Annotated in this window: 112 protein-coding genes, 1 tRNA gene and 1 pseudogene; 49 read left to right on the top strand and 65 right to left on the bottom strand. The window is 66.8% G+C overall.

Translation table 11 applies throughout. The features are described 5' to 3' along the window. Positions 1-149 precede the first annotated feature (149 nt). Both K9B35_RS18545 and K9B35_RS18540 read left to right on the top strand, forming a co-directional pair. Positions 150-1157, top strand: a complete 1008-nt coding sequence (locus K9B35_RS18545; RefSeq protein WP_318245987.1) for a sensor histidine kinase — start codon at positions 150-152, stop codon at positions 1155-1157. Between the two features lie 291 nt (positions 1158-1448). After that, entirely contained in the window at positions 1449-1583 is a 135-nt protein-coding gene (locus K9B35_RS18540; RefSeq protein WP_224923485.1) for an entericidin A/B family lipoprotein, read from the top strand. A gap of 12 nt (positions 1584-1595) precedes the next feature. On the opposite strand, the gene tatC is transcribed toward K9B35_RS18540, so the two are convergent. The 10 genes from tatC to K9B35_RS18490 all read right to left on the bottom strand — a co-directional run bounded on the left by tatC (position 1596) and on the right by K9B35_RS18490 (position 9586). Next, positions 1596-2378 carry a twin-arginine translocase subunit TatC gene (gene tatC, locus K9B35_RS18535; RefSeq protein WP_224923484.1) on the bottom strand — a complete coding sequence of 261 codons (783 nt, stop codon included), beginning with the start codon at positions 2376-2378 and terminating at the stop codon, positions 1596-1598. Next, positions 2375-2815 carry a Sec-independent protein translocase protein TatB gene (gene tatB, locus K9B35_RS18530; RefSeq protein ID WP_224923483.1) on the bottom strand — a complete coding sequence of 147 codons (441 nt, stop codon included), beginning with the start codon at positions 2813-2815 and terminating at the stop codon, positions 2375-2377. Before tatB ends, tatC begins: the two co-directional genes overlap by 4 nt. A 47-nt stretch (positions 2816-2862) precedes the next feature. Next, the gene (locus tag K9B35_RS18525; protein ID WP_224923482.1) at positions 2863-3102 is read right to left on the bottom strand and encodes a twin-arginine translocase TatA/TatE family subunit; all 240 of its coding nucleotides are present in this window, start codon (positions 3100-3102) and stop codon (positions 2863-2865) included. Positions 3103-3130: 28 nt separating this feature from the next. Beyond that, on the bottom strand, positions 3131-3733 hold the full coding sequence (gene scpB, locus K9B35_RS18520) for an SMC-Scp complex subunit ScpB (protein WP_224923481.1): 603 nt from the start codon (positions 3731-3733) through the stop codon (positions 3131-3133). After that, a complete protein-coding gene (locus K9B35_RS18515) occupies positions 3730-4461 on the bottom strand; it encodes a segregation and condensation protein A (RefSeq protein ID WP_224923480.1) in 732 nt (243 codons plus the stop codon). Before K9B35_RS18515 ends, scpB begins: the two co-directional genes overlap by 4 nt. Further along, positions 4458-5459: a beta-N-acetylhexosaminidase gene (gene nagZ / locus K9B35_RS18510; RefSeq protein ID WP_224923479.1), complete on the bottom strand. Its 1002-nt coding sequence runs from the start codon at positions 5457-5459 to the stop codon at positions 4458-4460. The genes K9B35_RS18515 and nagZ overlap by 4 nt, the downstream gene beginning before the upstream one ends. 53 nt (positions 5460-5512) lie before the next feature. After that, a complete protein-coding gene (locus tag K9B35_RS18505) occupies positions 5513-6223 on the bottom strand; it encodes an SPOR domain-containing protein (RefSeq protein ID WP_224923478.1) in 711 nt (236 codons plus the stop codon). Beyond that, positions 6224-7951: an arginine--tRNA ligase gene (argS, locus tag K9B35_RS18500; protein ID WP_224923477.1), complete on the bottom strand. Its 1728-nt coding sequence runs from the start codon at positions 7949-7951 to the stop codon at positions 6224-6226. Positions 7952-8006: 55 nt separating this feature from the next. Next, complete coding sequence (gene rarD / locus K9B35_RS18495; protein ID WP_224923476.1) at positions 8007-8924, bottom strand: EamA family transporter RarD; 918 nt, start codon at positions 8922-8924, stop codon at positions 8007-8009. 80 nt (positions 8925-9004) lie between these two features. Next, entirely contained in the window at positions 9005-9586 is a 582-nt protein-coding gene (locus K9B35_RS18490) for a VTT domain-containing protein (protein WP_224923475.1), read from the bottom strand. A 76-nt stretch (positions 9587-9662) separates the two neighbouring features. Between K9B35_RS18490 and K9B35_RS18485 the strand changes: the two genes are divergently transcribed. Continuing rightward, on the top strand, positions 9663-10472 hold the full coding sequence (locus K9B35_RS18485) for a class I SAM-dependent methyltransferase (protein WP_224923474.1): 810 nt from the start codon (positions 9663-9665) through the stop codon (positions 10470-10472). Between the two features lie 3 nt (positions 10473-10475). On the opposite strand, the gene K9B35_RS18480 is transcribed toward K9B35_RS18485, so the two are convergent. Together K9B35_RS18480 and K9B35_RS18475 are read right to left on the bottom strand one after the other, a co-directional pair. After that, positions 10476-11630: a DUF1501 domain-containing protein gene (locus K9B35_RS18480; protein ID WP_224923473.1), complete on the bottom strand. Its 1155-nt coding sequence runs from the start codon at positions 11628-11630 to the stop codon at positions 10476-10478. A gap of 4 nt (positions 11631-11634) precedes the next feature. Continuing rightward, positions 11635-13080 carry a DUF1800 domain-containing protein gene (locus K9B35_RS18475; RefSeq protein ID WP_224923472.1) on the bottom strand — a complete coding sequence of 482 codons (1446 nt, stop codon included), beginning with the start codon at positions 13078-13080 and terminating at the stop codon, positions 11635-11637. A gap of 231 nt (positions 13081-13311) precedes the next feature. Here K9B35_RS18475 and K9B35_RS18470 point away from each other — a divergent pair, with 231 nt between their 5' ends. Further along, positions 13312-13587, top strand: a complete 276-nt coding sequence (locus tag K9B35_RS18470; RefSeq protein ID WP_224923471.1) for a hypothetical protein — start codon at positions 13312-13314, stop codon at positions 13585-13587. A 51-nt stretch (positions 13588-13638) separates the two neighbouring features. On the opposite strand, the gene K9B35_RS18465 is transcribed toward K9B35_RS18470, so the two are convergent. The 21 genes from K9B35_RS18465 to K9B35_RS18365 form a co-directional block, all read right to left on the bottom strand. Beyond that, a complete protein-coding gene (locus K9B35_RS18465) occupies positions 13639-14802 on the bottom strand; it encodes a deoxyguanosinetriphosphate triphosphohydrolase (protein WP_224923470.1) in 1164 nt (387 codons plus the stop codon). A 40-nt stretch (positions 14803-14842) separates the two neighbouring features. Next, complete coding sequence (locus K9B35_RS18460; protein WP_224923469.1) at positions 14843-16681, bottom strand: tetratricopeptide repeat protein; 1839 nt, start codon at positions 16679-16681, stop codon at positions 14843-14845. A 170-nt stretch (positions 16682-16851) separates the two neighbouring features. After that, positions 16852-18339, bottom strand: a complete 1488-nt coding sequence (gene ftsZ / locus K9B35_RS18455; RefSeq protein WP_224923468.1) for a cell division protein FtsZ — start codon at positions 18337-18339, stop codon at positions 16852-16854. Between the two features lie 115 nt (positions 18340-18454). Further along, positions 18455-19717, bottom strand: a complete 1263-nt coding sequence (gene ftsA, locus K9B35_RS18450; RefSeq protein ID WP_224923467.1) for a cell division protein FtsA — start codon at positions 19715-19717, stop codon at positions 18455-18457. Between the two features lie 3 nt (positions 19718-19720). After that, entirely contained in the window at positions 19721-20632 is a 912-nt protein-coding gene (locus K9B35_RS18445; RefSeq protein ID WP_224923466.1) for a cell division protein FtsQ/DivIB, read from the bottom strand. Further along, the gene (locus K9B35_RS18440) at positions 20629-21534 is read right to left on the bottom strand and encodes a D-alanine--D-alanine ligase (RefSeq protein WP_412103491.1); all 906 of its coding nucleotides are present in this window, start codon (positions 21532-21534) and stop codon (positions 20629-20631) included. The genes K9B35_RS18445 and K9B35_RS18440 overlap by 4 nt, the downstream gene beginning before the upstream one ends. Before the next feature lie 142 nt (positions 21535-21676). Continuing rightward, positions 21677-22570 (bottom strand): UDP-N-acetylmuramate dehydrogenase, encoded by an 894-nt coding sequence (murB, locus tag K9B35_RS18435; RefSeq protein WP_224923464.1) that lies wholly within the window; start codon positions 22568-22570, stop codon positions 21677-21679. Beyond that, complete coding sequence (locus K9B35_RS18430) at positions 22567-22761, bottom strand: hypothetical protein (RefSeq protein WP_224923463.1); 195 nt, start codon at positions 22759-22761, stop codon at positions 22567-22569. Before K9B35_RS18430 ends, murB begins: the two co-directional genes overlap by 4 nt. Then, positions 22758-24188 carry a UDP-N-acetylmuramate--L-alanine ligase gene (gene murC / locus K9B35_RS18425; protein ID WP_224923462.1) on the bottom strand — a complete coding sequence of 477 codons (1431 nt, stop codon included), beginning with the start codon at positions 24186-24188 and terminating at the stop codon, positions 22758-22760. The genes K9B35_RS18430 and murC overlap by 4 nt, the downstream gene beginning before the upstream one ends. Further along, the gene (gene murG, locus K9B35_RS18420) at positions 24185-25348 is read right to left on the bottom strand and encodes an undecaprenyldiphospho-muramoylpentapeptide beta-N-acetylglucosaminyltransferase (protein WP_224923461.1); all 1164 of its coding nucleotides are present in this window, start codon (positions 25346-25348) and stop codon (positions 24185-24187) included. The genes murC and murG overlap by 4 nt, the downstream gene beginning before the upstream one ends. Next, positions 25345-26574, bottom strand: coding sequence for an FtsW/RodA/SpoVE family cell cycle protein (locus K9B35_RS18415; protein ID WP_412103488.1), 1230 nt, complete (start codon positions 26572-26574; stop codon positions 25345-25347). Before K9B35_RS18415 ends, murG begins: the two co-directional genes overlap by 4 nt. Further along, complete coding sequence (gene murD / locus K9B35_RS18410) at positions 26571-27887, bottom strand: UDP-N-acetylmuramoyl-L-alanine--D-glutamate ligase (protein ID WP_224923460.1); 1317 nt, start codon at positions 27885-27887, stop codon at positions 26571-26573. Before murD ends, K9B35_RS18415 begins: the two co-directional genes overlap by 4 nt. Then, complete coding sequence (mraY, locus tag K9B35_RS18405; protein WP_224923459.1) at positions 27884-28954, bottom strand: phospho-N-acetylmuramoyl-pentapeptide-transferase; 1071 nt, start codon at positions 28952-28954, stop codon at positions 27884-27886. Before mraY ends, murD begins: the two co-directional genes overlap by 4 nt. Next, positions 28954-30330 (bottom strand): UDP-N-acetylmuramoyl-tripeptide--D-alanyl-D-alanine ligase, encoded by a 1377-nt coding sequence (locus K9B35_RS18400; protein ID WP_224923458.1) that lies wholly within the window; start codon positions 30328-30330, stop codon positions 28954-28956. Before K9B35_RS18400 ends, mraY begins: the two co-directional genes overlap by 1 nt. After that, positions 30327-31742, bottom strand: a complete 1416-nt coding sequence (locus tag K9B35_RS18395) for a UDP-N-acetylmuramoyl-L-alanyl-D-glutamate--2,6-diaminopimelate ligase (protein WP_224923457.1) — start codon at positions 31740-31742, stop codon at positions 30327-30329. Before K9B35_RS18395 ends, K9B35_RS18400 begins: the two co-directional genes overlap by 4 nt. Further along, positions 31739-33481: a peptidoglycan D,D-transpeptidase FtsI family protein gene (locus tag K9B35_RS18390; RefSeq protein ID WP_224923456.1), complete on the bottom strand. Its 1743-nt coding sequence runs from the start codon at positions 33479-33481 to the stop codon at positions 31739-31741. Before K9B35_RS18390 ends, K9B35_RS18395 begins: the two co-directional genes overlap by 4 nt. After that, positions 33478-34077, bottom strand: a complete 600-nt coding sequence (locus tag K9B35_RS18385) for a hypothetical protein (RefSeq protein ID WP_224923455.1) — start codon at positions 34075-34077, stop codon at positions 33478-33480. The genes K9B35_RS18390 and K9B35_RS18385 overlap by 4 nt, the downstream gene beginning before the upstream one ends. Before the next feature lie 10 nt (positions 34078-34087). Then, positions 34088-35050 (bottom strand): 16S rRNA (cytosine(1402)-N(4))-methyltransferase RsmH, encoded by a 963-nt coding sequence (rsmH, locus tag K9B35_RS18380; protein WP_224923454.1) that lies wholly within the window; start codon positions 35048-35050, stop codon positions 34088-34090. Then, entirely contained in the window at positions 35047-35517 is a 471-nt protein-coding gene (locus K9B35_RS18375) for a division/cell wall cluster transcriptional repressor MraZ (protein ID WP_224923453.1), read from the bottom strand. The genes rsmH and K9B35_RS18375 overlap by 4 nt, the downstream gene beginning before the upstream one ends. 384 nt (positions 35518-35901) lie before the next feature. Beyond that, positions 35902-36174, bottom strand: a complete 273-nt coding sequence (locus K9B35_RS18370) for a hypothetical protein (protein ID WP_224923452.1) — start codon at positions 36172-36174, stop codon at positions 35902-35904. A 95-nt stretch (positions 36175-36269) separates the two neighbouring features. Beyond that, entirely contained in the window at positions 36270-37262 is a 993-nt protein-coding gene (locus K9B35_RS18365; RefSeq protein WP_224923451.1) for a cysteine synthase A, read from the bottom strand. A 115-nt stretch (positions 37263-37377) separates the two neighbouring features. Between K9B35_RS18365 and K9B35_RS18360 the strand changes: the two genes are divergently transcribed. From K9B35_RS18360 to aat, 10 genes are all read left to right on the top strand, one after another. Next, the gene (locus K9B35_RS18360) at positions 37378-37890 is read left to right on the top strand and encodes a DNA-deoxyinosine glycosylase (RefSeq protein WP_224923450.1); all 513 of its coding nucleotides are present in this window, start codon (positions 37378-37380) and stop codon (positions 37888-37890) included. A gap of 64 nt (positions 37891-37954) precedes the next feature. Continuing rightward, positions 37955-38749, top strand: a complete 795-nt coding sequence (locus K9B35_RS18355; protein ID WP_224923449.1) for a phytanoyl-CoA dioxygenase family protein — start codon at positions 37955-37957, stop codon at positions 38747-38749. Between the two features lie 111 nt (positions 38750-38860). Then, positions 38861-39115, top strand: a complete 255-nt coding sequence (locus K9B35_RS18350) for a PqqD family protein (RefSeq protein WP_224923448.1) — start codon at positions 38861-38863, stop codon at positions 39113-39115. Between the two features lie 7 nt (positions 39116-39122). Beyond that, on the top strand, positions 39123-40043 hold the full coding sequence (locus K9B35_RS18345; protein WP_224923447.1) for a hypothetical protein: 921 nt from the start codon (positions 39123-39125) through the stop codon (positions 40041-40043). Next, positions 40040-41977 (top strand): asparagine synthetase B family protein, encoded by a 1938-nt coding sequence (locus K9B35_RS18340; RefSeq protein WP_224923446.1) that lies wholly within the window; start codon positions 40040-40042, stop codon positions 41975-41977. The genes K9B35_RS18345 and K9B35_RS18340 overlap by 4 nt, the downstream gene beginning before the upstream one ends. A gap of 92 nt (positions 41978-42069) precedes the next feature. Continuing rightward, entirely contained in the window at positions 42070-42207 is a 138-nt protein-coding gene (locus K9B35_RS18335; RefSeq protein WP_224923445.1) for a hypothetical protein, read from the top strand. A 58-nt stretch (positions 42208-42265) separates the two neighbouring features. Next, the gene (locus K9B35_RS18330; protein WP_224923444.1) at positions 42266-42412 is read left to right on the top strand and encodes a hypothetical protein; all 147 of its coding nucleotides are present in this window, start codon (positions 42266-42268) and stop codon (positions 42410-42412) included. Between the two features lie 239 nt (positions 42413-42651). Further along, complete coding sequence (locus K9B35_RS18325; RefSeq protein ID WP_412103487.1) at positions 42652-43035, top strand: hypothetical protein; 384 nt, start codon at positions 42652-42654, stop codon at positions 43033-43035. 133 nt (positions 43036-43168) lie between these two features. After that, positions 43169-43906: a ParA family protein gene (locus K9B35_RS18320; RefSeq protein WP_224923443.1), complete on the top strand. Its 738-nt coding sequence runs from the start codon at positions 43169-43171 to the stop codon at positions 43904-43906. Then, positions 43903-44658, top strand: a complete 756-nt coding sequence (gene aat, locus K9B35_RS18315; protein ID WP_224923442.1) for a leucyl/phenylalanyl-tRNA--protein transferase — start codon at positions 43903-43905, stop codon at positions 44656-44658. The genes K9B35_RS18320 and aat overlap by 4 nt, the downstream gene beginning before the upstream one ends. Positions 44659-44693: 35 nt before the next feature. Here the strand turns inward: aat and K9B35_RS20225 are convergent. The 6 genes and pseudogenes from K9B35_RS20225 to K9B35_RS18285 all read right to left on the bottom strand — a co-directional run. Then, positions 44694-44867, bottom strand: a pseudogene (locus tag K9B35_RS20225) (DUF2155 domain-containing protein); the annotation flags it as partial. A gap of 254 nt (positions 44868-45121) precedes the next feature. After that, complete coding sequence (locus K9B35_RS18305) at positions 45122-45514, bottom strand: NADH:ubiquinone oxidoreductase subunit NDUFA12 (protein WP_224923441.1); 393 nt, start codon at positions 45512-45514, stop codon at positions 45122-45124. 84 nt (positions 45515-45598) lie between these two features. Then, positions 45599-46093: a hypothetical protein gene (locus tag K9B35_RS18300; RefSeq protein ID WP_224923440.1), complete on the bottom strand. Its 495-nt coding sequence runs from the start codon at positions 46091-46093 to the stop codon at positions 45599-45601. A 31-nt stretch (positions 46094-46124) separates the two neighbouring features. Further along, complete coding sequence (locus K9B35_RS18295) at positions 46125-46580, bottom strand: DUF192 domain-containing protein (RefSeq protein WP_224923439.1); 456 nt, start codon at positions 46578-46580, stop codon at positions 46125-46127. 10 nt (positions 46581-46590) lie between these two features. Further along, entirely contained in the window at positions 46591-47181 is a 591-nt protein-coding gene (locus K9B35_RS18290; RefSeq protein ID WP_224923438.1) for a cold shock domain-containing protein, read from the bottom strand. A 65-nt stretch (positions 47182-47246) separates the two neighbouring features. Continuing rightward, positions 47247-47780: a regulatory protein RecX gene (locus tag K9B35_RS18285; RefSeq protein WP_224923437.1), complete on the bottom strand. Its 534-nt coding sequence runs from the start codon at positions 47778-47780 to the stop codon at positions 47247-47249. Between the two features lie 135 nt (positions 47781-47915). Between K9B35_RS18285 and K9B35_RS18280 the strand changes: the two genes are divergently transcribed. The 4 genes from K9B35_RS18280 to K9B35_RS18265 all read left to right on the top strand — a co-directional run bounded on the left by K9B35_RS18280 (position 47916) and on the right by K9B35_RS18265 (position 55628). After that, entirely contained in the window at positions 47916-49679 is a 1764-nt protein-coding gene (locus K9B35_RS18280; protein ID WP_224923436.1) for a fatty acyl-AMP ligase, read from the top strand. Between the two features lie 273 nt (positions 49680-49952). Then, positions 49953-52271: a putative bifunctional diguanylate cyclase/phosphodiesterase gene (locus K9B35_RS18275; RefSeq protein ID WP_224923517.1), complete on the top strand. Its 2319-nt coding sequence runs from the start codon at positions 49953-49955 to the stop codon at positions 52269-52271. 167 nt (positions 52272-52438) lie between these two features. Next, positions 52439-54457 (top strand): TonB-dependent siderophore receptor, encoded by a 2019-nt coding sequence (locus K9B35_RS18270; protein ID WP_318245986.1) that lies wholly within the window; start codon positions 52439-52441, stop codon positions 54455-54457. Between the two features lies 1 nt (position 54458). Continuing rightward, a complete protein-coding gene (locus K9B35_RS18265) occupies positions 54459-55628 on the top strand; it encodes a DUF1624 domain-containing protein (RefSeq protein WP_224923435.1) in 1170 nt (389 codons plus the stop codon). Positions 55629-55753: 125 nt separating this feature from the next. Here K9B35_RS18265 and nusG read toward each other — a convergent pair whose 3' ends face one another. Further along, a complete protein-coding gene (gene nusG / locus K9B35_RS18260) occupies positions 55754-56293 on the bottom strand; it encodes a transcription termination/antitermination protein NusG (RefSeq protein ID WP_224923434.1) in 540 nt (179 codons plus the stop codon). Positions 56294-56316: 23 nt separating this feature from the next. Beyond that, on the bottom strand, positions 56317-56514 hold the full coding sequence (gene secE, locus K9B35_RS18255) for a preprotein translocase subunit SecE (RefSeq protein WP_224923433.1): 198 nt from the start codon (positions 56512-56514) through the stop codon (positions 56317-56319). Positions 56515-56755: 241 nt separating this feature from the next. Here secE and K9B35_RS18250 point away from each other — a divergent pair, with 241 nt between their 5' ends. Beyond that, positions 56756-58033 carry a tetratricopeptide repeat protein gene (locus tag K9B35_RS18250; RefSeq protein ID WP_224923432.1) on the top strand — a complete coding sequence of 426 codons (1278 nt, stop codon included), beginning with the start codon at positions 56756-56758 and terminating at the stop codon, positions 58031-58033. Between the two features lie 32 nt (positions 58034-58065). Here K9B35_RS18250 and K9B35_RS18245 read toward each other — a convergent pair whose 3' ends face one another. The 5 genes from K9B35_RS18245 to K9B35_RS18225 form a co-directional block, all read right to left on the bottom strand. Beyond that, positions 58066-58962 (bottom strand): carbon-nitrogen hydrolase family protein, encoded by an 897-nt coding sequence (locus K9B35_RS18245; RefSeq protein ID WP_224923431.1) that lies wholly within the window; start codon positions 58960-58962, stop codon positions 58066-58068. Next, complete coding sequence (locus tag K9B35_RS18240; RefSeq protein ID WP_224923430.1) at positions 58959-59546, bottom strand: GNAT family N-acetyltransferase; 588 nt, start codon at positions 59544-59546, stop codon at positions 58959-58961. Before K9B35_RS18240 ends, K9B35_RS18245 begins: the two co-directional genes overlap by 4 nt. Continuing rightward, positions 59543-59956, bottom strand: a complete 414-nt coding sequence (locus K9B35_RS18235; protein ID WP_224923429.1) for a ketosteroid isomerase-related protein — start codon at positions 59954-59956, stop codon at positions 59543-59545. Before K9B35_RS18235 ends, K9B35_RS18240 begins: the two co-directional genes overlap by 4 nt. Next, on the bottom strand, positions 59953-60531 hold the full coding sequence (locus tag K9B35_RS18230) for a YqaA family protein (protein ID WP_224923428.1): 579 nt from the start codon (positions 60529-60531) through the stop codon (positions 59953-59955). The genes K9B35_RS18235 and K9B35_RS18230 overlap by 4 nt, the downstream gene beginning before the upstream one ends. A gap of 45 nt (positions 60532-60576) precedes the next feature. After that, a tRNA-Trp gene (locus K9B35_RS18225) sits at positions 60577-60653 on the bottom strand. Between the two features lie 215 nt (positions 60654-60868). On the opposite strand from K9B35_RS18225, the gene rplK reads away from it, so the two are divergent. Beyond that, complete coding sequence (rplK, locus tag K9B35_RS18220; RefSeq protein WP_224923427.1) at positions 60869-61300, top strand: 50S ribosomal protein L11; 432 nt, start codon at positions 60869-60871, stop codon at positions 61298-61300. 4 nt (positions 61301-61304) lie between these two features. Further along, complete coding sequence (rplA, locus tag K9B35_RS18215) at positions 61305-62003, top strand: 50S ribosomal protein L1 (RefSeq protein ID WP_224923426.1); 699 nt, start codon at positions 61305-61307, stop codon at positions 62001-62003. 62 nt (positions 62004-62065) lie between these two features. On the opposite strand, the gene K9B35_RS18210 is transcribed toward rplA, so the two are convergent. Together K9B35_RS18210 and K9B35_RS18205 are read right to left on the bottom strand one after the other, a co-directional pair. Then, complete coding sequence (locus K9B35_RS18210; RefSeq protein ID WP_224923425.1) at positions 62066-63208, bottom strand: PepSY-associated TM helix domain-containing protein; 1143 nt, start codon at positions 63206-63208, stop codon at positions 62066-62068. Next, positions 63208-65274: a TonB-dependent receptor domain-containing protein gene (locus K9B35_RS18205; RefSeq protein ID WP_224923424.1), complete on the bottom strand. Its 2067-nt coding sequence runs from the start codon at positions 65272-65274 to the stop codon at positions 63208-63210. Before K9B35_RS18205 ends, K9B35_RS18210 begins: the two co-directional genes overlap by 1 nt. 176 nt (positions 65275-65450) lie before the next feature. Here K9B35_RS18205 and K9B35_RS18200 point away from each other — a divergent pair, with 176 nt between their 5' ends. The 9 genes from K9B35_RS18200 (at position 65451) to K9B35_RS18160 (ending at position 72270) form a co-directional block, all read left to right on the top strand. After that, entirely contained in the window at positions 65451-67193 is a 1743-nt protein-coding gene (locus tag K9B35_RS18200; protein WP_224923423.1) for a DEAD/DEAH box helicase, read from the top strand. A gap of 47 nt (positions 67194-67240) precedes the next feature. Continuing rightward, positions 67241-67699: a YaiI/YqxD family protein gene (locus K9B35_RS18195; protein WP_224923422.1), complete on the top strand. Its 459-nt coding sequence runs from the start codon at positions 67241-67243 to the stop codon at positions 67697-67699. A 126-nt stretch (positions 67700-67825) separates the two neighbouring features. Next, positions 67826-68146, top strand: coding sequence for a DMT family transporter (locus tag K9B35_RS18190; protein WP_224923421.1), 321 nt, complete (start codon positions 67826-67828; stop codon positions 68144-68146). A gap of 77 nt (positions 68147-68223) precedes the next feature. Beyond that, on the top strand, positions 68224-69699 hold the full coding sequence (locus tag K9B35_RS18185; protein ID WP_224923420.1) for a L,D-transpeptidase family protein: 1476 nt from the start codon (positions 68224-68226) through the stop codon (positions 69697-69699). A 20-nt stretch (positions 69700-69719) separates the two neighbouring features. After that, positions 69720-70034: a hypothetical protein gene (locus K9B35_RS18180; protein WP_224923419.1), complete on the top strand. Its 315-nt coding sequence runs from the start codon at positions 69720-69722 to the stop codon at positions 70032-70034. Between the two features lie 323 nt (positions 70035-70357). Further along, positions 70358-70873: a 50S ribosomal protein L10 gene (rplJ, locus tag K9B35_RS18175; protein ID WP_224923418.1), complete on the top strand. Its 516-nt coding sequence runs from the start codon at positions 70358-70360 to the stop codon at positions 70871-70873. Positions 70874-70929: 56 nt separating this feature from the next. Continuing rightward, the gene (gene rplL / locus K9B35_RS18170) at positions 70930-71304 is read left to right on the top strand and encodes a 50S ribosomal protein L7/L12 (RefSeq protein WP_224923417.1); all 375 of its coding nucleotides are present in this window, start codon (positions 70930-70932) and stop codon (positions 71302-71304) included. A 234-nt stretch (positions 71305-71538) separates the two neighbouring features. Further along, on the top strand, positions 71539-71781 hold the full coding sequence (locus tag K9B35_RS18165; protein WP_224923416.1) for a hypothetical protein: 243 nt from the start codon (positions 71539-71541) through the stop codon (positions 71779-71781). 123 nt (positions 71782-71904) lie between these two features. Beyond that, positions 71905-72270, top strand: a complete 366-nt coding sequence (locus K9B35_RS18160) for a hypothetical protein (protein WP_224923415.1) — start codon at positions 71905-71907, stop codon at positions 72268-72270. Between the two features lie 21 nt (positions 72271-72291). Here K9B35_RS18160 and K9B35_RS18155 read toward each other — a convergent pair whose 3' ends face one another. The 6 genes from K9B35_RS18155 to K9B35_RS18130 form a co-directional block, all read right to left on the bottom strand. Next, positions 72292-73479 (bottom strand): hypothetical protein, encoded by a 1188-nt coding sequence (locus K9B35_RS18155; RefSeq protein WP_224923414.1) that lies wholly within the window; start codon positions 73477-73479, stop codon positions 72292-72294. A gap of 108 nt (positions 73480-73587) precedes the next feature. Next, the gene (locus K9B35_RS18150) at positions 73588-74946 is read right to left on the bottom strand and encodes a hypothetical protein (protein WP_224923413.1); all 1359 of its coding nucleotides are present in this window, start codon (positions 74944-74946) and stop codon (positions 73588-73590) included. Between the two features lie 167 nt (positions 74947-75113). Next, positions 75114-76529 carry a M16 family metallopeptidase gene (locus K9B35_RS18145; protein ID WP_224923412.1) on the bottom strand — a complete coding sequence of 472 codons (1416 nt, stop codon included), beginning with the start codon at positions 76527-76529 and terminating at the stop codon, positions 75114-75116. A 1-nt stretch (position 76530) separates the two neighbouring features. Further along, the gene (locus K9B35_RS18140) at positions 76531-77952 is read right to left on the bottom strand and encodes a M16 family metallopeptidase (protein ID WP_224923411.1); all 1422 of its coding nucleotides are present in this window, start codon (positions 77950-77952) and stop codon (positions 76531-76533) included. A 92-nt stretch (positions 77953-78044) separates the two neighbouring features. After that, positions 78045-79196: an FAD-binding domain-containing protein gene (locus K9B35_RS18135; RefSeq protein ID WP_224923410.1), complete on the bottom strand. Its 1152-nt coding sequence runs from the start codon at positions 79194-79196 to the stop codon at positions 78045-78047. A gap of 7 nt (positions 79197-79203) precedes the next feature. Next, positions 79204-79959: a competence/damage-inducible protein A gene (locus tag K9B35_RS18130; RefSeq protein ID WP_224923409.1), complete on the bottom strand. Its 756-nt coding sequence runs from the start codon at positions 79957-79959 to the stop codon at positions 79204-79206. A gap of 63 nt (positions 79960-80022) precedes the next feature. Here K9B35_RS18130 and map point away from each other — a divergent pair, with 63 nt between their 5' ends. The 4 genes from map to K9B35_RS18110 all read left to right on the top strand — a co-directional run bounded on the left by map (position 80023) and on the right by K9B35_RS18110 (position 84558). Then, the gene (map, locus tag K9B35_RS18125; protein WP_224923408.1) at positions 80023-80850 is read left to right on the top strand and encodes a type I methionyl aminopeptidase; all 828 of its coding nucleotides are present in this window, start codon (positions 80023-80025) and stop codon (positions 80848-80850) included. Then, positions 80850-81032 carry a hypothetical protein gene (locus tag K9B35_RS18120; protein WP_224923407.1) on the top strand — a complete coding sequence of 61 codons (183 nt, stop codon included), beginning with the start codon at positions 80850-80852 and terminating at the stop codon, positions 81030-81032. The genes map and K9B35_RS18120 overlap by 1 nt, the downstream gene beginning before the upstream one ends. Positions 81033-81241: 209 nt before the next feature. Next, positions 81242-82366 carry an NAD(P)/FAD-dependent oxidoreductase gene (locus tag K9B35_RS18115; RefSeq protein ID WP_412103486.1) on the top strand — a complete coding sequence of 375 codons (1125 nt, stop codon included), beginning with the start codon at positions 81242-81244 and terminating at the stop codon, positions 82364-82366. 224 nt (positions 82367-82590) lie between these two features. Further along, the gene (locus K9B35_RS18110; RefSeq protein WP_224923406.1) at positions 82591-84558 is read left to right on the top strand and encodes a hypothetical protein; all 1968 of its coding nucleotides are present in this window, start codon (positions 82591-82593) and stop codon (positions 84556-84558) included. Positions 84559-84691: 133 nt separating this feature from the next. Here K9B35_RS18110 and K9B35_RS18105 read toward each other — a convergent pair whose 3' ends face one another. Further along, positions 84692-86503, bottom strand: coding sequence for a DUF885 domain-containing protein (locus tag K9B35_RS18105; protein ID WP_224923405.1), 1812 nt, complete (start codon positions 86501-86503; stop codon positions 84692-84694). 289 nt (positions 86504-86792) lie between these two features. On the opposite strand from K9B35_RS18105, the gene K9B35_RS18100 reads away from it, so the two are divergent. The 7 genes from K9B35_RS18100 (at position 86793) to K9B35_RS18070 (ending at position 96404) form a co-directional block, all read left to right on the top strand. Further along, on the top strand, positions 86793-87131 hold the full coding sequence (locus K9B35_RS18100; protein ID WP_224923404.1) for a P-II family nitrogen regulator: 339 nt from the start codon (positions 86793-86795) through the stop codon (positions 87129-87131). Positions 87132-87274: 143 nt separating this feature from the next. Continuing rightward, entirely contained in the window at positions 87275-88687 is a 1413-nt protein-coding gene (gene glnA / locus K9B35_RS18095) for a type I glutamate--ammonia ligase (protein ID WP_224923403.1), read from the top strand. 241 nt (positions 88688-88928) lie between these two features. Then, positions 88929-91703: a TonB-dependent receptor gene (locus K9B35_RS18090; RefSeq protein WP_224923402.1), complete on the top strand. Its 2775-nt coding sequence runs from the start codon at positions 88929-88931 to the stop codon at positions 91701-91703. A 115-nt stretch (positions 91704-91818) separates the two neighbouring features. Next, positions 91819-93225: a metallophosphoesterase family protein gene (locus tag K9B35_RS18085; protein ID WP_318245988.1), complete on the top strand. Its 1407-nt coding sequence runs from the start codon at positions 91819-91821 to the stop codon at positions 93223-93225. Continuing rightward, positions 93191-94276 (top strand): phytase, encoded by a 1086-nt coding sequence (locus K9B35_RS18080; protein ID WP_224923400.1) that lies wholly within the window; start codon positions 93191-93193, stop codon positions 94274-94276. Before K9B35_RS18085 ends, K9B35_RS18080 begins: the two co-directional genes overlap by 35 nt. Positions 94277-94461: 185 nt before the next feature. Further along, the gene (locus K9B35_RS18075) at positions 94462-95757 is read left to right on the top strand and encodes a M20/M25/M40 family metallo-hydrolase (RefSeq protein WP_224923399.1); all 1296 of its coding nucleotides are present in this window, start codon (positions 94462-94464) and stop codon (positions 95755-95757) included. Between the two features lie 35 nt (positions 95758-95792). Beyond that, entirely contained in the window at positions 95793-96404 is a 612-nt protein-coding gene (locus tag K9B35_RS18070) for a flavodoxin family protein (protein WP_224923398.1), read from the top strand. A 3-nt stretch (positions 96405-96407) separates the two neighbouring features. On the opposite strand, the gene K9B35_RS18065 is transcribed toward K9B35_RS18070, so the two are convergent. Then, entirely contained in the window at positions 96408-97382 is a 975-nt protein-coding gene (locus tag K9B35_RS18065) for a quinone oxidoreductase family protein (RefSeq protein WP_224923397.1), read from the bottom strand. A gap of 88 nt (positions 97383-97470) precedes the next feature. On the opposite strand from K9B35_RS18065, the gene K9B35_RS18060 reads away from it, so the two are divergent. Then, entirely contained in the window at positions 97471-98895 is a 1425-nt protein-coding gene (locus K9B35_RS18060; protein ID WP_224923396.1) for an aldehyde dehydrogenase family protein, read from the top strand. Positions 98896-98937: 42 nt separating this feature from the next. Here the strand turns inward: K9B35_RS18060 and K9B35_RS18055 are convergent, their stop codons facing one another. From K9B35_RS18055 to K9B35_RS18040, 4 genes are read right to left on the bottom strand one after another with little or no spacing between them, the layout of a single operon-like run. Beyond that, positions 98938-99522 carry a hypothetical protein gene (locus K9B35_RS18055; protein WP_224923395.1) on the bottom strand — a complete coding sequence of 195 codons (585 nt, stop codon included), beginning with the start codon at positions 99520-99522 and terminating at the stop codon, positions 98938-98940. A 60-nt stretch (positions 99523-99582) separates the two neighbouring features. Then, entirely contained in the window at positions 99583-99954 is a 372-nt protein-coding gene (locus K9B35_RS18050) for a zf-TFIIB domain-containing protein (protein ID WP_224923394.1), read from the bottom strand. A 48-nt stretch (positions 99955-100002) separates the two neighbouring features. Then, on the bottom strand, positions 100003-101775 hold the full coding sequence (locus tag K9B35_RS20320; RefSeq protein ID WP_224923393.1) for an SLC13 family permease: 1773 nt from the start codon (positions 101773-101775) through the stop codon (positions 100003-100005). Positions 101776-101824: 49 nt separating this feature from the next. Then, positions 101825-102037 carry a hypothetical protein gene (locus K9B35_RS18040; protein ID WP_224923392.1) on the bottom strand — a complete coding sequence of 71 codons (213 nt, stop codon included), beginning with the start codon at positions 102035-102037 and terminating at the stop codon, positions 101825-101827. A gap of 177 nt (positions 102038-102214) precedes the next feature. Here K9B35_RS18040 and K9B35_RS18035 point away from each other — a divergent pair, with 177 nt between their 5' ends. After that, positions 102215-102400: a hypothetical protein gene (locus tag K9B35_RS18035; protein ID WP_224923391.1), complete on the top strand. Its 186-nt coding sequence runs from the start codon at positions 102215-102217 to the stop codon at positions 102398-102400. Positions 102401-102438: 38 nt separating this feature from the next. Beyond that, complete coding sequence (locus tag K9B35_RS18030; RefSeq protein WP_224923390.1) at positions 102439-103224, top strand: TonB family protein; 786 nt, start codon at positions 102439-102441, stop codon at positions 103222-103224. A gap of 13 nt (positions 103225-103237) precedes the next feature. Here the strand turns inward: K9B35_RS18030 and K9B35_RS18025 are convergent, their stop codons facing one another. Next, on the bottom strand, positions 103238-103858 hold the full coding sequence (locus K9B35_RS18025) for a helix-turn-helix transcriptional regulator (RefSeq protein WP_224923389.1): 621 nt from the start codon (positions 103856-103858) through the stop codon (positions 103238-103240). A gap of 101 nt (positions 103859-103959) precedes the next feature. Between K9B35_RS18025 and K9B35_RS18020 the strand changes: the two genes are divergently transcribed. Both K9B35_RS18020 and K9B35_RS18015 read left to right on the top strand, forming a co-directional pair. Beyond that, positions 103960-104160 carry a hypothetical protein gene (locus tag K9B35_RS18020; protein WP_224923388.1) on the top strand — a complete coding sequence of 67 codons (201 nt, stop codon included), beginning with the start codon at positions 103960-103962 and terminating at the stop codon, positions 104158-104160. Further along, the gene (locus K9B35_RS18015; RefSeq protein ID WP_224923387.1) at positions 104157-104471 is read left to right on the top strand and encodes a hypothetical protein; all 315 of its coding nucleotides are present in this window, start codon (positions 104157-104159) and stop codon (positions 104469-104471) included. Before K9B35_RS18020 ends, K9B35_RS18015 begins: the two co-directional genes overlap by 4 nt. Positions 104472-104483: 12 nt before the next feature. On the opposite strand, the gene K9B35_RS18010 is transcribed toward K9B35_RS18015, so the two are convergent. Next, on the bottom strand, positions 104484-105389 hold the full coding sequence (locus tag K9B35_RS18010) for a hypothetical protein (RefSeq protein WP_224923386.1): 906 nt from the start codon (positions 105387-105389) through the stop codon (positions 104484-104486). Positions 105390-105397: 8 nt separating this feature from the next. Then, entirely contained in the window at positions 105398-106639 is a 1242-nt protein-coding gene (locus tag K9B35_RS18005; RefSeq protein WP_224923385.1) for a TIGR04063 family PEP-CTERM/XrtA system glycosyltransferase, read from the bottom strand. A 65-nt stretch (positions 106640-106704) separates the two neighbouring features. Between K9B35_RS18005 and K9B35_RS18000 the strand changes: the two genes are divergently transcribed. The 3 genes from K9B35_RS18000 to K9B35_RS17990 are packed head-to-tail and all read left to right on the top strand — an operon-like array spanning position 106705 to position 109971. Then, positions 106705-106851, top strand: a complete 147-nt coding sequence (locus K9B35_RS18000) for a hypothetical protein (RefSeq protein ID WP_156442820.1) — start codon at positions 106705-106707, stop codon at positions 106849-106851. Next, a complete protein-coding gene (locus tag K9B35_RS17995) occupies positions 106844-108208 on the top strand; it encodes a DUF5935 domain-containing protein (RefSeq protein WP_224923384.1) in 1365 nt (454 codons plus the stop codon). Before K9B35_RS18000 ends, K9B35_RS17995 begins: the two co-directional genes overlap by 8 nt. Before the next feature lie 17 nt (positions 108209-108225). After that, positions 108226-109971 carry an asparagine synthase C-terminal domain-containing protein gene (locus tag K9B35_RS17990; protein WP_224923383.1) on the top strand — a complete coding sequence of 582 codons (1746 nt, stop codon included), beginning with the start codon at positions 108226-108228 and terminating at the stop codon, positions 109969-109971. Positions 109972-110173: 202 nt separating this feature from the next. On the opposite strand, the gene K9B35_RS17985 is transcribed toward K9B35_RS17990, so the two are convergent. Both K9B35_RS17985 and K9B35_RS17980 read right to left on the bottom strand, forming a co-directional pair. Next, positions 110174-110800: a glutathione S-transferase family protein gene (locus tag K9B35_RS17985; protein ID WP_224923382.1), complete on the bottom strand. Its 627-nt coding sequence runs from the start codon at positions 110798-110800 to the stop codon at positions 110174-110176. Positions 110801-111023: 223 nt separating this feature from the next. Continuing rightward, a complete protein-coding gene (locus K9B35_RS17980) occupies positions 111024-111884 on the bottom strand; it encodes a dienelactone hydrolase family protein (RefSeq protein WP_224923381.1) in 861 nt (286 codons plus the stop codon). Between the last annotated feature and the right edge of the window lie 143 nt (positions 111885-112027).

The raw sequence follows: 112027 nt of genomic DNA, 5'->3' as shown, positions 1-112027 counted from the left end.
TCAGAACCTCGCCGATACACCTGCTCCCCGGCTCGGGCGCACAGCTCGAGGTAACGGGGCCGACCGGACACACGGCCCGTGCCTTTTTTCCTACCCGATTCCTCGTCGAGTCGGCCTCGCCGACCGGAATGGCGGGTGATTTCGGATTAATGCTGATCGCTGCGGACCGCTCGGTCGTCCTGCGCGACCTCACCGCGTCGGGTTTGTTCACACGAACCGAAACCCAGATCGTCGATCTGAATATCGAAGATTTGCAGCTGCAAATGACGGTGCCGAGCGCGCCAGTGACATCCTCAGCGATTATTGCCGCCCTCTCGCCTTTCCTGATGTGGTTCCTTGCCGCCACGATCGCCTGGTTTGTCGTCGACCGATTACTGATCCGGCCGCTGCGTCAGCTGCGCACGACGGTCGGCGCGTACCAGCCGGGTGAACTGATCGACCCGGTCGCGGGCAGCGATATCCCGGCGCAGGAGATCCGCGCGCTCGGCGACACCTTCCGCGAATTGAGCCAGACCGTGCAGCTCCACGAACGCGATCTGGCGGAAGGCTTGTCGCGCCAGACCAAGCTGACGCGTGAAGTGCACCATCGTGTCAAAAACAACCTTCAGGTCATCGCCAGCCTGATCAACTTCCACGCCCGCGTCGCGGTCGCGCCCGGCGCACTCGACGCCTATGCTTCGATCCAGCGCCGCGTCGATGCACTCGCCGTCGTCCACCGGCACCATTATGCCGGGTTCGAAGATACAAGGGGGATCGAGATCCGCTCGGTGATCGGGGAACTCGCTTCGAATATCCGGGCGACCGCGCCCGATGGCAACGCGGTCGGCATCATGCTCAATATCGAGCCGCTGCTGGTATCGCAGGACGCGGCGGTTGCGGTCTCGTTTCTGATCACCGAAATCGTCGAGCTGGCGATGCTGGCGTCGCCGGGTGCCCAGATCAATATCTCGACCCAGACCGACGCTGCAAAGCCCGACAGCGCCACGCTGCGCATCAGTTCCCCCGCGCTGGGCGATTCTCCCGAATTCGCCTCGCTCTATGAGCATCGCTACGGACGCGTGATCGGCGGACTGGTGCGCCAGCTGCGCTCGCAACTGCATCACGATCCGCTGATCGGCGCGTTCGAACTCACCATCGCGATCACGGGCCGTACCTGAACCCGCCTGCAGCAGCACCGAACGGCCCGTAAAAAAAAACGCGAAAAAAATTCACGCGCTTTGGAACCCCGGATCGGGTTCGACGTTTTTTACTTCGGATAGTGACCTTTTGCCCCCCCGCTCTCGCTATCCACGACACAGGCCCGGAAGCGTCCACCCCTCCCCCCCCCCCGGTGACGCTTTCGGGCCTTATTCGTCCCAGCGGCGGTTCCCATCTCATTCAGATCACACGCGGAACGAAGTCGCGTGCCGGGCATTTCTCCCTCGCACGAATTCGAAACGGAGAACTACATGCGCAAGATTTTGACGATGGCGATGCTCGCCGGTGGCCTCGCCCTTTCGGCCTGCAACACCGTCGAAGGGCTGGGTCGCGATGTTTCCTCGGCGGGTGATACGGTCGCCAAGACCGCCGAAGACGCCAAGTAAGCGCCCTTCGCGTTATTCCCCTGCGGCGGCTTCGGCCGCCGTTTCTTTTTCACGGCGCTTGCGCGTGAACCAGATCGCAACCAGCGACAGGAAATACAGCGCGCACAACGGCCCGGCGAGCAACAGTTGCGACCCGATATCGGGCGGCGTCAGCACCGCGGCAATCGCAAACGCCGCAACCACCGCATAGCGCCACGCGCTCTTCAGCTGCTCGTACGTCACGATCCCCGCGCGCTCGAGTAGCATCAGCAGCACCGGCAGCAGGAACGAGATGCCGAACGCAAAGATGAACTGCATCACGAAGTCGAGATAATTGCCGACCGCCGGCAGCGCTTCCTGCGTTACCCCGCCGCCGAGATCTCCCTCGAGCCCGAGCAGGAAGTTTAGCGCGACGGGGATCGCGAAATAATAAGCCAGCGCCGCCCCCGACACGAACAGCACCGGCGTCGCCAGCAGGAAGGGCAGCAGTGCGCGCTTCTCCTTGCGATACAGGCCGGGTGCAACAAACTGCCACAGCTGGTTGGCGATGATCGGGAAGGAGAACATCAGCGCCCCGAAGAACCCGACCTTGATCTGCACCATGAAGGCTTCGAAAATCTGGGTGAAAATCAGCTTGTCCTGCCCCGCCGCAGCCAGCGGATGGACGAGAAACCCAAAGATCGGCTTGGCGAAATAGAAACACATGCCAAAGGTCAGCACCAGCGCCACGACGCAGTAGAGCAACCGCCGACGCAGCTCGATCAGGTGGTCGAGCAGGGGGGCTTCGCTATTGGCGAGTTCGTCGGTGTCGCTCACGACTCCGCCTTCTTCTTGCGTGGTGCGCGCGGCTTGCGCGTCGGTTCGACGGGGGTATCGAGCGCCGCGTCGGCAGGCTCGGCCTTCAGCGCCGGGGGCTCGGCCATCACCGGCGGAGTGTCGTCTTCCGGCCCGGCCATGTTCGCCGGGGTCGCCCCTTGCGGATTGGGATCATAGACCGGCCCGGTCAGCATCTTTTCGGGCGGATGCTCGCGCATGATCCGCGCATTCTCCTCCGCCCACTTCTTTTCCATCTCGGCGAGCTCGGACTCGCGGACCATCGTGTCCAGACCGCTGCGGAACTGGCTGGCAACGCGGCGCGCCTTGCCGACCCAGTGGCCGACAAAGCGCATCGCCTTTGGCAGGTCCTTCGGCCCGATCACCAGCAGGGCGACGATGCCCACCACCAGAAATTCGGGTGCGTTGAAATCGAGCATCGATCAGCCGGTCCGCAAGGCTGCGGCAAAGCGCCGCAGCGGAAATATCAGCGCTCTTCCTGCGCCGGACGCGCTTCGGTCTGCGCCTGCGGCTGCGGATCGACGACGCGCTTCGCCTCGATCTCAGCGGGCTTGGCGGCCGTTTCGTCGTCCTCGGCCATGCCCTTCTTGAACTGCTTGATGCCCTTGGCGACGTCACCCATCATGTTCGAGAAGCGGCTGCCTCCGAACAGAAGTATTACGAGGACACCGACGATCAGCCAGTGCACCAGACTCATGCTACCCATCGGAACTCTCCGTTGATTCTGCGCCTATCTAGTCGTCTTCGTCCGGGGTTTCTACCGCTTCCCCGCCACCGGCTTCGGAATGTGCGGCTTCAAACGCCAAATCGACCGGATCGAGCAGCCCGGCGGCGCGAAGATCGTCGATTCCGGGCAGGTCGCGGCGGCTCGCTAGCCCGAAATGGCTGAGGAACTCGGGCGTGGTCGCATACATCAGCGGCCGGCCCGGCACCTCACGCCGCCCCGCGGGCCGGATCCACCCCGCCTCCATCAGCACGTCGAGTGTTCCCTTGCTGATCTGCACCCCGCGAATCGCTTCGATCTCGGCGCGCGTCACCGGCTCGTGATAGGCGATGATCGCCAGCGTCTCGATCCCCGCGCGGCTCAGCTTGCGGCTGTCCTCGCGATCGCGGCGCAGGAAATTGGCAAGGTCCGGCGCGGTCTGGAAATGCCACCGCCCGCCGCGCTCGACCAATTCAATGCCGCGCCCGGTGTATGTTTCGGAAAGTGCCGCCAGCGCAGCCACGATATCCGCTTCATCCCCGACATAGGCCCGCAGGTCGGCCAGCGTCAGCGGCTGTTCGGCCGCAAACAGCACCGCCTCCACCGCGCGCATCGTCTCATCCGGCGGCGTCATGCCTCGATCCCCCGCAGATACAGCGGGGCAAAGGCGGATTTCTGCCGGATCTCGACCCGTCCCTGCTTGGCCAGCTCCAACGCCGCGACGAACGAGCTGGCCAGCGCCGACTTGCGATACGAACCGCTGGCATCCTCGGGCAGGAAGCTCTCGATCGTACTCCACTCGATCCGCTGCCCGATCAGCTCGGACACGCGGTGGATCGCATCCTCCAGCGTCATCACCGGCCGCACCGCGACGATGTGCATCACCGGCCGCGTGCGCGCGCTAATCTGGCCATAGGCGGCGATCAGATCGTAGATTTCGGCCTGCCAGCGCGATTTGCGCACGGTCTTCAGCCCCTCCGGCGCACCGCGCGTGAACACGTCACGCCCGAGCCGGTCCCGCGCCACCAGCCGCGCCCCTGCCTCCCGCATCGCCGCCAGCCGCTCCAGCCGCAATTGCAGCCGCAACGCCATTTCCTCGGGGCTCGGCTCGATCTCAGGATCGCGCGGCAGCAACAGCGCGGATTTGAGATAGGCCAGCCACGCCGCCATCACGAGATAATCGGCCGCAAGCTCCAGCCGCAGCTCGCGCGCCTCGTTCACATAGGTCAGATACTGGTCGACCAGCTGCAGGATCGACAGCTGGCGCAGATCGACCTTCTGGCTCCGCGCCAGCGCCAGCAACAGGTCGAGCGGCCCTTCCCAGCCGTCGATGTCGATGGTGAGGGGCGCGGGATCGGTCATGCCAGCGCCAGCAACGCCTCCCGCTTGGCGACCAACGCGTCGATCTCGCCCGCCTCGGGCCGCACGCTCGCCATCGCCCGCTCCAGCCGCGCCAGCGTCACCGGCGGCGCATCGCTGAGCCGCCCGACAATCTCTTCCATCTCACCCATCCGCGCCCAGCAATCGAGCACGACGTCGCACCCCGCCGCAATCGCCTGCGCCGCCTTGTCGCCCGCCGTGCCGGTCAGCGCCTTCATGTCGATATCGTCGGTCATCAGCAGGCCGTCGAACCCGATCCGCCCGCGGATCACGTCGCGGATCACGGTCGGCGACAGCGTCGCGGGATGCTCGGCGTCCCACGCCTTGAATACGACATGGCACGTCATCGCCATCGGCGCGTCCTTGAGCGTGCGGAACGGCTCGATATCCCGCTCAAGCGCCGCATCAGCGGCATCGACCACCGGCAGCTCATAATGGCTGTCGACCACGCCGCGCCCATGCCCCGGCATATGCTTGACCACGCCGACCACGCCGCCCTTCGCCATCCCGTCGAGCATCGCGCGACCCAGCGCCGCAACCCGCATCGGGTCGCTGCCAAACGTACGCCCGCCCACCGCCGGCGTCGTCTCCGGCATACGCACGTCGAGCAACGGCGCGCAGTTCACATTGACCCCGACCTCGGCCAGCATCAGCGCCAGCGCCTGCCCGTTCACCCGCGCCGCCTCGATCGCCGAAGACGGCGCGACCTCATACAGCGCGTCGAACGCGGGCCCTGCTGGAAAGGCCGGCCATTCCGGCGGCGCCATCCGCGCGACGCGCCCGCCCTCCTGATCGATCAGGATCGGCACATCGTCGCGCCCCGACACGTCGCGCAAACTATCGGTCAGCGCGCGCATCTGCGCCCGATCGACGCAGTTGCGCCCGAACAGGATATAGCCAAGCGGATCCGCGTCGCGGAAAAACGCGGCTTCATCGGCGGTAAGGACAGGGCCGGACAGGCCGAAAATGACAGGCTTCATGGCGCGGTTAGAACAGGGGCGAGACCAAGATTCCAGAGGCGCGCCCTAAAAAATCATCCCCCCGCCAGGAAACACGCCTCCCCCGCAGCCTTCAGCTTGCCGCACAGCTCGCGCGCCTGCCCGTTGCTTCCCGCATTCACCCGCAGCCGGTAGAACGTCTTGCCGTTCACATCCGCCTTGGCGATCCCCTTGCCCAGCGGCGCGAGATAGGAAAACCGTTTCGCCAACCGCGTCCACGCCACATTCGCTTCCGCCTCACTGGGGAAAGAGCCGAGCTGGATCGTCGCGCTGCCCGCCGACGGCCCGGGCGCAGCCTGCGTCGGTGCAGCAGCCTTGGGCACTGACCCGCTCTGGATCGGCGCGACAACGCGGCTCGCGCCCTTGACCGGGGCCAGGCGCGCCTTGGGCGCAGCCTTGCCGTCGACCGGGGTCTCCGGCACCGCCGAGACATCGACCGACCCGTTGGTGGTAGCCCCCTCGCTCGCGGCAAAGACGGTGTCGCCCTCGCCCTCGACCTTCATCCCGCCGGGTTCGTCGGGCTTGACCTTGTAGCTGCCTTCCTGCGCGTTGATCAGCGCGCCGGTGCCCTCGCCCGTCACCGTGCGCTGATACCACCACCAGCCAAACAGCGCGGCGGCGATGATCGCCAGCCCGACCAGCACCAGCAGGATGATGCGCAGCGCCGAAGGCCCCTCGCGATAATCATCCTCGACCGTCTCCAGCCAGGGCAGCCGGTCGTCATTATAGTCCTCACCCGCGTTCATTCAGCTCAGCTCCTGAACGGCCTCGACCCCCATGATGTTGAGGCCGTTGCGCACAACCTGCCCGATCGCGTCGGCAAGGGAAAGGCGCGCGCGGGTCAGCGGCACATTGTCGGGCAGGATGAAGCGGCGCGACGGATCGTCATTGCCCATATTCCACCACGCGTGGAACTCGGCGGCCAAGTCATAGAGATAAAAGGCAATCCGATGCGGCTCACGCGCCGCCGCCGCACCCTCGACCACGCGCGGATACTGTGCTGCGAGCTTCACCAGCGCCAGTTCGCGTGTATCAAGCAGGGACAGGTCAGCGTCGCCCGACAGGTCCAGCCCCGCGTCCGCCGCGCGCCGATGCAGCGAAGCGACCCGCGCATGGGCGTATTGGACATAGAAAACCGGATTGTCTTTCGACGCCTCGACCACCTTGGCGAAGTCGAAATCCATCTGCGCATCGGCCTTGCGGGTCAGCATCGTGAAGCGGACCACGTCCTTGCCCACCTCCTGAACCACATCCGCCAGCGTGACGAAATTGCCTGAGCGCTTGGACATCTTCACCGGCTCGCCCGCGCGCAGCAGGCGCACCATCTGCACCAGCTTGACGTCGAACCGCGTCTTGCCCTCGGTCAGCGCGGTGACGGCGGCAACGATCCGCTTGACCGTGCCGGCGTGGTCCGCGCCCCAGATGTCGATCAGCTGGTCCGCGCTCTGCGCCTTCTGGAAATGATACGCCATGTCCGCGCCGAAATAGGTCCATTGCCCGTTCGATTTCTTGATCGGCCGGTCCTGATCGTCGCCGAACTTGGTCGAACGGAACAGCGGCAGCTCGACCGGCTCCCAATCATCAGGCAGCTCGCCCTTGGGCGCTTCCAGCACGCCGTCATAGATCAGGTCACGCGCACGCAGCCACGCCTCGGCCTCTTCGGGTTTACCCGCAGCCTGCAACTCGGCCTCGGACGAGAACAGATTGTGGTGGATGCCGAGCAACGCGAGGTCGCTGCGGATCATCACCAGCATGTCGGCGACGGCTTCCTTGCGGAACAGCGCCAGCCATTCGCTCTCGTCCTGGCCGACAAACGCATCGCCATGCTCGCGCGCCAGCCGCTCGCCAACGGGCTTTAGATACTCGCCCGGATACAGCCCCTCGGGGATCTCGATCGTCTCGCCCAGCGCCTCGCGGTACCGCAGGTGTGCCGACCGCGCGAGGACATCGACCTGCCCGCCCGCGTCGTTGACATAATATTCGCGGATCACCGTATGCCCGACCGCCTCGAGCAGGCTGGCGAGCGCATCGCCCACCACCGCGCCCCGGCAATGGCCCATATGCATGGGACCGGTCGGGTTGGCGGAGACATATTCGATGTTCACGGTAACGCCCGCGCCACCCTGCGACCGGCCATAGGCGTCGCCCGCCGTATGAATCGCCGCCAGCTCGTCGCGCCAAGTGCCGTCGGTCAGGCTCATATTGATGAACCCCGGCCCGGCGACCGACACCGAAGACACCGCGTCGATCTTCTCCAGCTCGGCGGCGATCTTCTCCGCCAGCGCGCGCGGATTGCTGCCCGCCGGCTTGGCCAGCACCATCGCGGCGTTGGTCGCCAGGTCGCCATGCGTCACGTCGCGCGGCGGCTCCACCGTCACCGCGCGTCGCTCCAGCCCAGCCGGGAGATCGCCGGATGCGACCAGGGCATCCAGCGCGGCGTCGAGATGGGCAGCGAAACGGGGATAGAGCGTCATGTGCAGGTCCGATGGTTTCAGGAGGCGGACCCTCTAGCGCAGCGCGCGCGGTTCGTCACGCAATGACGCGGCGTCTCCGTGCAGCGAGCAATCCGTCCGCGGCATAAATGGCAAGGCCGGTCCAGATCAGCGCAAAGCAAATCAGGTGCGCCGTCGTCACCAGTTCCCCGAAATAGGTGATCGCCAGCACGAATTGCATCGTCGGCGCGAGATATTGCAGCAGCCCCAACGTCGAATAGGGCAACCGCCGCGCCGCCCCTGCGAACAGCAGCAACGGCACCGCCGTCACCACGCCCGACAGCACCAGCAACGTCGTCGCGACCGGCTCATTTCCGAACTCCAGCCCGCCATGCGTCGACAACCAGAACAGATAGGCAAGGCCAAGCGGCGCGAGGATCGCGGTCTCCAGCGTCAGCCCCTCAAGCGCGCCAACCGGCGCGACCTTGCGCACCAGCCCATAGAAGCCGAACGAAAAAGCGAGCGTCAGGCTGATCCAGATGCCCTGCCCCGCACCCACCGCCAGCACCGCGACACCGATCCCGGCCAACCCGACCGCAACCATCTGCGCCCGCCCGAGCTTCTCGCGCAGCAGCACGACGCCCAGCAGCACATTGACCAGCGGATTGAGGAAATACCCCAGGCTGCCTTCCAGCACATGCTGGTTCTGCACCGCCCAGATATAGACCAGCCAGTTGACCGAAATCAGCGCCGCGCTGGCGCTCAGCAACAGCATCGCGCGGCGGTTGCGCAATGCCGCGATGATCGCCGACGTCCGGCCAAGCGCAAGGATGACGATGGCGAGCAGCCCGAGCGACCACAGCACGCGCCCCGCAACCACTTCGCCCGCGCCAACCCCCTTCAGCGCAAAGAAGAAAATCGGCAGCACGCCCCAGATGCCATAGGCACCCAGCGCCTGGACCAGCCCCGCGCGGTCGATGCGCTCGGGCGCTGGGGGCGGATCGGACCGGGCCATCTGCGCCAGATAGGGTTTATGCTGCACCGCCGAAAGCCACGCGGCGGGAAAGATTTGGTTTCGGGCGCGACGGTGCCGCTTCAGTCCTTGGGCGCGTCGTCGCGATCGACCTTCAGCCACCGCGCCCAATCGATGCTCACCAGTGCGACCAGCAGGCCCAGCATCGCCACCTGCAACGCGATCCCCCACGCGCTGGTCAAGTTGGCAAACATCACCTCGCCGAAATCCGTCTCACGCACCTTGCGCGCGGTCCAGCCGTAGAATGCGTAGGTAAACAGCCGTCCGGTGAAAAAGGCCGCGGTAAAGCCAAGCAGTGGCACCCGCGCCAGCCCAACTGCCATGAACAGTTGCGCCGACGGCAAGGGCGAGATGACGAACAGCGCCAGCAGGATCAGCACATTATGCTTGCGCCGCTCCACCGCCGTCCGCGCCGCGGCGATGTTGCGCTGCATCCGCTGCGGCAACCACTTTCCGAAATGCCGCGCCCCGACCGCCAGCACCAGCCGCCCCAACGCCGCGCCGACCGCACCGATCAGCACCAGCGCCCAGAGCGGCTGATCGCCATTGATCCCGTACAGCACGATGATCGACCAGGTCGGCGGCCCGAATGCGGGCAGCAGATTGACCCCGAACGCGAGCAGAAAAAGCGTGACATAGCCCATATCATGATCGGTGCGATCAAATGGCGCACCAAGCAAGCTATTGACGTATGTAACATTATATCATTATGGGAATGTCATGTCCGCCAAAGCTCCCGCCATCCACGATCCCGCCCATTGGGATTCGGTCTCCACAAACTATGCCAATGAAGCCGACCGGATGACCGGCCGCTATGCGCAAGCGGCGTGGGAGCTGGCCGCGCTACCCAGCGGCGCGCGCGCGCTCGATGTCGCAACCGGCGCTGGCGCCTTGCTGGTGGCGGCGCTGCGCGACGGCGCGGACGCGATCGGCATCGACTTCTCGCCCGGCATGGTCGAGATCGCGCAGGCCCGCGCTGCGGACATCAGCCCCGGCGAGCGCGCGCTGGTGATGGACGGCCAGCGGCTTGACTTCCCCGCTCACAGCTTCGACGCCGCCTTCTCGATCTTCGGCGTGTTCATGTTCCCGGATCCCGCTGCGGGCTTCGCCGAAATGGCGCGCGTGCTGCGCCCCGATGGGCTGGCGGTTGTAGCGGTATGGGAAAATGCCGGCGGTGCCGGCCCGGCCCAGCTCTTTGCTCAGGCTGCCCAGCGCATGTTCCCCGACCAGCCGGTACCGCTGCCGATGGCGCGGCTGTTCAACACCCCCGAACTGCTCGATGCCGCCTTTGTTGAGGCCGGCTTACAGCCCGCAGCGGTCCACCGCGTCAGCTACGCCTGGCCCGCCCCACCGGTCGAGTGGTTCCGCGAACACGCCAAGCTCGCCTATGGCTGGTCGCCGGTGTGGCAGATGCTCGACGACGCCCAACGCACCGCCTTCGCCGAAGAAGCCGCCGCCCTCGCCGCCGACCTGCCCGCCGAAGGGATCACCTCGACCGCGCTGGTGGGGATGGCGCGGAAGGCGGGGTAAGCGTCAGACCCGCACCAATCCGTCCAGCATCCGCGCGCTCTTCTGCCCCGGGAACAGCGCCGGCATCGCCCGTGCCGGATCGACCCCGAAATGCGCCGCCGCCGCGCTACCGATAACCGCGTCCAGCCCTGCCGTCGGGCGCAGGTCGCGGCCCTCATACAGCGCCGCATCGCTCAACCCCGGCCAGTCGGCGACGACGCGCCCGCCCTTGACCGCACCACCCAGCAGCCACGCGACCGATCCGGTGCCATGATCGGTGCCCTGCGTGCCATTGACCTTCACCGTCCGCCCGAACTCGGTCGCAACCAGCACCATCGTCTTGCCCCAGAGCGGCCCGAGGCCGGTCTTCAGCGCCGCAATCATCTGGTCGAGGCCGTTGAGTTGCGCGCCCAGCCGTCCACGCTGCCCGGCATGGGTGTCCCAGCCGCCCGTCTCGATCATCGCAATCCGCGCGCCATTCTCCGCCGCCAGCAGCCGCGCTGCGAGCGCACCCGTCGCGGCAGCATTGCGGCCATTATTCGCCGCCAGATCGCCGGTCAGCGTCCGCGTCGCCGTCGCCTGTTCCCAGATCGCGTGCAGCTGCGGATCCTCCGCATACAGCGTCGCCACGCGCCCCAACAGATCGTCGGACGCATCAGGCAGCGCCGATGGCGCGTAGGACGCGACCTCAACCTTGCCACGCAACGCCATCGGGATCGTAGCGGCAACCGCAATGCCCTTGCGCTCGTCGGCCGGTAGCACGGCAAGCAGCCGGTTCATCCACCCGTCCTTGAGCTGATAGGCGGCGTTCCCACCCGTCTCGAGCACATTCTGCGCGTCGAAATGCGATCGGTCGCGATAGGGCGAGGCAACGGCGTGGACGAACATCGCCTCCTTCGCCGCATACATCTGCGCGACGTTCTTGAGGTTGGGATGCAGCGCGAACATCGCGTCCAGCTTCGCCGCATCGGCGAAATCCTGCGCCAGCACCCCGCGCTGCGCGGCAAACGCCGGATCGCCGACCGGCGCGAGCGTGCCAAGCCCATCGGCCGCCCCGCGCTGGATAATGAACACGAAGCGGCGGTCGCTCGCCGCCTGCGCAAAGGCGAGGCGGGGCGCAAAGCCCAGCGAGAGCGCGCCCGCAGCGCCGGTCAGGACAAGATTGCGGCGGTTGATCATCACATTATCTCCGCATGAATTCGGGGGCGACGAGCATCAGCGCGACGCCCTGTGACGCGCTTTCGGCACGTGCGATGGCCTGGCTGGTCGTGGCACTGAGCGCACCGGGGAACAGCACCGCCGCCCGCGCCCGCGCATCGATCGTATCGCGGGTGCGCGCCGCCATCCGCTCCGCCGCCTCGACCCGGCGCATCACCGCGTCCGGCCCGGCCCAGCTCGCCGCGATATCGTCGAACCCGGCGGGCGATCCCGGCCGCCACACCGGCTGGCCGAGCTGGTTCATCAGCCCCAGCACCGCCTCACCCGGAATCTCGCGCGTACCCAGCGCGCGCATCGCCGCGATCGACCATTCCCACGGCGTGCGAAACTTGACCGGTTGTGCCACCCACGCCTCGGGCGCCTCGATCAGCACGCGATACACGGTCGGCAGGTCGCCGCCCGATTTCAGGAATGCCGCCTCCAGCTTGCCGACCAAGGACGCGGGCGGCTCATCCCCCGCAAAATGCCGCGCCAGCTTGGTCGCGAGATGCTTCGCCGTAGCCTGATGCACGGCAAGGTCGTCGAGCACCGCCGCCGCCTGCCGCTCGCCCTGCTGGGCATAGCTTTTGCCCATGATCGTGCGCGACCCCGGCTCGTGGATCCGCCCGGCAAAGACAAAGCTGCCAGGCTTGCCTTCAAGCCCCGCAAAGCGCGCAGCGGGGCCACGCGTAATCCCCGCAACGCTCCACCCGGTCATGGCGCGGGCAAATTCGGTAACGTCCGCCTGCGTATAGCCAGTCCGCACGCCCAGCGTGTGCAACTCCAATATCTCGCGCGCCAGATTTTCGTTGAGGCCCACCCGCTGCGGCCCGCCACGCCGTGCGGCCGCCTGCCCCGCAACGCTGCCCGGCCCGACCGACTGCGCCTGATCCAGATACAGCAGCATCGCCGGATGCCGCTCGACCGCGTGCAGCATGTCGCGGAAATTGCCCAGCACATGCGGTCGGATCGCGTCGAACTCGAACGCGCCGGCCAGACCCACCATGGTCTGCTTGTCCGCCGACACGGCAAAGTGGTTCGACCAGAAATGCACCAGCCGCTCGACGAACGGCGTATCGCTCGCCACCGCCACCTGCGCGCGCGCGCCGGCGGCGGTCATGTAGAAATCGCGCCCCTGCTGCCGTCCCGCCTGACGGACCTGTCGCGCGGGGTCTGCAGCCTCGCCCTCCGGCATGGCATCGCCCGCGCGGCGCTCCTGCCGCAGGTCGCGCTGCACCATCCGCAGCTCTTCCAGATAGTCGGCGACTGCGGCGGCGATCACCGGCGTGGCGGGAAGCGCCGCAATCGCACCGGGCCGCACATCGAACCGCGCCATCTGGTCGATCAGCGCACGGCGCGGATCGGCGGGTGCGGATGCATCCGCCCTTCCGCCTAATCCGAACCGGTTAAGGGCAATGCTCGCGTCCGACATGGGCAATATCCCGAAGAGTGACCATCGAACGCTACGCCCGCTTTGTCGCAAATCTGTGCCAGCGGCGCGGTTCGTCGCGCCGAGCATGCGGTTCGTCCCCGATGCGTCCCGCGCAATCGCACTTGCATCCTTCGCGCTTGGCATTGCTGCGGCGCAGCATATCAATGGGGGCAAGAACAGAACAATATTGGATGCCGATCTGGCCCTTCAAATCTTCAAGGGAGAAAGATCGTGATCAAGACCTTCATCAGCGCCGCCGTCCTCCTCAGCCTCCCGGTCGCCGCAACTGCCGGCGAGCGCAGCTTCAAGCGCGACGGCGTCACCTATGTCTACACCAGCAAGCGCGACGGCGACGCCACCGTGCTCGAAGGCAAGGCATTCCCCGGCGGCTCGGCCTACACGTTGGTCGTGCGCGGCAAGCAGGTCACCGGCCGCGTCGGCGGCACCCCGGTGTCGTTCCGCATCGCCAAGCCGCTCGCGCCGACCGTCCAGACGGCTTCGCGCTAAGCGAGCCACTCATTCCTCCCCTGAGCATGCTCGGGGGAGGAATAGGGTCGCCTAAAACCCCTCCGGCAACTCGATCTTGCCCACCACCTCGCGATAGCGCGAAATCGCGTAGCGGTCGGTCATCCCCGCGATGAAATCGGCGATATGCCGACTGCGCCACGGCTCTTCGCTCGGCAGCGTCTCGCGCCAGTCCTCGGGCATCAGCACCGGGTCCGCGGCATAGGCCGCATACAGCCCAGCAATCACGCCATGCGCCATCTCCGCCGCCGCCAGCTGGTGCGGATGGTGATAGAGATTGGCGTACATGAAGCGCTTGAGCGCCCGCTCCTCCTCGCGCATCGCATCGGAAAAGCCGCACAGTGCCCGCCCCGCCGCGCGCACATCTGCCGCCGTCTCGATGCCCGCCTCGACGATCCGCCGCCGCGTCTCGTCGAGCAGGTCGTTGACCATCACCCCGATTTGCGCCCGGACCAGCTCGCGCATCAGCCGCTTCGGCGAGCCATCCGGGAACCGCGCGCGCACCGCGTCCCAACCCCGCGCGACCAGCGGCACTTCCAGAAGCTGATCCAGCGTCAGCAGCCCCGCGCGCAGCCCATCGTCGATATCGTGATTGTCATAGGCGATGTCGTCGGCGATCGCCGCGACCTGCGCCTCCAGCGAGCTGTGCTGCGTAAGCTCCAGCGGAAACGCTGCGTCCGCCGCCGTCAGCGCCCAGCCCGGCTCCGTCACCGGCCCATTATGCTTGGCCAGCCCTTCCAGCGTCTCCCAGCTCAGGTTCAGCCCGTCCCACCCGGGATAAGGGCAATCGACCACCATCAACGCACGCAGCGTGTTGCCATTATGGTCGAACCCGCCCCGCCCGCTCAGCGCCTCTTCCAGTGCCCGCTCGCCGGCATGGCCGAACGGCGGGTGGCCGATATCATGCGCCAGGCACAGCGCCTCGGTCAGATCCTCGTTCAGCCCCAAAGTCCGCGCGACCGTCCGCCCGATCTGTGCGACCTCCAGACTGTGGGTCAGCCGCACGCGAAAATGGTCGCCATCGGGCGCCATGAACACCTGCGTCTTGTGGCGCAGGCGGCGGAAGCTGATCGAATGGACGATGCGGTCGCGGTCACGCTGAAACGCGTCGCGCGGCCCGCGCGCGGTCCCCTTCCCCTCGTCAAACAACCGCCCACGGCTGCGCGCGGGATCGCTGGCATAGCGGGCGAGGGTCATGCGGCGAACGTCAGGCGAATCGACATGGCGCCCGCATAGATCAATTTACCGGCAGCTTCTCGATCTTCTGTCCCGCTTCGCTGCTCCAGGCAAAGGCCGACACGCCCTTCTTCCGGATCGCGTTGACGAAATCCTGCGCGGCCGCCGGCGTCTTGAACGGCCCGACCAGCAACCGATTGGTAAAGCGCAACGGCGTCGTCCACGCCTGCTTCCCGCGGAACTCGGCGGGCGCATCGGCGACGATCGCCTTCCACGCCTTGGGCAGCGCCTTGACGTCCGCTCCACCCGCAACCTGCGCCCAATGGCGCGCGGGCTCAGCCTTGGCGGGGTCGATCTTGGGCTTGGCCTTTGCCTTCGGGTCAGTTTTGGCCTTCGGGTCGATCTTGGCCTTGGGATCCGCTTTCGCCGTTACCACGGGCTTGGCTGCCGGCTTGGCCACAGGCTCGGGCTTCGGCTTCGCCGCCTCGGCCACCGGAGCGGGCGCGGGTGCGGGGGCAGGCGCAGCTTCCGGCTCCGGCGCGCGACCGGGCATCGGATCGACGCCCAACTCGGCGGCAGGAATCGTGATCCCGGCCATGATCCGCGCGATCACACTATCCTCCGCGCCCACGCGCGGCGCTGCCGGACGCGGTGCCGGCTGGGGTGCAGGTGCAGGTTCAGGCGCACGCGCAACCTCGACCGGTGCAGTTGCGGGCGGCGGGGTAACAACCGACGCCGTTGCCGCTTCGGCAGCCCGCCGCGCCTCCGCCTCGCGCACCGCGCGCTCCTGCGCCGCGCGGGCATCCGCCTCTCGCTGCGCCAGCGCCGCACGTTCCGCCTCGGCGACCCGCCGCGCTTCGGCGTCGCGCTGCGCCTGCGCGACGCGCTCCATCTCCAGCCTTTGCTGCTCGGCGAGCCGGGCCGCTTCGGCGCGGCGCTGCGTCTCCGCCTCCTGCGCCGCCCGCGCATCGGCCAGCCGCTTTGCTTCGGCATCCGCAGCCGCCTGACGTGCAGCCGCTGCTTCCTGCGCCCGCCGCTCGCGCGCACTCACCCGCCGTTCCGGGCGCGCGGGCGTCGATGCTGCCTCGGGCACGCGCGGCGGCGGCGGCGCAGCGGCCACCCGCTCGGGCGCGATAAAGGGCAAGGGCGGCGCAACCTGCGCATCCGCGACCCGCGACGGGGTGCGCCGCAGCTCGCCGAAATGCACCGCAAACGCCTTGTCGGCCGGGGTCAGGCTCGGCAAGCGGCGAAAGAACGGCGCGAGCGCAGTCCCCACGCCGCCCATCATCGTTGCCGCGATGCGATCGGCTCCTGCGGCATCGCCGTTCATCGCCAGGATGAACGCGCGCGCGCGCCACGCTGCACGATCACTGCGGCGGAGCAGCGGGTCGAGGATCTTCATCGCCTCATCGGTGCGCCCGCTGATCCCCAGCGAATAGGCAAAGCGGCGGACCGTCTCGTCATCGGCGCCGCGCGCCATCGCAATCCGATGCTCGCGCTGCGCATGCGGCTGCGCCCCGATCAGGTCATAGGCGAGCCCGCGATCGGAGGCATAGGGCTCCATCGCCACCCCGCCGCGCTCGGCCAGCGCAAACAGCCGCAGCGCCTCGCCCGGCCGCTCGGACCGCACCATCACCATCGCCTGCCCCGCCGCAACGCGCGGATTGCCCGGCGCCAGCGCCTGCGCACGCGCGAAGAACCCCGCCGCAGCCGACGGATCGTTGAGCCGCGCGCTCAGCTCGCCCGCCGCAAGCAATGCGGGGACGTTGCGCGGATCGGTGGCGAGGATGCGCATCTGCTCGGCCAGCCGGTCGGCATTGGGCGTGGGTGGCGGCGCGATTTCCTGCGCAACCGCATTTGGCGCAACAGCCGGGGCGACCACGGCCAGCGCGGCGCTCAAAAGCAAGGAAAGGCGGATGGATCGGGCTGCGCGTGTCATGGGAGTCCGCAGGCTACACCATCGAGGGTCTGAATATCTGCTGTCATCGCGACACGCTGGCGATGGGCCGACGCGCAACCGCGACAGGATGCCGGGGGCTCCGCACGCATCACGCGCGGAGCCCGTCGGGATTACTGGTTGTTCTGACGGTTGAGGAAACGCGGAATGTCCAGCGGATCCTTGTCGTCATCGTCCTTCGAACCGCCGCGCGCCGCCGCCATCCGCTCGAACAGCGTGCCGCCGGTCTTCTTGGGCGCTTCGACCGGAGCCGGGGCGGGTGCCGCAACCTCTTCCTCGTCGCCACCGGTCAGCCAGCGGCGACGGATCGTCGGCTCGCGCGGCGGCTCCTGCGCGGCGGGTGCTTCGGGCACCATCGCGTCGGAACCGAGCACCAGCTCGTCCGCAGTGTCGGCCGGCAGCGCGTCGGGCGCTTCCAGCGTCAGTTCGTCCTCGTCACGTGCGACTGGCGCGGTGTCGTCGAACACGACCGGCGCGGGCGCAGGCGCCACGGGCTCTGCAACTGCCTCGGGCTCGGGCGCAGCGGCAGGGGCCTCAGCCGCCGGAGCGGCAGCACCCAGCGGGCGGCGCACGGTGCCGAACGAGAAGCTGCGGCTGGCCTCGGGCGCGGCGGGTGCGGCGGGCTTGGCCGATGCATCCGCCTCGATGCCCGTCGCGACGACCGACACGCGAATCTTGCCTTCCAGGTCGGGGTTGAACGCCGAACCCCAGATGATGTTGGCATTGTCGTCGACCAGCTCGCGGATATGGTTCGCGGCTTCGTCGACTTCGAGCAGGCGCATGTCCTCGCCGCCGGTGATCGACACGATGACGCCCTTTGCACCATCCAGCGACACGCCGTCGAGCAGCGGGTTGGCGATCGCCTGCTGGGCCGCCTCGATCGCGCGGTTGTCGCCGCTCGACTCGCCGGTGCCCATCATCGCCTTGCCCATCTCGCTCATCACGGCGCGGACGTCGGCAAAGTCGAGGTTGATCAGGCCCGGCATGACCATCAGGTCGGTGATGCCGCGCACGCCCTGCTGCAGCACCTCGTCCGCCATCTCGAACGCTTCCTTGAACGTCGTGTTGGCGTTGGCGACCAGGAACAGGTTCTGGTTCGGAATGACGATCAGCGTGTCGACGAACTTCTGCAGCTCTTCGATGCCCGCTTCCGCCGACAATGCGCGCTTCTTGCCTTCGAACGCGAACGGCTTGGTCACGACGCCGACGGTCAGGATGCCCATGTCGCGCGCGGCCTTGGCGATCACCGGCGCAGCGCCCGTGCCGGTGCCGCCACCCATGCCGGCCGCGATGAAGCACATATGTGCGCCCTTCAGCGCTTCCTGCACATGCTCGATCGTCTCTTCGGCTGCGGCGCGGCCGATCTCGGGCCGGCTACCTGCGCCCAACCCTTGCGTGATCTTCGCGCCCAGCTGGATGCGATGGCTGGCGCTCGACTGCTTCAGTGCCTGCGCGTCGGTGTTCGCCACCAGGAACTCGACCCCCTGCACCTCGGCGCGGATCATGTTCGCGATCGCGTTGCCGCCCGCGCCGCCTACGCCGATCACCGTGATGCGCGGCGTCAGTTCGTCCAGGTCGGGCGGAAGGAAATCGATGCTCATTGTCGTTCAGTCTCCTCGGGGTCGCGCCGGTTTTAAGCTACCCCCGTCTAACCCCTGTTTCTGCACCATGCGGCGGTGCCGTTCCAGCGTTATCCGCCGCCGCTGACATGAAATGTCAATAATTGGCCCGAAACGCGGCCATCATCCGCTGCAACATCGCCTTCGGATTGCTCCGGATCACCAATTGGCCGCGCGACGGCTCCAGATTGCGCAGGTCGACCGGGTCAGCCGCGGCAAAGGTCGCCAGCCCCGCCAGCGTCGCAAACGCCGGCCCCGCATGCGCCTCAGGCAGCGCGGTCAGGCCGCGCGGACGCCCGACCCGGACCGATCGGCCCAGCGCCTGCTGCGCATAATCCGCCACGCCCTTCAGCTCGGCGCCGCCGCCGGTCAGCACGATCTGCCGCCCCACCGGGTCCTCGAAATTCAGCCGCGTCAGCTCCTTGGCGATTTCCGCCATCAACCGGTCGAGCCGCAGGCGGATCACCGCGATCAGCTGCGCCCGCGTGATCCGCGCACCCTCGCCCTCTTCCTCGAGGCTTGCAGGCGCGATGTCGATCATGTCGTGATTGTCGCGCGGCGTCATGTTGGCGCTGCCATAAAAGCACTTCATCCGCTCGGCCTGCCCGCGCCGCGTCCCGAACGCGCTGGCGATATCGTCGGTGATGTCCGCCGACCCCTGCTGGATTGACGACAGGCCGGTCAGCACGCCGTCCTTGTAGACCGAAACATTGGTCACGCCCGCGCCGATCTCGACCAGTGCCACGCCCAGCTCGCGCTCCTCCTCGGACAGGCAAGCCAGCCCCGTCGCGACCGGCGCGGCGATGATCGACCGCACCTCCAGATGCGCCGAACGGACGCACAGATCGAGGTTGCGCACCGGCGCGCCCTCGGTCGACACGACATGGATGTCCACACCCAGCCGCTCGGCATGCAGCCCGCGCGGCTGCTTGACGCCCGCCAGACCATCGAGCGTGTAGCGCGTCGGCTGTGCGTGCAGCACCATGCGCCCGCCCGGATTGATCGCCTCACGCCCGGCGCGCAGCAGATCATCGATGTCCGATTGCTCGACGCGATGCCCGCCCAGATCGACCTCGAGCCGCAGGATATTGGACTCCAGCCCCCCAGCCGAGAAGCTGACCCAGACATCCTCGATGTTCGTGCCCGCGATCCGCTCCGCCTGCTCAACGGCCTCGCGCACCGCCACTTCGGTCGCGGCCATGTCGGCGATATAGCCGCGCTGCACGCCCCGGCTCTCGCGCTGGCCGGTGCCGAGCACGACCAGTTCGCCGCCATCGCCCTTTTGCGCGATCAGCGCCGACACTTTCGACGACCCGATATCGAGCGCGGTAATCAGTCCCTCGGGCGCGGTCTTGGCCATGTCTTACTCCCCCTGCACATTCACACTGGCAGTTTCTGCCGCAGATTCAATCTCTTTGCGGATCACCTGCCCCGGCATCCGCACCACCAGCCGCGTCGGATCGCGCAGATCAAAGCGCAGGTACCCGCGCCCCAGCAACCGATCCGCGCCGTCGAGCTCGGCGAACTTGACCAAGGCCTTGGCCGCCGCCTCTTCCCCCTCGGGCAGCGCCAGCCGCTCGCCGGTGTTGAAGGACAGGTCCCAGCGGCGGTTGCCGATCCATGTCGCCGCCTTGACCAGCGGGCGCAGCGCGGGCGCCGCCGCGAGCAATTTCTGGTACGCTGGCTGCTGCGCATAGGCGCCATCGCCGATCACCAGCGGCAGATCGGGCATCGCCTCGGCCGACACCGGCTCCAGCAGCACGCCCTCGGCATCGATCAGCATGAGTTGCCCCTGATGCTGCCACACCGCCGCCGCCTTGCGCTCGACGATATCGACCACCAGCGTGTCAGGCAGGCGACGCGACACGCGCGCATCGGCGACCCAGCCGATCGTCATCAACCGCGCGCGCACCTCGTCCAGATCAACCAACGGCATCGCGCGGCTCTTCTCGTCCAGCGCGTAGTTATACACGGTCATCTTGTCGGCGCGCTTGATCCCGGTCACCTCGACCTGCTGCACGCGAAAGCCCGCCCGCCCGACCACTTCCGCCGCCGCCGTGCCGACCACGCCGGGCACCCCGAACAGCACCGCCACGCCGATCAGCGACGCAACCGCGATGCCGGTGATGCTCCACGCAATGATCCGATGCAGCGTCGCCTCGCTCACCGGCATCGCCGCGACCATCCGGTCGAGCAAATGCGGCTGCTTGCGCTTCGATTGCGCGCGGCGTTTGGGCTTGACCGTCGGGCGTTTGGGCGTCGGCTTGCGGCTCATCCGGCCTCCTCGCGAAACGCTTCGTCCACGATCGCCTGAACCAGTTGCGGATAGCTCATGCCCATCGCCTTGGCCTGCTCCGGCACCAGACTCAGCGGCGTCATCCCCGGCTGGGTGTTGACCTCCAGCAGGAACAGCCCGTCCAGCCCCTGTTCGTCATCCCAGCGGAAGTCCGACCGCGACGCACCCCTGCACCCCAATAGCCGATGCGCATCGAGCGCGATTTTCTTGCACGCCTGCGCAATCTCATCCGGAATCTCCGCCGGACAGATATGGTCGGTCATCCCGTCGGTATACTTGGCGTCGAAATCGTAAAACCCGCTCTTGGGCTTCAACTCGGTCACCAGCAACGCCGTGTCGCCCAGCACCGCGGTGGTCAACTCGCGCCCCCGAATGAATGGCTCGGCGAGTAGTTCGTCGAATTCCTGCCACGGCCCCTTGGCCTCGGGCGAAATCGGGTTGCCGTAATTGCCCTCGGTCGTGACAATCGCCACGCCCACCGAAGACCCCTCATTGACGGGCTTGAGCACATAGGGCCGCGGCATCGGATCGGCTTCGTACAGCGATGCGGTCGATACGACCTGCCCGCCCGGCATCGGAATGCCATGCGGGACCAAAGCCTGCTTGGTCAGCACCTTGTCGATCGCGATCACCGACGTGACCATGCCAGAGTGCGTATAGCGCAGCCCCATCAGGTCGAGCATCCCCTGCACCGTCCCGTCTTCGCCGGGCGTCCCGTGCAGCGCATTGAACACGACATCGGGCTTCGCCGCCGCCAGCTTCGCCGCAACATCGCGATCCATATCGATCCGCGTGACGCGATGACCCAGCGACTCCAGCGCCTCCGATATCCCCGCGCCCGACATCAGCGACACCGGCCGCTCGGCGGACCAGCCACCCATTAGGACTGCGACGTGGAGGGGGGTGATAACAGTCACGCAAAAACTCCGTTTGGGCTGAGCTTGTCGAAGCCCGGTCCGTGCCCTTCGTTTGCTGGGAGCCGCCCTTCGACAGGCTCAGGGCAAACGGCTGCAGGAAGCTCACTCACTTCGCCAACCCCACCCGCTGAATCTCCCACTCAAGCTCAACCCCGCTCGCCGCCTTCACCCGCGCGCGCACGTCATCCCCCAGCCCTTCGATATCCGCGCTGGTCGCATCGCCGGTGTTGATCAGGAAGTTGGTATGTTTCTCGCTCACCTGCGCCCCGCCGCGCGTCAGCCCGCGACAGCCAGCCACATCGACCAACCGCCACGCCTTGTCGCCCTCGGGGTTCTTGAAGGTCGACCCTCCAGTCTTGCTGCGCAAAGGCTGCGACGCCTCACGCGCGGCAGCGATGCGGTCCATCTCGGCCTGAATCGCGGCCGGCTCACCGGGCTCGCCACGAAAGGTCGCGCTCACCACGATCGCCCCCTCGGGCAGTTCGGAGTGGCGATAGGTGTAGCCCAGCGCCGCGACCGGCAGCGTCAGCCGCTCGCCCGACCTCAGCACGACTTCGCAATCGACCAGCACGTCCTTGGTCTCGCGCCCATAGGCACCGCCATTCATCCGCACAAAACCGCCGACCGTGCCGGGGATCGACCGCAGAAACTCGACGCCCGCGATCCCCGCGTCCCGCGCGGTGGACGACACCAGAATCCCGCTCGCCCCGCCGCCACAGGTCAGCGTCTGCCCCTCGGCCTGAACCTTCGCAAACGCCTTGCCCAACCGCACCACCACGCCCGGCACCCCGCCGTCGCGCACGATCAAATTCGACCCCAGCCCCAGCGCCATCACTGGCACCGCCGGGTCCAGATCGCGCAAAAACTCGGCCAGATCCGCGACATCCGCCGGCTCGAACAGCCACTCCGCCGTCCCGCCACTCTTGAACCAGACGAGCGGCGCCAGCGGCGCGTCGGGGGTCAACTTCCCCCGCACTTTGGGGAGAAGCGTTGCGCTCACTTCATCCCCCACAATTTCGTCCACTGCTTCCAATAGGACAGGTTGGCCTCGGCCGCTTTCTGCCCGGCCTCCTGCAGTGCCGCGACCTGCTTGCCCGTATCGAGCATCGTCTTCGCCGCATCCATCTGCGCCTGTTGCGCGCGCAGGATTTCGCGCTGCATATCGGTGGCGAGGGTGAACCAGTCGCTCATGCTGCCACGCTCCGCTTGGCGTCGACCGCATCGGCGAGGCCCGCCGCCCACTTCGTGATATCGCCCGCACCCAAACACACGATCAGATCGCCCGGCAGCGCCACTTCCGCGATCCGCGCCGCAAGCGCATCGGCATCCGCGACGCTCTCTGCCAGCCGGTGCCCGCGCGCCAGCGTCCGCTCGACCAACGCCTCGCCGCTCACGCCGTCGACCGACGCCTCGCCCGCGGCATAGACCGGCGTCACCAGTACCATGTCGGCGTCGTTGAACGCCTGCGCAAAGTCATCCATCAGATTGCCGAGCCGCGAATAGCGATGCGGCTGCACCACCGCGATCACCCGCCCCTGACTGCTCTCGCGCGCCGCCGACAACACTGCGCGGATCTCGACCGGATGGTGGCCATAATCGTCGATCACGATCGCGGGCGGCTGTCCGTCGAACGCGATTTCGCCGACCTTGGTAAAGCGCCGCTTGACCCCGCCGAACTTGGCAAAGCCGTTCTGGATCGTCGCATCGTCGATGCCCATTTCCAGCGCCACGCCGATCGCGGCGAGCGCATTCTGGACATTGTGCCGCCCCGGCATCGGCAGATCGATCCCCTCGATCGACCGCGTCGTCCCGTCGCGATGGCGGATGATCGCCTCGAACTTGTTGCCGCCCACATGCGGCGTGACATTGACCCCGCGCACATCTGCGCTCGCGGCAAAGCCATAGGTCACGATCCGCCGGTCGCGCACGCGCGGGATGATTGCCTGCACCTCGGGATGGTCGAGGCACAGCAGCGCCGCACCGTAAAAAGGCACATTCTCGACGAACTCGACATAGGCGTCCTTGGCCCGCTCGAAGCTGCCATAGTGATCGAGATGCTCTGGATCGATGTTGGTCACCACCGCGATCGTGCCATCGAGCCGCAGGAAGCTGCCGTCGCTCTCATCAGCCTCAACCACCATCCACTCGCTGTCGCCCAGCCGCGCGTTGGAGCCGTACTGGTTGATGATGCCGCCATTGATCACGGTCGGGTCGATCCCGCCCGCATCAAGCAGCGCTGCGATCATGCTCGTCGTCGTGGTCTTGCCATGCGTCCCCGCCACCGCGACGGTGGACTTGAGCCGCATCAGCTCGGCCAGCATCTCCGCGCGCCGCACCACCGGAATCCGCGCCGCATAGGCGGCCTGCACTTCGGGGTTGTCGCGCTTGATCGCGGTCGAGGTCACGACCACCGCCGCATCGCCCAGATTGTCCGCGCTCTGCCCGATCGTGATCGCAATGCCACGCTTGCGTAGACCTTCGACGACATAGCCCTCGGCACTGTCGCTGCCCTGCACCTTGTAACCCAGGTTATGCATCACCTCGGCAATGCCCGACATGCCGATCCCGCCGATCCCGACGAAATGGATCGTGCCGATATCCTTCGCGACACCCTTCACGCAAACGCCTCCCCGCCCTGCGCGATTTTCACCGGCTCGGCCCGTCCCATTCCTGCCGACGCCCAGTCGGCGTCGATCGATTCCACCAGATCCGCCAGATCGCGGACCGCATCGGGCCGCCCGACGCTGCGCGCACACGCCGCGGCATGCGCCAGCCCCTCGGGGTCCAGCCCCAGTTTCTGGATCTGCTTGGCCAGCTCCTGCGCCGTGAACGACCGCTGCGGGATCGTCCGCGCCCCGCCCGCCGCGCTGATCTCGCGCGCATTGGCAGTCTGATGATCGTCAGTCGCACTTGGCAGCGGTACCAGGATCGCCGGACGCCCTGCGGCGGTCAGCTCGGCGATGGTCGAAGCGCCCGCGCGCGCAATCACGATATGCGCCCATGCCAGCCGCTCGGGCAGATCGGGCAAATACGTCGCGATCTCCGCCGGAATGCCATGCTCGGCATACTTCCGACGCACCTCGTCAATATCCTCGACCCGCGCCTGATGCGTCACCTGCAACCGGCGGCGGAAATGCACGGGCAGCAGCGCGAGCCCATCGGGAACGACTTGGCTCAGCACCGACGCGCCCTGACTTCCCCCGGTGACCAGCACGCGGAAGATGCCATCCTCCTCCAGCGGCGGGTAGGGCCGCAGCCGCAGCTCCAGAACCGCCTCACGCACCGGATTGCCGGTCAGATGGGTCTTGTTGGCATAAGACGGCTTCAGCCGCGCAACCTCGGCATAGCTGGTGGCGATCGCCCCCACCTTGCCCGCCACCAGCCGGTTGACCCGGCCCAGCACGGCATTCTGCTCATGGATCACCGTCGGCACCTTCGCCGCGAACGCCGCCGACAGCGCGGGCATCGACGCATAGCCGCCGAATGCCACCACTGCGGCAGGACGGAACTGGCGATACAGCTTGCGCGCCTGCGACCGCCCCTTGGCCATCGTCCGCAGCGCCTTCAGCCAGCCGAGCGGCCCTCCGGCAAAGCGCGATGCCGGGACGACATGCGTCGCGATCCCGTCGAACAGGTCGGGAAACCGCACCCCGCGCTCGTCGGAGATCAGCGCAACGCTATGCCCGCGCCGCATCAGCTCCGCCGCCAATGCCGCAGCGGGAACCATATGTCCGCCAGTGCCCCCGGCGGCGAGGACGTAATGCCGTCCCGAAGTCATTTATTGTTTCCTCGAACCGTATAGTTGGAGCGCTTCAGATACGGGTTCCGCCGCGTGAAAGCGAGCAGCAGTCCCATTCCGATCGACAGCGCCACCATCGACGATCCGCCATAGGAAATGAAGGGCAAGGTCATTCCCTTGGAGGGGGCAAGCCCGGTGTTCACCGCCATGTTGATCACCGCCTGAATCCCGAATTGGGCCGCCAGCCCCGCCGCCGCGAGCAACCGGAACGCATCCTCCTCGTCCAGCAGCTTGATCAGCACGCGCACGACGATGGCGAGGTAGATCAGCGCGATGACGATGCACGCGATCAGGCCGAACTCCTCGCCCATGACCGAAAAGATATAATCGGTATGCGCCTCGGGCAGCTTGAACTTGACCGTCCCGCCGCCGGGGCCAGTGCCGGTCGCCCCGCCACCGGTCAGCACCGCATGCGCCATGTCGGTCTGGTAATGCTCCGCCGCCGCCTTTTCGGGATCGGGGAACAGGAAGCTGTCGATGCGCGTGCGTGCGGTGTCGTAGAACAGATAGGCCGCGACCACCCCGGCAATCCCCGCCCCGCCCAGGAACCCGATCGCGCGCGTCGAAATCCCCGACAGCATCAGCAGGATCACCCAGACCAGCGCAAAGATCATCGTCTGCCCGAAATCGGGCTGCTTCATCAGCAGCGCCGCAATGACGAAGGTCAGCACGCCGGTCAGCGGGATCACCGGCAGGCTCGGGTCCTTCGCGCGCAGCGACAACAGCCAGGCGGTGGTGACGATGTAGAGCGGCTTGAGAAACTCGGACGGCTGGAACGACGCGATGCCAATGCCGATCCAGCGCCGCGCGCCGTTGACCTCGGCGCCAAAGAACGCCGCAACCCCGACCAGCAGCACGCAGATCGCCGTGCCCAGGATCGCCCCACGCCGGGCAAAGCCGACCGGCAGCATCGACACGACCAGCAGCACCGGGATCGATAACCCGATCCACAGCGCCTGCCGCCAGAAATAATGCATCGCCGCAAACTGCTTGGTCGAATCCGAATAGCGCTCGGCCGATGCGGGCGACGCTGCCGCCACCGCGACCAGCCCGATGCCGATCAGCAGAAACGCAAGCAGCAACAGGATGCGGTCGATTTCCCAGAACCACAGCCCCAGCGGGGTCTTGCTGCCGCGGCTCAGCTGGTCCTCGAACCGCTCGCGCAGCGGCTTGCGCTTGGGGCTAGTGCGGATCACGTCGGTCAAAACAAAGCCTCCACCGCCGCGCGGAACTGGTCACCGCGATCCTCATAGTCGCGGAACTGGTCGAACGACGCGCACGCCGGGGACAGCAACACCGTCTCCCCCGCCGCCGCATTCGCCGCCGCCGCACGCACCGCCCCGGCGAGCGTGCCCGAGCGTTCGACCGGGATCTCGCCCTTCAGGATTTCCGCAAACATCTCCGTCGCTTCGCCGATGGTGTAGGCGCGGACAATATGGGGGAAACCCGAACGGCAAGCATCGAGATCGGCGGTCTTGGCCTTGCCGCCCAAAATCCAGTGGACGCGCGGATAGGCGGCCAGCGCCGGCGCGGTCGATTCCGCATTGGTCGCCTTGCTGTCATTGACGAACAGCACGCCGTTCCTGGTCGCGACCCGCTCCATCCGGTGCGGCAGCCCGGGAAAGCTCTCAAGGCCGCGGTCGATGCTCGCCTGATCCACCCCCAGCGCCTCGCACGCGGCAATCGCGGCCAGCGCGTTCTGCGCATTGTGCGGCCCCTGCAACGCGGGCCAGCGCGACTGGTCCATGCAGAAGCCCGGCGCGATCTTGGTCAGGTCCTCGGCGCGACCCGCCCGCGCGACCTGCTTGGCCACCCCCTGCGACGCCTCGTCACCGATCCCGATGATCGCCGCATGCCCCTTGGACTGCATCGCAAACAGCCGCGCCTTCGACGCCGCATAGCCATCGAACCCGTCATACCGATCGAGATGATCCGGCGTGATGTTGAGCAGCACCGCCACCTCGCAATCGAGGCTTTGGGTCAGGTCGATCTGATAGCTCGACAGCTCGAGCACATAGACGCCGCCCTCAGGCAACGGCTCCTGCCCCAGGATCGGCAACCCGATATTCCCGCCCAGCCGCGCGGGGATACCGGCGGTTTCGAGGATGTGGTGGATCAGCGCAGTCGTGGTCGACTTGCCATTAGTTCCGGTAATCCCGACAACCTTGTGCGTCGGAAGCTCGCCCCGAGCCTGCGCGAAGAGCTCAATATCGCCGATGATTGGGACGCCGGTTTCGCGGGCAACGGTCGCCAACGGATGGCGATTGAGCGGAACACCCGGAGAAAAGACGAAGCCATCCGCTTCGATCTCCTGCCAATCGGTGAAGTCATCGACGAACAGCTGCTCGTCCAACAGATCACGCGCGTCGGCTATCACCGCGTCGCGCTTGTCCTTGGCATCGTCCCACGCCAGCACTTCCGCCCCGCCAGCCAGCAGCGCGCGCACGCTCGCCGCCCCCGACCGCGCCAGCCCGAGTACCGCAAAGCGTTTCCCGCGCCAGGCGCGCGAAACGATCACCGCAGTTTCAGCGTCGCGAGCCCCGCCAGCGCCAGCACGAAGGCGATGATCCAAAATCGGATCACGACCGTCGGCTCGCTCCAGCCCAGCTGCTCGAAATGATGGTGGATCGGCGCCATCTTGAACACGCGCTTGCCGGTGCGCTTGTACCAGAACACCTGGATGATGACGCTCAGCGCCTCGACCACGAACAGCCCGCCGATGATCCCCAGCACCAGCTCGTGATGCGTCGTCACCGCAATCGCGCCCAGCGCTCCGCCCAGAGCCAGCGACCCGGTATCACCCATGAACACCGCCGCCGGCGGCGCATTGAACCACAGGAAGGCGAGGCCAGCGCCAACGATCGCGCCGCAGAAGATCGCCAGATCGCCCGCCCCCGGCACATGCGGAATACCCAGATACGTCGCGAACACCTTGTTCCCGACGACATAGGCGATCAGCATGAACGCCATGCTTGCGATGATCACCGGCATCGTCGCGAGGCCATCGAGCCCGTCGGTCAGGTTGACCGCATTGCCGAACGCCACGATCGTGAACGCGGCAAAGACGATGTAGAAATAGCCAAGGTCGACGCTGAACTGGCTGAAGAACGGCACATACAGCATCGTCCCGTTCTGCAGCGTGATCACCCACGCCGCGATGCCCGCAATCGCGAACTCCCCCAGCAGCCGCATCCGCCCGGACACACCCGCCGTACTCGCCTTGCGCACCTTGTCATAGTCGTCGAGGAATCCGATCATCCCGAAGCCGAGCGTCACGAAGATGCACGCCCAGATATACGGGTTGGACAGGTCCATCCACAGCGCCAGCGCCAGCGTCAGGCTGGTCAGGATCATGAGGCCGCCCATCGTCGGCGTGCCGCGCTTGGCCAAATGGCTCTGCGGTCCATCGGCGCGGATCGGCTGCCCCTTGCCCTGCCGGACGCGCAGCCAGCCGATAAAGCGCGGCCCGATGATCAGGCCGATCAACAGCGCGGTCGCGACCGATGCACCGGTGCGGAACGACAGGTACCGGAACAGGTTCAAAATGCCCGGAAAGCCCAGCCATTCGGCGATCTCGTATAGCATCAGCCCCTTCCCGCCAGCGCCGCGACGACCCGCGACAGCCCGACCCCGTTCGAACCCTTGATGAGAACCGCGTCCCCGGCCCTCAGCATCGCATCGAGCGACACGCGGGCGCTCGCCGCGTCGGGGACATGGACCAATTCGACCCGCCCCTCAAGCGCTGCAGCCAGCGGCTTCATCCCCTCGCCGACAAGAAGCACCGCTTCGACGCCTGCCGCCGTTACCGGCTCTGCCAGATCGGCATGAAAGTCCCCGGATTGCTCGCCCAGCTCGCGCATTTCGCCCAACACCGCGACGCGCCGTGTCGCCGGGGTCGCGGCCAGCACCGCCAGCGTCGCGCGCATCGATGCGGGGTTGGCGTTGTAGCTCTCGTCGATGACCAGCGCCTCGCCGCCAGCGACCGGCGCGGCAAAGCGCGCGCCGCGCCCGGCAAGGCCGCCCATCTCGCCCAGCGCCAGCCCCGCCTGCTCCAGATCACCGCCGGCCGCGTCCACCGCCGCCAGCACCGCCATCGCATTGGCGACCCAATGATCGCCCGGCTGCGACAGCGTGAAGCTCAGCGTCTTCTCGGCCCCGATCTTCGCGGTGACAAAGGTGCCCCCCGGCTGGCCGTGCATCACCTCGACCGCGCGCACGTCCGCACCGTTGCCAAGGCCAAAGGTCACGATCCGCGCCGCATGCCCCGTCGCGGCAGCGATCAGACGGTCGCGATGCGGGCTATCGAACGGCACGATCGCGGTGCCGCCCGGCTCCAGCCCCTGAAAAATCTCGCCCTTGGCGTCGGCAATCGCTTCTTCGCCATCGAAGAATTCGGTGTGCGCCGGCGCGATGGTGGTGACGATCGCGATGTGCGGGCGCACGATCCGGGTCAGCGTGGCCAGTTCGCCGGCATGATTCATCCCCATCTCGAACACGCCAAAACGCGTGTCGCGCGGCATCCGCGCCAGGCTCAGCGGCACGCCGGTATGGTTGTTGTAGCTTTTGACCGAGCGATGCGCCTGCCCCGGCTCGGGCCGGTCGAGGCAGTCGAACAGCGCCTCCTTGGTGCCGGTCTTGCCGACCGACCCGGTCACGCCGATCACCACCCCGTCCATCCGCGCGCGGCTGGCGCGGGCTAGATTCTCCAGCGCCGCCATCGTGTCGCTGGTCAGGACATGCCGATGCGCCGTCGCCTGCGACACCACCGCCCCCGCCGCACCGCTGGCCAAGGCTTGCTCCAGAAACTTGTGCCCGTCGGTGGTCTCGCCGGTCAGCGCAAAGAACAGCGCGCCCGGCCCGACTTCACGGCTGTCGAACGCGACCGCGTCGACCGCAAACTCCGCCGAAGCCGCCCCGCCCGTCGCCGCTGCGATCTCGGCGGAGGTCCACAGCGGACTCACGCCGCCGCCTCGCGCGCCACGCTCACATCATCGAACGGCAGCACCATGTCGCCGACGATCTGCCCCTGCTCATGCCCCTTGCCGGCGATCAGCACGATGTCCTCCGGACCCGCTGCCGCGATCGCCGCTTCGATCGCCGCGCGCCGGTCGCCGATCTCGGTCGCCTGCGGGGATCCCTTCATCACTTCGCGGCGGATCGACGCCGCATCCTCACCGCGCGGATTGTCATCGGTCACGATCACCAGGTCCGCACCCGCCACCGCCGCCTGTCCCATCGGCTGGCGCTTGCCCGCATCGCGGTCGCCGCCTGCGCCGAACACCAGGATCAGCCGCCCCGCTGCATGCGGCTTCAGCGCAGCAATCGCCGCCTCGATCGCATCGGGCGTATGCGCATAGTCGACATAGACCGGTGCGCCGGTCTTGCTGATCGCCGCGCGCTCCAGCCGGCCGCGCACCGGCTGCAACCGCGCCAGATTGGCAAAGGTCTGCGCCGGATCGCCGCCGGTCGCGATCACCAGCCCCGCCGCGATCAGCGCATTCGCCGCCTGATAGCCACCGATCAGCGGCAGTCCGACGCGATAGGTCTCGCCGCCGAACGCAATCTCCAGCTTCTGGTCGAGCAGCGTCGGCGCGCGCGACACCAGCCGGATTGTGTCGCCATGTTCACCGACCGTGATGATCCGGTTACCGCGCATCCGGGCAATGTCGATCACCCGCTCGCTATGCGGATCGTCGGCCCACACCACCGCCGTCCCGCCGGGATCGAGCACATCGGCGAACAGCCGCAGCTTGGCGGTGAAATAATCCGCCATATCCTTGTGATAGTCGAGGTGATCGCGGCTGAGGTTCGTAAACGCCGCCGCACGCACCGGCAGCCCCTCGGTGCGGTATTGCGACAGGCCGTGGCTCGACGCCTCGAACGCCAGATGCGTCACCCCCTCGCGCGCAAGTCCCGCGACGTTGGACAGGAACGTCACGACATCCGGCGTGGTCAGCCCGGTCGACACCATCTCGCCCGCGGTGGTGACGCCCAGCGTACCGATCGACGCAGCATGATGCCCCGCCATGCGCCACAGCTGCCGCACCATCTCGACCGTCGATGTCTTGCCGTTGGTCCCGGTGACGGCGACCGAAGTCTCAGGGAACGGCGCAAAGAACCGCGCCGCGATCCGTGCGAATTCGGTGCGCGGGTGGTCGCTCGCGATATGCGCCGCGCCTTCGACCGTCACTTCGGGCCGTGCGACCACCGCAATCGCCCCGCGCGCCACCGCCTCGGCAATATAATCCTCGCCGTTGAAACGGGTGCCGCGAAACGCGCCGAACACGGTGCCCGGCGCGATCTTGCGATGGTCGATGGCGAAACCGGTGACGATGCCCTGCTCGCCACCGCCGGTCAGGTCGGCGAGCTTCACTCGTCCACCCCCGCGCCGAGCGCGGCGACGGCGGCGGGCTTGCCCTTCGCCTCCGCCTTCCACAGCAGCGGGGTCAGGTCGGAAACGTCCACGTCCCGGCGCTCGTCGGGAACCACGCCCAGCATCGCGCCGGTGCGCATCACGACGCGGTTGACGACGGGGGCCGCGGTCCACCCGGCGGTGGACTGGCCTGCGGACTCGGCGTTACCGATCGGCGAATCAAGCATCACCAGCACCACATAGCGCGGTGCGTCCATCGGGAAAGCCGCTGCGAAGGTCGATACGTTCTTGTTGCGCTGATATCCGCCGCGTCCGGGCACTTCGGCGGTGCCGGTTTTGCCCCCGACGCGATAGCCGGCCGCATCGGCCTTGCTGCCGGTGCCATGCGTGACGATCAGGCGCATCAGCTGGCGCATCCGCGCGCTGGTCGCTTCCGAAATCACGCGGCGGCCCGCCGGCGCCTTGCCCGGTTCGATCTTGCGCAGCGTCGCCGGGCGCCACACCCCGCCATTGATCATCGCGGCATAGGCGCTCGCCAGATGCAGCGGCGTGACCGCGATGCCATGGCCATAGCCGGTGGTCATCACCGTGGTGCGCGCCCAGTATTTCGGCCACAACGGCCCCGCCACGCCGCCCAGCTCGATCGGCGCCTTGGTGTCGAAGCCAAGGCCGCGGAACATCGCTTCCATCCGATCCTTGCCCAGCTCATCGGCGATCCGCGCGGTCGCGATGTTCGATGAATGGATCAGTGTCTCGGGGATGTTCAGCCAGCGCTTTTGCGCGTGATCGTCGCGGATGCGAAAGCCCCCGACCTGCAATGGCTCGGTCGCGTCGTAGCGCTTCGACATCGACGGCGCGATCCCGGTCTCGATTGCGAACGCCATGGTCAACGGCTTGAAGGTCGATCCCAGCTCATAAACGCTCTGCGTCACATTGTTGCGGAAATGCTCGGGGTTCGCGCCCTTCACATTGTTCGGGTTGAACGTCGGCAGCGACGTCATCGCCACCACTTCACCCGTCGCGACATCAAGGATCACGCCCGCCGCGCCCTGCGCCTGGAAACTGGCCATCGCCGCGCCGAGCTCGCTGTCCAGCGCCGCCTGCGCGCGCAGGTCGATCGACAGCGCCACAGGCTGTCCCCGCTGCGCCGGATCGGTCAGCTGGCGGTCAAGGATATGCTCCATCCCGCTGACGCCCTTGCCGTTGAAATCGACAAAGCCCAACGCGTGCGCAGCCAGCGTGGCCTGCGGATACAGCCGTTGCGGTTCGCGCGCGAACTCGATCCCCGGCTCGCCCAGCGCATGGACGGCGGCGACCAACTCGGGCACCGCGCGCCGCTGGAGATAGGTGAACTTCGAACCGCTGTTGAGCAGCTTGGCGTACTCACCGGCGCTCTTGCCAGGCAGCGTGGCGGCCAGCATCTGCGCCAGCGCCGCCTTGTCGCCGATCACCCGGTCAGGCCGCACGCCGATCGACCAGGCGTCGATCGTGCGGGCGAGTGGCGCGCCGTTGCGGTCGACCAGATCGCCGCGCAGCGGGACCAGCATCGCGTTGACGCTCGGCGCACGCTGCGGCTCGGCAAACACCGCCAGCAGCGCCAGCCGCCCCACGATCACCGCAAACGCCGCCGCGAACAACAGGGTCAGGATCATCAGCCGCACATGCGCGACCGCAATCGGCGACGACCGGCTGCCGTCGCGTGGGCGGATCCGCGGCGCAGGGGCGACCAGGACCGTCACCGCAATTTGCGCGCCTCCGCGCGGACGCCCTGCATCAGGTCGCCAAAGCTCGAATCCTTGAGCAGGCTGCGATCCAGCGCCGCCACCGCCTTGTCCTTTGCCACTACCGGGGCCGGCGCGGCCGCCCGCTTGGGCTTGGCCACGGCAGCAGCCGCCACCGCAACCGGTGCAGCCGCCGTCTTCTCGACCACCGCCGGCTTGACCGCCGCGACCGCATCACTCGCCACCGCCGGGCCGCGCACCACTTCGGGCAGGCCCTGCGGAACGACCATCGCTGCATAGCGCTCGGCGGTCCCGTCACCTTCCATCGGGCGCAGCGCCGCCAGTTCGGTATCGCTCGCCAGGAACTGGCGCGGCGTCGGCGCGGTGTAGCGCATCACCTCGCCGTTCCAGCGCTCGAGCTGGGCGAGGTTGGCGCGCGTGTCGAACTCGGTCTCAAGGCCGCGAATATCCTTGTGCGCCTTCGCAATCGCGCGCTCGACCGCCTCGACCTTCGACCGCTCGGCCGCAACCTGCGACGACACCAGATAGCAGGCCGGCGTCACGACCACGCCGGTCAGGAACCACCCGAATCCGCTCAACGCCTTGATCGCCATCACCGCCTCCTCAACGCCACGCCGGTGCCGCCGTGCGCCGCGCGACGCGCAAGGTCGCGGACCGGGCACGCGGGTTCACCGCAATCTCATCCTCACCGGCCCGGATCGCCTTTGCGGGCGGTTCAAAGCTCGGCGCCTGTTCCGCCGCGATCATCGGGCGATGCCGCGATCCCGTCGGTTCGCTCCCGCTGCGTTCGCGCAGGAATTTCTTGACCATCCGGTCTTCCAGGCTGTGGAACGTCACCACCACCAGCCGCCCGCCGGGCTTCAGCGCCCGCTCGGCCGCGACCAGCCCTTCCTCAAGCTCGTCGAGCTCGCGGTTGAGGTGAATCCGGATCGCCTGGAAGGTCCGGGTAGCCGGGTCCTTCTTCTCATGCGGACGGTACCCAAGGGCGCGCCGCACCACATTGGCCAGATCCCCCGTGCGCGCGAGAGGCCGTGCCTTCACAATCGCTTGTGCCACACGTCGGGCCTGTTTTTCTTCCCCGTAATTCCGCAATATCGTGGTTAAATCAGACTCGCTGATTTCGTTAACGAGTTCGGCGGCAGTCATGCCCGACTGGTCCATCCGCATGTCGAGCGGACCGTCCGACTGAAAGCTGAAACCCCGGTCGGCCTGGTCAAGCTGCATCGACGACACGCCGATGTCGAGCGTTACGCCATCGACCGGCGACAGGTCACGCACAGCCAGCTCACGGTCCATCGCGGAGAACGGCGACTGGATCAGGATCAGTCGATTTTCACTCGCATTCACAAGCGCTTGACCGCCTTCGATCGCATCGGGATCGCGATCGAAGGCGACCACCTCGGCGCCCCGCTCGAGGAACGCACGCGTATAGCCACCGGCACCGAAGGTCCCATCGACATGGCGCTCGCCCGGCACGATGGCGAGCGCGTCGAGCACCTCTGCCAGCATCACCGGAACATGTGGACGATCCTGGTTAACGGCATCGTGGGCGAAGGTTGCGGTCACAGCACCACCCCCTTCTCTTCCAGGCAATAGCGGCACGCCGCCTTGATCTGTTCGGAGATCGTCGGGTGATCGAGCAGGGTGCGCGGGTTCCACACTTCGATCGTCGCGCCGACGCCCATGAAAAAGGCGTAGCTGCCCTTGGGAATGCCCGCGAGATGGCCGAGCATGCCCGGCAGCACGAACCGGCCCGACGGGTCGAACGCGATATTCTCGCTCGTCCCCACGCCGTCGCGCCAGATATTGGCGTCGGCCTGACCGCGCTCGCCGGCAAACTCGGTCGCCCGCGCGTCGAGCCGCTCCATCAGCGAGTCAAAGAAGGGCTCGTCATAGGCGACCAGGCATTTGTCAGTTTCGTGGGTGGACAGGATCGCGACCCGGGCGTCCTTGCTGTCGCTCGGCTGGCCGCTGTTCTTCTCGAGCGTTGCGCGCAGCCCGGCAGGGATGGCGACACGACCCTTGTCGTCCACCAGCTGTAAGCCAACCCCTCTGTAGCCGCTGCGTGCCACCCTTGCCCCTTGCCTCCCGGGCACGCCTTTCCGCCTGTCGCGGCGCGCCATCGCACGCCCCGGACCCATGATGGCCGACGATAAAGGTTACCCTGTTAACCGCTGGCCTATCGCAAGCAGTCCGGGTTTTCAATGCCTGAACTCGGGATTTCGCGGTAATTTGCCCCACTAGGCGCCACATCTTACCGCCGTTTTCACTTCATTCGTTAAGTGGGCACCTTCTGTTCCAAGGGGCTGGCAAAGCAATCTGGGGGAATCCGCCGCCGCTCGGGCAGGGCAGGCGGACAGTGGCGACAATTCCCGGAAATTCCCGCGACACGACACGGAGTCGCACGCGCACGGCGCTCATTCCCCGGCGGCGGGGTCTGGCGTCAGATCGGGATCGGGGCTCTCGGCGGTGCGCGGCGCGATGCCAAGCTCGGCGATCGGCTCGTCCTTGGGTTCGGCGGCGCTGTTGGTCACCATGCCTTCGGTCATGTTGGCAACCACTTCAGGCTTTGGCGCGCCTTCTGCGAGGACCGGGGCCTCGTCCCGCGCCGATGAAAACACTGCGCTCGCCACGCCGATCAGCAGGAGGACGGTGGCAAGCCCCGTCAGTCCGACGCGGACCCGCTGCATACTGGATTGAGGATCGCTGGGCATCGACTTCATAAGCTGTGGCATAAATGTAACGCCTTAACAGCCGATTGTCGAACCCCGATTTTGCAGTTGCGTTAGCTTCGATCAAGCCACTCGGGCACTTGCAGCCCCTTGAGTCGCAGCCACTCCGGATTGTACAGCGTTGAAAGATAACGGAATCCCGTATCGCACAGGATCGTCACGACCCGCGCCCCCGGCCCCAATTCGCGCCCCAGAGCCACCGCGCCGGCGACATTGATCCCCGACGACAGCCCCAGGCACAGCCCTTCCTCGGCGAGCAGGCGACGCACCCACTCCATCCCCTCATCGTCGCCGATGCGGAACTGTGTATCGATCGGCGCCCCCTCAAGGTTCGCGGTGATCCGCCCCTGCCCGATCCCCTCGGCCACCGACGACCCTTCGGCCTTGAGCTCGCCATGTGCGTAATAGTTGTACAGCGCCGCGCCATGCGGGTCCGACAGCGCAATGCGGACCTTCTCGTCCTTTTCCTTGAGGCCAAGGCCAACCCCCGCGATCGTCCCGCCGGTCCCGGCGGCACAGGTAAAGCCGTCGATCCGCCCCTCCATCTGGGCCCAGATTTCCTCGGCGGTCCCGACGATATGCGCGCGGCGATTGGCGATATTGTCGAACTGGTTCGCCCAGATCGCGTTCGGCGTCTCCTCGGCGATGCGCCGCGACGTGTGCACGAAATGCCCGGGGTTCGAATAGGGCGCGGCCGGCACCAGCACCAGCTCCGCGCCCAGAGCGCGCAGCGTGTCCATCTTCTCGCGGCTCTGCGTCTCCGGCATGACGATGATCGTCTTGTAGCCCTTGGCATTGGCGACCAGCGCGAGGCCAATGCCGGTATTCCCCGCCGTTCCCTCGACGATCGTCCCGCCCGGCTGGAGCAGGCCCGTCGCCTCGGCATCCTCGACGATGAACAGCGCCGCGCGATCCTTCACGCTCGCGCCGGGATTGGCGAATTCGCACTTGCCGAAAATGTCGCACCCGGCGGCCTCGCTCGGCCCTTTCAGCCGGACGAGCGGGGTGTTGCCGATCAGCGCGATGGTATCCTGTGCAACCTTCATGGCCGGAACATAGGCACTGCCCCCGCCGCCCCGCAAGCAAGCGAAACTATGCGGGCACCGCCACACGCTTGCCTCGCCCTCCCGCTGACGCCGCTGGAATGCTAAGGGCCACGCCGTGTCGCACCCCGCTCCACCCCGCAAGGCCAGCTTCGCGCCGGTCACCGACGCCCGCACCCGCGTGCTCGTCTGCGGCAGCCTGCCCGGCGACCGCAGCCTCGCCGCGCGGCAATATTACGCGCACCCGCAGAACCAGTTCTGGCGCCTGATCGCCGCCGTCATCGCGCGCGACGACCTCCCCACCCTGCCCTACGAAGCCCGCCTCGCCGCCCTGCGCGACGCCCGCATCGGCCTGTGGGACGCGGTCGCCAGCGCCACGCGACCGGGCAGCAGCGACGCTGCCATCGCGCAGGCCGAACCCAACGACCTCGCCACCCTCGCCGCCACCCTGCCCGACCTGCGCGCCATCGCCTTCAACGGCGCGACCGCCCACCGGCTCGGCCTGCGCCAGCTCGGCACACAGGCATCGCCCTGGACGATCCTCGCCCTCCCTTCCTCCAGCCCGCTCCACACCGTCGGCCTACCTGCCAAGCTCCCCCCCTGGCTTGCGCTGCGCCCCTTTCTCACCTGACGCCCCGGTTGCAAAAGCCTTGCCGCGCCAGCAAAGGTACGCGCGGTTCGGGCAGGGGAAACAGATGAGCAGCGACAACCGCGTATCCTTCGCGCCCGGCACCGACCGGAGCGCCGCGGTAACCGCGGCGATTGGCATCCTGCGCCGCGACGGCGTGGTGGTGCTCGACGACCTGATCGACCCTGCGCTCCTCGCCACCTGCAGCGCCGAGATCACCGCGCGTCACCCCGACATGGCAGAGCCCGACCGCAGCAAATATTTCGGCCCCTATGTCGGCCGCCACACGATCCCGCTGCTGGTCGATGGCGCGCTCGCCGATCCCGCGATCCTGCTGCCCAAGCCCGTCGCACACATTGCAACCGAGTTGCTTGCCGAAGCATTCAAGGTCGACTCGGTCGGCCTGCTCGTCGCAGTCCCCGGCGCGCCCAATCAGACCGCGCACCGAGACGCCTGGCTCTATCCGCGCGAAGGGCTCGACCGCCTCCTGCCCCCCTTCGCCCTAGCCTTTGCCGTCCCACTCGTCACCATGGACGAAACCAGCGGCCGCACCGCCTTCTGGCGCGGCAGCCACCGCTCCGGCGCGACCAACGCGCCCGACACCCCGCACGACCTCGCCCCCATCGTCCATCCGGGCAGCGCGATCCTGTGGGACTATCGCATCTACCATACCGGCCTCGCCAATCACGGCACCACCCCGCGCCCGGTGCTCTTCACCGCACTCAGCCGCGAATGGTGGGTCGAAATCGAACCGCCCGAAGCGACGAACTATCGCAAGCTCAAAGTCTCGCAGGAGGTTTTTGCGGGGTGGAAACCACGCTGGCAGGCGCGGTTCAGCCGGGCGGATATTCTCGAGCGCTGACGCGCGCCGGTTGCATCTTGCGGCCGCCATTTCTATCCGGGCGTCGGCACACCGGTCCGTGCGGTCTTACAAGGTATGCGTGTGAACGTCCGTATCGATCAATGGGTTGTCGTGAGCCCGGCAGTTTTCGCCGCCTCGCTCGACGAGAGTGCGGTCCTGCTCGACATTCAGTCTGGCCGTTATTTCGAATTCGATTCCATCGGGTCCGACATCTGGACCCGCATTGCGCAGCCGCGTCAGGTGGATGCGCTGTGTGCCGATCTCACGACGGCCTATGATGCTCCGCTCGACCGGATCCAATCGAGCGTGCTGACCTTCCTGACGCACCTCGCGGAAAAAGGGCTGATCGAGGTACGGGACGCATGACCGCGCCGTGGCACGGCGCCGCATGACGATGCACCGCTACCACGTCGGCGGATGGAGTGTCCGCTCCCCGCGCCCGCTGCCCTATCTGGCCCCCGATGTCGGTCCTGAGCGACCGGACCCGATCGAGATCACCTTCGGCGCATTCGATCCGCCCGCCGCTCCGACCCGGACGGTCGGCCCGTTCACGATCCATGGCCCCGACCTGATCGACCTCCACCCGCCGGGCGGCTCACGGCTGCGCATCCGCGACGGGCGCGCGATCATTGTCGCGGACGACGACCACCTCAGCGCAGCGGAAGTCCACACCTTCCTGTTCGGCCCGGCCTTTACGATGCTGGCGCATCAGCGCGGCCGCCCACCGCTTCATGCCGGTGCCGTGTCGCTCGACGGGCGCACCATCGGCATCGCCGGCAATAGCGGGGCCGGCAAATCGACCATGGTTCACGCGCTGGTCCAGCGCGGTGCCCGGCTGCTCAGCGACGATCAGCTGCTGATCGACCCCGCCTCCCGCCTCGCCTACCCCGCCTATCCCTCCGCCAAGCTCTGGGCGGCCAGTGCCGAACAGCTCGCGGTGCCGACCGACGACGACGCGCGGGTCAAGGATGGCTTCGACAAGTTCCACATCGACCTCGGCACCAGCTTCCTCGATGCTCCGCAACCGCTCGACCTGCTGCTCGTGCTCGCCCCGACGCCTGAGCTGACCGCACCCGAAGCGCGCCGCTTCACCCGAGGCGAAGCAACCGCCGTGCTCTCCCGCCTGACCCATTATGGGGAGGTCGCCAGCGCCGCCGGGCGCGGTGGCGCGATGCTGCAACACGCCGCCGCCATCGCCGCGCAGGTACCGGTCTATCGCGTCGCCCGCCCAATGGACTTCGACCAGTTCGATGCGCTGATCGACCTCGTCCTCAGCCTGGGCGGCGAGGGATGACCGCGATCTGCGGCATCTGGAACCGCGACGGGCGAACCGATGCCGCGCAGGACGTTGCCCGCATGCGCCGCGCGCTACTGCCCTATGGCAATGACCGAGCGGGCACGTGGGACGATGGCGCGATCGCACTCGGCATCGGCATCGCCCGGCTGTTGCCGGAGGACCGCTTCGACCGCCAGCCGCTCGCCGCGCGCGACCGCTTCCACCTCGTCGCCGACCTGCGTCTCGACAACCGCGCCGAGCTTGGCGAAGCACTCGGCCTGATCGAGCGGCTGCCCACCCTCGCCGACGCCGACCTGTTGCTGGCAGCATGGGAGCGCTGGGACACAGACACCCCCGACCGGCTGATCGGCGACTTCGCCTTTGCACTGTGGGACGCTGAGCATCGCCGTTTGCATCTGGTCCGCGATATCCTCGGCAACCGCCCGCTCTTCTACCACACGAGCAACGACCGGTTCGCATTCGCGACCATGGCAAAGGGGCTCCACGCCCTCCCCGACATTCCGGTCGCGCCCGATCCGTTCACGCTGATGGACTGTATCGCGCTCGCCCCCCGCCGCGGCCCGCGCAGCTTCTTCGCCGATATCAACCGCGTCGAACCGGGCCAGCGCGTCACCGTCCACGCCGACGGCCGGATCGAAGCCGTCGGCTGGTACGACTGGGACACCCCCCGCGACCCCGGCCTGCGCAGCGACGACGATTTCGTCCAAGCCCTGCGCGCGACCTTCGACACCGCCGTCGCCGCCTGCCTGCGCAGCGACGATCCGGTCGGCAGCCATCTCAGCGGCGGGATGGACAGCAGCGCCGTCACCGCCGCCGCCGCGCTCCAACTCGCCCAGCGCAACCAGCGCCTCTCCGCCTACACCCATATCCCGCTCGCCGGCGCACGCCTCGATCATTGGGGCGACCGCACGCTCGACGAAGGCCCGCTCGCCGCCCTGCTCGCCGCGCGTCACGCCAATATCGATCACGTCCGCGTCGACGCCGCCGACCGCCAGATCGGCGACGACATGGACACCCAGTTCCACGCCGCCGAATACCCCCCCTTCAACCTGTGCAACCAGGTCTGGATGACCGAAATCTGCCGCCAGATGCAGCAGCGGCGCGAACGCGTGATGCTGGTCGGCATCATGGGCAACGCCACGATCAGCCAGCAGGGGGTCGAACGGCTGCCCCTCCTCGCCACCACCGGCGCCTGGCCCACCCTGATCCGTGAGGGCATCGCGCTCCACCGGCGCGGGTGGACGGCGCAGCGCGTCGCCTCCTCCGCGATCGGCGCACTGCTCCCCCCGCACCTGCTCGATGCGCTCCGCCGCCGGTTCCGCGGCAAGAGCCCCCCGCGCGACCTGCTCGCCTATGCCGCGCTCAACCCCGCGCTGGTCGAAAACCCCGACTATCGCGCGCATCTGGAACAGCTCGGCCACGGCCTGCATTTGCCCAGCCCGCGCAGCCCGCGCGCCCTCGCCGTCAGCATCCTGCGCCACACCGACGTGATGGGCCTGACCGCCAAGGGTCAGCTCGCCCGCTTCGGCGTCGATCAGCGCGATCCCACCGGCGACCGCCGCGTGATCGACCTCACCCTCGCCATTCCGCCGCATCTGCTGCTGCGCGATGGCCAGACGCGGTGGATCTATCACCGCGCCTTCGCCGACCGGATCCCGCCCGAAATCCGCAGCCAGGCGGGCAAGGGGCTACAGGGTGCCGACTGGCCGACCCGGCTCGAACAGGCGCGCGGCACGCTCACCGCCGAGCTCGACCGCGCCAGTCCCACCGCCGAAACCATGCTCGCCGTGCCGGCCCTGCGCGCGCTTGCCGCCGCCGATACCGGCACCGGCCGGGTCACCGACGCCCAGCGTTATGACCAGCGGATCAAGCTTTTGCGCGGCACCTCGGTCGCGCACTTCATCCGCAAGGCGCAACGCCGCAACGACTGAACCGCGCGGTACGCCTTCATGTCGCCGCGCGGTCGTTGACCATAATGGGTGTTCGTGTAGGGACTGAATAACGCAACGACTGGAGTTCTGTAATGTCCGAAGCCACCGCCAAACCCGATGCGCCGACCGCTCCACTCGTCTGGGCCGATCCCGTCTGCACCGAATATGCCGTCGAAACGCTGACTGCTGCCTTCAATGGCGGTGCGGGCGATGGGAACACCGGATCGTAATATTGCTGCCGTCAGACGGCATTAGAGCCACTGAATTACACAGGACTGGAGAATCCCAATGTCTGACCATGTAACCGCACCGCGCGAGGTCAAAACCCATGACGCCCGCACCGCATGGGCTGATCCGACCTGCACCGAATATGCGGTCGAGGAACTGACCCAGGCCGGCGGCCCGGGTGTGACCGACGCCGGCTTCCTGTCCTGATTTCTGGCGGTCGCGCGGAGTAGCGCGCCGCCGCCTTTGTCTTCGCAATCGCGCCGCCCGGCACCCGGGTCGGCGCGATTTTGCGAACGGCGAGTAGGCAGCGTTCAAATTCGCACTGGGTATAAGCCCGGATGCGGATGAAACATGATATTGTAACGATGCGACGCAATATGCGTTGAGCGTCTGTTATCCGTTATATCTTGACCCCTGATGCTGCGTACGCAAAGGAAAGTGCCGCTATGAACATGCGTCTCCTCCCCGCCGCCGCGGTCGCGCTGCTCGCGCTCTCCGCCTGTAACCAAGAACCAGAAGTGCTCAGCGAGCGCGCACCCGACCCGATGGAATCGCAACTCGCGAACGCCGCTCCGGTCGAACTGCCGCCGGCGATCAAGGCGACCGTCTCGATGCGCTGCCAGCCCGGCAATGCGCTCGTGTTCGTCGAGTTCTTCGACCGCGACAAGCTGGTCACCGTCGCCACCGAAAAGGGCGGCCCCAAGACCCGCCTGACCGCGCCGGAAGCTGGCCAGCCCTTCACCGCCGACGGCGGCTGGAAGCTGACCGGCACCCCGACCGCAGCGACGGTCGAAGTTCCGGGCAAGGGCACGCTCAGCTGCAAGGGCTGATCGTTCCGACCACCAATCCAACAAAAGAGCCGGTCGACACCGGCTCTTTTTTTGCCCGCAGCCGACCCGGCCCGTTGCGCTCCCCCCGCCGCTGCGTCACGCTGTCCCCGGGGGCCGGAGAGGAGCAGACGGCGTGGCAACGATTGCGGTCTACAGCCTGAAGGGCGGCGTCGGCAAAACCTCGCTGGCGGTCAACCTTGCTTGGTGCGCCGCCACCCGCTCGGCCCGCCGCACCTTGCTCTGGGATCTCGACCCACAGGCTGCATCAACCTTCCTGCTCGGCGGCGCTGGCGGCAAGGCGGTGGCGCAATCAGTGTTCAGCAAGGATGTCGAACCGGCCAAGCTCATTCAGCCGACCGCCATCGACCGCCTCGACCTATTGGGGGCCGACGCCTCGCTCCGCGGCCTCGACCTGCTGTTCCACGAGCTCGACAAGAAGAAGCGGCTGGCGAAATTGCTCGCCCAGCTCGGCGGCGCCTATGACCGCGTGATCCTCGACTGCCCGCCGGGCCTCACCGAAACCAGCGAGCAGGTGATGCGCGCCGCCGACCTGATCATCGTACCCGTCATCCCCTCCCCACTGTCCGAACGCGCGCTGGACGAGGTCGAACGGCACCTCGGCGGCAAGGCCAAGGTGCCACTGATGCCGGTCCATTCGATGGTCGACCGCCGTCGCCGCCTCCATGCCGAGGCGCTGGAGCGCAATCCCGACTGGCCGGTGATCCCGATGGCCAGCATGATCGAATCGATGGCGGTGCGCCGCGCTCCGCTCGGCGCCTTTGCCCCGCGCAGCCCCGGCGCGCGCGCCGTCGATACGCTGTGGCAGGCGATCGAGAAGCGCCTCGCCAAACCGCGCAAAGAGAAGCAATGACGCGGCACACCGCCCGCGCCAGCGATCTCGACCCCGATCTGGTGCTGCGCGCCTATGCGATGGGCGTATTCCCGATGTCGGAGCATCGCGACGACCCCAGCGTCTTCTGGGTCGAGCCACGCCAGCGCGCTGTCCTCCCGCTCGACGGCTTCCACCTCTCCCGCTCGCTGCGCAAGACGCTTGCCAGCGACCGCTTCCGGCTCACCGCCGACACCGCGTTCGAACGCATGATCGCGCTGTGTGCCGAAAGCGCGCCCGACCGGCCCGATACCTGGATCAACCCGGCGATCGAGCGGGTGTTCGTCGCGCTCCACCGGCGCGGCTTTGCTCACTCGATCGAATGCTGGGACGGCGACCGCCTCGTCGGCGGCCTCTACGGCCTCGCGCTAGGCCGCGCCTTCTTCGGCGAAAGCATGGTCAGCCGCGCGCGCGACGCGTCAAAGGTCGCGATCGCCGCACTGGTCGCGCGGTTGCGCGTCGGTGGCTTCACCCTGCTCGACTGCCAGTTCATGACCGACCACCTCGCCTCGTTGGGCGCCGTGGAGATCCCGCGCGACCGTTACCTGTCGTTGCTGTCGGCTTCGCTCGGCGAAGGTGCTGCAGGGCTTGCCGCCGGAGCCGGGGGCGCTGCCTCGGTGTCCGCCGATTTCGGCGCGCTCGACCGCCTGGCCGCATCCGCAGCGCCACCGCCCACCACCTCGCCTCCGGTATCGGGGAAGGTCATCGCACAGCTTTTGACCCACACGTCATAGATCGGGTGCTGCACGACATTGAACGCCGGGCGCTCCTTGTACAGCCAGCCTGAAAAAGCGCGGGTGAACTTGCCGTCGGTGCCGCGAATATCGACCTGCGCGAACGCCCCGGTCAGCTGATCGGTCTCCCACGGCGCAGTCTTCTCGCACGCGCGCAGCCGGACAATAACATCCCCCGCGCGCATCGCCTGCCCCGGCTTCAGCGTCATCTCACGCGCCGCGCCGTTGCGCTTGTTGAGCAGGCCCAGCACCGCGACCCGCTCGCCCATCGGGGTCACGCCCGTGATCGAAGCGGTCGGCCCGGCATCAACCGCGACAACCTCCGCCCCGGCCGCCGCGCCAGCAGCCTTGGGCTGAACCTCGACCGTATCGACGGCGTCGGCCTTGTTCTGCGCCGGTTTGCCCCCGCACGCCGCAAGCGCGATCGGCGCCAGCAACAGCGCGGCAGTCCGGGCGCGGCGCATCAGGCGCCGGGTGTCCAGGCTTCGTAATCGCCGGTCGCACCGACCCGGTGCCCGCCCTTTTCCATCGCACCGGGCGGGCGATAGGCAAGCGCACTACCGGTCAGATTGGGCAGCGCAGGCTGTTCCCACACCCGCACCGGCGGCAGCGCGCGGTCGGGTACATCGTCGATCTGATGGTGCAGCCAGCTGAACCATTCGGGCGGCACGCGGCTCGAATCATTCGACCCCTTGTACATCACCCAGCGGCGCGTTCGGCCATGCATGTCCGCCCCGCCCTGATAATACAGGTTGCCGAGCGCGTCCTCGCCGACCTGCTCCTTGCCGCGCAGCCCGACCCAGGTGCCAAAGGTGGATCCGTTCCACCAGGTGAAGATGTTCGCGAAGATACCCATGGCCTGCGCTTTACGCCGCCCCGCGCGGCTGGGCAACGGGGGATAAAGCGCTCTGCGGCAATGTCCGTCAGGACCGACAGCGCCTTAGCGGCATTTTTCGACCGTGTCCGAACGGGCATAAATCACGGTAACGCCATCTCGCGCCACGATCTCGAACCGTCCGCCATAGTCTTCCGGGGTGCGCAGTTTCCGGTAGCTGCTGCCAAGCTCGGGGAGCAGCGTCCAAAAATACCCGACGCCATTCTGCCGAACGAAAGCATATTCCCCGGCGGCGCTTGGCTCCAGACCCAGCGCCGGTGTCACCGCCAGCCGGTACCCAGTCTTGTCTGGCTCGGCCAAATATTGAAACGTGCGTGCTCCCGGCTCAACGATGCGGATCCCGTCCCGTTCGATAACGAGGGGCGGCGCACCCTTTGCCGTGTAGCACCCCATCACCGTCTCCGGCGATATGGGTTGGGGCTCAAGAAAAGCGACACCAAGGATCACCAGCACCGCCAAGGGAGCGAAGATGATCCCAGCTCCGATAGCCAAATGCTTGCGGTCGATATGGTCGAAAAATCCGCTCGTCGCTGCTCGCATCATGAAAACCGTCGCAAGGCTGGCGGCATCTTTACCAGCGCACCTTGTCCCCCGGCGATATCCCCAGCTCCGCCGCGCGCCCGCCATTGAGCTCCAGCACCGCCGCCACGGGCTCGCCCGAGCGCACCGGCTCCTCCGTAAACGGCAACGTATTCTCGGCGATCGTCGCGATCGTCCCGTCCGCGCGGATGAAGATGATGTCGAGCGGGCTCGGCGTATCCTTCATCCAGAAACTCGCCTCGCGCGGGGGGCCGCCCTCGGGCGGATAGGGCGCGAACAGCATCCCGCCCTCAGCCGGGATACCGGTGCTGAACATCAATCCCTTCTTCTGCTCCTCCGGCGTGCGCGCCACATCGACCTTGAACACATGCCGATTCGCGCCGGATTCGATCGTCACCGTCGCCTGCTTGGCCTCCGCCTGCGCCGCCGCATCGCTATCTTGTCCGGAACAGCCGGGCAGCAGCAGCGCCGCGCCCAGCGCCAGCATCACTGCGCGGTCAGGCCGGCTCCACGACGACCGCAAGCGGGCCTTTTTCACCTTCGACGATGCGCGCACGCAACGGCTGATCGGGTTCGACGTCATAAATCTCCGCACGGCGCAGGGTTTCCATATGCACGAATATATCGGCCGAATCGGCGTCACGCACCAGAAAGCCATAGCCCTTGAGGCGATTGAACCATTTGACGATCACCGGTTCGAACGGTCCGGCCTCCTCGATCAGCTTGATCCGGTCGATCCGGTCGCCCGCGCCGGGCCGCAGCCGCATCGGCTCGACCGCATCGGTCAGGTCGATCGACAGGATATCCTTTGCCTGAAGTCCCCGGTCACGCTGCACCACGGAACATTCGACCCGCGCCCCTTCGGGCAGGCTGCGGCGACCATGCGGCTGCAGGACCGAAAAGTGGATCAGGATATCGCCCGCATCGGCATCATCGGCGACGATGAACCCAAACCCGCGGGTCACGTCGAACCATTTGACGGTGCCCCAGTGGCTCTCGTCTGCGGTCTCTGGGACGAGCACGGGAACCGAGGCCGGTTCATCCAGCTCCCCCTCCAGGCTCGACACACGCTGCAGGTCGGCTCGCATTACACTATTTCCCCCTGACCGCAGATGTTAACACAGCATTTCCGGAAGGCGCGAATCCTTTGTGATTATCGGTCGTCGAGCAGAAAATCCGGGTCATCCCCCGGTTTCATCCGCGCAATCTGCCACGCGATCCCCGGGGAGTGCCCCGCGCGCACCATTGCCGCCACCTGTTTGGCCATGCGATCGCGATCGGCGGGCTCGGCGGCAAAGGGGCCGATTCGTTTGCGCCGGGCAAAATCGATCGCGCTCTGCCCAACCCGCGCATCGACCTGCGGCGCGATCGCCTCGACATCATCTGCCTCCACCCCGGCATAGCGCAACGCCTCCCCCACCCGGCGCGCACCCAGCCCCCGGCGCGCCATCGCCGCGGCCTTGCTCTCGGCATAGAGCCGGTCGTTGACATAGCCGAGTTCGGCGAAGCGTTCGGCGATCTCGGCCGGGTCCGGCGGGGTCCCGTCAAACCCGCGTTCGCGGATCTTGCGGGTCAGATAGGCGGCCAGTTTCCCCCGCGTCGTGGCAAACCGCTCGACATAACGCAGCGCCAGCCGATCCAGCGCGGAGCGGTCCAAAGGCGGGACAGGGCGGCGTGTGGGGCGCATGCGCCTTGTTTGTGCCACACTGACAACCGAATTTGAACGACAGTGCGTAGCAGAGCCGCCTGCATTTCTGGTGTGGGGCCTATCGTCGATGACGGGCGGGTGGCCTGACACGTCAGGGGGCACGGATTTTAGGATATGGCTTTGGACGTCAAGGATCAGGTCGAAACCACGGGCGTGGCACTGGCACCCACCCCCACCGATTGCACGCTTCCCCGCCGACTCGCGGATTTCGCGACGCTGGGCGATGCGCTGGATTATGCCGCGCAGGGCGGACGCGGACTGAATTTCCACGATGCACGCGGCACGCTGACCCGCGCCTATCGCTACAGCGAGATGCGTGAAGACGCGCTGGCGCAGGCGCGCCGCCTGATCGCCGCAGGCGTGAAGCCGCAGGACCGGATCGCGCTGATCGCCGAAACCGGCACCGATTTCGCCTCGCTGTTCTTCGGCGTGATCTATGCCGGCGCCTGGCCCGTGCCGCTGCCGCTGCCGACCAGCTTCGGCGGCAGCCAGCATTATATCGACCAGCTCTCGGTCCAGCTCGAAAGCTGCGACCCGTCGATGCTGTTCTACCCCGTCGAACTCTCGGCGATGGCCGGTGAAGCCGCGCGCCTCAAGGGTGTCGAAGGCATCGACTGGGAAAGCTTCGCCACCCGCGAAGCCCCCGAGGCGGAACTGCCCAAGGCCGACACCAACGACATCGCCTATCTTCAGTATAGCAGCGGCTCGACCCGCTTCCCGCATGGCGTAGCGATCACCCACCATGCGCTGCTCAACAATCTGTCGGCGCACAGCCATGGGATGCTGCTGCAGGACAGCGACCGCTGCGTATCGTGGCTGCCCTGGTATCACGACATGGGGCTGGTCGGCTGCTTCCTCTCGGTCGTCGCCAATCAGGTCTCGACCGACTACCTCAAGACCGAGGATTTCGCCCGGCGCCCGCTCGCATGGCTCGACCTCATCAGCCGGAATCAGGGCACGACCCTCTCCTATTCGCCGACCTTCGGCTACGACATCTGCGCGCGCCGCATGTCCAGCCAGACCAAGGCGTCGGAGCGGTTCGACCTGTCGCGCTGGCGCGTAGCGGGCAATGGCGCCGACATGATCCGTCCCGACGTGATGCAGAGCTTCGTCGACGCGTTCGCCGATGCCGGCTTCCAGGCCAGCGCCTTCCTGCCCAGCTACGGCCTTGCCGAAGCGACGCTGGCCGTCTCGATCATGCCCCCCGGTGAGGGCATCCTGGTCGAGCTGGTCGAGGAAACCCAGCTGTCCGGCGGCGTCAATGGCGGTGACCGCCCCCAGCGCTTCCGCGCGATCGTCAACTGCGGCAAGGCGGTCAAGGACATGGAAATCCAGATCCGCGAAGAGGACGGCACCCCGCTGCCCGACCGCGCGATCGGCAAGGTGTGGTGCCGTGGCCCGAGCGTGATGGTCGGCTATTTCCGCGATCCTGAATCGACCGACGCCTGCATGAAGGACGGTTGGCTGGATACCGGCGACATGGGCTATATGTCCGACGGCTATATCTACATCGTCGGCCGGGCGAAGGACATGATCATCGTCAACGGTCGCAACCACTGGCCGCAGGACATCGAATGGGCGGTGGAACAGCTCCCCGCCTTCAAGCAAGGCGACGTTGCGGCCTTCGCGATCACCACGCCGGGCGGCGAGGAAACCCCCGCCGTGCTCGTCCAGTGCCGCACCAGCGACGACAGCGAGCGGCAAAAGCTGCGCGAGGAAATCCGTGAGCGCGTCCGCGCGGTCACCGGCATGAACTGCGTCATCGAACTGATCCCGCCGCGCACGCTGCCCCGCACCAGCTCGGGCAAGCTCAGCCGCGCCAAGGCCCGCAACCAGTATCTCAACGGCGAGATCAAGCCCTACAGCATCGCGGCGTAAGGGCAGACGCCTGCCATTTCGTCACCCCGGGCTTGACCCGGGGCCCATCTCCCGGACTGTCCACACACCGCACCGGTGCAATGCGCCGATCCGACACGAGATGGGCCCCCGCTTTCGCGGGGGTGACGACAGGGGAACGTTAGCCGCTCCCTCGACCCGCCTGATTTATTTCCCCCGCCCCCGCCGTCTCTAACCGATCGCTAACCTCCTCTCGCGTAACCTCCGCGCGTGACGAGCCAGACCACCTCCCAGTTCGCGCGGCCGCGTATCGACATGCGCGCGCTGCTCGGGCTCTATGACCCGGCGGATACGACCGATTGGGGGCCGATCCGTGCGGCCCAGATGAATGCGGGCAGCCAGCTCGCCTTGTTCATGCTCGCCGCCAACGTCCTTGGCGCAACGCTGATCGTCCTCAACTTCGCCAGCCTCGTCCCGATCTGGAAACTCGCAAGCTGGGGCGCGCTCGTCGCCGCAGTCGGCGTCGCGGTCGCCTTCCGCCGTCTCGCCGTGCGCCACCGGACCGAGCGCACTGCAACCCTGCGCGACGTGCGCGACACGATGCTCGACGGCATCGCGCTCGGCGCAGTGTGGTCGATCGCCCCCCTGTTGTTCGGCGCCTCCGCCGATGCGCAGGCGGCAAATGGCCTGTGGATCGTGCTGTCGATCCTGATGGTCGCCTCCTCGGTCGCGATGGCCGCGCTCCCGCTCGCCACGATCAGCTTCCTCGTCGTACTCGGTAGCGCCAATGCAGCCGCGCTCGCGCTCACCCAGTCGCCCGCGCTCGGCGCGGCGGCGTTGCTGTTCACCCTCCTCCTCGTCATCGCCTGTTTCGCGCGCGGCAAGGCGCTGGTCGTCATCCGCGCAGGCGAGATCGCGCTCGCCGAACGCGACGAAACCGTCAGCCTGTTGCTGCGCGAGTTTGAGGACAAGAGCGCCGACTGGCTGTGGGAGACCGACGCCCAGCGCCGCGTCTTCCGCGCCAACCCGCGCTTCGCCGTCTCGCTCGGCGTCGATCCCAAGGCGATCAACGGCATGCCCTTCCTTCAGGTGCTCGCCGGCTCGGCTTGGGAAAGCGGCAATTTCTCGCAAGGGCTGCGCGACCTCGCCGACTCGCTCAAGACGCGCGAACCCTTCCGCGACATCCTCCTCCCCGTCATCGTCGATGGCGAGGAGCGCTGGTGGGAACTCACCGGCTCGCCGCGCCTCAACGAACAGGGCGCGTTCGTCGGTTTCCGCGGCGTCGGCTCCGACGTCACCGAAGCGCGCGAATCCGCCAACCAGATCAGCCGCATGGCGCGCTACGACACGCTCACCGGCCTGCCCAACCGCCTGCTGATCAACGAAGCACTCGCGACGGCAATGGCCGAGGCCGACAAGTGGAATGCGCGCTGCGCCTTCATGATGATCGACCTCGACCGGTTCAAGGCGGTCAACGACACGCTCGGCCACCCGGTCGGCGACCGGTTGCTGATGCGCGTGTCCGAACGCCTCAAGCAGCTGATGACGCCGAACGAGATGATCGGGCGGCTCGGTGGCGACGAGTTCGCGGTCGTGGTCCGCGACGCCAATGACAGCGCCGCAGTCGAGCGGCTCGCCCGCACGATCATCGACGTCCTCTCCGCCCCGTACGACGTCGACAACCACACCCTCTACATCGGCGCCAGCGTCGGCCTCGCGGTCGGCCCACGCGACGGGCGCACGGCCGAGATGCTGATCCGCTCCGCCGACCTCGCGCTCTACCGCTCCAAGGACGCCGGCGGCGGCCATTTCCACGCCTATGAACCCCAGCTCCATGTCGAGGCCGAGGAGCGCCGCGTCCTCGAAATCGCCTTGCGCGGCGCGATCGAGAACGACCAGCTCCACCTGCTCTACCAGCCGGTGGTTCAGGCCGGCACCGGCGCGCTGATGGGGTTTGAAGCACTGCTGCGCTGGACCCACCCGGAGCTCGGCCCGATCTCCCCGGTCAAGTTCGTGCCGCTCGCCGAAGACGCCCGCCTGATCGGCGCGATCGGCGAATGGGTGCTGCGCGCCGCGTGTGTCGAGGCGGCGAAGTGGGACGACCCGATCCGCGTCGCGGTCAATGTCAGCCCCGAACAGCTCCACAATGCCGGCTTCGCCTCGTTCGTCAGAAGCGCGCTCAAGGAAAGCGGCCTCCCCCCTAGCCGCCTCGAACTCGAAGTCACCGAAAGCGTATTCATGCGCGAAGGCACCGCCGCGGTGCAGACGCTCGAGGCGATCCTCGACATGGGCGTCCGCCTCAGCCTCGACGATTTCGGCACCGGCTATTCCTCGCTCGGCTACCTGTCCCGCACCCGCTTCAGCTCCATCAAGATCGACCGCAGCTTCGTGCAGGGCGCATCCAAGGGCCAGAAAGAGGCGATCGCGATCATCCGCGCTGTCGTCGCGCTCGCCCAGAGCCTCGGCATGGCCACTACCGCCGAGGGCGTCGAGACCGAAGACGAACACCGCCTGATCCAGGCGCTCGGCTGCACCAAGGTCCAGGGCTATTACTTCGGCCGCCCCCTGCCCGTGGTCGAAGCGCGCACCCTCGCCACCCGCGACAGCCAGCACGACGCCGCCCGCGTCGCCTGACCTCCGCCACCCCGCGCAGTCTCCAGAGACCATAGCGGACACGCCATCCTGACCACGTAACATTTCCGTGTTGCATCGCAGCGCGTCCATTCTATGAGATGTTGTATCACCACACATCTTGCAGGATCACGATGCTCTCTTCCCTGTCGCTGCCGATTGCCCTCCTCATGTCGCCGACGGTCGGCGGAACCGCCGATACCGACCCTGCCGAAGCGACCGACGGTTCGAGCGACATCGTCGTTATCGGCACGCGCACCGCAGTCGATCGGACGCTGTCGTCCGACATCGCGACTGAGCGCATGTCGCAGTCGAGCCGCTCGATCGAACAGGACCTTCTGCGCGCCGCAGGCACCTACCGGCTCAGCGACGCACTCGAACTCGTCAGTGGCTTCAGCCAGCAGAATAATCGCGGCGGCGTGCTGGACAATTTCGCCATCCGCGGCTTCCTGGGGACACCCGATGGCGGGGCCGAATTCTATGTCGATGGATTCCTTGCCAATCGCGGCATGGCCCCGCCCCGCGATCCCGCCACGGTCGAGCGGATCGAAGTGCTGAAGGGACCGGCCGGCGCACTGTTCGGCGATGTTGATCCGGGTGGCCGCGTGAACATCGTGACCAAGGTGCCGCGCTTTACCTGGGGCGCCCACGCCTCCGCGATGATCGGGTCTTTCGGCACGCGCCGTTTCGAGCTGGACACCACTGGCCCGCTTTCATCGACCCTCGCGGCCAGACTCGTGGTCGCCAGCGAAACCAGCGACGGATGGCGCGACACCGTGTCGCTGACGCGCAGTGTGATCTCGCCGTCGCTGACCTGGCGGCCCAGCGATGCGCTTCGCTTCACCTATGTCGGTGAGTTTACCCGGTTCGATACGCCGTTCGATCGCGGCATCCCGGCCATCAACGGCGACGCGAATGCACTTCCGCGCTCTCGCTACTTTGGCGAACCCTCCAATGGCGACACGCTGTTCCGCAACGAACGCCACCAGCTGACGGCCGAAGCGCAATTGGGTGGCAACTGGGCGCTGTCAGGCGGCGTCGTCTGGCGCACGGGGTCGCTTCGGGGATTATCGGCGGATCAGTCGCGGATCGTCGGCACCGACCTGTGGCGGCAGCGGCGGTCGCGCGATTTCACCGTCGAAGACCTCTCCGCACGTCTGGAGCTAGTCGGCAACCTTGGATCGCATCGCGTCAGCATCGGCGCCAAGGGATATGTGCTGGACTATGGCGAGCGCTGGATGCGCCGCAATCCCAGCGCCGCCGCGCCCTATGCGATCGACCTGTTCCAACCCGTCTATGGCGCGGTCGCCGCACCGCTGCTGCCGTTCACCAACAATGACGAAAGCCGCTGGTCGGGCACGCTCTACATCCAGGACATGTGGGACGTGACCGATCGGCTGACGCTGATCGGCGGCGCCCGGCTGGACCCCTATCGCCAGCGCATCGTCAACAACAACACCGGGTTGACCGGTCGCGCCGTCGATCAGCCGGTGAACCTGCGGATGGGCGCGCGCTATCGCGTTGACGATGTCGTCGCGGTCCACGCCAATTGGGGCCAGAACTTCGTCCTCAATTCCGGCACGGATCGCAGCGGGGTCGGCTTCGCACCGGAACGCGGCGAGGGCTATGAAGTCGGCGTTACCGCCGCCTGGCCCGGCATCGACGTCGCGGTCACCTGGTTCGATATCGACAAGAAGGGGATTCTGACCACCGACCCCGTCGATCCCAATTTCCTCGCCCCGGTCGGCAATCTGCGCAGCCATGGCATTGAACTCGACACATCGGTCCGCCTGGGCCGACGCTGGCAGGGCGTCTTCAACTATGCCTGGACCCATGCCCGCGCCGACGACTCCGCCTTTGCCACGCCCGCCGTGCTCAACGTGCCCGAGCATGCCGCCACGCTGTTTATCGTGCACCGCATCCCCAGCACCATGGGCGACTGGCAGGTCAGCGGAGGCGCAGCCTATGTCGGCGATCGTGCGGCTGGGCTCGACGCCAGCGGCACGCGCCTTCCGGCCTACACCAAGTTCAAGGCCGCGATCGAGGCCCCGGTGACACGCCAACTGCGCCTGCGCTTGGAAGCGGACAACCTGTTCGACACTCGCTACGCCGCCAGCTCGTACAGCACCTTGTGGATCTATCCCGGCGCGCCGCGCACCGTCCGCGCCACGCTTCGGGTCGATATCTGACATGACCACAGCAACGTCAGGGACGCAGTTGCATCCGTCGCGCGCACGCATCGTTGCGATCGATGCGCTGCGCGGATTGGTCATCCTGCTGATGCTCGTCGATCACGCGCGCGAATTCTTCTATTACCACGCGCAGGTCAGCGACCCGATGAACCTCGCAACGACTGAGCCAGCGTTGTTCTTCACCCGCCTGACCGCGCATCTGTGCGCCCCCATCTTCGTCGCACTGACCGGGCTCAGCGCTTACCTCTACGGCGAGGCGAAGGGGGGCAAGGCCGCCGCATCCAGCTTTCTGCTGAAGCGCGGCCTGTTTTTGATCCTTCTCGAAGTCACCGTCGTCGGCTTCGCCTGGAACTTCGATTTCACGCCAGCGCGGATCTACCTTCAGGTCATCTGGGTCATCGGCCTGTCGATGATCGCCTTGGCCGCGCTCCTCCATCTGTCGCACCGCTGGCTGATCCTGCTCGGCGCGGCGATCGTGCTGGGGCACAATCTGCTCGATCCGATTACGGCAGCGCCCGGCGACTGGTATTTTATCCCGTGGGCGATCCTGCACGACCGCACGCTGATCGACCTGCCATGGGGCGGCGATCTGCGGACCTCCTACCCGCTGCTGCCATGGATCGGCATCATCATGCTTGGCTATGGCATCGGCCCGTGGTTCCGCGCCGAAGTCCCGGCCCCGACGCGCCAGGCTCGGCTAGTCGGGATTGGCGTCGCGATGCTCGCAGCGTTCGCCGTCCTGCGCACGATCAACCTCTACGGCGACCCCTCGCCATGGGTCATCGGCGAAGTGCCGCTGCGCACGATCATGAGCTTTCTCAACCTCACCAAATATCCGCCATCGGCCGATTTTGCGCTGCTGACGCTCGGGACCGGCGCGCTGGTGATGGCCGCCTTCGACCGCATGTCGTCGCGGCTGCTCGGCTGGCTGACGGTGTTCGGATCGGTCCCGCTCTTCTTCTACATCCTCCACCTCTACGGGCTCCACCTGCTCAACATCGCGCTCGGCATGGTCATCCAGCATCGCGAGGGCGTTCTCGTCAGCGTCCCCAATGTCGGCGCGATCTGGCTGGTTGCGCTCGCTGCTGCGGTCCCGTGCTGGTTCGCCTGCCGCTGGTTCGGCGCGATCAAACGGCGGAGCGGGCGCTGGTGGATGCGTTACCTGTAGCGCAATTCAGGTCGCCGGCGGCGTCGCGCAAATGGCGCGACACCCCGAAAAAACCCGCTGCTACTCAACAAAAAAGCCGGGGCTGTCACCCCGGCTTTCCCGTAACCCAAAACCGTATCGAAGCCTTACTTCGACCGCTCCACCTGATCGAAGTCTAGCTCGACCGGCGTCGCACGCCCAAAGATCGAAACCGAAACCTTGACCTTCGACTTGTCGAAATCCAGTTCCTCGACCACGCCGTTGAAGCTCGCGAACGGGCCGTCCAGCACCTTGACCGAATCGCCGATCTCGTAATCGACCTTGATCTGCTGCTTGGGCGCGGCGGCGGCTTCTTCCTTGGTGTTCAGGATGCGCGCGGCTTCGGCTTCGCTGATCGGCTGCGGCTTGCCGCTGCTGCCCAGGAAACCCGTCACCTTCGGCGTGTTCTTGACCAGGTGATAGACGTCGTCGTTCATCGCCAGCTTGGCGAGGACGTAGCCGGGGAAGAACTTCCGCTCCGACTGCACCTTCTTGCCGCGGCGCACTTCGGTCACCGTCTCGACCGGAACCTCGACCGATTCGACCAGCGCATCGAGGCCAAGCCGCGTCGCATCGGCCAGGATCTGGTCCCGAACCTTGTTCTCAAAGCCCGAATAGGCGTGAATGATGTACCAGCGCGCCGCCATGGATTTTCCCGTTATCTGGCCGCTCAGCCCGCAAGGCCGAGAAGGAAGTTCACGATCGCGCCGAACAGACGGTCGACGCCAAAGAAGAAGAGGCCGAGCAGCGTCGCCATGATCAGCACCATGACCGCGGTCATGATCGTTTCCTTGCGGGTCGGCCACACGACCTTCTTGGTCTCGGCCTGCACCTGGCGCATGAATTCCAGCGGATTCGTCTTCGCCACTTTTGCCTCACGAATAAAATGCCCGGCTTCGGGACAGGTTTCTCCGCCCGGCTCCTCACTCAAGGAACCCGGCGAAACCCATCACGCTGTCGGATTGGGGACGCTATCTAGCGACTTGGGCAAAGGGGGGCAAGGGGCTTGGGGAGCGAGAAGCGCAACCCTGCAGCGCATCGCCCATTGGATGGCGGAGGGACCGTGAATGTCTGACGACGCATGGTCGAACCAAAGTTAGAGTCGGGGCATGTCTCTGGCGGTCTCGTTGCTTTTGCTGATCGGCGCTGCATCGCCCGGCGATGCCGATTTCGAGCGCTCGCGTGCTGCTGCACGCGCTGCAATGAAGGCGGGCGATTTGCAGCAGGCTGGCGCGTTGCTGCGTCGTGCGATCGATGCCTGCGCGCAGGCCGATCCAAGCGGGCGGCGGTGCATCGACCTGGTGCTGGATCAGGCCGATCTTGGCAAACGCATCGGCTTGCCACAGGATAGTGAGCGCGCTGCTCGCCATGCGCTATCGATCCTCGAACGCAACGGCATAGGCGCGAGCGCCCATAGGTTCGAGGCATTGAACTTCATCGCCATGGCGCTGGAGGATCGCGGCGATCCGGCCGCGGCAGAGGCCTATCATCGTCGCGCAGGGGACATTCTGCGCGCGCTGAAACCGCGCAACCCCGACCTTGAGGCGCTTCACTACGCCAACCTGGCCTCCAATCTGGGATTCCGGGGCCGCCATGCCGAAGCAGAGGCGTTGCATCGCACTGCATTGGAAATGGAGCAGCAACGGACCCGGCCGAATGACCGGGCGATTGCCACGACGATGACCAATCTCGCACAAAGCCTGATGGCTCAGGGCAAATTTGCGCTGGCGGAGCCCTATCTTCACGATGCGTTGCGGAAAAACCTCGCACGATTGTCGCCAAACGATCCAGAACTCGCGCGCACTTACAACGCGCTCGCCGAAATCAGACGGAATCAGCGGCGCTATCGGGAGGCAGGCGACGATTATCTGAAGGCACTGACGATCCTTGAACGGTTCGGAGAACATCCCGGCCTGATCCCGATCCTTGGTAATATCGGCCTCATGCTCAATCGGCAGAACATAGACGGTGAGCGCTATTTTCGGCGTGCCTATGCGCTTGCCCGGCGCGTGCAGGGTGCCGACGGCACGCTGGTTGCGAAGGCGGCGGAGGCATTGGCGTATAATCAGGGGGTCAAGGGCAGCCGGGATGAGGCGCGCGCCTTGCTGATCGAAGCCTATCGTATCCGTTCGCTGCGGTTGGGAACGGAAGATCAGGAGCGGATCTGGGGCGCCTGGTGGCTGGGACTGACTTCAGAGGTCTGGGACCGCAATCCCGCGCAAGCGCGGGCGCTGTTCCGTGAGGCCACCGACGGCGCCCATGCGCGGATTGCGACCCATCGGGATTACTCAGTGGAAGCGCAGGGTGAAGCGCGGAACTTTGCGGAACTGTTCCGCGCGCGGGTCAGGGTCTCCTGGCAATTGGCAGATCGAACCCAACGGCCTTGACCGATGGTGGTCGCCGCTCGGCGAACTGCCCCTCACCGCAAATCCACAACCTCCACCACCGGCAGCGTCACCGTCGCCCCCTGCTCGTCCCAATGCCGATAATTGAACACCGACCCCTTACGCCGCACCCGCGCGACCTTCTCGGGGTCAATCTCTCCGAACACCCATCCCGGCGCATCGACCGCGCCCCGCGCCACCACGCCGTCGGCGGGAAAGCCCAGGTCCGGCGGGCCGTAAATCCCCGCCGCGCCATGGCTGGTGCCGAGCGATGGGGTCCATTCGGCATCCCCCACCACGGAAGACTGCACGACATAGCATTGGTTCTCCAGCGCCCGCGCCTGCGCCCCCACCCGCACGCGATGATAGCCGTGCAGCGTGTCGGTCGCCGATGGCGCGAGGATCAGGGTCGCCCCCGCCTCCACCTGCGCGCGGACCAGCAACGGGAATTCGACATCGTAACAGATCGCAATCCCGATCCGCCCCAGATCGGTGTCGAACACATGCAGCGGCGATCCCGCGCCGATATTCCAGATCTCGCGCTCGAACCGCGTCATCACGATCTTGCGCTGCGTGCCGCTCTTCCCGCTCGGCGCAAACAGCCGGGCATGGTTGCGGAACACCCCGTCCGCCTCACGCACCGGCAGGCTGCCCGCGCAGATATGGATGCCATGCCGCACCGAAAGCTCGACGTGCAGCGCATCGACCCGCTCAACCAGCGCCCCCATCGCCGCGATCGACCCGTGCAGATCCGCGACACTCGCCGCATCCTGCGCGGTCAGCTCCATCCCGGCATATTCGGGGAACACCGCAAGTTTCGCCCCGCCGTCCGCCGCCTCCGCCACCCAGCGCGCGATCTTCGCGGCATAATCATCCCACGCGATCAGCTGCTCAACCGGATAGGCGGAGGTGGCGAGAGTGAAGGCGGTCATAGCGCGCGACTCCAGAATTGCAGCGGGTGGGGCGTCTCGCCCACCGCGCCAATGTCCGACCAGTGCATCGTGCAGACAAGTCCCGGCACTTCGCGATAGCCGCGCGCGGTCCAGAACGCCGCATGGCTGCGCGCCTCCGCCGGTCGCATCGGATGATCGTCAGGCCGGATCACCGAACAGAAGGTGGCGTGAGTCGCCCCCGCCCGCCGCGCGCCTGCCTCGCGCTGGTCGAAAAACGCATGACCGATCCCGCGCCCGCGCCACTGCGGCAACAGCACCGATTCGCCGAAGTAAAAGGTCGTGGGAACATCGAACCCGTGCGTCGCCACCGGCTCCAGCACTGCAGCGCCCTGCGCCGCCAGCGGCGAGGCCGTCGCCATGCCGATAATGTCCGCGCCATCGAACGCCGCGACCAGCACCGCATGCGGCGCGGCGGCAAAGCTGGCGAGATACCCGCTCTCATACCCGGCATCGCCGTCATAGAGATACGGCCACTCGCGAAACACCGCGATCCGCAACCGCGCCAGATCGGCGATGCGGTCCTGCACCGCGCCGGGGTCGAGCGTGCGGACGCTGATGCTCATCCCCCGACCTGAGCGATCCAGTCGGCGAGGTTGTAATGGACCGACACGCGGGCGATTGCGCCGTCGCGAATCTCGAAAAACGCACCCGCAGGCAGGACATAGGTCTGCCCGGTCGCCGGTGGCAGCGCCGCGTCGCTCGCCAGATATTCACCGTGCACGACAAACTCCGCCGCCGCGCGCGTCCCGTCCGGCGCCGTCATCACCACGATATCGGCCAGCCGCTCGCGGTAACAGCGGTCCATATGCCCCAGAAAATCGCGGAACGCCGCCTTCCCGCTCTGCCGCCCACCCTGATTGATGTCGTGCGCGACATCCTCGGTCAGGCAGGCGAGCATGGCGTCACTGTCGCCGGCATTGAACGCCGCGTAATAGCGCTCGATCAGCGCTGCGGTGTCCTCGCGCCCGCTCAAATCAGGGTAATCACACCAAAGCCGCCGATCAGCAGCACCATCGCCAGCCAGCCGAGCAGCGTCAGCCGCTCCTCGATAAACGCCTGTACCGGCTCGCCCCAGCGATGGACGAGGAAGGCGAGCAGGTAGAAGCGGAAGCCGCGCCCGATGATCGCGAGGATCACGAACAGCGGGAAATTATAGCTGAAAAAGCCATTGGCGATCGTGATCAGCTTGAATGGCAGCGGCGTGATCCCCGCGGTCAGCGTGACCACCGCGCCCCATTCGTCATACAGCGCGCGCACCGTCTCGACCTTGCCGCCCAGATGATACAGGTCGATCACCCACTGGCCGATCGTGTCGAACAGGAAATATCCGATCGCATAACCGGCAATGCCGCCCAGCACCGATGCGACGGTACAAATGGTCGCGATCCAATAGGCGCGCTGGCGCTGTGCCAGCATCATCGGGATCAGCATCACATCAGGCGGAATCGGAAAAAAGCTCGATTCGGCAAACGACACCGCGGCCAGATAGCGGTCGGAGTGACGGTGCGCGGCGAGCTTCAGCGTCCAGTCATAGAGCGCGCGGAACATGCGGGGCGATACCTCTGCAAGGGAACCGGGGCGCGCCCGGGAAAGTGGCAGGGGAGCTCGGATTCGAACCGAGGGCCTTCGGTTTTGGAGACCGACGCTCTAACCAGCTGAGCTACACCCCTGTGCGGTGCCGCGCTTTAACGACGGTTCCGCAGCGCCGCAAGAGGCTCATTCACGCTTCATCGCTTGCCTTTGCGCCCCCGTGCGGTTAAGGGCGCGCGCTTCCACCGGATACCGTTGGAATTGCGGGAGCACCGGATCGCAAGTCCGGGGCGCTTGGACCGCTAAACTTGAACCGGACGCGGGCTTGTCCCCGTCCAGCGACAGAGTGAGAGCAATGGCAAAGAAAATTACGGGCTATATCAAGCTCCAGGTGCCTGCGGGCTCCGCCAACCCCTCGCCGCCGATCGGCCCGGCGCTGGGTCAGCGCGGCGTCAACATCATGGAGTTCTGCAAGGCGTTCAACGCGGCGACCGGCGAGATGGAAAAGGGCACGCCCCTCCCCACCGTCATCACCGTTTACGCTGACCGCAGCTTCAGCTTCGAAACGAAGCAGCCGCCGGCAACCTACCTCATCAAGAAGGCCGTCGGCCTCAAGTCGGGCTCGAAGGAGCCGGGCAAGGTGACCGCAGGCAAGATCACGCGCGCGCAGCTCGCCGATATCGCGACCGCGAAGATGAAGGATCTCAACGCCAACGATCTCGATGCCGCAACGCGCATCATCGAAGGCTCCGCCCGCGCGATGGGCCTCGAAGTGGTGGAGGGCTGAACCCATGGCTAAGCAGACCAAGAAGCAGAAGGCCCTGGCTGGCACCGTCGACCGCGAAAAGCTGTACGGCGTCGATGAAGCCATCGCACTGGCACAGAAGAACGCGACCTCGAAGTTCGACGAGACCATCGAAGTCGCGCTGAACCTGGGCGTCGATCCGCGTCACGCCGACCAGATGGTCCGTGGCGTCGTCACCCTCCCCGCCGGCACCGGCAAGACCGTTCGCGTTGGCGTGTTCGCCAAGGGCGCGAAGGCGGACGAGGCCCGTGAAGCGGGTGCGGACGTCGTCGGCGCCGAAGACCTGCTCGAGATCGTTCAGGGCGGCAAGATCGAGTTCGATCGCTGCATCGCGACCCCGGACATGATGGGTCTGGTCGGCCGCCTCGGCAAGGTGCTGGGTCCCAAGGGCCTGATGCCGAACCCGAAGCTCGGCACCGTCACCATGAACGTCGCCGAAGCGGTCAAGGCTGCCAAGGGCGGCCAGGTCGAATATCGCGTCGAAAAGGCCGGTATCATCCATTCGGGCATCGGCAAGGCGTCGTTCTCGGCCGCCGACCTGCGCTCGAACTTCGACGCACTGGTCGAAGCGGTGATCCGGGCCAAGCCGTCGGGCGCCAAGGGCAAGTATCTGCGCAAGGTCGCAGTCTCGTCCTCGATGGGCCCGGGCGTGAAGGTCGACGTCGCCGAGGTTTCGGCGCTCTGATCTTCGCAACCCATGCGAAACACGAAGAACCCCGGGGGCGACCCCGGGGTTTTTTGTTGCGCTCAGCCCGGCGTTCGATGACTGCGCCGTCGCCGCAGCCACAGCATCCAGCCGGTAATGACCAGCGCCGACGTCAGGAAACCGGATAAGAACACGATCCACCGCCCCGGCTCGCCCAGCGCCTGTCCGGAATGAAGCGGATATTGCCAGGCGAAGAAGACGTCGCCTGCGCTGTTCCCATTGTCATGCCGCTGGCCAAGAATACGCGCGTCGGTCATCGCGACATAGGTCCATAACCGCCCCTGATAATCGGGGTCGCGGGGATCGAAGGTCCGCACGGCATAAGCGGCATGATCGGGCAGCAGCCGCAAGCTGTGAACATGGGCACGGTCTTTAGTCACCGCCGCGATCGCGCGATCCAGGCCGATCGGCCGCTCCGGCGGGGCCACATCGGGCCAATGCTCATGCAGCCGTTCGCTGACCGGAGAGGCGATCGACACCACGACACGGCTGTCCCCCGGCCACGCCAGCGTCACCCCGGTCAATGCCAGCACGAACGTGACCGGCCAGCCCCACATGCCCGGCGCGCGATGCCAGTCGAACAATCGCCTCAGGCTGCCCGGCCGCCCGGCAACGGCAAAGGCGCTGCGCCATTTGGCCAGCACCGGCACCGCCAGCCACAACGCAATCAGGTGATCGATCAGCCAGGCCAGCGAGACCAGTCCGAAGAACCATGTCATCCACTCACCCGCCAGCAGATCGACGTGCAGGCCGTAGAGGATGTCCATGATGTGCCGCCGGTCGAGCGCCAGCTTGCCGCTTTCGCGCCACCCGAGCGTGCGTCCGTCACGCGGGTCGGCGAAGATCTGCACCGCACGCGGCCGCCCCTCACCGATCGGGGCGCGCCCCAGCATCCAGATCGTGCCGCGCGGATGCGACGGCATCAGGACGTTGTTCGGCGCAAATCCCGGCAGCGCCGCCTGCGCCCGCGCCACGGCCCGATCGACTGGCGCATAACGCTCGGCAGCGACCGGGATGCTGCGCAGGTCGGGGTTCAGCCAGCTGTCCAGCTCGTCGTAAAAGGTGATCGCCGATCCGGTCACCGCGAGCAGCAACAGCCACAAGCCGCCCAGAATGCCGAACCAGCGATGCCATGCCCGCGCGAACGGGCGCCAGCGCCGCGATCGAGGCGCCCCCGCCTCCATCAGTAGCGGAACGAGACGCCGAGACGGATGTTGCGGCCCGGTTCGGGCAGGCCCTGCACGATCTCATAGCCCGGAATGCCGCTATAATCGCCGACGCTGGCATGCGCGCGATACTGCTTGTCGAACAGATTATAGACTGCGGCCTGCAACTCCACGGTGTCGGTACCGAACGGGCGCCAGCTGCCGAACAGATCAACCACCGTATAGCCGGGCTTGTCGATGAACTGGGTGGTGGGAATGAACCCCAGTTGCTGTTCGCGGAACAGCACCTCGATATCATTCAGATCTTCGTAGCGGGTCACAGTCGCGCGCAGGCTGAGGCTGGATGACGGATCGAATGCCGCGCTCACTGCCCAATTGTCGCCGACCGAATTGCCGAGCGCAATCTGCTCATACCCCTCGATCAGGCGGTCGTTGAGGCGCGAATCATAATGGTTGTAATAGCCATCGATCGAGAACGGCCCGATGCGATAACCGGCGCGCAGCTCGAATCCTTCCGCCCGGAACGTGCCGACATTCTCGTAATAGGTCGAGGATTGCGGCGCCGGGCCAGAGCCCAGCTGGTCGAGCACCACGTCGCGAATCTTGGTGCGGTAATAGACCGCGGATGCGGTGACGCCGTCACGTTGGTACTTCACGCCGCCCTCGATATTGTCGACGCGTTCGGGGCGCAGGCCAGGGGCCAGCGAAATCCGGCCCGGCCGCTGCTCCAGCGTGAACGCGTCACCGATTTCCTTGCCGCGAAACGCCTCGGCATAGCCGGCATTGAGCGACAGGCCCGGCATCACCTCCAGCGTCGCGCCAGCGTTGACGCTGACGCCATCGCTGTCGATCCCGCTGCGATAGGTGACCTGGTCGAGGTCATAGGCGTCATAGCGCGCGCCAAAGCTGAGCAGCAGCGGTTCGATCACTTGCCAGCGATCCTGCAGATAGACGCCCGACAGCGAACCCTTTTCCACGAACTGGCCAACGGCCGGGTTCCACGCCCAGGGCTGCCACACTGCCGGCGCCGCAAGATATTCGCTGAGAACCCGGTCCGACCGGTGCTCGAACCCGACCGTCACGTCGTGCCCACCCTTGCGGATACGCGCGCGGGCATCGAAGCCCCAGCTTTCGATATCGGCGCCGTACAGCCCCCAGCGGTCATAGCGATCCTGGGTGAATTCGCTGCGCGTCCAATATCCCGTCGCCTCGATGTCGATCCCCGCACCGGTATCCAGGCCATAATTGGCGATGGCGGTCTTGCGCGTCCCCTCGACCCGGAACAAGCGGTCGGCGACGCGCACGGGCCAGTTGGGCCGCTGGCCAAACTCGCCTTCTTCCTCACGCTGCTCATAGCTGAGCGTCAGCCGATGCCCGCCGCCCAGTTCGCCACCCAGCTTGACGAAGCCGAGCTGTTGCTTGGCCCCGGTACCGCGCCGCGTGGTCCCGTCGCCATCGCGGAAATCTTCACGATCGACATGAACGAACGACCCCAGGATGCCGATGTCCCCGGTCAGGCGCCCATAGACCGTGCCCGACAGCTTGTAGCCGTCGTTGCTGAACCAGCCGGCCTTGGCGATGGCGCCATAGTCGCGCCCTTCCCGCAACAGGTCGACCGGGTCCACGGTACGGAACCGGATCGCGCCGCCGATCGCGCCGAAGCCCGAATCCGCTTCCCCTGCACCGGCCTGCACCTGCACTGTCTTGAGCAGTTCCGGCTCGATGCTGACGCGGCCGACATGGTGGAACAGCGTCCCGCGCTGCGGCGCGCCGTCGATCGTCACGTTGAGCAGCGAATCCTCGAGCCCGCGGACATAGATTTTCTGCGCGATCCCAAGCGAACCGCCCACCGCCACCGAAGGAACGTTGCGAAACAGGTCACTCAGGTCGTTGGCCTGGGTCGCCTGAATATCCTGACGATTGAGTGCGACGCTGGTCAGCGCGCCGACGACCACCACGACGTCATCGGTTTCGCTTTCGGCCTCTGCGGTCGTGTCGGCCGCCTGCTGCGCATGGGCGGTCGAAAGCGTGGCAAGCATCGCGGCGCCGAGCATCAACGCGGCATGGGCGGTCTTCATCGTCATCAAGGTTCCCCGGTCATTTTCGGGCGCGCCCTAGGTGTTATTGCGACTTATTGTCAATAGCGGAATGGCCTGTTCGGATACCGACGACCCGCCCCCTCGCCAAACGCGATAAACTTCGCTATGGGGCAACGCTTCCGCGCCTGCACCTTTCTGCCGCGCGACCTATTGTGAGCTACATGACCTTTCCACATCTCCCCCCACGCCTCGCCGAGGCGCTGACCCAGCGCGGTTACGAAGCGCTGACCCCCGTTCAAGCCCAGGTGACGCAGGACGATGCGCGCGGCCGCGACCTGCTCGTCTCGGCTCAGACCGGCTCGGGCAAGACCGTCGCCTTCGGCCTTGCCATGGCCGAAGACCTGCTGGTCGATGGCGACCTTCCCGCGCCGCGCCTGCCGCTGGCGCTTGTGATCGCCCCCACGCGCGAACTGGCGCTTCAGGTCGCCAAGGAACTGGGCTGGCTCTACGCTGCCGCAGGCGCGCGGGTCGCCACCTGCGTCGGCGGCATGGACGCCTCGCGTGAGCGGCGCGCGCTGTCACATGGCACGCATATCGTCGTCGGCACGCCGGGCCGCCTGCGCGACCATCTGGAGCGCGGCGCGCTCGACCTCTCCGCGCTCAAGGTCGCGGTGCTCGACGAAGCCGACGAGATGCTCGACATGGGCTTTCGTGAGGAACTGGAGGCGCTGCTCGACGCGACCCCGACCGAACGCCGCACCTTCCTGTTCTCCGCCACGCTCGCCAAGCCGATCGTTGCGCTGGCCAAGCGCTATCAGCGCGACGCGCACCGCATCTCGACCGTCGGCGAGGATCGCGGCCATGGCGACATCGCCTATCAGGCGATCGCCGTCGCGCCGTCCGACATCGAACATGCCGTGATCAACCTGCTGCGCTTTCACGAGGCGGAAACGGCGATGCTGTTCTGCGCGACGCGCGACAATGTCCGCCACCTCCATGCCGGTCTGACCGAGCGCGGCTTTTCCGCCGTCGCGCTGTCGGGTGAGCATAGCCAGAACGAACGCAACGCCGCGCTTCAGGCGCTGCGCGACCGCCGCGCACGCGTCTGCGTCGCGACCGACGTCGCCGCACGCGGCATCGATCTGCCGACGCTCAGCCTGGTCGTGCATGTCGAACTGCCCCGCGATGCCGAGGCGCTTCAGCACCGTTCGGGCCGCACCGGCCGCGCGGGCAAGAAGGGCACCGCCGTGCTCATCGTCCCCTATCCGCGCCGCCGCCGCGTCGAAATGACGCTGAAGCAGGCCAAGATCAACGCCGAGTGGCTCCCCGTCCCCAGCGTCGAGGACATCAAGGCCAAGGACCGCGACCGCCTGATCGAAAAGATCACCGCCCCGGTCGAGCAGGACGAGGATGATCGCGCCCTCGCCGCCGAGCTGATGGAAAAGATGACGGCGGAGGATATCGCCGCCGCTCTGGTCCGCGCGCACCGCGCATCGATGCCCGCACCCGAAGAGCTGATCGACCGCGGCCCCGGCGAAGGCCGCGACACGCGCGGCGCGGTCCACCGCCCCGGCTTTGACGACACGGTGTGGTTCAGCATGAATGTCGGCCGCCGCCAGAATGCCGATCCGCGCTGGATCCTGCCGCTGATCTGCCGTCGCGGCCATGTCACCAAGAGCGAGATCGGCGCGATCCGCATCGGTGCCGGCGAAACCCGCTTTCAGGTCCCGAGCGCGATTGCCGACCGCTTCATGCGCGAAGTCGCCAAATCGGCGGGGCCGGACGAGGATGTGCTGATCGAGCGCGCCGACGGCCCGCCGCCTCCGGGCACGCGCGGCGACCATGAACCGCGTCAGGGCCGGCCGCGCGACCACAGCCGCCCGATGCACCGCGCCCGTCCTGCCGGTGGCCCGGGCGCTGCCCGCTCGCCCAAGCCCCATCGCGGCAAACCGCCGAAGAAGTGAGTCCCTTAAAGCCCCTCCCCTTCAGGGGAGGGGCTAAGGAAGACGCTATGACCGCCCCCCTCCACATCCTGGTCGACGCCGACGCCTGCCCGGTCAAGGACGAGATCTACAAGGTCGCGTGGCGGCGCGAGGTAGCGGTCACGATCGTCGCCAACAGCTTCATCCGCATCCCCGATCACCCTCTGATCGCGCGTGAGATCGTCTCGGACGGCTTCGACGCGGCGGATGACTGGATCGCCGAACGCGCCGGGCCGAAGTCCGTGGTGATCACCGCCGACATCCTGCTCGCCGACCGCTGCCTCAAGGCGGGCGCAGTGGTCCTCTCCCCCACCGGCAAGCCGTTCACGACCAGCTCGATCGGCGCGGCCATCGCCACCCGCGCGATCATGGCCGACCTGCGTGCAGGCGGCGACCAGATCGGCGGCCCCGCCCCGTTCGGCAAACAGGACCGCTCGCGCTTTCTGTCCGCGCTGGACGAGGCATTGGTCCGGCTCGCCAGGACTTGACCCCCACCCCCCGGGGGGTAAGAGGCACCCCGAACACCGGGTCTGCCCGGTGCGGCGCGCCGCCTCTTACGGGTTTCCGGCCTGCGCGCCCGTCCATTCCGAGCCCGCACGCATGGAGACTCCCGCATGGCGTGGATCATCCTCGGCATTGCCGTGTTCACCGAAATCATCTGGGCATTGAGCCTGAAATGGGCCGCAACCGCCGGCACCTGGCAGTCGGCGATCGTGCCGATCGTGCTCAGCTTCCTCAACATGGCGCTGCTCGCGCTGGCGATGCGCGACATCCCGGCGGGGACCGCCTATGCGATCTGGACCGGGCTCGGCGCGGTCGGGGTCATCATCGGCGGTGTGATCCTGTTCGGCGACAAGGTGACGCTGGTACAGGCGGGGTTCATGGCGCTGATCGTCATCGGCGTCGCCGGGACCAAGTTGAACGCGACGGTGTAATCGGGCGCGTCGGCGGGTGACAACCGCCGACGCCCGCCCTATCATCTCCCGCACCGGTGATAAGGAAGCAGTTTTCGATGTTCGCACGAACCGGGCCGCATCTGGTCGCGGCCTCTTTGGCGCTCTCAGCCGCGATTCCCGCGCTGGCGCAGACGGCTGCCCCCGCTCCATCGCCCAGCGCGACCCCGACCGGCGCGCCGCTTCAGGTCCAGCCGCTTCCCACCCCGCTCCCTTTGCCGACGGTCACGGCTGAACAAGCCGAGCAGCTGCGCCGCATCATCGTGCAGGGGCGGATCGCACAGGGGCTGCGCTATTCGACGCAGGCGGCGGAAATCCTGCCCGCCGATGACGTCGGTCTTGTCCGCGCCGCACTCGATTATGCCCGCGCGATCCATATCGGCCGGCTCGACACCGCCGACTTCCAGCAGGATTGGGCGCTGCGCCCCGCCGCATGGGATCCCCAGCCCGAATTCACCCGCGCGCTCGCCGAAAACCGACTGACGCAATGGTTCGCCGATCTCGCCCCGCCGTACGAGGGCTATGAGACGCTGCGCACCGGCCTCGCCCGCTATCGCCTGATCGAGGCGGCGGGTGGCTGGTCGGCGATCCCCGCCGGCCCCGACATGACCGTCGGTGCCACCGGCCCGCGCGTCGCCGCGCTGCGCGCCCGCCTCGCGGTCGAGGATGACAACGTCGCCCGCCTCGGCAACAGCTTCGATGCTGAGCTGAAAGAGGCGGTGATCCGTGCTCAGCGCCGCTACGGCCTCAATCCCACCGGCACCGTGTCGAGCGGCACGCTCGGCGCGCTCAACGTGCCAGTCGAGGCACGCGTGCGTCAGATCATGGCCAACATGGAACGCTGGCGCTGGATGCCCAAATCGATGCCGACCGACCGGGTTCAGGTGAACATCGCCTCAGCCAGCGTCGCGGTGTTCGAGGGCGACCGCCCGGTGATGTCGATGCGCGGCGTGACCGGAAAGCCCGGCGGCGGCGAGACGCCGATGCTGGTGTCCAACATCCATTCGGTGGTGGTGAACCCGCCCTGGAACGTCCCCGCCGGCATCGCCGCGCGTGAGCTGTTCCCCAAGGGCGACGCCTATCTCGCGCGCAACGGGTTCAAGGTGATCGGCACCGGCGCCAATCGCCGCCTGCAACAGGCACCGTCGCACTCGGCGCTGGGCAAGTTCAAGTTCGACTTCAACAACCCGTTCGCGGTCTATCTCCACGATACGCCGTCCAAGGGCACCTTCTCGCGCTTCGACCGGCTCGCCAGCCATGGCTGCATCCGGCTCGAACGCCCGGCCGACCTCGCCAATCTGCTGATGAAGGGCGATCCGGTGTGGACTCCGGAAAAGGTCGCCGAGACCGTCGCCGCGGGCAAGACCACGCGCGTGCCGCTGCAAAAGCAGGTCGCGGTCTATCTGCTCTACTGGACCGCTTATGGCAGTTCGAGCGGGACGATGAATTTCCGCGGCGATCCCTATAACTGGGACAAGGTGCTCGCATCCAAGATCGAGGCGCGCTCGGCTACCCAGGCCCAGGCCGCCCGCTGAACAGAACCGGGAGACACACAATGAACTATCGCCGCACGCTCCAGCTCGCCACCGCCCTCGCCGCCGCAGCCGCGCTCGCCGCCTGCTCGGGCGCGTCGGAGGAAACCGCACCGGTCGAGAACGAAGTCAACGCGATGGAGCTGACCGAAGACCTGCCCGAAGAGAATCTCGCGGAGCCGGCGCCGCTGGTTGTCGACAACACCGCGTCGGCTCCAGTCGCCGAACCCGCGCTGCCCGACGACGAGCAGATTCAGGACGACGCCGAATCGGTCGGCATGACCGCCCGCGTCCAGCGCGGCGACACCTCCGGCAACCAGGCCGCCCCGGCGGAGTGAGCCGAGCGGCGGGGCCTCGCGGCCCCGCCCCCCGCTTGACTCCTGTCCCCCACCCGCTATGAGCGCGCCTTCGCGTCGTGGGGAAACCTGCGCGCGTTCCGTCCGAGACAGTGGGTGTGCGGTATTTGGCCGCACTTAATTTCCCGCCAAGACGGGGACAGAGATTTACTCCGGTCGTATCCGCCTCGCGGGTCGTCCGGGTCAGCCCGCCGGACCCTTCCGGCCCTGACGATCATGCCCCCACGGACAATGGGGATCGGGCAGCCGCCCGGTTCCTGGCGTAACCGCTCCGGCCCTGGCCGGGGCATAGTGAGGAGACAGGCATGGATCGTTCTCAGAAGACCCAGGCCGTTGCCGAGCTGAACAGCACCTTCAACGAGGTCGCAGTGGTGGTCGTCACCCGCAACCTCGGGATGACCGTCAAGCAGTCGACGGACCTCCGGAACAAGGCGCGTGCAGCTGGCGCGAGCTACAAGGTCGCAAAGAACCGCCTTGCCAAGATCGCGATCGAGGGCACCGATTATGCGGTGCTCGCGGACCTGTTGACGGGTCCGACGGCGCTTTCCTATTCGACCGATCCGGTTGCCGCCGCCAAGGTGGTCGCCGAATTCGCCAAGACGAACGACAAGCTCGAAATCGTCGGCGGCGCAATGGGAAGCATGCTGCTCGACGCAGAAGGCGTGAAGGCACTCGCATCGCTGCCTTCGCTCGACGAACTGCGCGGCAAGATTGTCGGCCTGCTTCAGGCACCGGCAGCCAAGCTCGCGTCGATCACCCAGGCACCCGCGGCGCAGCTCGCCCGCGTGTTCAATGCCTATGCGGAGAAGGACGCGGCCTGAGCCGACGTTCATTTGCGATTTTTCGAACCAATCTGAATTTTTGAAGGGAATATCAAATGGCTGACCTGAACGCGCTTGTTGACCAGCTGTCGGAACTGACCGTCCTCGAGGCCGCTGAGCTGTCGAAGATGCTCGAAGAGAAGTGGGGCGTTAGCGCCGCTGCTCCTGTCGCGGTTGCGGCTGCTGGCGGCGCCGCCGCTGCTCCGGCTGCTGAAGAGCAGACCGAGTTCGACGTGATCCTCACCGGCGACGGTGGCAAGAAGATCAACGTCATTAAGGAAGTCCGTGCGATCACCGCGCTCGGCCTGACCGAAGCAAAGGCGCTCGTCGAAGGCGCACCGAAGGCCGTCAAGGAAGGCGTGTCGAAGGACGAAGCCGAGAAGCTCAAGAAGCAGCTCGAAGAAGCCGGCGCGACCGTCGAGATCAAGTAATCTCGCGGCTGCACCCGCAGCTTATGAAGGGGGCGGTCCGGCAACGGGCCGCCCCTTTTCATTTGGGGCATACCGACAAGCTGTTAGGGTGCGATCCGATGGAAGAAGACAGGCCCGTCAGCGTCGGCCTCGGCGGGGACCGCGACGAAATCGCGGCGATCGACGAGGTCGAGATCACGTTCGGCGTCACGCTCGATTATGCGGACGCGCCGACCTTGGCAAACCGCAGGCGACGTGTTCCGCTCGCTGCAGTCCCGCCTCCCCGCCGACGCCGCAAACGCCCCCGACACATGGGATCGGTTCGCCGCCGCGCTGACGCACGATACCGGCGTCGATCCGATGACGATCACGCCCGACAGTCCACTGCTCGATGAAGGGTCGTCGTGGCGCGGTCTCGGCAATCTCAGCAGGATGATGGGGGTACTGCTGATTGCCAGCGCGGCGATCATCGTCCTGCTGGTACTGGCCCTGCGTTAGGTTCCGTTCTGCACATTCGGCACATACCCACCCCGTCGCATTGGATGACCGAGAACGCTTCATCTGACTGATAACGAAAGATTTACCCGCTTCGATCAACGCTGATGCAGAGAGGAGCGCCCCATGACCCGAGCCCTGATCTGCGCCACGATCCTGATGATGTTCCAGACCGCCTGCAGCAGCGCCAACAGTCGCGATTTCGACAGCTCCGACCCAGTGCATTGCATGGTCATTTTTGGAATCGCCGCGAACAGCGCAAGGCAGATGGGGCAGCCCGCAATTGCTGACGAGATGACGAAACGCGTGTCGTTTCTCGCAGAACGCCACGGCGGCGCTGGCTGGATCAAGCAAATCACGCCCCGATCGCAGGAAGTGGGCCGAAAAATGGAGGCCGCGAACGACCAACGCGCGACGATCAAGCTCTTCGACGATTGCGTGGCGGCACAAGATGCCGACCCTCAGTTCCGCGCCAGGACTGGGCGCAAGTGAACTAAGCGAGAGCGGTCGCGCTTACCCCGCATCTTTAGGCACGTAGCGCTTCGCCGCCAGCCGCCCGAACCCATCCGCCGCACGCTCGACCCATAGCGGCCCGAGCCGATCGCTACCCGGCGCAGGCACAGTGCCGATCATGAAGCTGTCGCGCAGCGTGCGGATCGACAGGCCGGCATACCATTTCAGCGCGACCGGCACGATCGGCACGAACATCGGCTTGCCCTGAACATTAACGACCCGCATCTGGTCACCCGACTGGTTGACCTGCCCCTTGAGCATATGGATGCCGCCCGGCGCGATGCTGAACGGCTCCGACCCCGGCGCCATCCGCGCCGCGCCGTGGAAGCCCGCGATCTGCGCGTCCTGATCCGGATTGGCGGCAAACAGCGCGAGCACGGCGCGGACATTGTCGGCGGATTCCGGCCCGCGATTCTGGATGTACAGCTCGAAATCGATGCTCACCATCCCGTCGCGGATCGCCGCGCGCAGCGGGCGGATCTCGGTCACCAGCGGACCGGGCGGCGGCGGTACCGGCGCCATCACTGGCGCTGCGGGCGCTGGACGGGGTGCGGCAGCGGGTTGTGGCGCAGGACGCGGCGGTGTCGTCACACCCGCCCGCGCGGGCGGCCCCGGCGTCGGCGGCGCGGCGATCACCGGCGTCTCGGCAACCTCAACCTCGGCCTCCTCGTCACGGCGGCGGCGGCGTCGCCCGGCAATCGCGATCCCGGCGACCAGCCCCACGACCAGCGCAGCAGCCGCGCCAAGGGCGGGCCACAGCCATGCTGGCAGGGTGTCCGATGCCGCATCGGGCGTGACAGCCGAACTGGCCGCGGGCGCCACCGCCCCCGGCATCCCCCCCGGCTGCGGCGTCGCCACCGGAGTGAAATCAGACGGCCCGAACCGCGTCGGGCTCGCCTGCGGCGTTGGCTGAGCCTCAGGCTGCGCACTCGGCCGGGCAGCAGGCTGAGTCGCGGCTGGACGCGGCGACGGCGTTTCGCGCGGTTGGATCGGCACCGGCGTCACCGTCGGCTGCGGCGCTGGCGTCGGCGTGGGAGTCGCGCGCGGCGTCGGATTGGGGTTGATGTCGAAATCACCGATCGGCGGCGTGATGATCGTCGGCCGCTGGTCGCTCTGGGCAACAGCGGGGCTCGCAAGCAGCAGGATCAGGGTCAGCGCGGTGGTCGCGCGAAGGGTCGTCGCAGTCACCCGCCGCGCCTAGCATGGAGAAGGCGGACCCGCGCATCAAAAAATGCGCAGGCCCGCCGGAAAAGCGACCCGCCCCGGCGCAAACCGGGGCGGGACAGGGATTTCAGGTCAGACCTTGGCCGGAACGCCGACCAGTTCGGCCTCGATATCGGCATACATCGACGGATCGTCCTGGATCGCGATCGGCTCGAGATGCGTGCCGCCATTGCTGCGCCCGATGCGGAACGCGGCGGCAGTGCGCCCCTCGCGTCCATCGGGCAGGCGGTAGCGGGCATCGGCGACCAGGACCGGGGTAAACCCCGCATCATCACCCGCGATTGCGTCGACCGCATCGCGCGACATCGTCACCATCGCCTCCAGCGTGGTCCCGTCACCCGGCGCGATCGTCTGCGCATCCACGCTCGAATCGGCGGGCGGGTTGATCAGCATCCGCTCAATCTCGCTCTGCTGCGCGGCATGTTCGCCGAGCATGAACGCACCGATCCGGACATGGTCGGCGGGCGAACCACCGGCATTGGCGACGGTCAGCTCGAACCCGACGGTCGCACCGCGACGGCTCATGCCGGCACGGATCGGACGCATCGCCAGCTCAAGCTGCGGACGCCCGCCCGCTGGCTTGGCACCGCCGACCATCGCGGCAATATCCGCCGGATCAGCGTCGACCAGCTCAGCATTTTCGAGCGCCGGCTTGGCCTCGTCGGGCTTCACCTTCGTAACAGGCGCCGCACGCTCCGCCAGTTCGGGCTCGCGGCGTGGGGCGATGAACGCGGGTGCTGCGGCCACCGGATTAGCGTCGAGACGCTCAATCAGCGGATCGGGCTTGACTCGCTCGGCAACGGGCGTGCGAACAGGCTCGACCGGCGCAGCGACCGCAACCTCTTCCTCAAGATAAGGCTCATCCTCGCGGCGACGACGCAGCAGCATCGCGCCAGCGATCAGCGCGGCAACGCCGCCCAACGCCGCCAAGATCAGCCACGTCGTGCCGCCACCATCGGTGGCCGACGCGACCGGCTCGGGCGCGACCTCCGTCGCGACCGGATCGGCAACCGGCGGCGCGGCCTGCGTCACGGGCTCAGCCGGCACCGGGGCAGCGGGTGCAGCCTCGGGCGCAGCAGCGACCGGCGCAGCCGGAGCGGCACGCTGTGGCGCCTCGACCGAACGCGTCGGACGCGCCTCAGCCCGGGCAGCAGCGGCACGCTCGCGCGCCTCCTGCTGCGCCTGCTCGGCGACTCCGGGAGCGATCGTCGTACGCGACTCACCCGAAGGCGGAGTCTGCGCGACCGGAGCCTGAACCGGCGGCGGCGTCACCGGAGGGGCCGGGGCCGGCGCAGGCTGGCTTGGCACCAGCACGGTCGGCGGTGCCACCGTCTCCTGCGCCATGGCGGTTGCGGGGAGAGCGGCGGCGGCAAAAAGCAGCGCCACTGCTCGGCGAAGCGCGGGTCGCGCATGATGTGCTGTGTGGGTCATAACGGGGGGTCAACAAGTGGAACCCGCAATTCGTCGCAGCCAGACCTCAAAATTGCGGCGAGTTGTTAGCCGGTATCGGCCAGTCGATGATTCAGCATTACTCGAAAACAAACGGGGACGACTTGCGCCGCCCCCGTGAGTAGTTGAACCTCAACATGAACAATCGTTCAGGGAACGGTCACCGTCTTGAACTCGACACCCTTTAGTTCGGGCAATGCCTGAAGCTGCGGCGTGACAACCTTCAGATCACCGACGACCACCAGCGTCATCTTGTCGATCGGCAACCGCTTCGCCGCTTCGCTGATCTGCGCATTGGTCACCCCCAGCGTCGCCGGGACATAGTTGTCGAGCCAGTCGCGCGGCAGGCCCAGCGCATCGCGCGTCGCCAGCGTGTTGACCAGCGCGCCCGGCGTCGAGTTCTGGATCGCGAACAGCCCGGCCATATATTGCCGCATGCCGCCGGCTTCCTCGTCGCCCGGCGGGGTGGTCTGCAACTCACGGATCTCCTTGAACACCTCGGTCAGTGACGGCCCGGTCGCGGTCGTCGTGACATCGGCGTTGAAGCTCCACACCGCATTGGTCGGCAACAGCGCGACGCTCGACCCCGGCGAGTAGGTGTACCCCTTATTCTCGCGAATATTGCGCGTGATGCGCGAGCTGAACGCTCCGCCCAGCAGCGCATTCATCACCCGCGTCGGGATGTCGCCCGGCGTTCCGGCGTCGGGCGCAGGAAACACCAGGTTGATCGTCGATTGCGGCGAACCCGGACGGTCGATCAGCAGCACTTGCGGCCCGACCTTTGGATTGACCGGGATCAGCGCCCGCTCCGGCCCCGCGGTCCAGCCGCCGAACGCCTTCTCGACCGCCGCCTTCACCGCCGCCGCGTCGAAGCGCCCGGCGATGTAGAGGTGCGACCGCTTTGCGCCGAAGTTCGCGGCATGCCACGCCTTCAGCTTGGCGGCGTCATAGGCGTTAAACTGCGCCGGGGTCGGCAGCACCCGGCCATAGGGGTGGTCGGTGCCGTAATAGGCGCGCGTCACCGCAGCGTTGGCCAGCGTCCCCGGCTGGGTCAGCGCGATCGCGAGGCGGCGGTTCCAGTTCGCCTTGACGCGCGCCAGCTCGGCCTCGGGAAAGCTCGGCCGCTGCGCGACATCGGCGACCAGCCCGATCGCGTCGACCGTGCGCTCCGACAGGACGTTGATCGACACGCCGGATGACGTCGAACCCGACCCGGTCCCGATCCCGCCACCCATCTCAGCCGCCTTTTGCGCGATCTGCGCCGCGGTCATCCCCGCCGCGCCCTCCCGCATCATGTCGAGCGTCAGGCCCGACAGCCAGGTGTCCGGCCCCTCATTGATCGACCCGGTATAGGTCTGCAGCGACACCACCGCCTTGGGCACGACGCCATAGGGGATCAGCGTCACCTTCATCCCGTTGGCCAGGACATAGGTCTCGCTCGCCGGCACCTTGAACGGCTTGGGCGCCGGGATCGGCGGCGGGGTGGTCGGAAGCTCCTGCGCAGCAACGCCCATCGGCGCGGCGAGCAGGGCGGCAGCCGTCAGGCTGGCGATCATGCGGCGCATCTCACTTGCCTCCTTGCTGAGCGGCGGGCGCGGCGGGCTGGGCCGCACCGGGGTCGATGACATAGATCGACCGGTTGGTCGGGCGCAGATATTCCTGCGCGGTCTTCTGGATCAGCTCCGGGGTCACCTTGGCGAACCCGTCCTCAAGGCCGTTGACCTTGTTCGGATCATTGTCGAACAGCGCATAGACGGCGAGCAGATCAATCAGGCCAATCCGCCCGGTCCCGTCGATCGTCGAATAGAGCGAGGACCGCATCTTGGTCCGCGCACGCGTCAGTTCCTCCGCCGTCACCTTCTTGGTGCGCAGCTCCTCGATCACCGCATCGACCGCGCCCTTGATCTCGTCGCGGCTGCGGTTGGCGTCATGCGTGAAGTTGAAGCTCCACAGCATCGGTCCCTGATAGTTGAACATGTTGCCCAGCGGGTTGTTGATCCCGCCGCTCACCTCGCCCGCAATCCCCGTCTCGGCGACCAGCTTGCGGTACAGGCGGCTATCCTGCCCCTTGACCAGCATCTGGTCGATCAGACCCATCGCGAACCATTCGGGCGTGCCGCGTGCAGGAACATGGTACCCCGCCGCCCAGCCGGGCTTGGGCGCCAGACGGTCGGTGCGCGCGCGATACTTCTCTTCGGTCTGGCGCGGCTCGCTGATGTCGGGCAGCTTGACCGGCGGCGCCTTGGGCATCCAGCCATAATATTTCTCGACCATCGCCTTGGTCGCGGCATAGTCGATGTCGCCCGACACCACGAGCACGGCGTTGGACGGCTTGTAAAAGCTGTCGAAGAACTGCTTGGCGTCAGCAACCGTCGCCGCCTCGATCTCCTTCAGCTCCCCGTAGAAGTTATGGCTGTTATACCAGTTGGTATTGGCCAGCATCGGCAGGTCGATCCACGGCCACGTGCTGTACGGCTGGTTGAGGACGTTGACCTTCACCTCGTTGCCGACAACGCCCTGCTGGTTCTTCAGCACCTCGTCGTCGATCACCGGCGCGGACATGCGATCCGCTTCCAGCCACAGCATCCGCTCCAGCGCGTTCGACGGCACCACCTCGAAATAGTTGGTGAAGTCGTAGCGGGTCGATCCGTTCAGGATGCCGCCGGCATTGCTGATCGTGCTGATATGCACGCCCTTGGGCGCATTCTTCGATCCCTGGAACAGCAGATGCTCGAACAGATGCGCAAAGCCGGTGCGTTCGCGCGGTTCGATACGGAAGCCGATGCCGTAGTAGACGCCGACGGTTACCGTCGGGCTCAGCGTGTCCTTCGCCAGCACCACGCGCAGCCCGTTGGGCAGCGTGAAATACTGCATCTCGACCTTGAGCTTCGCCGGCGCGGTCTGCGCAGCGGCAGGCGCGGCGGCCAGCCCGAGCGGCAGTGCCGCCCCGGCCAGCGCGAGCGCTGTGATCCATCGTTTCACGGTCATGGTGATCCCCTCACTTGATCCTATGTGTATGAGGCTACCAGTACAGTCCGCAAAGGCGAAGGGGGATTCTCGCCTGCACCTTGGTACAGGTCTCACAATTCCGGAATGACGACGCCCAGCGGAGCGAGCGCCCCCGCCGCGCGGCTCTTCACCTTGAAGAACCCCGCCGTCGCCAGCGGCCACAGCGCCGCGTCATAGGGATTACGCAGCTGCGCCAGCGGATAGCCGTCGGGCAGGCTGTCACGCAGCGGCCCGACCGTCAGCCACGGCGCGACCAGCGGCAGATCGCCCGGCGCCGGCCAGTCGGCCACCAGCTCGACCGGACAGCCATAGATCGCCCCCGCGCGCGCCGCAGCATCCGCCACCGCACCCTCGGCAAAGCCGCGCGCAGCGGCACTCGCCCCGTCCAGCCCATGCGCGGTGACACCGATCACCCGCGCGGGCGGCGCGAGGTCCAGCGCGTCGAACCCGCTATCGTCGGCATGGATTACCAGCGCATAGCGGCCGGTCGGCATCGCATCGCCCGGCGCTGGCGGGGTCAGCGGCGCATCGCCATCGAACGCCAGCGACTCGGCGTCCTCGTCCAGCCCGTGCGGATCGAACCGCCCTTCGGTATAGCGGCGGATATTCTCCGCCCGCGCCAGATAGTGCTTCCCGCGCGTATGCAGCCCCGCGACCCAGCGCCACGACAGCGTGTTCGACGCCGCATCACCATCGACCAGCTCGCGCAGGAACAGGTCCGCCCCCAGCTGCCACGGCAGCCGCAAGGTGAAGATCCAGATGCTCGCAAACCACATCCGCGCATGATTGTGCAGCCAGCCCTGCGCGCGCAGCTCCACGATCCACGCATCGAAACAATCGATGCCGGTGCGCCCCTCGACCGCCGCCGCGAGCCGCTGCGCAAGCTCCCGATCGCGCGCCACCGCTTCCCGCGCCGCGCCAAGCCCGGCGACATAGCGCTCCCAGATTTCCGGACGCTGCTCCAGCCAGCCTTTGAAATAGCCGCGCCACAGCACCTCGCTGACGAACTTGGCCGCGTCGGAGCCATGCCCCGCCATTGCCGTCTCGATCAATTCGCGCTCGCTGATCAGCCGGCGGCGCACCCAGGGCGACAGCGCCGACACGGTGTCCGCGTCCAGTCCAATGTCGTAATTGCGCCGCGCGGCATAGGCAGCGCCCATCTTCGGCGCGAACGCTTCGGCGCGGGCCAGTGCTGCGGCGCGAGTCGCTTCCCACTGCGCCATGGCAGGATCAGATCCCGCCCTGCGTCACATCGCGCCCGGTCGCTTCCAGCTGGGTGGTCAGGTCGGCGAGGCACGCCTCGACCACCGCCGCTTCAGTCGCGCGGGCGACGAAGTTCGCGCCCACCCGGCCCTCGCGGAAAAACGGATAGCTGCCGATCGCCACGCCCATATGCGCCTTCTCGGTCGCGCGGAGCACATCGGCGACCTCGCTCTCGGCGACCCAGCATCCGATCGTCCCGCTGACCACCGGCTTGCCGCCCTCCAGCGTGCCGGTCAGCGCGTCGAGCATCCCCGCCGTGATGTGCGGCACCCCCGCCATGATGAAGACATTGCCGACCCGGATGCCCGGCGCACCCGACATGCGGTTGGGGATCAGGTCCGCCCCTTCCGGCACCCGCGCCATCCGCAACCGCGCCTCGGTCAAGCCGCCGCGCGTCTCGTAATAGGCCTCCAGCGTCGCGCGCGCCTCCGGGTGGATCACTACCGGCACGCCCAGCGCCGCCGCAATCGCATCGACCGTGATGTCGTCATGCGTCGGCCCGATCCCGCCGGTGGTAAAGCAATAGTCATAGCGGGTGCGCACCGCATCCACCGCCTCGATGATCCGCTCCTGCACATCGGGCACCACGCGCACGTCCGACAGGCGGATCCCCTGCACGTTCAGCCAGATCGCGATCTGCGCGACATTCTTGTCCTGGGTGCGACCCGACAGGATCTCGTCCCCGATGATGACCAGCCCGGCGGTCCAGATGCGCTCGCTCATAAACCCGCCATAGCGCGTGCTTCCAGCCTCGCAAAGTTACCCTTTAGGCCCTATATGGCGCGCATGACTGAATATGTTGCCGTAACCGCCGACACGAACTTCGCCCGCGACGGGGCGATCAAACTTTACGGTCCCGATGGCTTCACCGGGATGCGCGCCGCGGGCAAGCTCGCCGCCGAGATTCTCGACGCGCTCGTGCCGCATGTCGTGCCCGGCGTGACCACGGCAGAGCTGGACGATATCGTCCGCCGCATGACGCTGGATGGCGGCGCGGTCCCCGCGACGCTCGGCTATCGCGGCTACACGCACAGCTGCTGCATCAGCATCAACCATGTCGTGTGCCATGGCATCCCGGGCAACAAGACGCTCAAGGACGGCGACATCGTCAATATCGACGTGACGCCGCTGCTCGACGGCTGGCACGGCGACACCAGCCGCATGTATCTGGTCGGTGACGTGCCGTTGAAGGCAAAGCGCCTTGTCGACGTCACCTATGAATGCCTGATGATCGGCATCGAAATGGCCAAGCCCGGCAACACCATGGGCGATATCGGCCATGCCATTCAGCGCCACGCGGAAAAGCACCGCTACGGCGTCGTCCGCGACTTCTGCGGCCACGGCCTTGGCCGCGTGTTCCATGACGCGCCCGAAGTCGTCCATGTCGGTCGCCCCGGCACCGGCCCTGAACTCAAGCCCGGCATGTTCTTCACGATCGAACCGATGATCAACATCGGCCGCCCGGACGTGAAGCTGCTCGACGATGGCTGGACGGCGGTCACCCGCGACCGCTCGCTCTCGGCCCAGTTCGAACATTCGATCGGCATCACCGAAACCGGCTGCGAAATCTTCACCCAGTCGGCGACAGGCCGCCACAACCCGCCCTACGCCTGATGGCCGACAGCAAGTTCGAACGCCACCGCCAGCCCTGGCGGCAGGACGAGATCCAGAAGCTGCACACGCTGGCGAAGAAGGGCATGGCGCTCAAGGCCATCGCCAAGGCGCTGACCCGCAGCGAAGAATCGGTCAAGGACCGCGCCAAGGAAGACGGCCTGTCGATCGCGAAGCTGCGCTAGCGCTTCCGCTCCCCCAATCTCCAATCGCAACCCCGGCCTTGTGCCGGGGTCCACCGTGCCGCACATCCGGCGCTTGAGCCTCTCGCTTCGCGCCTGCCGCCCGGTGGACCCCGGCACAGGGCCGGGGTGACAAACGTTGGAAAGCGCCCGCCCTGTCCACCCCGTCCTCCTACGACGCCATCATCCTCGGCGCAGGCGCAGCCGGCCTGATGTGCGCGCTCACCGCCGGCCAGCGCGGTCGCCGCGTGCTGCTGATCGACCATGCCGATCAGGTGGGCAAAAAGATTCTGATCTCCGGCGGCGGGCGCTGCAACTTCACCAATCTCGGCATCGCGCCGGACCGCTACCTCTCCGCGAACCCGCATTTCGCCAAGTCCGCGCTGCGCCGCTACACCCAGCATGACTTTATCGAACTGGTCGATCGGCACGGCATCGCCTGGCACGAAAAGACGCTCGGCCAGCTGTTCTGCGACGGCAGCGCCAAGCAGATCGTCGCGATGCTGCTCGACGAATGCGACCGGGGCGCAGTCGAAATCGCGCTCGGCCACACAATCCGCGACGTCACCCACGCCGACGGCAGCTACACCGTCACCTGGGGCGAGCGCACCGCCACCGCCCCCGCGCTCGTCATCGCCACCGGCGGCCCGTCGATCCCCAAGATGGGCGCGACCGGCTTCGCCTATGACCTCGCCCGCAAGTTCGGGCTCAAGGTGGTCGAGCCCCGCCCCGCGCTGGTCCCGCTCACGCTCGGCGGCGACGAAGTGTTGTTCCGCGAACTCTCCGGCGTCGCCGCTCCCGTCGCCGCCCGCGCCGGAAAAACCACCTTCCGCGAAGCCGCCCTCTTCACCCATCGCGGCCTCTCCGGCCCCGCAATCCTCCAGATCAGCTCCTACTGGCGCCACGGCGACCCGGTCGGAATCGACTTCCTGCCCGATCGCGCGCCCGGCTGGCTGACGGAAGCCAAGCGCACCGCCCCGCGCACGACCCTGCGCAAGCTGCTCGGCGAGGCTCTACCCAACCGCCTCGCCGACACGCTCGCCGACCAGCTCGCGCTCGACGGTGAACTCCATCACGCCGCCGACAAGCGCCTCGCCGAAGCCGAACGCGCCCTCGCCGCCTGGACCTTCCACCCCAACGGCACCGAAGGCTACGCCAAGGCCGAAGTCACCATCGGCGGCATCAGCACCGCCGAACTATCCTCCCAAACAATGGAGGCGCGCACCGCCCCCGGCCTCTACGCAATCGGCGAAGCGGTCGATGTCACCGGCTGGCTCGGTGGCTATAATTTCCAATGGGCCTGGTCGAGCGGCTGGGCAGCGGGGATGGCGATTTGACCCCCAAATAATCCTCTCCCGCCAGGGGGAGGTGGCAGCGAAGCTGACGGAGGGGGAGGAAGGGTATCAGCAAGAGGCGATAGCGCACAGCCGTCCTCCCCCTCCGTCGCCTGCGCCGACACCTCCCCCTTGCGGGGGAGGATTTTGCAGGCCGAAGGCACCACCCGATTTCGACCGTTGCCGCCCCCGCCCCGCGCTGCCACAACCCGCGCGGGAGGATCGCCATGCGCACTATCGTTCTGGCCCTCGGCCTGCTGCTCGCCGCGCCCGCGATCGCGCAGGTGGCGCCGCCCGCACAGCCCCCCGCCCTCCAGCCCGAGGCTCAGACCCGCGCCGACACCCTGCTGATTCAGGCCGCCGAACACCTAATCGCCGGCCGCCGCGCCGAAGCGGCGCCGCGGATCCGCGAAGCGCTCGCCCTCGCCGGCCCCGCCGACGATGTCGCAAAGCTCGACGGCGACGACCGATCCAACATCTATTCCCGCTGGATCGAAGCCCGCACCGCCGCAATGAAGGCCCGCGACTTCGCCACCTTCGCCCGCTGGACCTGGCTCACCGCTGCCTATCGCATGAAGGGTGCGGCGGAGCGCTCCACCGAAACCGGCGCGGTCGAACTCGATGACATCAGCGACCTGTTCTACATGACCTACGGCCTCGTCCTCGCCGATGACGAAGCCCGCGCCCGCGCCTTCATCGCCCCCTTCACCACCGCGTCCGATCCGGCGTTCGAAACCGCCTTCGCCAAGGACATGGCGGGCCGCGCGGTCAGCGTCCAGAATTGGGGTGGGCAGGACAAGCCGCGCGCCGCGCGCCTCGTCGCCTTCGCGATCGCCGCCTTCGACCGCCCCGCCGCCCGCGCGCCCGATGCGGTCCGCGACCTCTACCGCGTGCAAGGCGAGATCCTGCGCACCGCCGGAGACTTTGCCGGTGCCCGCGCCGCCTATGCCAGGGCGCGCAAGCCCGGCACGCCGCCCGCCGACGCCGAACTCGCATTGATGTTCGCGATGGGCGAAGTCGATGCCGGCATCCGCATCGTCCAGCAACTGGTCGGCGATAGCCCCGGCAGCCCGCTGTCCCGCCGCGCCGCCGACCGTCTGGTCGAGATCGACGGCCAGACCGGCAGCGGCAACGCCGCCACTATCGCGATCTACGAACGCGTCTGGCCGGTCTATCGCCGCCTGCTGAAGTTCGACGACCTCGCGCTGCAGAATGCCGGATCGATCCTCGCCAACCTCTATGTCGAAACCGGCGACCCCGCGCGCGCCGAACCGATCCTGACCAGCCTGCTCGCCAGCGCCGAGAAGCGCTGGGGCCCGCAATCGAACGGCGCGCTCGGCTATGTCGTCGACCTCGCTGGCGCGGTCGAGGCGCAGAACAGGCTCGCCGAAGCCGAACTCCTCTACCGCCGCATCTGGGCGCTCTCGCTGCGCTACGACCATTTCGAGGGCGATGACTCGCGGGAGGCGTTCGCGGGGATCACCCGCACCCTGCTCGCGCGCGGACTGGTCGCCGACGCGCTCGCCTTCACCGCCGACGGCATCGCTCGCGTTCGCGCCGCCAAGGACATCAATGAATGGCGGCGCATGTTCTACCTGCTCGCCCGCGCCGACGCGCTCGAGGCATCGGGCACGCTCGCCGAAGCGGAAGCCGATGTGCGCGAGGCACTGGCGCTCGGCGACAGCGACGACAAGATGAACATCGCCGCCGCATTCGACGACCCCAATGTCTATGCCCGCGCGCGCCTCGCGCATCTGCTCGAACGTCAGAACCGCGCCGCGCAAGCAGAACCGATCCGCCGCCTGCTGCTCGCCAGGATCGAGGCAAACGACATGATCCCGTGGGAAGGCGAGTACCGCACCGAGGCGTTGCGCGCGCTCGCCGCAAACCTGACGATGCAGGGCAAGGACGAAGGCGCCCGCCTGTTCGCGACCCGCATCGCCGCCGCCACTCGCATCTACGGCGCCGACAGCCCGCAGCTATTGGACGTCGCCGAACCCTTCGCCCGCGCCCTGCTCCAGTCCGGCCGCCCCGGCGCAGCCCTCACCCCCGCCCGCCTCGCCCTCGCCGCCCGCACGTCAGCCCGCTTCACCGGCGACGCAGCGCGCGCCAACCTCAGCGACGTCGCCCTCGCCCGCAAACGCACCGAAGCCGCCCGGCTGATGGTCGAGGCGGCGTGGAAGGCGAGCCGCTAACTTACTTCGTCAGCCCGGCCTCGTGCCGGGGTCCACCGGGATCCTGAGCGCTAGGCAAGAGGCTCGATCGCAGGAAGTGAGGCAGAGTGGACCCCGGCCCGGAGGCCGGGGTGACGATAAAGTGGGAACGCCCCTACTTCACCCCCGCCACCCAATCGTCGATCTTCTTCTCCAGCACCGGCATCGGCAGCGCGCCGGTATCCAGCACCGCCGCATGGAAACCACGCGGATCGAACTTCGCCCCCAGCGCCGCCTTGGCCTTGGCCTTGGCTTTCAGGATCGTCAGCTGGCCGATCTTGTACGACAGCGCCTGTCCTGGCATCGCGATGTAGCGCTCGACCTCGGCGGTCGCGTCGGTCCGCGACATCGGCGAGTTGGTGACCATGTAATCGATCGCCTGATCGCGGCCCCACCCCTTGGCGTGCAGCCCGCTATCGACCACCAGCCGCATCGCGCGCAGCATCTCGTCATTCAGGCCGCCCATGCGCTGATACGGCTCGACCCCGACGTCCAGCTCATCGTGCAGCGTCTCGGCATAGAGCGCCCAGCCCTCGACATAGGCGGTGTTGCCGCCAAAGCGCATGAACGCGGGCAGCGCCGCATTCTCCTGCGCCAGGCTGATCTGGAAATGATGCCCTGGCGCGCCTTCGTGCAGGTACAGCGTCTCCATCCCCCAGGTGTAGCGCGTCGGCAGATCATAGGTGTTGAAGTAGAACACCCCCGGCCGCGACCCGTCCGGCGTTCCCGACGCATAGCTGCCCGCGGCGTCGGTCTTTTCGCGATAGGCCGGCACCGGCCGGATCTCGAGCGGGGTCTTGGGGATCAGCGAGAATTGCTCGCCGATCCGCGCATCCACCCGCTTGCCGATCGCCTCGAACCCGATCCGCAGCGCGTCGGCACTCTCCGGCTGAAAGCGCTTCTCGGTGCGCAGGTGCGTGAAGAATTCCTGCAACGTGCCCTGGAAGCCGACCTTGGCCTTCTGCGCCTCCATCTCGGTCAGGATGCGCTTGACCTCCGACAGGCCCAGCGTGTGGACATACTCCGCGGTCAGCGGCAGCGTCGTGTTGCTCTCGATCGCATAGGCATACAGCGCCGCCCCGCCCGGCAGCGCCGACGTGCCCACGCTGTCGCGCGCGGCGGGGAGATATTCGGTGGCGAGGAACGCGCGGATCTTCTGGTGCGCGGGCAGGATCACGTCGCGGATCTGCGCGGCATAGGCGGCCTTCAGCCGCGCCTGATCCGCCGGCGCAATCCCCTCGGGGAACTTCGTCACCGGTCCGTAAAAGACCGACTCCTCCACGCCCTGCGCGATCAGATTGTCGAACTGCTCGATCATGTTGGTGACGACCAGTTTCGGCTGGACGATCTTGCGCTGCATCCCCTCGCGGAACAGGCCGATCACCCGGTCATAGGCCGCGGCATATTGGACGTTGCGCTTGAGGTTGTTGTCATAGTCCAGCACGGTCTTGAACGGTGCCGCCCCCTGCCCCGATGCAAAGTCCGGATAGAATGCCTGAAAGCCGGTAAAGTGGTCCATCGGCAGATATTTCGACACCGACAGGATGTCCGCCCGGAACCCCTTTTGCGCGCGCAGCTGGTCGGCCTCGAACACGTCATAGGCGATTCTATTGACGCTGGTCAGCTTCGCCCGATCGATCTTGCGCAGCGCGGCCAGATCCGCTTCGCTCGCCGCAAGCTCCGCCGTCAGATAGGCGTCGGTATAATAATTGCCGAGCTGGTCGGCATAGCGCAGGTCGCCGCGAAACAGCGCGTTCAGCGGATTGCGCTTCAACGACGCTTCGTCGCTCGCATGGAACAGCGCCTTGAGCCGCGCATCCTCCGCCCCCTCTCCCGGCAGCGCCGCCGGGGCCGGCTGTTGCTGCGCGGCGGCGGGCATGGCGGATACGCCGGCGAGCAGGGCGGCGAGGAGAAGCGGAACGCGCATCGGGAAGTCCTTGGGAAAAGGTGTGATATGCGGACATTACACCCGCACCGACCCCGCGCAAGGCTGCACCGCAATCGCGCAATCACAGCGCGCCGCTGCCCATTTGTTAGGCAGTTGTTAACCCGCGCCCACGCCGTCCCGCGCATTTGTGGGAGAAGCGCAACTGGCACGGCTTGTGCAGTGTCGCGCGACAGGGGCGTTCCACTTGATCGTGATCCATTCCGCCGTCACCCTGACCGCGGAACCGGACCGATCGGGACTCGCACCGGCGTCACAGAGGGAAGAAACCGTGAAAAAGATCGAAGCCATCATCAAGCCGTTCAAGCTGGATGAGGTGAAGGAGGCGCTTCACGAAGTGGGGGTGTCGGGCATCACCGTGACCGAAGCCAAGGGCTTTGGCCGTCAAAAGGGGCATACCGAGCTGTATCGCGGCGCGGAATATGTCGTCGACTTCCTGCCCAAGGTGAAGCTGGAAGTGGTGGTCGAGGACGCCCTTGCCGAGCGCGTGGTCGAGGCGATTGCCAATGCCGCGCAAACCGGCCGCATCGGCGATGGCAAGATCTTCGTCACTGCGATCGAAACCGCGCTGCGCATCCGCACCGGCGAGCGCGACGAAAACGCGATCTGACGACGCCCCTGAAACGGGCTGGCAGCGCGCAGAATTGACGCACTGCAAAAATTTCACGAAGCTGCATTGCAGCGCAAGATGATTCTCCGCACCCGGACCTCAACCGGGGCGGAGCAGGGCAAAACAGAAAGGGCTTGGTTCCAATGGCTAACACCGCCGCCGACATTCTGAAGATGGTCAAGGATCAGGAGATCGAATGGATCGACCTGCGCTTCACCGACCCCAAGGGCAAGTGGCAGCACCTCACCATGGTCGCCAGCGTGCTGGGCGAAGATGAGCTGACCGACGGCCTGATGTTCGACGGTTCGTCGATCGAAGGCTGGAAGGCGATCAACGAGTCCGACATGATCCTCAAGCCCGATCTGGACGCGGTCTGGACCGATCCGTTCTCGGCCACCCCGATGCTGATTCTGGTGTGCGACATCGTCGAACCCTCGACCGGTGAGCTCTATTCGCGCGACCCGCGCTCGACCGCAAAGCGTTCGGAGGCCTATCTCCAGTCGCTTGGCATCGGCGACACCGTCTATGTCGGCCCGGAAGCCGAATTCTTCATGTTCGACGATGTCCGCTTCGAGAACAGCTATTCGACCAGCTATTACGCGATCGACGACATCGAACTGCCCGGCAATTCGGGCCGCGAGTATGAGAGCGGCAATATGGGCCACCGCCCGCGCGCCAAGGGCGGCTATTTCCCCTGCGCGCCGGTCGACAGCGCCGTCGACATCCGTGGCGAGATGGTCTCGACCATGCTCGAAATGGGCCTGCCGTGCGACAAGCACCACCACGAAGTCGCTGCAGCACAGCATGAGCTGGGCCTGACCTTCGGCACGCTGGTGCAGACCGCCGACCGCATGCAGATCTACAAGTATGTCGTGCATCAGGTCGCCCATGCCTATGGCAAGACCGCGACCTTCATGCCCAAGCCGATCAAGGAAGATAACGGCTCGGGCATGCACACCCACATCTCGATCTGGGAAAAGGGCACGCCGCTGTTCGCGGGCAATGGCTATGCCGGCCTGTCGGAAATGTGCCTCTACTTCATCGGCGGCGTAATCAAGCACGCCAAGGCGCTCAACGCCTTCACCAACCCGTCGACCAACAGCTACAAGCGTCTGGTCCCGGGTTACGAAGCCCCGGTGCTGCTCGCCTATTCGAGCCGCAACCGCTCGGCCTCGTGCCGCATCCCGTACGGCGCGGGCGCCAAGGCGAAGCGCGTCGAATTCCGCTTCCCGGACGCGCTGGCCAATCCGTATCTCTGCTATGCAGCGCTGCTGATGGCCGGCCTCGACGGCATCCAGAACAAGATCCATCCGGGCGACCCGATGGACAAGAACCTCTATGATCTGCCGCCCGAGGAACTGAGCCTCGTCCCCACCGTCTGCGGCTCGCTGCGCGAAGCGCTCGACAGCCTCGAGGCGGACATGGACTTCCTGCTCAAGGGCGACGTGTTCACCAAGGACCAGATCGAAGCCTATGTCGAACTGAAGCGCGGCGACGTTGCACGGTGGGAAATGACCCCGTCGCCGGTCGAGTACGACATGTACTATTCGTCGTAAGACGATCCTTTCGTCGCCGCTTCGGGGGAGGCGGCGCCGGACAGCGAGACGCCCGGACCTGGCAGGGTCCGGGCGTTTTTCGTTGCAGCGCAGCGTGGCGCATCGGCAACGTCACGAATATGTCATCGTATCGCAACCGAAAGGACATGAATATCGCACGGAACTAACATGAATCACGCCTAGCGCGCCCTTCGTCTCTAACCGCCAGATGCCGGCGGGATCTATCGAAACGGGGGAATCCATGTCTCGCTCACGCACGTTGCTCATGCAATCGGTCGCATTCGCCTTCGCCATGGCGCTGCCTATCGCCGCCCAGGCCCAGGAGATTGTCGGCACGGTCACCGATGCTGATGGCACCCGCGCGCTCCAGGGAACGCAGCTGCGCATCGTCGAGCTTGACCGCATTGCCGAAGCCAGCCGCGACGGCAGCTTCCGCTTCGCGGACGTCCCTCCCGGCACCTATACGGTCGAGGCGACCTATGTCGGTTCGGAACCCGTTCGCATGACCGTTCAGGTCGGCGCGAGCGGCGCGGCGACCGCCAACTTCACCCTCGGCGGCGAAGAGGTTGTCATCGTCGGTCAGGCCGCCAGCCTTGCCAGCAGCCTGTCGCGCCAGCGCGCAGCGGACGGTATCCAGAACGTCCTGACCCGCGACGATGTCGGTCAGTTCCCGGATCAGAACGTCGCCGAGGCGCTGCGTCGCGTTCCCGGCATCAACATCCTCGCCGACCAGGGCGAGGGCCGCTTCGTCTCGGTCCGCGGCCTTGATCCCGAGCTCAACGCCGCGTCGATCAATGGCACGCGCATCCCGGCACCTGAGAGCGACGTGCGCTCGGTCGCGCTCGACGTGGTCGCCGCCGAGCTGATCGAATCGATCGAGATCAAAAAGTCGCTGACCCCCGACATGGACGCGGACACGCTCGGTGCGTCGATCGAGATCAACACCGTCAGCGCGTTCGATCGCAAAAAGGACCTGTTCTCGGTCAAGCTTGAGGGCAGCTACAACAACTACGCCGACTCGCTGACCCCCAAGGGCAGCTTCGACTTCTCGACCCGCATCACCGAGAATTTCGGCATCGCGGGTGGTGTCAGCTATTATCGCCGCAAGTTCGAGACCGACAATATCGAGGCAGCAGACTGGAACGAAGACGGCGGCATCTATTATGCCGAGGAAGTCCAGTATCGCGATTACAATGTCGAGCGCGAGCGGATCGGCGGCTCGCTGAGCCTCGACCTGCGCGCGGGCGACAGCACCACCCTTTATGCACGCGGCCTTTACAGCCAGTTCTCAGACCAGGAATATCGCGGCGACGTGATCCTGATCATGGACGAGGCGCCGGCCTCCGGTACCGCGACCTCGGCCTTCTTCACCGATGCCGATGGCCGCATCGAAGTGCGCCGCCGCATGAAGGACCGGTTCGAGGAGCAGAAGATCAAGTCGCTGACCGTGGGCGGCAAGACCGAAACCGGCCCCTGGACCTTCACCTATTCTGGTGCCTATTCGGAGGCGAGCGAAGTCGAGAATGGCTCGGTCGACCCCACCCGCTTCCGCGCGCGCTTCGATGGCAACGGCGTCGATGTGAATTTCGACTACACCGATCCGCGCCGGCCGCTGTTCACCGTCTCGGGCAACACCGCCCGCTTCAACGATCCGGCACGTTACACCTTCAACGAGCTTGAGCTGAGCGTCCTCTCCGATTCGCAGGATAAGGAATGGACCGCGCGTGCGGACGTGTCGCGCGAGTTCGCCGGCGAAGGCGGCAGCTTCACTGTCCAGGGCGGCATCAAGTCGCGCTGGCGTGAAAAGGCCTATAATTTCGACGGCCTTGTGTTCGACGGCTATGACGGCACCTACACACTGGCGAATGTGCTGGGCGACCAGACCTATCGCATCCAGAACATCCTGCCGCTGCCTTCGCAGACCGCGCCTACCGAATTCTTCAACACCAACCGGTCGCGGTTCGAACTCAACGCGCTCGACTCGGCGATCAACTCGGCATCGTCCGACTATGCGATCGACGAGGATATCCTGGCCGGTTATGTGCTCGGCCGCTGGGACAGCAGCACGCTGCGCGTGATCGGTGGCGTCCGCGTCGAACGCACGCGCAACGACATCCGCGGCTTCCTGGTCGAAAGCGACGGCAGCGACGCGACCGTCACGCCCAACCGCTTCACCCGCAGCTACACCGACTGGCTGCCCAGCGTTACGCTGCGCTATGCGCCGTCGCGCGACGTCGTGCTGCGCCTTGGCGGCTACAAGGCGCTGGTGCGTCCCAAGCTCTCCAACCTGGCCCCACGCTTCGTGATCAACGAGGATCTGGAGGCGGAGTTCGGCAACCCCGATCTGCGTCCGTACAGCGCCTGGAACATCGACGCCTCGGCCGAGTGGTATTTCGGCAAGAACGCAGCTCTCACCGCCGGCGTGTTCTGGAAGTCGATCGATGACTTCATCGTCACCGTCCGCGACACCGACCCCGGCACGGCATACGGCGTTGACTACGAGGAAGCGGTGACGTTCCAGAATGGTGAGAGCGCCAAGGTCAAAGGCATCGAACTGTCCTTCTCGCAGCAATTCTCTTCGCTCCCCGCGCCGTTCGACGGGCTGTTGTTCAACGCGAACTACACCTTCACCGACGCCACCGGGACGGTATTCATCGACGGCAACCCGAACGATCCGCGCATCATCACCCTGCCCTCGGCGTCGAAGCATACGTTCAACGTCGTGCTCGGCTACGAAAAGGGGCCGATCTCGCTGCGCGTTGCCGGCACCTATCGCGACAAGTATCTCGACGAGCTGGCCGACACCGCAGAAGAGGATCGCATCGTCGACAATCACTTCCAGCTCGACCTGTCGGCGAAGTATCGCGTGACCAAGGGCGTGCGTCTGTTCGCGGAGTGGATCAACGTCACCGACGCGCCCTATTTCGCCTATCAGAATTTCGGCGGCGCCAAGCGTATCCTTCAGTATGAAAAGTACAGCTGGACCGCCAAGTTCGGCGTCAGCGCCAATTTCTGATCCGGAGTAGTCACGCGTGAGATTGCAGCAAATCCGGGCATTCGCCTTTCCCCTCACGGTCGCGCTGGTCGCGGCCGTGAGCCACGGGGCACTGGCACAACAGGCGGCCGACCCGCTGCCCAGAACCACCGGATTTGCGATTCCGACGACGACGGAGGATGGCGCCCCCATCCCCCGTTCGCCGGGCAAGCCCTATGCGCCGCGCAACCTTGCCGACCGCATCGTCCTGACCCCCGGCGCCGACCCGTCGCGCGAAATGGCGGTCGCCTTCCGCACCGATACGGCGCAGACGACGGCGCAGGCGCAGATCGCCGTCTCGGTCGACGGCCCGACGCTTGAGGAACAGGCCCGCACCGTCTCCGGCATCACCCTTCCGATCGACAGCAGCTATGGTCCGGCGCTCTACCACCAGTTGCGCTTCACCAATCTGACCCCCGACACCGTCTATGCCTATCGCGTCAAGGGCGCGGCCGGCTGGAGCGAATGGTACCAGTTCCGCACCGCCGCAGCACAGGCCAAGCCGTTCCGCTTCCTCTATCTCGGCGATGTCCAGAACGGCATTCTCACCTACGCCAGCCGCGTGATCCGCCAGGCATATCTCAGCCATGGCGACATCCGCCTGACCGTCCATGCCGGCGATCTGGTCGGCCAGCGCGACGATCTCGACCATGACGATGAATGGGGCGAGTGGAACCAGGCCGGCGGCTATAACTACGCCAGCGTGCCCCAGCTTCCGGCGACCGGCAACCATGAATATGCCGACCTGATCCTGCCCGACGGCACCGAGAGCCGCGTGCTCGGCCCCTATTGGCACGCCCAGTTCGCGCTGCCGAAAAACGGCGCGGACCCGGTCAAGGCGACCACCTATTTTGTCGACTATCAGGGCGTGCGCTTCATCGTGCTCGACGGCACGGCGGCGATCGATCTCGGCTCGATGCAGCAGCAGACGGCATGGCTCGACTCGACGCTCGCATCGAGCAAGGCGAAGTGGAATGTCGTGCTGTTCCACCAGCCGGTGTTCACCTGCGCCCGCCCCAAGGACACCGCCAAGATCAAGGCCGCGTGGAAGCCGGTGTTCGAGGCGCGCAAGGTCGACCTCGTCCTGCAGGGCCATGACCATTGCTATGCCCGCCTGACCAGCGAAGCGGGCCGCGAGGCAAGCGCCAAGGCGCGCGCGGACGGCTCGATCCAGGGCCCGGTCTATCTCGTCTCGGTCACCGGATCGAAGATGTACGGCCTCAACAATCGCGCGCGGACCCAGCCCGACCGGACGGCGGAAGCGACCGAACTCTATCAGATCGTCGATGTCGACGGCGCCAGCCTCAAATTCCGCACCTACACTGCGTCGGGCCGCCTCTATGACGGGTTCGACCTCGCGAAGGGCACCGATGGCCGCAACCGGTTGAGCGAAATTGCCGAGCCGAAGATCGCCGAGCGCTTCTGCTCCGGCCCGCGCGATGCGGGCGGCAGCCAGACGATCGGCCCGGATGGCGGGAAATGCGCCGCCGAATTCAAGGATTGATCCGCTGACCCGCCTGCTGATCGCCGCTGCCCTGCTCCCGCTCGCCGCCTGCGCCGCGGGGAAGCGCGACATCCCGGTGGTCCCCACCACCCCCGCCGCCAGCGTGCAGGCACGCGGCCAGACCGATGCGGTCGGCACCGCCAATGCCGATGCGGCGGACGATCCCGCGATCTGGCGCAACCCGGCGAACCCCGCCGCCAGCCTGATCGTCGGGACGGACAAGAAGGCCGGACTTCACGTCTATGACCTGACCGGCAAAGACCGCTTCTTCATCGACGCGGGTCAGGTCAACAATGTCGACCTCAAGGACATGGGGCCGCTCGGCATCATCGTCGCGGCGAGCGACCGCAACGATCGCAAGAACGCCAAGCTCGCGCTGTTCCGCCTCGACACGGCGGCGGTGAAGCTGATCCCGCTCGGCACCATCCCGGTCGGCGCTGGCGAAGCCTATGGCCTGTGCCTCATGGCGGTCGGCAACACGCTGCACGCGTTCAACGTGATCAAGGACGGCACGATCCGCCAGGTCGCACTCGACCTGTCGGGCGCGGCCCCCACCGGCACGATCGTCCGCACGATGAAGCTCGCCACCCAGTCCGAAGGCTGCGCCGCCGATGACCGCACCCAGCGCCTCTATGTCGGCGAGGAAAATGTCGGCCTCTGGCGCTTCGACGCGCGCGCCGACGGCCCGGTGGCCGGCACGCTGATCGCGCCGGCTGATGGGCAAAAGCTGGTGGTCGATGTCGAGGGCGTGACCCTTGCACCTGAAGGGACCGGCAATGGCGGTTACGTGATCGTCTCCAGCCAGGGCGACCACGCCTATACCGTCTATCGCCTGTCCGATGACTCCTATGTCGGTCGCTTCCGGATCGCTGCGGGCAGCACCATCGGCGCGACGGAAGAAACCGACGGGATCGATTTCGCCCCGGGCGATTTCGGTCTCACCTATCCCGGGGGCCTGTTCGTGGCCCAGGACGGCTACAACCCGCCCTACGCCCAGAATTTCAAATATGTCGCCTGGGCGGACATCAAGGCGGCACTGGGGATCGAGTAAAGTCTATTTGCAGGACATCTCGCGGGACAAAGCGACACTCCCGTGAAGACCGGCGACGCGTTGTGCCGCGACATGTTCGCATCGCGCAATTTTGCGCTCCAACAGCGAATCGATACCGCATATTCGAATTGACGAAACAACGCCTTCGCCATTCCCTTTCACCGGGCGCGCGCTAGGGTGTCGGAATGCTGAAACTCCTCGCGCCGCTCGCGCTCCTCGCCGCCCTCCCAGCCGCAGCGCAGACGCCCGCCGAAAGCAAGATGGCAACGACCATCACCGCCGAAACCGACCGCCACGTCGCGCTGCTCGAACGCCTCGTCAACCAGAACTCGGGCTCACTGAACATCGATGGCGTGACCAAGGTCGGCGCGATGGTCCGCGCCGAACTGGAGCCTTTGGGCTTTGCGGTCGAGTGGATCGACATGAAGGAAACCGGCCGCGCCGGGCATCTGGTCGCGACCCATACGGGCAACGGCAAGGGCAAGCGCATCCTGCTGATCGCGCATCTCGACACCGTGTTTGAACCCGAAAGCCCGTTCCAGACCTTTGTCCGCACCGGCGACCGCGCCACCGGCCCCGGCATCGGCGATGACAAGGGCGGGATCGTCGTCATCATCGCCGCGATGCGCGCGATGCAGGCGGCGGGAACGCTCAAACATGCCGATATCAAGATCGTGCTGACCGGCGATGAAGAGCGCACCGGCGCCCCGCTCGCCATCGCCCGGCGCGACCTGATCGCTGCGGGCAAATGGGCCGATGTCGCGCTGGAATATGAAAACCTCGCGCGGGAGGATGGCAAGGACACCGGCACCGTCGCCCGCCGCAGTTCGGTCAACTGGACGCTGCGCACCACCGGCAAGACCGGTCACAGCAGCGGCGTATTCGGCGCCTCGCTCGGCTATGGCGCGGCGTTCGAACTCGCGCGCATCCTCGACGAATTCCGCCGCACGCTGCCTGAGCAGAATTTGACCTTCAATGTCGGCGTGATGGCGGCGGGCACCCCCGCAACGCTCGCCGACAACAATTACCAGATGAGCGCGGGCGGCAAGACCAACATCGTCGCGGCCGAAGCGGTGGCACGCGGCGACCTGCGCGCGCTAACCCCGGAGCAAGAGGCCAAGACCCGCGCCGCAATGATCGCGATCACGGCGAAGAGTCTGCCCGGCACCACCGCCAGCCTCGACTTTCAGGAGGGCTATCCGCCGATGGCCCCGACCGACGGCAACCGCGCGCTGCTGGCCAAGCTCAACGCGGTCAATCGCGACCTCAAGCTCCCCGAAATGGCCGAAATGGACCCCGCCCGCCGCGGTGCCGCCGACAGCGCGTTCGTCGCGGCTGACGTCGACACGCTCGCCGGCCTCGGCGTCGCGGGCGGCAATGCGCATGCCGAGGGCGAGTGGATCGATCTCAAATCGATCCCGCTCCAGGCCCTGCGCAGCGCCGCCTTCATCACCCGCCTGAGCCGCGAAAAGCGCAACTGACGGAACGCTTCAGCATCCCCGCGCGTCGTGCGGGGATGCTGAACGCCCTAGCCCTCAACTGCACGCTCAAGGCCGACGAGTCCGAGCGCTCCTCCACCGATGCGATGATCGCGGTCCTCGCCGATAGCTTCGCCGAGCACGACGTCACCATCACCGAAACCGTCCGCATCGCCGCGCTGAACATCAAGCCTGGCGTGTCGTCCGACGAGGGCGAAGGCGATGACTGGCCCGCGCTGCGCAAGAAGATCCTCGCCGCCGACATCCTCATCTTCGGTGGGCCGATCTGGATGGGCCAGATCTCGAGCATCGCCAAGCGCGTGCTCGAGCGGATGGACGCCTTCATCTCCGAAACCGACGATCAGAGCCGGATGCCCTCCTATTCGAAGGTCGCTATCGCCGCGATCGTCGGCAACGAAGACGGCGCGCATTTCAGCTCGGCCCAGCTGTTTCAGGCGCTGAACGATGTCGGCTACACCATCCCCGCGGTCGCCGCCTGCTACTGGGTCGGCGAAGCGATGGGTTCGACCGACTTTCAGGACCTCGACAAGACGCCGAACAAGGTCACCGAAACCGCCGCGATGGTCGCCGGCAACGCCGCGCACCTCGCCGGGCTGCTCAAGGCCAAGCCCTACCCCGGCCAGGACTGACACTCACGGGATCAACAGCGTCGCGCCCATCGTCTCCCCGGCGGCGATGGCGCGATGCGCTTCCGCCGCCTCCTCAAGGGAATAGCGCCGCCCGATCTCGACCTGCAGCACGCCGCGCGCGACGAGATCGAACACTCGCGCCACACCCGCCGCGCGCTCTTCGGGCGTCACATAATAATGGTAGAGCGTCGGTCGCGTCACGAACAGCGAGCCATGTTGGCTCAGCGTCCCCAGATTGACGCCCGTCACCGGCCCGCCCGCGTTGCCGAAGCTGACGATCATCCCCCGCCGCGCAGTGGACTTGAGCGACGCCCCCCAGGTCGACCCACCGACCCCGTCCAGCACCACCGGCACGCCTTCGCCCCCGGTGATCTCCCGCACCCGCGCGGCGATGTCTTCGTGCTTATACTCGATCACATGATCCGCCCCGATCGCCCGTGCGCGCTCGGCTTTGTCCGACGATCCAACCGTACCGATCACGGTTGCGCCGATATGCTTCAGCCACTGGACGATCAGCTGCCCGGTCGCACCCGCTGCGGCGTGGACCAGCACCGTCATCCCCGGCTGCACCCGCGCGCACCGTTCGATCAGATACTCCGCAGTACAGCCCTTCAGCGTCACCGCCGCCGCGACGTCGAACCCGATGCCATCGGGGATCGCCAGCAACGCGTCCGCCGCGACATTGCGCGCGCTGGCATAGGCACCAAGCGTCGGGCCATAGGTCGTCACCCGGTCGCCCGCTGCGAACGCCGTCACCCCCTCCCCCACCGCCTCGACCACCCCGGCCGCCTCGCTGCCAAGGCCACTCGGCAGCGGCACCGGGTACAGGCCCGAGCGATGATAGGTGTCGATGAAGTTCAGCCCCACCGCTTCGTGCCGCACGCGCACCTCGCCCGGGCCGGGCGATGGCAGATCGACCTCGACCCACTCGATCACCTCGGGCCCGCCGTTCGCCCGGATCACTGCCTGCCGCGCCATAACCTCATCTCCAGTTTCAGGTTGCAACCCGTGCCCCCGCTCGCCACATAAAGCTCCATACCCGAACCTCAAATTTTCGGAGAGCGGAATGCGCAGCTATTTGAAACACTATATCGGCGGCCAATGGATCGAAAGCGAAGGCGGCACCCGCCATCAAGTCATTGATCCAGCTACCGAATCTCCCACCTCTGAAATCACCCTCGGCTCGCAAGCCGATGTCGACAAAGCCGTCGCCGCAGCACGCACCGCGTTCGAAACCTTCTCCCGCACCAGCGTCGAGGATCGCCTCGCCCTGATCGAGCGCGTCATCGCCGAATATCAGAAGCGCATGGACGACATGGCGGAGGCGATCAGCGCCGAAATGGGCGCCCCCCTGTCCCTCGCCAAGACCGCGCAGGTCGGATCGGGCATCGGCCATCTGATGTCCGCTGCGCGCGCACTCAAGGACTTCGCGTTCGAGGAGCAGGTCGGCAACAGCCTCGTCGTCCACGAACCGATCGGCGTCGTCGCGATGATCACACCCTGGAACTGGCCGCTCAACCAGATCGTGTCCAAGGTCGCTCCCGCGCTCGCTGCAGGCTGCACGATGATCCTCAAGCCCAGCGAGGAAGCACCCGGCTGCGCGGTGATCTTTGCCGAAGTGATGGACGCGGCGGGCGTGCCTGCGGGCGTGTTCAACCTCGTCAATGGCGACGGCCCCGGCGTCGGTACCGCACTGTCGCAGCACAAGGGCGTCGACATGGTGAGCTTCACCGGATCGACCCGCGCCGGGATCGCGGTCGCCAAGAACGCCGCCGACACGGTCAAGCGCGTCCATCAGGAACTGGGCGGCAAGTCGCCCTCGCTGATGCTGGAGGGCGCGGATGTCGGCGCGGCGGTCAAGGGCACGTTGTTCAGCGTGCTGATGAACTCCGGCCAGAGCTGCATCGCGCCCGCCCGCCTGCTCGTCCCCGCCGCGCTGGAGAAGGAAGCCGCCGCCGCCGCTGCCGAGATGATGAAGGCCACCAGCTGCGGCGACCCCGCGCAGGAAGGCCGTCATCTCGGCCCGGTCGTCAACAAGGCGCAGTGGGAGAAGATCCAGGGCCTGATCCGCAAGGGGATGGAGGAAGGCGCGACGCTGGAAACCGGCGGCCCGGGCCGCCCCGACGGCATCGAAACCGGCTATTTCGTCAAGCCGACGCTGTTTTCCGGCGTGCGCAACGACATGACGATCGCGCGCGACGAGATCTTCGGCCCGGTCGTCACGATCATCCCTTATGACAGCGAGGAGGACGCCGTCCGCATCGCCAACGACACCGACTACGGCCTGTCGGCGGTGGTGTTCGGCAGCCCCGAAGCGGTCAAGCGCGTCGCCCCGCGCCTGCGCGCCGGCATGGTCTATATCAACGGCGGCCAGCCCAACCCCGACCTGCCCTTCGGCGGCTACAAACAGAGCGGCAACGGCCGCGAGCACGGCAAATACGGGCTGGCGGAGTTCATGGAAGTAAAGGCGCTGGTCGGCGCGCTGGCGTGACCCAAATCCCTCCCCTGAGCGTACTCAGGGGAGGGATGATCGCTATCGGTAATCTTCCCGAACCCAACGCATTTGCGTGGGCGGCATGTCGTTGCCAGTCAGCTCAAGCGTGCGCTTCGCTGCCCCGCGAATGGCGTCAGCGGAATCGGGGGAGCAGTTGTCCTCTTTAATCGACAATCCGGGCCATGGCGCGGTCGTCACTCGGCCGCCCTCCGCGAGCGGGCCGCAACTGACATCCCATACTTCAACATGCGTGACGCGACCGCTGGCATCGCGCGCCATAATCCTGGCGCCCGAATAGCAGTATAGCGGTTTAACCCCTTCTCCAGACGCGCAGGATTGCTGCAAGATCAGGGGATCGCCCGGCGCAACGACATATCGCCCGGTTTCCCAACGCTTGGGTGCGCGCTGTTCAGCCGTCGTAGCGACGTAGCTCAGCGCCTCGCCATCCCGTATCACTGCCCAGTCGGCACAATCTGGCCACCGCTCCACCGGCTTGCGTTCATCAAACCGGCAATCGGCCTTGACCGATCGCCACACTCCGTTGCGCAAGGTGGGCGCTGACGGATCAGGCGCGAAAAACGGTCGGTCGGATATGACCGCGTTGCACCCGCTCAAGGCGGGCATAAGACAGGCGAGCAATGCGGCAGCGATATATCGCATACCGCATTGCTATGATATTTTGCGTCAGTCGAACAGCTCTTCCAGAAAGCTCTTCTTGCGCTTTTGCTTGTAATAGCGCGGGTCGTGGCCCTGATGGCCATATCCGCCGCCATAGCCCGGCTGCTGCTGCGGATAGCCGCCGCCCTGCTGTGGCCACGGGCTGCCCTGTGGGGGCATCGGCGGCTGGGGCGGCATCGGGGGTTGTGGCGCCTGCGGTGCCGTCGGAGCCTCGCCCATGCCGCTGCGCTCAATGATCTTGTCGAGTTCGCCACGATCCAGCCAAATGCCCCGGCATTGCGGGCAGTAATCGATCTCGATCCCCTGCCGGTCGCTCATATGGAGCCCGGTCTTGCATACGGGGCACAGCATTCCGGCAACGGCTTCGGCGGTTCGCATGATCTCTCCTCTACAGGTTTCAGACAGAAGCTAGGAACCGCCCAGCCTTCACGCAACCGGCCAGAACCACAGGATCAGCGGCGGCCCGACGATCAGCACGATCAGTGACAATGGCGCGCCCAGCCGCGCATAGTCGCTGAACCGATACCCGCCCGGCCCCATTACCAGCGTGTTGCACTGATGCCCGATCGGCGTGAGGAAATCGCACCCCGCGCCTACCGCCGTCGCCATCAGGAACGCTTCAGGCCGCAACCCCAAATCGCCGGCAAAGGTCGCGGCGATCGGTGCCATTACCAGCACCGTCGCGGCATTGTTGAGGAACGGCGTCACCGCCATCGCCGCCGCCATGATCAACGCGACCGCGCCCCATGGCGGCAACCCCGCCGCCGTCGCCGACAGCCATTGTCCGATCAGCTCGGTCACGCCGGTGCTGCGCAGCGTATCGCTGACGGGGATCAGCGCACCCAGCATGATCAGGATCGGCCATTCGATATGGTCATAGGCGTCGCGCACCGGCAGCGCGCCGAGCAGCACCACTGCCGCCGCCGCGGCGAAGAACGCGATCGTCACCGGCACCGCGCCGGTCGCGGTCGCTGCCATCGCCACCGCCAGCACCGCGATCGGCAACAGCCCCTTGCGCACACTGCCCAGCCGCAACTCGCGCTCGGCCAGCGGTAGCGCGCCCAGCTCGGTCAGCGTCTGGGGCAGAATGCCGAGCGGCCCCTGCAGCACCACGACATCGCCCGCGCGGAACACGACATTGGGCATGCGCCGCACGATCCGCTCGCCCTGCCGCGACACCGCGATCAGGTTGATGCCATAGCGCTGGCGCAGCATCAGCGATCCCGCAGTGCCGCCGACCAGCGACGACCCGGCGGACACCACCGCCTCGATCACCCCGATCTCCTCGCCCTCCGGACTTTCCGGCGCCTCGCTCGTCCCGACAAAGTCGAGCTTGTCGCGCGCGATCACTCGCTCCAGGCCGTCGGGCGACCCACCCAGGATCAGGATATCACCCTCGTTCAGCACCGTGTCCGAAAGTGGCGTCGCGCGCACGCCGTCGCGCAGGAACATGGTGATCGCGACTTCATATTCGTGCCGCTCGATGAAATCCGCCACGCGCTCGCCATTGGGCGTGGACTGCTCGACGATCTTCGCCTCGGTCGCATAGTCATGCACATCCAGCGCCTCGCCCATCGTCGGCGCGGCGCGGCGGTCGGCGGGCAGCAGGCGATAGCCAAAGCGCAGGAACACCAGGCCCACCAGCGTCAGGCCGATCCCAACCGGGGCGTAATCGAACATGCCGAACGGCTCGCCGGTCATCTCCTGCCGCACCCGGCTGACGATGATGTTGGGCGATGTGCCGATCAGCGTGATCAGACCGCCGAGCAGCGAGGCGAACGCCATCGGCATCAGGAACACGCTGGGCGAGCTTTTCGATTTCTTCGCCATCTGGAATGCAGCCGGCATCATCATCGCCAGCGCGCCGATATTCTTGACCAGCGCAGAGCCCAGCCCGACACTCGCGGACAGCAGCAACAGCTGTGAACTGACCCGCGTCACCCGCTTCTGCAGCAGGCGCATCAGCTGTTCGATCACGCCCGACCGCTGCACCGCGCCCGACAGGACCAGCGCCGACCCGACAATGATCACGATATCATCGGAAAAGCCCGAAAACGCGTCCTCGGGCGCCACGATCCCGGCGGCCACTGCCGCCAGCAGCGCCAGCACCGCGACCATGTCGTAGCGCAGCTTCCCCCATAGAAACATGCCCATCATGCCGATCAGCACGACGACGGACAGGATCTGCGGCAATGTCATAAGGCCCCCATGCGCGCTTAACGCGACGAGGGCGAGGGGGTTGCGTGGATTAGTGGACGGTGCCCACCGCGCGGTTCACACTCATCAGCACGATCAGCCGTTCGATCTGGCGCCAGCGGCAGAAATTGATGTGGTTGCCCAGGTCACGGAACTTGTCTGCCCGCGCCGCCGCTTCCAGTCCCGCATCGTCACCGAACGCACGGATCAGGTCTGCCGCGTCGAAGACATGGGCGCGGTCGGCGAGATAGGGGATGGGCGACATCGGATATCCTTGCAAAGCTCATGCGCACGCACGCACCGCGCGTGCCAGCTTCGCCCGATCCCCGCGCGGCTGCGGCTTGCGAGGGTAAATTGCTGGAAACCATAGGTCTTTGGGCCGTGCCGCGCGTGCCGTGACGGGACAGTGGCGTCCCGGCGCGGGACGTGGCATGGCGCGGGGATGAGCCGTTCCTCCAAGCCCGCGCCGATCGCCGGCGGCGCCCTCCTCGCCCTCTCGCTGGTCGTCGGCACGGTTGTCGGCGTGCGTCAGGGGCAACCCTCGATCGGATTCCTCGCCGGGCTTGCGATTGGCATCGCCCTGCTCGTGATCGTCGCGCTGATCGACCGGATTCGCGGCAGCCGCTAAGGCTTGCGGGCGCGGTCGCCGCGTGCGACGTTCCGGAAATGCTGAACGCTTTCGTCATGTTAGCCGCGATGGCGGGGTCGCCACTCGAGACCAAGCCGCCGCTCGCGCCGCTGGGAAAATGGCGGGTCGATTGGGGCGACACGAATTGCCTCGCCATGCAGAATTATGGCGACGCATCCGCACCGACCACCTTCGGGTTCAAGCCGTCGCTGAACGGCGACGTGATCCGCGTGATCATCACGCGCAAAGGCCCCTATCAGGACGCCGCCCATTTTCCGGTAGCGCTGGGCGACGTAAAAACCACGGCTCTGGGGTTCAGGCCCACCAAAACGGACCGTGAGATGTTCTGGATCAACATCCCCCGTGCGGACTTCGACCGTCTGGCCGCGCTGCCGACCCTCGCGATCAAGGGACGCAGGCTCGATTTCGTCCTGTCGACAACGGGCTTTGCCGCCGCAATTCGGGCGCTGGACACCTGCAACGAGAATCTGCGCGCGCATTGGAATGCAGATGAGGCAGGGGTTCAGCGAATCGGCACAATGGCCACGCCGCTGCGCGCGCCCGCACGGCTGGTGTCGTCGGCCGACTATCCGGACCAGGCGATCTTCGAAGGTCGCGACGGCACGACCGGCGTCTCGCTCCTGATTGACGAGAAGGGCGCGCTCAAGGACTGCGTTGTTGAACAGGCCAGCGGCGTCGCGACCCTGGATGCGCAGACCTGCATCCTGTTCCAGACGCGCGGCAAATTCTCCGCCGCAAAGGACAAGGAGGGCAAAGCGATCAAGAGCCGCCTGACCTATCGCTTCCGCTGGAAGACCGGCTGAGGCCGCCCGGCGCTCACACCAGCGCGCGGTGCATCCACACCACCCGCCCGACCACGTCGATCCCCCGCGCGGAGACGATCTCACGCCCGTAATCCGGGTTGTCGCTGACCAGCTCGACCTCGCTGCCCATTAGCCTCAGCCGTTTGACCGCGAGCATGCCGTCGCGGCGGAAGACATGAATCGCCGCGCGCGGCCCGGGCACCCGCCGCGCGCCATCGACCAATATCTCGTCGCCGTCGCACAGCGTCGGCTCCATCGACGCCCCCTCAACCCGAATCGTCGATGCCATGGCAGCGCGCACGCCCAGCCGCCGCAGCAATGCCGGGTCGAGCAGCAACGGGCTCGCCCGCTCGCTCTCCACCACCCGCCCGCGCCCGGCCGCCGCCCCTGCATCGACCCGCGCCACCGCCACCAGCCCCTCGACCGCCGGCCCGCCCAGCGCCGCGTCCGCCAGCCCGAGATAGCGCGCCAGCCGCCGCCGATCGCCTTCCGCCAGCACCCGTGGGCTGCCCCGCGTCACGAACTGCTGCAAATACGCCGCGTTGCGCCCGATCAGCCGCGACAGCGCCGCCAGCGACTCCCCCCGCGCCTCCGCCGCCTGCGCCAATGCGCGCCGCTGATCGTCCGATTCCATCATCGCATCATAGCCGCAGGATTTTTCCTAGACAAGTTGGAAATGAGAACATCTAAAGAACATACGAGTCGGGGAATGGCCCCGCGAGTCGAGGAAGGGCGATGGCGATTCTCGGAAAGATTGAGCGATATTTGCGGCGGTACGACATGCCGCGCACCAAATTCGGGCGGCTGGCGGTCAACGACCCCCGGCTGGTTGATGACTTGCGCAACGGCCGTGCGCCGGGGCCGGAGCTATGCGAGCGGATCGAGGCGCAGCTGTCCCGCGCGCCCGCTGCTCCGGATCAGGGAGACGCACGATGAGCCGCGGACCCGATGCCGGCACGCTGCTCGAACGTGCCCTGCTGCGTCACGCTGCCGTGGGGCAGATCGACCTGTCGATCGTCTCGGCCGGCTGGACCCGCTGGGCCAGCGCGACCTTTGTCGGCGCGCGCCACGACCTGCTCCTCACCGCCAGCCCTTCCCCAGCACTCGACAACTGGATCGCCGATCTGCCCGAAGCCGACTTCACGCTCCGCCGCCACCTCGTCGCCGAACTGACGGTCGAATCGCGCACCCGCGTCGACGACCGCGTCGACGTGCGGATCGGCGTGCTGACGGTCGAGGACAGGTGAGGCGTTAGCGGCTCACGCCCGCATCGCCATCCGGCGCAGCTCGGACAGCGTGTCTTCCAGGCTGCGCTCCGTTTCGGGCTCCGGCTCCGGTGCGGCAGGACCAAATTTCGACAGCCCCCGCTCCAGCCGGTCGAGCAGCGCATGCACGCTCGCCTCGGTCTGCGGTGCGGCGATGGCGGGCGCAGCAGGCGCGGGTTCAGGCGCTGGATATGGCTCCAGCGCAGGCGCCGGGCGCACCGCCGGGGTCAGCTCGAACGTCTCGAACCGCTCGCCCGAATCATAGATCGGCGCACGCGGCGCGCGGCGGCGCAGCGGGCGCACCGGTGGCGGCGGCGCCATCGGGACGGCGGGGATCGCCGAAGGATCGAACGCCGCCAGCGGCTGGCTCAGATCGACCGGCAAATCCTGCACCTCGGGCAAGGGCGCGCTCAGTGGGCGCCCCTCAGACGGTGCCCCCATCGCGATCACCGGCTCGTCGGGCAATGCGCTGTCGGCGAGGTCGAGAACATCGGTCACGCTGAGCTCGGGCTCCGCCACCACGGGCTCGGCATCAGGCACGCGGCCATAGACCGGCACCTCAAGATCACTGGCGCGCAGCGGAACGCGCGGGCGCGCATCGGGATGCGCATCGGCGCGGCGCACGGTCGGGCGACGCTCGCCCTCCGGCCCCTCGCCCGCCGCCCGCGAATCGACCCAGGCCAGCAGCGCCGACAGCCCCATCCACGCAACCAGCGCAATCAACCCGCCCGCGAACAGGCCGATGCACAGCCGCGCAGTCGTGCCCAGCGGCGGCTCAGCCGCAGGCACGAACGCCGCGATCCCGCTGGAGAGCACCAGATCCTCGAGCAGCGCGCCCGGAAGCACCAGGCTCGCCAGCACCGCGCACGCGCCCGCACCACCGGCGAGCGCGAGCGCCACATTGGGGGTCAGACGTTGAACGAGGGCGTACGCAACCATTTGGATTCCCGTGTGCGGGCAGCAATAAGTTTTTGGTAAACAGGTTCGTATCGCGAAATGTTTGACGACCAGTTACGCTCGGCCTCAACCCATTGCCGCGCACGCACGCGCTGCGCATCCCAGCCGGAGCGATCGTCGAACACCCCCGCGACCGAATGGGCAAGCGCCGCAGGGTCGTCGGGCGGGAACAAGGTCCCGGTATCACCATGCCGGATCAGCTCGCGATGCCCGCCGACATCCGACGCCGCCACCAGCCGGTGCTGCGCCATCGCCTCGATCGGCTTCAGCGGCGTCACCAGATCGGTCAGCCGCATATGTTTGCGCGGGTACACCAGCAAATCGATCAGCGAATAATAACGCTCGACCTGCTCATGCGGCACGCGCCCGACGAAATGGATCGCATGCGCCGCGCTCGACGCCGCCGCCTGCGCGCGCAGCGCCTGCTCCATCGGCCCGCCGCCGACCATCACCAGCCGCGCCTGCGGCCGCTGCAACAGCAGCGCCGGCATCGCCGCGATCAGATCGTCCAGCCCCTCATAATCGTAAAAGCTGCCGATGAACCCGATCGTATCGGCCCCATCCAGCCCCAGCTGCGCCGCCAGCGCGTCGTCGCGCGGCACCGGATCGCCGAACAGATGCAGGTCCACGCCATTGGGCGACACCATGATCTTGCTCGCGTCGATCCCGCGCGCGATCAGGTCGCGCTTCAGGCCCTCACAGATCACCGCCACGCCATCGACGCGCCGCGCCGCCCAGGTCTCCAGCCCCCGAATCGCGCGATATTTCGCCGACCCTTCGGTGCCGGTCCCGTTGCCGACCGCCGCATCCTCCCAGAATGCGCGAATCTCGTAGAGCAAAGGAATCCCGTAGCGCTTGGCCGCACGCATCGCCGCCAGCGGGTCGATCACCGGCGAATGCGCGTGGAGAATATCGGGTCGAAACCGCTCGACCACGTCGCCAATCCGCCCGGCAAACGCCGCGATCTCGGCAACCTCGCCCAGCACCGGCGGCAGGCGGCGCATCTGTTTCGTGCGGTGAAAGTCGATCCCGTCGAGCGTCTCGAAGGGGGAATCGCCGGTATGGTAGCGCGGCCCCGTCACCCCGGCGACGGTCCAGCCGCGCTCCATCTGCGCCTTCAAAATCGCGCGCGTGCGAAAGGTATAGCCGCTGTGCAGTGGCAGCGAATGGTCAAGGACGTGCAGAATCCGCATGCCGTCCCTCTGCCACGCGATCACTTAACGGCCCGTCAACCGGAAGCGGCTATCCCCGCCTCACGATGATCGACACGCTGGTTCTCGCGCTAACCCACGGGCTGCTGCTCGTCGTCGCCTGGCGTCTGGTGAACAGCCCGGCGGTCGATGACGACAGCCTCGATGGCAAGCCGCCACCGCCCAAGCGCGGCTGGAAACGCCCCGGTGCGTGATCTCGCCTTCATCGCATTTCTGGGAGCCATCTTCGCGCTCGGCCTGCGCCGGCCGTTCCTGTTCGTGCTCGCCTATGTCTATATCGACATCGTCTCGCCGCAGCGGATGAGCTATTTCCTGCTCAACGCGTTCCCGATTTCGGCGATGGCGGTGGCTTTCGCAGTGCTGTCTTGGGCGGCGATGGACGACAAGCGCGACATGCGCGTCGCCCCGCGTCAGGGGCTGATGCTCGCCCTGCTCGGCTGGTGCTATTACACCACGCTCAACGCCGATTTCCCGATCGATGCGGCGTATAAATGGGACTGGGTGTGGAAGGCGTTGGCCTTCGCGATCTTCCTTCCCCTCACGCTGCGAACACGACTGCGGATCGAGGCGCTGTTGCTGTTCATGCTGCTCTCGGTCGCGACGATCATCATCGCGGGCGGGGTCAAGACCGCGCTGGGCGGTGGCGGCTATGGCCAGCTCAAGCTGATCGTCGACAACAACTCCGGCCTGTTCGAAGGCAGCATCATCTCCGCCGTCGCGATCTGCCTGATCCCGCTGATTCTGTGGTTCACCAAATATGGCACGATCTTCCCACCCGACTGGCGGGTAAAGACGTTCGGCTATTCCCTCATCTTCGCCTGCCTGCTGATGCCGGTGGGGACTCAGGCGCGCACCGGCTTGGTCTGCGCGGGCCTGCTCGCCGTCCTCATGCTGCGCGACGTCAAGCGGCGCATCCTTTACGTCGCTGGCGCGGGCTTCCTCGCCGTCGCCTCGATCCCCTTCCTCCCCGCCAGCTTTACCGAGCGGATGGGGACGATCTCGACCTATCAGGCCGACGCCAGCGCCTCGACCCGGATCGAGGTTTGGAAATGGACCTGGGAATACGTCAAGACCCACCCGATGGGCGGCGGGTTCGAAGCCTATCGCCAGAATGAGATCAAGTACGACAAGGTCGAGATCGTCGGCGAAGGCGCCAGCCGCACCGTCGTCCGCACGCCGGAAATCGACAAGGCGCGCGCCTATCACTCGGCCTTTTTCGAAATGCTCGGCGAACAGGGCTGGCCCGGCTTCATCCTGTGGCTGATGATCCATCTCGGAGGCATCCTGCGCATGGAAGTGCTGCGCCGCCGCTACCGCAACGTGCCCCCGGACAAGGCATGGATCGCCCCGCTCGCCACCGCGCTTCAGCACGGGCACATCATCTATCTGTTCGGGTCGCTGTTCGTCGGCATCGCGCTCAACCCGTTTGTCTACATGCTGGTCGGCGCACAGATCGGCCTCGACACCTATCTCGCGCGCAAGCGTGCCGAGGAAGGCATCCGCCCGATGAGCAAGCCGCGCGGCACTTCGCCCGCGCCGGCGGCGGCATGATCGGTTAGAGCGGAGCCATGGCCAGCCTGTTTCTTGTCCGGAACGATGACCCGCGCTTCGCCGAAACGGCGCTGGTCGAGGCGCGCGCGGTGCTCTCGGAACAGGGTTTCCCCGCGCCTGTCGAAACGTCGTTCCCCGGCTGGATCCTGCTCCACGCCGGCCACATCATCGCCGGGCCGCCGTCATTGCTCCAGCGCGGTGACGATCTCGTCGCGGTCGCCGGGACGCTGGTCGCCGACGGCAAGATGGGCGAACCCGCGCTCGCCGCCCTGCTCGCGATGGACCCGCTCGCGCTCGACTGGGACCGGCTCGGCGGGCAGTTCGTCGCGCTCGTCCGGCGCGGCGGGCGCAGCTTCCTGTTCGGCGACTACTTCTCCGCCTTCCAGCTGTTTCACGACACCAGCGACCGCGTGTTCGCCACCACCTTCCTCGCCGCCGCGCGCGCACTTCCGCGCCTCAGCTTCGACGCGCAGGGCGTGTACGAACTCGTGTTCAACGTCATGCCGGTCGGCGACGACACCGTGTTCGAACAGCTCAAGACGCTCTCGCCGCTTTCGGTGGTTGAGCTGACCGCGACCGGCACCGTCCGCCACAGCATCGCCAAGCCGCTCCCCGCCGCGCCGAGCGCCGATTCCCTGCCCGACCGCATCGCCCGCCACCGCGACCGGCTGCTCGCCATCGTCGGCGCGCATGTCGATGCGCTGGGCGGCAATGTCCGCGCGCCGCTGTCGGGCGGCCTCGACTCCCGCCTCGTCCTCGCCGCGTTGCGCGACCGCGGCTGCGACCCGCACGTCTATGTTTATGGCGTGCCGGGTGACGAGGATGTCGTCATCGCCCAGCAGATCGGCGCCGAGCTCGGCTTCCCGATCGAATGGCTCGACAAGGAGGACGGCGTCGTTCCGCCCGATGGTTTTGCCGATCTGGTCGACCGCAATTACCGCCAATATGACGGCCTCCCGACCTTCGGGAACATCTTCGACAACGGCACCAATGGCGCGGCCCAGCTCGCCCGCCACGCCGATGGCGCGCTCGCCGTGTCGGGTGGGTGCGGTGAGATTTACCGCAACTTCTTCTATCTCCCCGACCGCCGCTTCACCGCGCACGACATCGCGCAGACCTTCTTCGCGCGCTTCACCCCCGCCGACGCCACCGATCGCTTCGACCCGCGCGGCTTTATCGACGCCATCGCGGGAAAGATCGCCGCATCGCTCGCCCCGCCCGACGCGACCGGCAAGCTCGCGCGCAACCGGGTCGAGCAGATCTACCCCCGCATCCGCTGCCGCGCGCTGTTCGGACGGGAGATCAGTCTCGAGGCGCGGTTCAGCCCGTACCTCATGCCCTTCCTCGACCACCGCGTCGTGGCCGAGGCGATGACGCTGCCGATGCCGCTCAAATATGCCGGACGGTTCGAGGCGGCGTTGTTGAATGCGATCGACCCGGTCCTTGCCGCGCAGCCATCGGCCTATGGCCATGACTTTACCGGCCCGCCCAATCTCGCGCATCGCCGCACCGAATGGCTGACCCGCATCCGCCCGGTCTGGCTCCGCCGCCACAGCTACGCGCTACGCCGCAGCCTCGGCCCGATGGGCGACGAACATGGCGGCGCGCTCAGCCCGGATTACATGGCCCGCGTGATCGACCTCGACTTCCCGGCGATGCGCGCCTTCTTCAATCCGCAAGCGATCACCGACAGCGCCGTCTGGCGTCGCGTCGCCAACCTCGAATACCTCGCCGCACGGCTGGGATCGCGGGTGGTGGGGTGAGCTAAACCTTCCCCGAAACGAAGGAGCTGAAGGGCGGGCGACAATAGAACCCGAACCGTCACCCCCGCGAAAGCGGGGGCCCATCTCCTACACGATTGGCGCATCTCGCCGGTGCTGAATGCGGACAGTCAGGGAGATGGGCCCCCGCTTTCGCGGGGGTGACGATAAGAGTAGCCCCTCCCGGTTATGGTGGGAATTGCCCTCACCCCTCCGCCGGTACCGCCATCAGCGCATCATCCTTCGCGCTTGCCCGCTGCGCCGCCTCACGCGCCTGCACCCGCGCGACGAAGTCGACGAACGCATCGCGCTTGGGGATCGTCCCGAACTGCGTGCCCCAGGTCAGGTGCGCCCCGACATACAGGTCCGCCGCAGTGAAATGGTCCGCCGCCAGCCAGCCATCGCCCGCCGCCGTCACCGCCGCCTCCAGCGCATCGATCGTGCGGTCGTAATCGCCGAACCCTAGCATCCCCTGCTTCTGCGGATCGGCGCCCACGTCCCAGCCCATCGACCGGCTCGTCACCGCCTGTTCCAGCGGCCCGGCGGCGAAGAACAGCCAGCGATAATAGGCTCCTCGCGCGTCCACCGGCGGCGCCAGCCCGGCGTCGGGGAACGCATCGGCGAGATAGGCACAGATCGCCGCGCACTCGGTCACCACCACGCCGTCATGGTCGATCGCCGGCACCTTCCCCATCGGGTTGACGGCCAGAAACTCCGGCGAGCGCGGGCCATAGTCGATCACCACCGTGTCATGCTCGGCGCCGACTTCCTCGAGCATCCAGCGCGCGATCCGTCCGCGCGACATGGGGTTGGTATAGAGCGTGATCGCCATCGTTGTCCCTCCGAGTCGATTAAGAACGAAATAGGAACGAACTAGCGCGGCGGGTCAAGCGCTAAGTAATCCTCCCCCGCCAGGGGGAGGTGGCACGCGCAGCGTGACGGAGGGGGAGGAAGCACGACGGCAAGAGGCTCAAGGGCACCGCCGTCCTCCCCCTCCGTCGCCATACGGCGACACCTCCCCCTTGCGGGGGAGGATCACTTAACGTGCTGCCAACTCAAAGCGCCTTGAACGTCTCCAGCAACCGCGCCCACGCCTTCTCCGCCTGCACCTGATCGTACACCTGGCTGTCGGGCGGGCACCATCCGTGGTTCGCGGGATAGACCTCGACCTCGGCGGCCAGCCCGGCACTGGCATAGGCCGCGCGCACCAGTTCCTTCTCGTTCGGATTGCGCTTGTCGTCATTCTCGGCGACCGCGAACAGGAATCGCGCCTTCATCTGTGGCACCAGCAGATGCGGGCTGTCCGGCTTGTCCGTGGCAAGCCCGCCGCCATGGAACGACCCGCCAGCCTTGACCCGGTCGGGCAGCGCGGCGGCGGTGCGCATCGTGAACGGCCCGCCCATGCAGTAGCCCGTGGTGCCGACCCCACGCTTCTTGTCCACCGCGCGCTGCTTGTCGAGCCAGGCGACATAGGCGGTCGCGTCGCGCACCACCGCGTCCGGGGTCAACAGCGCGCGCCACGGCCCGATCTTCTCGCGCACGCTCGGCGTCGCATAGCTTTCGCCGGGCTGCAGGAACCGCCCCTTCACCGACCGGTAGAACGGATTGATCGTCAGCACCGCAAAGCCCGATTGCGCCAGCCGCTCGCCCATCTGGCGGAATGCCGGGCGCAGGCCCATTACGTCGGGCCACACCAGCACCGCCGGGTGCTTGCCTTTGTTCGGCGCGGCATAATAGGCGTCGGCAGTCCCGTCCGGCGTCTTGAACGTCACGTCCGTCGACTGGATGCCGAGCGCATTGGCGGGCGTCGGCAACAGCGCCATCAGCCCCGCCGCTCCAGCCGCCGCGCCGAAATCGCGCCGCGACAGCGGCTTCATCAGCTTCTCATTATCCGCGTTGGTCAGATCATCGCACATCGCATCGCTCTCCAGATTCGCTTCCCGGCGACGCGACGCTAGCTTAGCTCAGGTTTCAGTTACACTGAAACGTGCGGCACCGGCCCGCTCCCCCACCCGGCCACCCAACGACAGTGTATTCTATGGGTGGCCGGGTGGGGGAG

This window comes from Sphingomonas sp. R647 (assembly GCF_020177055.1).
Lineage (GTDB): Bacteria > Pseudomonadota > Alphaproteobacteria > Sphingomonadales > Sphingomonadaceae > Sphingomonas.
Note: the sequence above shows the minus strand (reverse complement) of the source record. Positions and strands in the feature narration are given on the sequence as shown.

What these genes read in the sequence shown, in the direction of transcription:
- K9B35_RS18120 (WP_224923407.1), top strand. Translation starts at nt 80,850, where the DNA reads ATGGCCGACAGCAAGTTCGAACGCCACCGCCAGCCCTGGCGGCAGGAC.
- K9B35_RS18110 (WP_224923406.1), top strand. Translation starts at nt 82,591, where the DNA reads ATGCGCACTATCGTTCTGGCCCTCGGCCTGCTGCTCGCCGCGCCCGCG.
- rplA (WP_224923426.1), top strand. Translation starts at nt 61,305, where the DNA reads ATGGCTAAGCAGACCAAGAAGCAGAAGGCCCTGGCTGGCACCGTCGAC.
- K9B35_RS18180 (WP_224923419.1), top strand. Translation starts at nt 69,720, where the DNA reads ATGAACTATCGCCGCACGCTCCAGCTCGCCACCGCCCTCGCCGCCGCA.
- K9B35_RS18330 (WP_224923444.1), top strand. Translation starts at nt 42,266, where the DNA reads ATGTCTGACCATGTAACCGCACCGCGCGAGGTCAAAACCCATGACGCC.
- rplK (WP_224923427.1), top strand. Translation starts at nt 60,869, where the DNA reads ATGGCAAAGAAAATTACGGGCTATATCAAGCTCCAGGTGCCTGCGGGC.
- K9B35_RS18270 (WP_318245986.1), top strand. Translation starts at nt 52,439, where the DNA reads ATGTCGCCGACGGTCGGCGGAACCGCCGATACCGACCCTGCCGAAGCG.
- K9B35_RS17990 (WP_224923383.1), top strand. Translation starts at nt 108,226, where the DNA reads ATGGCCAGCCTGTTTCTTGTCCGGAACGATGACCCGCGCTTCGCCGAA.
- scpB (WP_224923481.1), bottom strand. Translation starts at nt 3,733, where the DNA reads ATGACGCCGCCGGATGAGACGATGCGCGCGGTGGAGGCGGTGCTGTTT.
- K9B35_RS18285 (WP_224923437.1), bottom strand. Translation starts at nt 47,780, where the DNA reads ATGCGCCCCACACGCCGCCCTGTCCCGCCTTTGGACCGCTCCGCGCTG.
- K9B35_RS18130 (WP_224923409.1), bottom strand. Translation starts at nt 79,959, where the DNA reads ATGAGCGAGCGCATCTGGACCGCCGGGCTGGTCATCATCGGGGACGAG.
- K9B35_RS18140 (WP_224923411.1), bottom strand. Translation starts at nt 77,952, where the DNA reads ATGACCGTGAAACGATGGATCACAGCGCTCGCGCTGGCCGGGGCGGCA.
- rarD (WP_224923476.1), bottom strand. Translation starts at nt 8,924, where the DNA reads ATGGCCCGGTCCGATCCGCCCCCAGCGCCCGAGCGCATCGACCGCGCG.
- K9B35_RS18445 (WP_224923466.1), bottom strand. Translation starts at nt 20,632, where the DNA reads ATGAGCCGCAAGCCGACGCCCAAACGCCCGACGGTCAAGCCCAAACGC.
- K9B35_RS18525 (WP_224923482.1), bottom strand. Translation starts at nt 3,102, where the DNA reads ATGGGTAGCATGAGTCTGGTGCACTGGCTGATCGTCGGTGTCCTCGTA.
- K9B35_RS18040 (WP_224923392.1), bottom strand. Translation starts at nt 102,037, where the DNA reads ATGTCGCCCATCCCCTATCTCGCCGACCGCGCCCATGTCTTCGACGCG.
- K9B35_RS18245 (WP_224923431.1), bottom strand. Translation starts at nt 58,962, where the DNA reads ATGACCGCCTTCACTCTCGCCACCTCCGCCTATCCGGTTGAGCAGCTG.
- K9B35_RS18080 (WP_224923400.1), top strand. Translation starts at nt 93,191, where the DNA reads ATGGCGGGAAATGCGCCGCCGAATTCAAGGATTGATCCGCTGACCCGC.
- K9B35_RS18355 (WP_224923449.1), top strand. Translation starts at nt 37,955, where the DNA reads ATGAGCAGCGACAACCGCGTATCCTTCGCGCCCGGCACCGACCGGAGC.
- K9B35_RS18290 (WP_224923438.1), bottom strand. Translation starts at nt 47,181, where the DNA reads ATGCGAGCCGACCTGCAGCGTGTGTCGAGCCTGGAGGGGGAGCTGGAT.
- K9B35_RS18325 (WP_412103487.1), top strand. Translation starts at nt 42,652, where the DNA reads ATGAACATGCGTCTCCTCCCCGCCGCCGCGGTCGCGCTGCTCGCGCTC.
- K9B35_RS18200 (WP_224923423.1), top strand. Translation starts at nt 65,451, where the DNA reads ATGACCTTTCCACATCTCCCCCCACGCCTCGCCGAGGCGCTGACCCAG.
- K9B35_RS18065 (WP_224923397.1), bottom strand. Translation starts at nt 97,382, where the DNA reads ATGGCGCGGCAGGCAGTGATCCGGGCGAACGGCGGGCCCGAGGTGATC.
- K9B35_RS18265 (WP_224923435.1), top strand. Translation starts at nt 54,459, where the DNA reads ATGACCACAGCAACGTCAGGGACGCAGTTGCATCCGTCGCGCGCACGC.
- K9B35_RS20320 (WP_224923393.1), bottom strand. Translation starts at nt 101,775, where the DNA reads ATGACATTGCCGCAGATCCTGTCCGTCGTCGTGCTGATCGGCATGATG.
- K9B35_RS18275 (WP_224923517.1), top strand. Translation starts at nt 49,953, where the DNA reads ATGCGCGCGCTGCTCGGGCTCTATGACCCGGCGGATACGACCGATTGG.
- glnA (WP_224923403.1), top strand. Translation starts at nt 87,275, where the DNA reads ATGGCTAACACCGCCGCCGACATTCTGAAGATGGTCAAGGATCAGGAG.
- K9B35_RS18115 (WP_412103486.1), top strand. Translation starts at nt 81,242, where the DNA reads ATGTGCGCGCTCACCGCCGGCCAGCGCGGTCGCCGCGTGCTGCTGATC.
- K9B35_RS18540 (WP_224923485.1), top strand. Translation starts at nt 1,449, where the DNA reads ATGCGCAAGATTTTGACGATGGCGATGCTCGCCGGTGGCCTCGCCCTT.
- K9B35_RS18135 (WP_224923410.1), bottom strand. Translation starts at nt 79,196, where the DNA reads ATGGCGCAGTGGGAAGCGACTCGCGCCGCAGCACTGGCCCGCGCCGAA.
- K9B35_RS18190 (WP_224923421.1), top strand. Translation starts at nt 67,826, where the DNA reads ATGGCGTGGATCATCCTCGGCATTGCCGTGTTCACCGAAATCATCTGG.
- K9B35_RS18160 (WP_224923415.1), top strand. Translation starts at nt 71,905, where the DNA reads ATGACCCGAGCCCTGATCTGCGCCACGATCCTGATGATGTTCCAGACC.
- K9B35_RS18340 (WP_224923446.1), top strand. Translation starts at nt 40,040, where the DNA reads ATGACCGCGATCTGCGGCATCTGGAACCGCGACGGGCGAACCGATGCC.
- ftsZ (WP_224923468.1), bottom strand. Translation starts at nt 18,339, where the DNA reads ATGAGCATCGATTTCCTTCCGCCCGACCTGGACGAACTGACGCCGCGC.
- K9B35_RS18485 (WP_224923474.1), top strand. Translation starts at nt 9,663, where the DNA reads ATGTCCGCCAAAGCTCCCGCCATCCACGATCCCGCCCATTGGGATTCG.
- K9B35_RS18295 (WP_224923439.1), bottom strand. Translation starts at nt 46,580, where the DNA reads ATGCTGGCGCTGGGCGCGGCGCTGCTGCTGCCCGGCTGTTCCGGACAA.
- murG (WP_224923461.1), bottom strand. Translation starts at nt 25,348, where the DNA reads ATGACTTCGGGACGGCATTACGTCCTCGCCGCCGGGGGCACTGGCGGA.
- K9B35_RS18545 (WP_318245987.1), top strand. Translation starts at nt 150, where the DNA reads ATGCTGATCGCTGCGGACCGCTCGGTCGTCCTGCGCGACCTCACCGCG.
- K9B35_RS18370 (WP_224923452.1), bottom strand. Translation starts at nt 36,174, where the DNA reads ATGCAGCGGGTCCGCGTCGGACTGACGGGGCTTGCCACCGTCCTCCTG.
- K9B35_RS18050 (WP_224923394.1), bottom strand. Translation starts at nt 99,954, where the DNA reads ATGCGAACCGCCGAAGCCGTTGCCGGAATGCTGTGCCCCGTATGCAAG.
- K9B35_RS18490 (WP_224923475.1), bottom strand. Translation starts at nt 9,586, where the DNA reads ATGGGCTATGTCACGCTTTTTCTGCTCGCGTTCGGGGTCAATCTGCTG.
- K9B35_RS18240 (WP_224923430.1), bottom strand. Translation starts at nt 59,546, where the DNA reads ATGAGCATCAGCGTCCGCACGCTCGACCCCGGCGCGGTGCAGGACCGC.
- K9B35_RS18150 (WP_224923413.1), bottom strand. Translation starts at nt 74,946, where the DNA reads ATGACCCACACAGCACATCATGCGCGACCCGCGCTTCGCCGAGCAGTG.
- K9B35_RS18385 (WP_224923455.1), bottom strand. Translation starts at nt 34,077, where the DNA reads ATGGCGATCAAGGCGTTGAGCGGATTCGGGTGGTTCCTGACCGGCGTG.
- K9B35_RS18090 (WP_224923402.1), top strand. Translation starts at nt 88,929, where the DNA reads ATGTCTCGCTCACGCACGTTGCTCATGCAATCGGTCGCATTCGCCTTC.
- K9B35_RS18300 (WP_224923440.1), bottom strand. Translation starts at nt 46,093, where the DNA reads ATGCGAGCAGCGACGAGCGGATTTTTCGACCATATCGACCGCAAGCAT.
- K9B35_RS18035 (WP_224923391.1), top strand. Translation starts at nt 102,215, where the DNA reads ATGAGCCGTTCCTCCAAGCCCGCGCCGATCGCCGGCGGCGCCCTCCTC.
- nusG (WP_224923434.1), bottom strand. Translation starts at nt 56,293, where the DNA reads ATGGCGGCGCGCTGGTACATCATTCACGCCTATTCGGGCTTTGAGAAC.
- K9B35_RS18105 (WP_224923405.1), bottom strand. Translation starts at nt 86,503, where the DNA reads ATGCGCGTTCCGCTTCTCCTCGCCGCCCTGCTCGCCGGCGTATCCGCC.
- K9B35_RS18145 (WP_224923412.1), bottom strand. Translation starts at nt 76,529, where the DNA reads ATGCGCCGCATGATCGCCAGCCTGACGGCTGCCGCCCTGCTCGCCGCG.
- K9B35_RS18230 (WP_224923428.1), bottom strand. Translation starts at nt 60,531, where the DNA reads ATGTTCCGCGCGCTCTATGACTGGACGCTGAAGCTCGCCGCGCACCGT.
- K9B35_RS18015 (WP_224923387.1), top strand. Translation starts at nt 104,157, where the DNA reads ATGAGCCGCGGACCCGATGCCGGCACGCTGCTCGAACGTGCCCTGCTG.
- argS (WP_224923477.1), bottom strand. Translation starts at nt 7,951, where the DNA reads ATGACGCTCTATCCCCGTTTCGCTGCCCATCTCGACGCCGCGCTGGAT.
- K9B35_RS18515 (WP_224923480.1), bottom strand. Translation starts at nt 4,461, where the DNA reads ATGACCGATCCCGCGCCCCTCACCATCGACATCGACGGCTGGGAAGGG.
- K9B35_RS18005 (WP_224923385.1), bottom strand. Translation starts at nt 106,639, where the DNA reads ATGCGGATTCTGCACGTCCTTGACCATTCGCTGCCACTGCACAGCGGC.
- K9B35_RS18075 (WP_224923399.1), top strand. Translation starts at nt 94,462, where the DNA reads ATGCTGAAACTCCTCGCGCCGCTCGCGCTCCTCGCCGCCCTCCCAGCC.
- K9B35_RS18055 (WP_224923395.1), bottom strand. Translation starts at nt 99,522, where the DNA reads ATGCCCGCCTTGAGCGGGTGCAACGCGGTCATATCCGACCGACCGTTT.
- K9B35_RS18020 (WP_224923388.1), top strand. Translation starts at nt 103,960, where the DNA reads ATGGCGATTCTCGGAAAGATTGAGCGATATTTGCGGCGGTACGACATG.
- K9B35_RS18070 (WP_224923398.1), top strand. Translation starts at nt 95,793, where the DNA reads ATGCTGAACGCCCTAGCCCTCAACTGCACGCTCAAGGCCGACGAGTCC.
- K9B35_RS18000 (WP_156442820.1), top strand. Translation starts at nt 106,705, where the DNA reads ATGATCGACACGCTGGTTCTCGCGCTAACCCACGGGCTGCTGCTCGTC.
- K9B35_RS18465 (WP_224923470.1), bottom strand. Translation starts at nt 14,802, where the DNA reads ATGACCCTCGCCCGCTATGCCAGCGATCCCGCGCGCAGCCGTGGGCGG.
- map (WP_224923408.1), top strand. Translation starts at nt 80,023, where the DNA reads ATGACTGAATATGTTGCCGTAACCGCCGACACGAACTTCGCCCGCGAC.
- ftsA (WP_224923467.1), bottom strand. Translation starts at nt 19,717, where the DNA reads ATGGCCAAGACCGCGCCCGAGGGACTGATTACCGCGCTCGATATCGGG.
- tatB (WP_224923483.1), bottom strand. Translation starts at nt 2,815, where the DNA reads ATGCTCGATTTCAACGCACCCGAATTTCTGGTGGTGGGCATCGTCGCC.
- aat (WP_224923442.1), top strand. Translation starts at nt 43,903, where the DNA reads ATGACGCGGCACACCGCCCGCGCCAGCGATCTCGACCCCGATCTGGTG.
- nagZ (WP_224923479.1), bottom strand. Translation starts at nt 5,459, where the DNA reads ATGAAGCCTGTCATTTTCGGCCTGTCCGGCCCTGTCCTTACCGCCGAT.
- K9B35_RS17985 (WP_224923382.1), bottom strand. Translation starts at nt 110,800, where the DNA reads ATGGCGATCACGCTCTATACCAACCCCATGTCGCGCGGACGGATCGCG.
- mraY (WP_224923459.1), bottom strand. Translation starts at nt 28,954, where the DNA reads ATGCTATACGAGATCGCCGAATGGCTGGGCTTTCCGGGCATTTTGAAC.
- K9B35_RS18505 (WP_224923478.1), bottom strand. Translation starts at nt 6,223, where the DNA reads ATGAACGCGGGTGAGGACTATAATGACGACCGGCTGCCCTGGCTGGAG.
- K9B35_RS18250 (WP_224923432.1), top strand. Translation starts at nt 56,756, where the DNA reads ATGTCTCTGGCGGTCTCGTTGCTTTTGCTGATCGGCGCTGCATCGCCC.
- K9B35_RS18210 (WP_224923425.1), bottom strand. Translation starts at nt 63,208, where the DNA reads ATGGAGGCGGGGGCGCCTCGATCGCGGCGCTGGCGCCCGTTCGCGCGG.
- K9B35_RS18475 (WP_224923472.1), bottom strand. Translation starts at nt 13,080, where the DNA reads ATGTCGGACGCGAGCATTGCCCTTAACCGGTTCGGATTAGGCGGAAGG.
- K9B35_RS18060 (WP_224923396.1), top strand. Translation starts at nt 97,471, where the DNA reads ATGCGCAGCTATTTGAAACACTATATCGGCGGCCAATGGATCGAAAGC.
- K9B35_RS18025 (WP_224923389.1), bottom strand. Translation starts at nt 103,858, where the DNA reads ATGGAATCGGACGATCAGCGGCGCGCATTGGCGCAGGCGGCGGAGGCG.
- K9B35_RS18440 (WP_412103491.1), bottom strand. Translation starts at nt 21,534, where the DNA reads ATGGGTGGCTGGTCCGCCGAGCGGCCGGTGTCGCTGATGTCGGGCGCG.
- rplL (WP_224923417.1), top strand. Translation starts at nt 70,930, where the DNA reads ATGGCTGACCTGAACGCGCTTGTTGACCAGCTGTCGGAACTGACCGTC.
- K9B35_RS18030 (WP_224923390.1), top strand. Translation starts at nt 102,439, where the DNA reads ATGCTGAACGCTTTCGTCATGTTAGCCGCGATGGCGGGGTCGCCACTC.
- K9B35_RS18365 (WP_224923451.1), bottom strand. Translation starts at nt 37,262, where the DNA reads ATGAAGGTTGCACAGGATACCATCGCGCTGATCGGCAACACCCCGCTC.
- K9B35_RS18195 (WP_224923422.1), top strand. Translation starts at nt 67,241, where the DNA reads ATGACCGCCCCCCTCCACATCCTGGTCGACGCCGACGCCTGCCCGGTC.
- K9B35_RS18480 (WP_224923473.1), bottom strand. Translation starts at nt 11,630, where the DNA reads ATGATCAACCGCCGCAATCTTGTCCTGACCGGCGCTGCGGGCGCGCTC.
- K9B35_RS17980 (WP_224923381.1), bottom strand. Translation starts at nt 111,884, where the DNA reads ATGTGCGATGATCTGACCAACGCGGATAATGAGAAGCTGATGAAGCCG.
- K9B35_RS18280 (WP_224923436.1), top strand. Translation starts at nt 47,916, where the DNA reads ATGGCTTTGGACGTCAAGGATCAGGTCGAAACCACGGGCGTGGCACTG.
- K9B35_RS18205 (WP_224923424.1), bottom strand. Translation starts at nt 65,274, where the DNA reads ATGACGATGAAGACCGCCCATGCCGCGTTGATGCTCGGCGCCGCGATG.
- K9B35_RS18335 (WP_224923445.1), top strand. Translation starts at nt 42,070, where the DNA reads ATGTCCGAAGCCACCGCCAAACCCGATGCGCCGACCGCTCCACTCGTC.
- K9B35_RS18430 (WP_224923463.1), bottom strand. Translation starts at nt 22,761, where the DNA reads ATGAGCGACTGGTTCACCCTCGCCACCGATATGCAGCGCGAAATCCTG.
- rplJ (WP_224923418.1), top strand. Translation starts at nt 70,358, where the DNA reads ATGGATCGTTCTCAGAAGACCCAGGCCGTTGCCGAGCTGAACAGCACC.
- K9B35_RS18305 (WP_224923441.1), bottom strand. Translation starts at nt 45,514, where the DNA reads ATGGGTATCTTCGCGAACATCTTCACCTGGTGGAACGGATCCACCTTT.
- K9B35_RS18185 (WP_224923420.1), top strand. Translation starts at nt 68,224, where the DNA reads ATGTTCGCACGAACCGGGCCGCATCTGGTCGCGGCCTCTTTGGCGCTC.